105 protein-coding genes and 2 tRNA genes (2 of these 107 cut by a window edge) are annotated in these 112,254 nt (G+C 68.8%); 59 read left to right on the top strand and 48 right to left on the bottom strand.

Annotation, left to right across the window (positions count from 1 at the left end; all coding sequences use genetic code 11):
- The 8 genes from JI745_RS07165 to lspA form a co-directional block, all read left to right on the top strand.
- Positions 1-166, top strand: partial view of an amino acid ABC transporter substrate-binding protein gene (locus JI745_RS07165; protein ID WP_201804971.1) — the 3' portion only. It extends 1,088 nt beyond the left edge of the window; only the last 166 of its 1,254 coding nucleotides appear in the window; the start codon falls outside the window, past its left edge; its stop codon occupies positions 164-166.
- A gap of 10 nt (positions 167-176) precedes the next feature.
- Positions 177-1,052, top strand: coding sequence for a branched-chain amino acid ABC transporter permease (locus JI745_RS07160; RefSeq protein WP_201804969.1), 876 nt, complete (start codon positions 177-179; stop codon positions 1,050-1,052).
- A complete protein-coding gene (locus tag JI745_RS07155; protein WP_201804967.1) occupies positions 1,049-1,993 on the top strand; it encodes a branched-chain amino acid ABC transporter permease in 945 nt (314 codons plus the stop codon). Before JI745_RS07160 ends, JI745_RS07155 begins: the two co-directional genes overlap by 4 nt.
- Positions 1,986-2,741 carry an ABC transporter ATP-binding protein gene (locus JI745_RS07150; protein ID WP_201804966.1) on the top strand — a complete coding sequence of 252 codons (756 nt, stop codon included), beginning with the start codon at positions 1,986-1,988 and terminating at the stop codon, positions 2,739-2,741. Before JI745_RS07155 ends, JI745_RS07150 begins: the two co-directional genes overlap by 8 nt.
- The gene (locus JI745_RS07145; protein WP_201804965.1) at positions 2,738-3,514 is read left to right on the top strand and encodes an ABC transporter ATP-binding protein; all 777 of its coding nucleotides are present in this window, start codon (positions 2,738-2,740) and stop codon (positions 3,512-3,514) included. The genes JI745_RS07150 and JI745_RS07145 overlap by 4 nt, the downstream gene beginning before the upstream one ends.
- 13 nt (positions 3,515-3,527) lie before the next feature.
- Positions 3,528-4,982 (top strand): aldehyde dehydrogenase, encoded by a 1,455-nt coding sequence (locus JI745_RS07140; protein WP_201804964.1) that lies wholly within the window; start codon positions 3,528-3,530, stop codon positions 4,980-4,982.
- A gap of 257 nt (positions 4,983-5,239) precedes the next feature.
- Positions 5,240-8,098, top strand: coding sequence for an isoleucine--tRNA ligase (ileS, locus tag JI745_RS07135; protein ID WP_201804963.1), 2,859 nt, complete (start codon positions 5,240-5,242; stop codon positions 8,096-8,098).
- A gap of 2 nt (positions 8,099-8,100) precedes the next feature.
- Entirely contained in the window at positions 8,101-8,589 is a 489-nt protein-coding gene (gene lspA, locus JI745_RS07130) for a signal peptidase II (protein WP_201804961.1), read from the top strand.
- A 6-nt stretch (positions 8,590-8,595) separates the two neighbouring features.
- Here the strand turns inward: lspA and JI745_RS07125 are convergent, their stop codons facing one another.
- Genes JI745_RS07125 through JI745_RS07105 form a run of 5 tightly spaced genes read right to left on the bottom strand, consistent with a single transcriptional unit; the run spans position 8,596 to position 14,229 of the window.
- Positions 8,596-8,907 (bottom strand): pyrimidine/purine nucleoside phosphorylase, encoded by a 312-nt coding sequence (locus JI745_RS07125; protein ID WP_201804960.1) that lies wholly within the window; start codon positions 8,905-8,907, stop codon positions 8,596-8,598.
- A 47-nt stretch (positions 8,908-8,954) separates the two neighbouring features.
- Positions 8,955-10,724, bottom strand: coding sequence for a carboxylesterase/lipase family protein (locus JI745_RS07120; RefSeq protein WP_201804959.1), 1,770 nt, complete (start codon positions 10,722-10,724; stop codon positions 8,955-8,957).
- Positions 10,721-11,698 carry a tripartite tricarboxylate transporter substrate binding protein gene (locus JI745_RS07115; RefSeq protein WP_201804957.1) on the bottom strand — a complete coding sequence of 326 codons (978 nt, stop codon included), beginning with the start codon at positions 11,696-11,698 and terminating at the stop codon, positions 10,721-10,723. Before JI745_RS07115 ends, JI745_RS07120 begins: the two co-directional genes overlap by 4 nt.
- A 47-nt stretch (positions 11,699-11,745) precedes the next feature.
- On the bottom strand, positions 11,746-13,008 hold the full coding sequence (locus JI745_RS07110; protein WP_201804956.1) for a DUF1254 domain-containing protein: 1,263 nt from the start codon (positions 13,006-13,008) through the stop codon (positions 11,746-11,748).
- A gap of 15 nt (positions 13,009-13,023) precedes the next feature.
- Complete coding sequence (locus JI745_RS07105; RefSeq protein WP_201804955.1) at positions 13,024-14,229, bottom strand: CaiB/BaiF CoA-transferase family protein; 1,206 nt, start codon at positions 14,227-14,229, stop codon at positions 13,024-13,026.
- Positions 14,230-14,359: 130 nt separating this feature from the next.
- Between JI745_RS07105 and JI745_RS07100 the strand changes: the two genes are divergently transcribed.
- Positions 14,360-15,331 (top strand): LysR substrate-binding domain-containing protein, encoded by a 972-nt coding sequence (locus tag JI745_RS07100; RefSeq protein ID WP_201804954.1) that lies wholly within the window; start codon positions 14,360-14,362, stop codon positions 15,329-15,331.
- A 6-nt stretch (positions 15,332-15,337) separates the two neighbouring features.
- Here the strand turns inward: JI745_RS07100 and JI745_RS07095 are convergent, their stop codons facing one another.
- Positions 15,338-15,832: a hypothetical protein gene (locus JI745_RS07095; RefSeq protein WP_201804950.1), complete on the bottom strand. Its 495-nt coding sequence runs from the start codon at positions 15,830-15,832 to the stop codon at positions 15,338-15,340.
- On the bottom strand, positions 15,829-15,975 hold the full coding sequence (locus JI745_RS07090) for a hypothetical protein (protein ID WP_201804948.1): 147 nt from the start codon (positions 15,973-15,975) through the stop codon (positions 15,829-15,831). The genes JI745_RS07095 and JI745_RS07090 overlap by 4 nt, the downstream gene beginning before the upstream one ends.
- A 230-nt stretch (positions 15,976-16,205) precedes the next feature.
- On the opposite strand from JI745_RS07090, the gene JI745_RS07085 reads away from it, so the two are divergent.
- A complete protein-coding gene (locus JI745_RS07085; protein ID WP_201804946.1) occupies positions 16,206-17,915 on the top strand; it encodes a long-chain fatty acid--CoA ligase in 1,710 nt (569 codons plus the stop codon).
- A gap of 69 nt (positions 17,916-17,984) precedes the next feature.
- Here the strand turns inward: JI745_RS07085 and JI745_RS07080 are convergent, their stop codons facing one another.
- The 5 genes from JI745_RS07080 to JI745_RS07060 form a co-directional block, all read right to left on the bottom strand.
- A complete protein-coding gene (locus JI745_RS07080) occupies positions 17,985-19,616 on the bottom strand; it encodes a carboxylesterase/lipase family protein (protein WP_201804945.1) in 1,632 nt (543 codons plus the stop codon).
- A gap of 268 nt (positions 19,617-19,884) precedes the next feature.
- The gene (locus tag JI745_RS07075; protein ID WP_404932803.1) at positions 19,885-20,460 is read right to left on the bottom strand and encodes a DUF924 family protein; all 576 of its coding nucleotides are present in this window, start codon (positions 20,458-20,460) and stop codon (positions 19,885-19,887) included.
- A 16-nt stretch (positions 20,461-20,476) separates the two neighbouring features.
- Positions 20,477-22,624 (bottom strand): prolyl oligopeptidase family serine peptidase, encoded by a 2,148-nt coding sequence (locus JI745_RS07070; protein ID WP_310738506.1) that lies wholly within the window; start codon positions 22,622-22,624, stop codon positions 20,477-20,479.
- Between the two features lie 7 nt (positions 22,625-22,631).
- Positions 22,632-22,922, bottom strand: coding sequence for a GNAT family N-acetyltransferase (locus tag JI745_RS07065; RefSeq protein ID WP_201804943.1), 291 nt, complete (start codon positions 22,920-22,922; stop codon positions 22,632-22,634).
- 26 nt (positions 22,923-22,948) lie between these two features.
- The gene (locus JI745_RS07060; protein ID WP_201804942.1) at positions 22,949-23,500 is read right to left on the bottom strand and encodes a YaeQ family protein; all 552 of its coding nucleotides are present in this window, start codon (positions 23,498-23,500) and stop codon (positions 22,949-22,951) included.
- 96 nt (positions 23,501-23,596) lie between these two features.
- Between JI745_RS07060 and JI745_RS07055 the strand changes: the two genes are divergently transcribed.
- Complete coding sequence (locus tag JI745_RS07055) at positions 23,597-23,980, top strand: hypothetical protein (RefSeq protein WP_404932802.1); 384 nt, start codon at positions 23,597-23,599, stop codon at positions 23,978-23,980.
- Here JI745_RS07055 and JI745_RS07050 read toward each other — a convergent pair.
- Entirely contained in the window at positions 23,971-24,792 is an 822-nt protein-coding gene (locus tag JI745_RS07050; RefSeq protein ID WP_201804941.1) for an acyl-CoA thioesterase II, read from the bottom strand. The genes JI745_RS07055 and JI745_RS07050 overlap by 10 nt on opposite strands.
- Positions 24,793-24,952: 160 nt before the next feature.
- Here JI745_RS07050 and JI745_RS07045 point away from each other — a divergent pair, with 160 nt between their 5' ends.
- Positions 24,953-27,025 (top strand): M3 family metallopeptidase, encoded by a 2,073-nt coding sequence (locus JI745_RS07045; RefSeq protein ID WP_201804940.1) that lies wholly within the window; start codon positions 24,953-24,955, stop codon positions 27,023-27,025.
- Here the strand turns inward: JI745_RS07045 and JI745_RS07040 are convergent, their stop codons facing one another.
- The 5 genes from JI745_RS07040 to JI745_RS07020 all read right to left on the bottom strand — a co-directional run bounded on the left by JI745_RS07040 (position 27,026) and on the right by JI745_RS07020 (position 34,810).
- Positions 27,026-27,535 carry a protease complex subunit PrcB family protein gene (locus JI745_RS07040; protein ID WP_201804936.1) on the bottom strand — a complete coding sequence of 170 codons (510 nt, stop codon included), beginning with the start codon at positions 27,533-27,535 and terminating at the stop codon, positions 27,026-27,028.
- Positions 27,532-30,153 (bottom strand): S8 family serine peptidase, encoded by a 2,622-nt coding sequence (locus JI745_RS07035; RefSeq protein ID WP_201804934.1) that lies wholly within the window; start codon positions 30,151-30,153, stop codon positions 27,532-27,534. Before JI745_RS07035 ends, JI745_RS07040 begins: the two co-directional genes overlap by 4 nt.
- 87 nt (positions 30,154-30,240) lie before the next feature.
- The gene (locus JI745_RS07030; RefSeq protein ID WP_201804932.1) at positions 30,241-33,336 is read right to left on the bottom strand and encodes a PAS domain-containing protein; all 3,096 of its coding nucleotides are present in this window, start codon (positions 33,334-33,336) and stop codon (positions 30,241-30,243) included.
- Positions 33,337-33,415: 79 nt separating this feature from the next.
- Positions 33,416-34,456, bottom strand: coding sequence for an NADP-dependent oxidoreductase (locus JI745_RS07025; RefSeq protein ID WP_201804925.1), 1,041 nt, complete (start codon positions 34,454-34,456; stop codon positions 33,416-33,418).
- Positions 34,457-34,597: 141 nt separating this feature from the next.
- Positions 34,598-34,810, bottom strand: a complete 213-nt coding sequence (locus tag JI745_RS07020) for a cold-shock protein (protein ID WP_201804923.1) — start codon at positions 34,808-34,810, stop codon at positions 34,598-34,600.
- 200 nt (positions 34,811-35,010) lie between these two features.
- Here JI745_RS07020 and JI745_RS07015 point away from each other — a divergent pair, with 200 nt between their 5' ends.
- A complete protein-coding gene (locus tag JI745_RS07015) occupies positions 35,011-36,012 on the top strand; it encodes an LLM class flavin-dependent oxidoreductase (protein WP_201804922.1) in 1,002 nt (333 codons plus the stop codon).
- A gap of 34 nt (positions 36,013-36,046) precedes the next feature.
- Positions 36,047-36,328, top strand: a complete 282-nt coding sequence (locus JI745_RS07010) for an RNA-binding S4 domain-containing protein (RefSeq protein ID WP_201804919.1) — start codon at positions 36,047-36,049, stop codon at positions 36,326-36,328.
- Positions 36,329-36,359: 31 nt separating this feature from the next.
- Here JI745_RS07010 and JI745_RS07005 read toward each other — a convergent pair whose 3' ends face one another.
- The 4 genes from JI745_RS07005 to JI745_RS06990 form a co-directional block, all read right to left on the bottom strand.
- Complete coding sequence (locus JI745_RS07005) at positions 36,360-36,875, bottom strand: porin family protein (protein WP_201804917.1); 516 nt, start codon at positions 36,873-36,875, stop codon at positions 36,360-36,362.
- A gap of 183 nt (positions 36,876-37,058) precedes the next feature.
- Positions 37,059-37,313: a VF530 family DNA-binding protein gene (locus tag JI745_RS07000; protein WP_201804915.1), complete on the bottom strand. Its 255-nt coding sequence runs from the start codon at positions 37,311-37,313 to the stop codon at positions 37,059-37,061.
- Positions 37,310-37,804: a cupin domain-containing protein gene (locus tag JI745_RS06995; RefSeq protein WP_236674929.1), complete on the bottom strand. Its 495-nt coding sequence runs from the start codon at positions 37,802-37,804 to the stop codon at positions 37,310-37,312. Before JI745_RS06995 ends, JI745_RS07000 begins: the two co-directional genes overlap by 4 nt.
- Before the next feature lie 5 nt (positions 37,805-37,809).
- Complete coding sequence (locus JI745_RS06990) at positions 37,810-38,424, bottom strand: hemolysin III family protein (RefSeq protein WP_201804914.1); 615 nt, start codon at positions 38,422-38,424, stop codon at positions 37,810-37,812.
- A 97-nt stretch (positions 38,425-38,521) separates the two neighbouring features.
- On the opposite strand from JI745_RS06990, the gene JI745_RS06985 reads away from it, so the two are divergent.
- The 3 genes from JI745_RS06985 (at position 38,522) to rsgA (ending at position 40,940) form a co-directional block, all read left to right on the top strand.
- On the top strand, positions 38,522-39,259 hold the full coding sequence (locus JI745_RS06985; protein ID WP_404932801.1) for a 2OG-Fe dioxygenase family protein: 738 nt from the start codon (positions 38,522-38,524) through the stop codon (positions 39,257-39,259).
- Positions 39,260-39,295: 36 nt separating this feature from the next.
- Positions 39,296-39,577, top strand: coding sequence for a hypothetical protein (locus JI745_RS06980; RefSeq protein WP_201804912.1), 282 nt, complete (start codon positions 39,296-39,298; stop codon positions 39,575-39,577).
- Positions 39,578-39,851: 274 nt separating this feature from the next.
- A complete protein-coding gene (rsgA, locus tag JI745_RS06975) occupies positions 39,852-40,940 on the top strand; it encodes a ribosome small subunit-dependent GTPase A (RefSeq protein ID WP_201804911.1) in 1,089 nt (362 codons plus the stop codon).
- A gap of 105 nt (positions 40,941-41,045) precedes the next feature.
- On the opposite strand, the gene JI745_RS06970 is transcribed toward rsgA, so the two are convergent.
- The 4 genes from JI745_RS06970 to JI745_RS06955 all read right to left on the bottom strand — a co-directional run bounded on the left by JI745_RS06970 (position 41,046) and on the right by JI745_RS06955 (position 47,973).
- Positions 41,046-42,740, bottom strand: coding sequence for a GGDEF domain-containing protein (locus JI745_RS06970; RefSeq protein ID WP_201804909.1), 1,695 nt, complete (start codon positions 42,738-42,740; stop codon positions 41,046-41,048).
- 114 nt (positions 42,741-42,854) lie between these two features.
- Positions 42,855-46,013, bottom strand: a complete 3,159-nt coding sequence (locus tag JI745_RS06965) for an NAD(P)-binding protein (protein WP_236674928.1) — start codon at positions 46,011-46,013, stop codon at positions 42,855-42,857.
- 98 nt (positions 46,014-46,111) lie between these two features.
- Positions 46,112-47,350 (bottom strand): MFS transporter, encoded by a 1,239-nt coding sequence (locus JI745_RS06960; RefSeq protein ID WP_201804907.1) that lies wholly within the window; start codon positions 47,348-47,350, stop codon positions 46,112-46,114.
- Complete coding sequence (locus tag JI745_RS06955; protein ID WP_201804906.1) at positions 47,350-47,973, bottom strand: RluA family pseudouridine synthase; 624 nt, start codon at positions 47,971-47,973, stop codon at positions 47,350-47,352. The genes JI745_RS06960 and JI745_RS06955 overlap by 1 nt, the downstream gene beginning before the upstream one ends.
- A gap of 110 nt (positions 47,974-48,083) precedes the next feature.
- Between JI745_RS06955 and JI745_RS06950 the strand changes: the two genes are divergently transcribed.
- Complete coding sequence (locus JI745_RS06950; protein WP_201804905.1) at positions 48,084-49,238, top strand: hypothetical protein; 1,155 nt, start codon at positions 48,084-48,086, stop codon at positions 49,236-49,238.
- Here the strand turns inward: JI745_RS06950 and JI745_RS06945 are convergent.
- The 3 genes from JI745_RS06945 to JI745_RS06935 all read right to left on the bottom strand — a co-directional run bounded on the left by JI745_RS06945 (position 49,192) and on the right by JI745_RS06935 (position 52,921).
- Positions 49,192-50,682, bottom strand: coding sequence for a cytochrome P450 (locus tag JI745_RS06945; protein WP_201804904.1), 1,491 nt, complete (start codon positions 50,680-50,682; stop codon positions 49,192-49,194). The two genes, JI745_RS06950 and JI745_RS06945, sit on opposite strands and share 47 nt — an antisense overlap.
- A gap of 100 nt (positions 50,683-50,782) precedes the next feature.
- Positions 50,783-50,968: a hypothetical protein gene (locus JI745_RS06940; RefSeq protein WP_201804903.1), complete on the bottom strand. Its 186-nt coding sequence runs from the start codon at positions 50,966-50,968 to the stop codon at positions 50,783-50,785.
- Positions 50,969-51,076: 108 nt separating this feature from the next.
- A complete protein-coding gene (locus JI745_RS06935; protein WP_201804902.1) occupies positions 51,077-52,921 on the bottom strand; it encodes a serine/threonine-protein kinase in 1,845 nt (614 codons plus the stop codon).
- 160 nt (positions 52,922-53,081) lie between these two features.
- On the opposite strand from JI745_RS06935, the gene JI745_RS06930 reads away from it, so the two are divergent.
- The 3 genes from JI745_RS06930 (at position 53,082) to JI745_RS06920 (ending at position 54,904) form a co-directional block, all read left to right on the top strand.
- Positions 53,082-53,480 (top strand): VOC family protein, encoded by a 399-nt coding sequence (locus tag JI745_RS06930; protein WP_201804897.1) that lies wholly within the window; start codon positions 53,082-53,084, stop codon positions 53,478-53,480.
- 66 nt (positions 53,481-53,546) lie between these two features.
- Entirely contained in the window at positions 53,547-53,846 is a 300-nt protein-coding gene (locus tag JI745_RS06925; RefSeq protein WP_201804896.1) for a flagellar basal body rod protein, read from the top strand.
- Between the two features lie 140 nt (positions 53,847-53,986).
- Entirely contained in the window at positions 53,987-54,904 is a 918-nt protein-coding gene (locus tag JI745_RS06920) for a DUF808 domain-containing protein (protein WP_201804895.1), read from the top strand.
- A 33-nt stretch (positions 54,905-54,937) separates the two neighbouring features.
- Here the strand turns inward: JI745_RS06920 and JI745_RS06915 are convergent, their stop codons facing one another.
- Positions 54,938-57,286 (bottom strand): penicillin-binding protein 1A, encoded by a 2,349-nt coding sequence (locus JI745_RS06915; RefSeq protein ID WP_236674927.1) that lies wholly within the window; start codon positions 57,284-57,286, stop codon positions 54,938-54,940.
- An 83-nt stretch (positions 57,287-57,369) separates the two neighbouring features.
- On the opposite strand from JI745_RS06915, the gene JI745_RS06910 reads away from it, so the two are divergent.
- The gene (locus tag JI745_RS06910; RefSeq protein WP_201804894.1) at positions 57,370-59,235 is read left to right on the top strand and encodes an ABC transporter ATP-binding protein; all 1,866 of its coding nucleotides are present in this window, start codon (positions 57,370-57,372) and stop codon (positions 59,233-59,235) included.
- A 6-nt stretch (positions 59,236-59,241) separates the two neighbouring features.
- On the opposite strand, the gene JI745_RS06905 is transcribed toward JI745_RS06910, so the two are convergent.
- From JI745_RS06905 to JI745_RS06890, 4 genes are all read right to left on the bottom strand, one after another.
- Positions 59,242-59,685, bottom strand: a complete 444-nt coding sequence (locus tag JI745_RS06905; RefSeq protein WP_201804893.1) for an FKBP-type peptidyl-prolyl cis-trans isomerase — start codon at positions 59,683-59,685, stop codon at positions 59,242-59,244.
- Positions 59,686-59,715: 30 nt separating this feature from the next.
- Positions 59,716-60,102: a response regulator gene (locus tag JI745_RS06900; protein WP_201804892.1), complete on the bottom strand. Its 387-nt coding sequence runs from the start codon at positions 60,100-60,102 to the stop codon at positions 59,716-59,718.
- Positions 60,103-60,115: 13 nt separating this feature from the next.
- Positions 60,116-62,866 (bottom strand): PAS domain-containing protein, encoded by a 2,751-nt coding sequence (locus tag JI745_RS06895; RefSeq protein ID WP_201804890.1) that lies wholly within the window; start codon positions 62,864-62,866, stop codon positions 60,116-60,118.
- A gap of 254 nt (positions 62,867-63,120) precedes the next feature.
- Positions 63,121-63,660, bottom strand: coding sequence for a methylated-DNA--[protein]-cysteine S-methyltransferase (locus JI745_RS06890; protein ID WP_201804887.1), 540 nt, complete (start codon positions 63,658-63,660; stop codon positions 63,121-63,123).
- 33 nt (positions 63,661-63,693) lie between these two features.
- On the opposite strand from JI745_RS06890, the gene JI745_RS06885 reads away from it, so the two are divergent.
- Both JI745_RS06885 and JI745_RS06880 read left to right on the top strand, forming a co-directional pair.
- Positions 63,694-64,674, top strand: a complete 981-nt coding sequence (locus JI745_RS06885; RefSeq protein WP_201812379.1) for a tRNA-dihydrouridine synthase — start codon at positions 63,694-63,696, stop codon at positions 64,672-64,674.
- Positions 64,675-64,708: 34 nt separating this feature from the next.
- Positions 64,709-66,403: an ankyrin repeat domain-containing protein gene (locus JI745_RS06880; protein ID WP_201804886.1), complete on the top strand. Its 1,695-nt coding sequence runs from the start codon at positions 64,709-64,711 to the stop codon at positions 66,401-66,403.
- Between the two features lie 12 nt (positions 66,404-66,415).
- On the opposite strand, the gene JI745_RS06875 is transcribed toward JI745_RS06880, so the two are convergent.
- Positions 66,416-67,048, bottom strand: a complete 633-nt coding sequence (locus JI745_RS06875; protein ID WP_201804883.1) for a DsbA family protein — start codon at positions 67,046-67,048, stop codon at positions 66,416-66,418.
- Between the two features lie 61 nt (positions 67,049-67,109).
- On the opposite strand from JI745_RS06875, the gene JI745_RS06870 reads away from it, so the two are divergent.
- The 4 genes from JI745_RS06870 to JI745_RS06855 all read left to right on the top strand — a co-directional run bounded on the left by JI745_RS06870 (position 67,110) and on the right by JI745_RS06855 (position 70,964).
- Entirely contained in the window at positions 67,110-68,270 is a 1,161-nt protein-coding gene (locus tag JI745_RS06870; RefSeq protein ID WP_201804880.1) for an MFS transporter, read from the top strand.
- 37 nt (positions 68,271-68,307) lie between these two features.
- Positions 68,308-68,538, top strand: a complete 231-nt coding sequence (locus tag JI745_RS06865) for a hypothetical protein (protein ID WP_201804879.1) — start codon at positions 68,308-68,310, stop codon at positions 68,536-68,538.
- 32 nt (positions 68,539-68,570) lie between these two features.
- Positions 68,571-69,908 (top strand): CaiB/BaiF CoA-transferase family protein, encoded by a 1,338-nt coding sequence (locus JI745_RS06860; protein ID WP_201804878.1) that lies wholly within the window; start codon positions 68,571-68,573, stop codon positions 69,906-69,908.
- 90 nt (positions 69,909-69,998) lie between these two features.
- Positions 69,999-70,964 (top strand): hypothetical protein, encoded by a 966-nt coding sequence (locus JI745_RS06855; protein ID WP_201804876.1) that lies wholly within the window; start codon positions 69,999-70,001, stop codon positions 70,962-70,964.
- A gap of 41 nt (positions 70,965-71,005) precedes the next feature.
- On the opposite strand, the gene aqpZ is transcribed toward JI745_RS06855, so the two are convergent.
- Positions 71,006-71,692, bottom strand: a complete 687-nt coding sequence (gene aqpZ, locus JI745_RS06850) for an aquaporin Z (protein ID WP_404932844.1) — start codon at positions 71,690-71,692, stop codon at positions 71,006-71,008.
- 348 nt (positions 71,693-72,040) lie between these two features.
- On the opposite strand from aqpZ, the gene JI745_RS06845 reads away from it, so the two are divergent.
- Both JI745_RS06845 and ylqF read left to right on the top strand, forming a co-directional pair.
- Positions 72,041-72,250 (top strand): hypothetical protein, encoded by a 210-nt coding sequence (locus JI745_RS06845; RefSeq protein ID WP_201804874.1) that lies wholly within the window; start codon positions 72,041-72,043, stop codon positions 72,248-72,250.
- 76 nt (positions 72,251-72,326) lie between these two features.
- Complete coding sequence (gene ylqF, locus JI745_RS06840) at positions 72,327-73,265, top strand: ribosome biogenesis GTPase YlqF (RefSeq protein WP_201804872.1); 939 nt, start codon at positions 72,327-72,329, stop codon at positions 73,263-73,265.
- Here the strand turns inward: ylqF and JI745_RS06835 are convergent.
- Positions 73,262-73,786 carry a hypothetical protein gene (locus JI745_RS06835; RefSeq protein ID WP_201804868.1) on the bottom strand — a complete coding sequence of 175 codons (525 nt, stop codon included), beginning with the start codon at positions 73,784-73,786 and terminating at the stop codon, positions 73,262-73,264. The two genes, ylqF and JI745_RS06835, sit on opposite strands and share 4 nt — an antisense overlap.
- Positions 73,783-75,576 (bottom strand): glutamine--tRNA ligase/YqeY domain fusion protein, encoded by a 1,794-nt coding sequence (locus JI745_RS06830; RefSeq protein WP_201804867.1) that lies wholly within the window; start codon positions 75,574-75,576, stop codon positions 73,783-73,785. Before JI745_RS06830 ends, JI745_RS06835 begins: the two co-directional genes overlap by 4 nt.
- A gap of 192 nt (positions 75,577-75,768) precedes the next feature.
- Between JI745_RS06830 and JI745_RS06825 the strand changes: the two genes are divergently transcribed.
- On the top strand, positions 75,769-76,086 hold the full coding sequence (locus tag JI745_RS06825) for a hypothetical protein (RefSeq protein WP_201804864.1): 318 nt from the start codon (positions 75,769-75,771) through the stop codon (positions 76,084-76,086).
- Between the two features lie 126 nt (positions 76,087-76,212).
- The gene (locus tag JI745_RS06820; RefSeq protein ID WP_201804862.1) at positions 76,213-76,620 is read left to right on the top strand and encodes a hypothetical protein; all 408 of its coding nucleotides are present in this window, start codon (positions 76,213-76,215) and stop codon (positions 76,618-76,620) included.
- A gap of 39 nt (positions 76,621-76,659) precedes the next feature.
- On the opposite strand, the gene JI745_RS06815 is transcribed toward JI745_RS06820, so the two are convergent.
- The 4 genes from JI745_RS06815 to JI745_RS06800 are packed head-to-tail and all read right to left on the bottom strand — an operon-like array spanning position 76,660 to position 79,395.
- Complete coding sequence (locus JI745_RS06815) at positions 76,660-76,971, bottom strand: 2TM domain-containing protein (RefSeq protein WP_201804861.1); 312 nt, start codon at positions 76,969-76,971, stop codon at positions 76,660-76,662.
- A 1-nt stretch (position 76,972) separates the two neighbouring features.
- Positions 76,973-77,776 (bottom strand): LytTR family DNA-binding domain-containing protein, encoded by an 804-nt coding sequence (locus tag JI745_RS06810; protein WP_201804860.1) that lies wholly within the window; start codon positions 77,774-77,776, stop codon positions 76,973-76,975.
- A 4-nt stretch (positions 77,777-77,780) separates the two neighbouring features.
- Complete coding sequence (locus tag JI745_RS06805; protein WP_201804859.1) at positions 77,781-78,839, bottom strand: sensor histidine kinase; 1,059 nt, start codon at positions 78,837-78,839, stop codon at positions 77,781-77,783.
- Between the two features lie 34 nt (positions 78,840-78,873).
- Positions 78,874-79,395 carry a DUF6622 family protein gene (locus JI745_RS06800; RefSeq protein WP_201804855.1) on the bottom strand — a complete coding sequence of 174 codons (522 nt, stop codon included), beginning with the start codon at positions 79,393-79,395 and terminating at the stop codon, positions 78,874-78,876.
- 168 nt (positions 79,396-79,563) lie between these two features.
- Between JI745_RS06800 and JI745_RS06795 the strand changes: the two genes are divergently transcribed.
- Entirely contained in the window at positions 79,564-81,183 is a 1,620-nt protein-coding gene (locus tag JI745_RS06795) for a M14 family zinc carboxypeptidase (RefSeq protein ID WP_201804854.1), read from the top strand.
- A gap of 24 nt (positions 81,184-81,207) precedes the next feature.
- On the opposite strand, the gene JI745_RS06790 is transcribed toward JI745_RS06795, so the two are convergent.
- Entirely contained in the window at positions 81,208-82,773 is a 1,566-nt protein-coding gene (locus JI745_RS06790; RefSeq protein WP_201804853.1) for a helicase HerA-like domain-containing protein, read from the bottom strand.
- 111 nt (positions 82,774-82,884) lie between these two features.
- Here JI745_RS06790 and JI745_RS06785 point away from each other — a divergent pair, with 111 nt between their 5' ends.
- From JI745_RS06785 to JI745_RS06745, 9 genes are read left to right on the top strand one after another with little or no spacing between them, the layout of a single operon-like run.
- Positions 82,885-83,610, top strand: coding sequence for a YebC/PmpR family DNA-binding transcriptional regulator (locus tag JI745_RS06785; RefSeq protein ID WP_201804849.1), 726 nt, complete (start codon positions 82,885-82,887; stop codon positions 83,608-83,610).
- The gene (gene purD, locus JI745_RS06780) at positions 83,607-84,887 is read left to right on the top strand and encodes a phosphoribosylamine--glycine ligase (protein WP_201804847.1); all 1,281 of its coding nucleotides are present in this window, start codon (positions 83,607-83,609) and stop codon (positions 84,885-84,887) included. The genes JI745_RS06785 and purD overlap by 4 nt, the downstream gene beginning before the upstream one ends.
- Positions 84,887-85,798: an oxygen-dependent coproporphyrinogen oxidase gene (gene hemF, locus JI745_RS06775; protein ID WP_201804845.1), complete on the top strand. Its 912-nt coding sequence runs from the start codon at positions 84,887-84,889 to the stop codon at positions 85,796-85,798. The genes purD and hemF overlap by 1 nt, the downstream gene beginning before the upstream one ends.
- The gene (nadD, locus tag JI745_RS06770) at positions 85,795-86,388 is read left to right on the top strand and encodes a nicotinate-nucleotide adenylyltransferase (protein WP_201804844.1); all 594 of its coding nucleotides are present in this window, start codon (positions 85,795-85,797) and stop codon (positions 86,386-86,388) included. Before hemF ends, nadD begins: the two co-directional genes overlap by 4 nt.
- Positions 86,389-87,072 (top strand): ribosome silencing factor, encoded by a 684-nt coding sequence (rsfS, locus tag JI745_RS06765; protein ID WP_201804842.1) that lies wholly within the window; start codon positions 86,389-86,391, stop codon positions 87,070-87,072.
- The gene (rlmH, locus tag JI745_RS06760) at positions 87,069-87,536 is read left to right on the top strand and encodes a 23S rRNA (pseudouridine(1915)-N(3))-methyltransferase RlmH (protein WP_201804836.1); all 468 of its coding nucleotides are present in this window, start codon (positions 87,069-87,071) and stop codon (positions 87,534-87,536) included. The genes rsfS and rlmH overlap by 4 nt, the downstream gene beginning before the upstream one ends.
- Positions 87,533-88,138: a nucleoside triphosphate pyrophosphatase gene (locus tag JI745_RS06755; protein ID WP_201804834.1), complete on the top strand. Its 606-nt coding sequence runs from the start codon at positions 87,533-87,535 to the stop codon at positions 88,136-88,138. The genes rlmH and JI745_RS06755 overlap by 4 nt, the downstream gene beginning before the upstream one ends.
- Before the next feature lie 35 nt (positions 88,139-88,173).
- The gene (rng, locus tag JI745_RS06750) at positions 88,174-89,658 is read left to right on the top strand and encodes a ribonuclease G (RefSeq protein WP_201804832.1); all 1,485 of its coding nucleotides are present in this window, start codon (positions 88,174-88,176) and stop codon (positions 89,656-89,658) included.
- 11 nt (positions 89,659-89,669) lie between these two features.
- Positions 89,670-90,767, top strand: coding sequence for a glycosyltransferase family 9 protein (locus tag JI745_RS06745; RefSeq protein ID WP_201804830.1), 1,098 nt, complete (start codon positions 89,670-89,672; stop codon positions 90,765-90,767).
- Between the two features lie 42 nt (positions 90,768-90,809).
- On the opposite strand, the gene JI745_RS06740 is transcribed toward JI745_RS06745, so the two are convergent.
- Positions 90,810-91,715, bottom strand: a complete 906-nt coding sequence (locus JI745_RS06740; RefSeq protein ID WP_201804829.1) for a DUF6492 family protein — start codon at positions 91,713-91,715, stop codon at positions 90,810-90,812.
- 97 nt (positions 91,716-91,812) lie between these two features.
- On the opposite strand from JI745_RS06740, the gene JI745_RS06735 reads away from it, so the two are divergent.
- On the top strand, positions 91,813-93,174 hold the full coding sequence (locus JI745_RS06735; RefSeq protein WP_201804827.1) for a glycosyltransferase family A protein: 1,362 nt from the start codon (positions 91,813-91,815) through the stop codon (positions 93,172-93,174).
- Between the two features lie 10 nt (positions 93,175-93,184).
- Here the strand turns inward: JI745_RS06735 and JI745_RS06730 are convergent, their stop codons facing one another.
- Both JI745_RS06730 and msbA read right to left on the bottom strand, forming a co-directional pair.
- Entirely contained in the window at positions 93,185-94,498 is a 1,314-nt protein-coding gene (locus JI745_RS06730; protein ID WP_201804826.1) for a glycosyltransferase, read from the bottom strand.
- The gene (gene msbA / locus JI745_RS06725) at positions 94,495-96,234 is read right to left on the bottom strand and encodes a lipid A export permease/ATP-binding protein MsbA (protein WP_201804825.1); all 1,740 of its coding nucleotides are present in this window, start codon (positions 96,232-96,234) and stop codon (positions 94,495-94,497) included. Before msbA ends, JI745_RS06730 begins: the two co-directional genes overlap by 4 nt.
- Before the next feature lie 80 nt (positions 96,235-96,314).
- On the opposite strand from msbA, the gene JI745_RS06720 reads away from it, so the two are divergent.
- The 15 genes from JI745_RS06720 (at position 96,315) to JI745_RS06650 (ending at position 109,784) form a co-directional block, all read left to right on the top strand.
- Positions 96,315-97,085 (top strand): glycosyltransferase family 2 protein, encoded by a 771-nt coding sequence (locus tag JI745_RS06720; RefSeq protein WP_201812378.1) that lies wholly within the window; start codon positions 96,315-96,317, stop codon positions 97,083-97,085.
- A gap of 28 nt (positions 97,086-97,113) precedes the next feature.
- Positions 97,114-98,382 (top strand): Tol-Pal system beta propeller repeat protein TolB, encoded by a 1,269-nt coding sequence (gene tolB, locus JI745_RS06715; protein WP_201812376.1) that lies wholly within the window; start codon positions 97,114-97,116, stop codon positions 98,380-98,382.
- Between the two features lie 62 nt (positions 98,383-98,444).
- Complete coding sequence (pal, locus tag JI745_RS06710; protein ID WP_236674924.1) at positions 98,445-98,987, top strand: peptidoglycan-associated lipoprotein Pal; 543 nt, start codon at positions 98,445-98,447, stop codon at positions 98,985-98,987.
- A gap of 23 nt (positions 98,988-99,010) precedes the next feature.
- Positions 99,011-99,808 (top strand): tol-pal system protein YbgF, encoded by a 798-nt coding sequence (gene ybgF, locus JI745_RS06705; protein WP_201804824.1) that lies wholly within the window; start codon positions 99,011-99,013, stop codon positions 99,806-99,808.
- 19 nt (positions 99,809-99,827) lie between these two features.
- Positions 99,828-100,616: a ThiF family adenylyltransferase gene (locus tag JI745_RS06700; protein WP_201804823.1), complete on the top strand. Its 789-nt coding sequence runs from the start codon at positions 99,828-99,830 to the stop codon at positions 100,614-100,616.
- A 38-nt stretch (positions 100,617-100,654) separates the two neighbouring features.
- Positions 100,655-100,730 (top strand) — tRNA-Lys (locus JI745_RS06695).
- Positions 100,731-100,755: 25 nt separating this feature from the next.
- Positions 100,756-100,831: transfer RNA gene (locus JI745_RS06690), tRNA-Lys, on the top strand.
- Between the two features lie 367 nt (positions 100,832-101,198).
- Positions 101,199-101,924: an ABC transporter ATP-binding protein gene (locus tag JI745_RS06685; RefSeq protein WP_201804822.1), complete on the top strand. Its 726-nt coding sequence runs from the start codon at positions 101,199-101,201 to the stop codon at positions 101,922-101,924.
- A gap of 10 nt (positions 101,925-101,934) precedes the next feature.
- Positions 101,935-102,645 carry an ABC transporter ATP-binding protein gene (locus JI745_RS06680; protein ID WP_310738504.1) on the top strand — a complete coding sequence of 237 codons (711 nt, stop codon included), beginning with the start codon at positions 101,935-101,937 and terminating at the stop codon, positions 102,643-102,645.
- Entirely contained in the window at positions 102,645-103,514 is an 870-nt protein-coding gene (locus tag JI745_RS06675) for a branched-chain amino acid ABC transporter permease (protein WP_201804820.1), read from the top strand. The genes JI745_RS06680 and JI745_RS06675 overlap by 1 nt, the downstream gene beginning before the upstream one ends.
- A gap of 1 nt (position 103,515) precedes the next feature.
- Complete coding sequence (locus tag JI745_RS06670) at positions 103,516-104,499, top strand: branched-chain amino acid ABC transporter permease (protein WP_201804818.1); 984 nt, start codon at positions 103,516-103,518, stop codon at positions 104,497-104,499.
- 130 nt (positions 104,500-104,629) lie between these two features.
- Positions 104,630-105,745 (top strand): ABC transporter substrate-binding protein, encoded by a 1,116-nt coding sequence (locus tag JI745_RS06665; protein ID WP_201804816.1) that lies wholly within the window; start codon positions 104,630-104,632, stop codon positions 105,743-105,745.
- Between the two features lie 36 nt (positions 105,746-105,781).
- Positions 105,782-107,248, top strand: a complete 1,467-nt coding sequence (locus JI745_RS06660; RefSeq protein ID WP_236674923.1) for an aldehyde dehydrogenase family protein — start codon at positions 105,782-105,784, stop codon at positions 107,246-107,248.
- 132 nt (positions 107,249-107,380) lie between these two features.
- A complete protein-coding gene (locus JI745_RS06655; protein WP_201804814.1) occupies positions 107,381-108,961 on the top strand; it encodes a carotenoid oxygenase family protein in 1,581 nt (526 codons plus the stop codon).
- Positions 108,962-109,055: 94 nt separating this feature from the next.
- Complete coding sequence (locus JI745_RS06650) at positions 109,056-109,784, top strand: TetR/AcrR family transcriptional regulator (RefSeq protein WP_201804813.1); 729 nt, start codon at positions 109,056-109,058, stop codon at positions 109,782-109,784.
- A gap of 74 nt (positions 109,785-109,858) precedes the next feature.
- Here JI745_RS06650 and JI745_RS06645 read toward each other — a convergent pair whose 3' ends face one another.
- The gene (locus JI745_RS06645) at positions 109,859-110,647 is read right to left on the bottom strand and encodes an SDR family oxidoreductase (protein ID WP_201804812.1); all 789 of its coding nucleotides are present in this window, start codon (positions 110,645-110,647) and stop codon (positions 109,859-109,861) included.
- 167 nt (positions 110,648-110,814) lie between these two features.
- On the opposite strand from JI745_RS06645, the gene JI745_RS06640 reads away from it, so the two are divergent.
- Entirely contained in the window at positions 110,815-111,759 is a 945-nt protein-coding gene (locus JI745_RS06640; protein WP_201804806.1) for a hypothetical protein, read from the top strand.
- A 54-nt stretch (positions 111,760-111,813) separates the two neighbouring features.
- Here JI745_RS06640 and JI745_RS06635 read toward each other — a convergent pair whose 3' ends face one another.
- On the bottom strand, positions 111,814-112,254 hold the final stretch of the coding sequence (locus JI745_RS06635; protein ID WP_201804804.1) for an MFS transporter. It continues 729 nt past the right edge of the window; only the last 441 of its 1,170 coding nucleotides appear in the window; its start codon lies off the right edge, out of view — the gene reads right to left on this strand; it ends in the stop codon at positions 111,814-111,816.

The following is a 112,254-nucleotide window of genomic DNA, read 5'->3' as shown; positions in this document are numbered from 1 at the left end:
CAACCACGAGCACAGCACCATCATCGGCAAGGTGAAGTTCACCGGCAGCGAGAACACGGCGACGCCGGGCTCGGTCGGCCAGTGGCAGAACGGCGAGTTCGAAGTGGTGTGGCCGAAGAGCATGGCCACCGCCGCGTTGAACCCGGCCAAGCCGGCCTGGAAGTGAGACGCCGGCCTTGTCGTTCCACGCCTGGTTCGAGCTGATCGCCTCGGGGCTCATCACCGGCGGCGTGTACGCGGTGGTGGCCCTGGGCCTCAACCTGCAGTACGGGCTGATGCGCATCCTGAACGTCGCCCATGGCGAGTTCATGGTGCTTGGCGCCTATCTCACCTGGGCGGCGCATGCGGCCTTCGGCGTGTCGCCGCTCGTGATGCTGCCGGTGTCGTTCATCGCGCTGGCGTTGATCGGCCTGGCGGTGCATCGCTTGTGCTTCCGCCGGCTCACCGCCACCACGCCCGACCTCGATGTCTTCGAGGCGCGCGGGCTGATGGTGTCGTTCGGCCTGATGTTCCTGGTGCAGAACTTCGTGTCCTTCGTGTGGGGCGGCGACCTGCGCGGCTACGACTACCTCACCGACCCGGTGGCGATCGGCGGGGCGCAGTTCGCGGGCAACAAGCTGCTGGTCTTCGGGCTGGCGGTCGCGGTGTCGCTCGGGCTCATCGTGCTCTTGCGGCAGACCTTGCTCGGCAAGGGCGTGCGTGCGCTGATGCAGTCGCCCACCGGCGCGCGGCTCGTGGGCATCGCCACCGACAAGCTGCACCCGGCGATGTTCGGCGTGGGGCTGGGGCTGTCGGGCGTGGCGGGTTGCCTGCTGTCGATGACCTACACCATCAGCCCCGCGATGGGCGAGCCCTACACGGTGACGGCACTGATCGTCATCACGCTCGGTGGCTTCGGCAGCATGGGGGGTGCGCTCGCGGGCGCGCTGGTGCTCGGCGTGGTGGAGGCGGTGGGCATGCATTTCACGAGCCCCTCGCTCAAGGCGCTGCTCTCGTACACGGTGTTCATCGTGGTGCTGCTGTGCCGGCCCAAGGGCTTGTTCGCCAAATGAACACCTCCTCGTCTTCCTCGCGCGACTGGCTCGTGCTCATCGCCCTGACCGGCTGGGGCCTGGCGCTGCCCGGCTATGCGAGCGAGTTCGTCACCTCGCTCGCGCTCACCTGCCTGATGTACGTGGCGCTGTCGTCGAGCTGGGCGCTCTTTTGCGGCAGCACGCGCTACCTGTCGCTCGCCACCGCCGCCTTCTTCGGCATCGGGGCCTACAGCGGTGCGCTGGCGCTCGAGCATGCGCCGTGGCTGGTGTGCGTGGCGCTGGGTGCGGCGCTCGCCGCGTTCGTGGCCGTGGTGATGGGCCTCTTGGTGCTGCACCTGCGCGGCACCTACTTCGCGGTGCTCACCTTCGGCATGACCGAGCTGATCCGCCATGCGGTGACCGCCTTCGAGAAGAAGGTGAGCGGTACCGTCGGGCGCGTGCTCACCGTGGTGCCCGAGACGCAGACGGTCTACCTCACCGTGCTCGGGCTCGCGGTGCTGGCGGTGGCGACCTCCATCGTGCTCAGGCGCACCCGCTTCGGGCTCGCGCTCTCGGGCATCGGCGCCGACGAGCAGCGCGCGCAGACGCTCGGCGTCAACACCCGCTGGGTCAAGGTGGGCGGCTTTGCGCTGACGGCCGCATTCGCCGGCGCGGTGGGCGCCGCGATGTCGGTGCGCTGGACCTACATCGACCCGGTCACCGTGTTCAACCCCTTCATCGGCTTCCAGACGGTGCTCATCGCGCTCGTGGGCGGCGCGCTCACGCTGTGGGGGCCGCTGGTCGCGGCCATCGTGTTCAGCGTGCTGGCCGAGACGCTGCGCCTGCAGGTGCCGCAGCTCTACATGATGGCGCTGGGCCTGCTGCTGATCCTCTCGGTGCTCTACCTGCCGAACGGGCTGGCCTCGATCAGGTGGGCGTCGATCAAGGCGCGCGTGTGGCAAGGAGGCGGCCGTGGCTGAGGTGCTGCTGCAAGCCGAGGCCATCAGCGTGCGATTCGGCGGGCTGGTGGCGGTGGACGCCGTCGACGCCGCATTCCATGCGGGCGAGCTGGTCGGCATCATCGGCCCCAACGGCGCGGGCAAGACCACCTTCTTCAACGCGATCTCGGGCGTGATCCCGCCGACCGGCGGCCGGCTCGTGCTCGAAGGGCGCAACCTTGCGGGCCAGGCGCCGCATCGTTTTGCGGCCGCGGGCGTGGCGCGCACCTTCCAGACGCCGCGTGTGTTCGGCGCGATGACGGTCGCGGCCAACATCGACTTCGGGCTGCAGTTCGCGGGCCGGCGTCATGCGCGCAGCACCAGCGTGCCGTATGCGCTGCGCTCGGTGGAGAGCATCCTCGTCCTGGTCGGCCTCGCGCACCTGGCCGAGCTGCCGGCGGCCGCGATCACGCCCTCGCAGCAGCGCCTGCTGGAAATCGGCATGGCCTTGTCGACCCGCCCGCGCCTGCTGCTGCTCGACGAAGTGGCCGCCGGCCTGACCGAATCGGAAGTGGAAGCGATGGCGCAGCTCATTGGCCGCCTGCGGCGCGAGCTCGGCCTCGCGGTGGTGTGGATCGAACACGCGGTGACCACGCTGCTGCGCCACGTCGAGCGGGTGATCGTGCTGCACCAGGGCCGGAAGATTGCCGATGCGCCACCGCAGGAGGTGGTGCGCGACGCCGGCGTGATCGAGGCTTACCTCGGCGACGAGATGGAGGCCACGCCATGATGGACTGGCGGCCGGAGCCCTTCGTGCTCGGCGGATCGGGCCGGGCCCACCTGCGCGTGCAGGGCCTGTCGGCGGGCTATGGCGCCTTCCTCGTGCTGCGCAACCTGGCGCTCGAAGCGCGGCCGGGGCTCACGGTGATCCTCGGGCCGAATGGCGCGGGCAAGACGACGCTGCTCAAGTCGCTCGCCGGCCTGATCCCGCGGCAGGGCGAAGCCACCGTCGACGGCGTGGCCCTGCCCACCGAGCCCGACCGGGTGGTGGCGGCCGGCGTGGCGCTCGTCGCCGAAGGCCGGCAGCTGTTCCCGCAGATGAGCGTGCGCGAGAACCTCGAACTCGGCGGCTGGCTCGTGCCCAAGGCCGAGCGCGCTCGCCGGCTGGAACAAGCCTTTGCCGACTTTCCCAAGCTGCGCGAGCGTGCCACCCAGATGGCCGGCACCATGAGCGGCGGCGAGCAGCAGATGGTGGCGGTGGCCCGCGCCATGATGAGTGCGCCGCGCCTCCTGATGCTCGACGAGCCTTCGCTGGGCCTCGCGCCCCGCATGGTCGACGAGCTGCTCGCCATCGCCCGCCGCATCGCCGACGCCGGCACCACCGTGCTGATGGTCGAGCAGAACGTGAAGAAGGCGCTCGCCGTGGCCGACCGTGGTTACGTGCTGGAGCGTGGTGTGCTGGTGGCCAGTGGCCCCGCTGTCTTGCTTGCACGCTCGTCGATCGTGCGTGAAGCCTATCTTGGCGCGCCGGCCGCGGCTGCGGCGCGCCCCATCCCCGCCTGAAGGAGAAGTTGCCATGTCAGACCTGTCCATGCTCATCAACGGCCTCGCCGTCAACGCCGAGCGCGGCGCCACCTTCGAACGACGCAACCCGCTGGACGGCAGCGTGGCCACACGCGCGCCGGCCGCGTCGCCCGCCGATGCGGTGATGGCCGTGGAAGCGGCGGCCACCGCCTTCCCGGCCTGGGCCGCGATCGGCCCGAGCGAGCGTCGTGCGCTCTTGCTCAAGGCCGCCGACCGCCTGGAAGCGAAGACGCCACAGTTCTGCGAAGCCGTGCCGGCCGAGACCGGCGCCACCGCCATGTGGGCCGGCTTCAACGTGCACCTGGCCGCCGGCATGATCCGCGAGGCCGCGGCGCTCACCACGCAGGTGGCGGGCGAGGTGATCCCGTCCGACGTGCCGGGCTCGCTCGCGATGGGCGTGCGCCAGCCGGCCGGCGTGGTGCTGGGCATCGCGCCGTGGAACGCGCCGGTGATCCTGGGCACGCGCGCCATCGCCACGCCGCTGGCCTGCGGCAACACGGTGGTGCTGAAGGGCAGCGAGAACTGCCCGCGCACGCACCAGTTGATCGTCGAGTCGTTCCTGGAGGCGGGCTTTCCGGCCGGCGTCGTCAACTACGTGACCAATGCGCCGGCCGATGCGGCGACGGTCGTCGAGGCCATGGTGGCCCACCCGGCGGTGCGGCGCGTCAACTTCACCGGCTCCACCCGCGTCGGCAAGCTGATCGCGATGACCTGCGCCAAGTACCTGAAGCCGGTGGTGCTGGAACTCGGCGGCAAGGCGCCGCTCGTGGTGCTCGACGACGCCGAGATCGACGACGCGGTGAATGCGGCGGCCTTCGGCTGTTTCGCCAACTCGGGCCAGATCTGCATGAGCACCGAGCGCATCGTGGTCGATGCCAAGGTGGCCGACGACTTCGTGCGCCGCTTCGCCACCAAGGCCAAGTCGCTGCCACTCGGCGACCCGCGCAAGCCCGAGCCGGTGGTGCTGGGCTCGGTGGTGGGCATGCCCACCGTCGAGCATTGCAATGCGCTGATCGACGACGCGCTGGCCAAGGGCGCGAAGCTCGTCTGTGGCGGCAAGGCCGACTCCACGCTGATGCCCGCCACGCTGCTCGACCACGTCACGCCCGCCATGCGCATCTACCGCGAAGAGACCTTCGGGCCGGTCAAGGCCATCGTGCGCGTCGACGGCATCGAAGAGGCCATCGCCTGTGCCAACGACAACGAGTACGGCCTGTCGGCGGCGGTGTTCGGCCGCGACATCGCGCGTGCCTTCAACGTGGCGCGGCGCATCGACTCCGGCATCTGCCACGTCAACGGCCCGACGGTGCACGACGAGGCGCAGATGCCCTTCGGTGGCGTGAAGGGCAGCGGCATCGGCCGCTTCGGCGGCAAGGCCGGCATTGCCGAGTTCACCGAGCTGCGCTGGATCACGGTGCAGACGACGCCCCGGCACTACCCGTTCTGAGCCTCGGCGGGCCGGGCGGCCCTCGGGGGATGGGGCTTTAGAATCCGGGGATGGTCTCTCCCAGCGCCCGACTCATGCCTTTGATGCGCCTTGCGCAGGGGCATGCCCGCACGCGCCGGCAGACCACGCGCGATCGAATTCGGCGCGCCTGACCGCCGCTTGCGCGGCCCGCTGCTGTTTGCGCTGGCCACTCCCCTTGCTTTCCCCAGGCGGGCGCTGCGCCCCAGACGGTGCCGCCATCCCCGCCCCACGCCGACATGACCACCGAATCGAAAGCCGCTCCCGACTACCGCAGCACCCTCAACCTGCCCGACACCCCGTTCCCCATGCGCGGCGACCTGCCCAAGCGCGAGCCGGGCTGGGTCAAGGAATGGGAGCAGCAGGGCATCTACAAGCGCCTGCGCGAGGCACGCCACGGCGCGCCGAAGTTCGTGCTGCACGACGGCCCGCCGTATGCGAACGGCCAGCTGCACATGGGCCACGCCGTCAACAAGATCCTGAAGGACATGATCACCAAGGCGCGCCAGCTCAAGGGCTTCGACGCGCTCTACGTGCCCGGCTGGGACTGCCACGGCCTGCCGATCGAGAACCAGATCGAGAAGACCTTCGGCCGTGGCCTGCCGCGCGATGAGGTGCAGGCCAAGAGCCGCGCCTATGCCACCGAGCAGATCGCGCAGCAGATGGTCGACTTCAAGCGCCTGGGCGTGCTGGGCGACTGGGAGCACCCGTACCGCACGATGGACTTCGGCAACGAGGCGGGCGAGATCCGCGCGCTGAAGCGGGTGATGGAGCGGGGCTTCGTCTACCGCGGGCTGAAGCCGGTCTACTGGTGCTTCGACTGCGGCTCGTCGCTGGCCGAGTTCGAGATCGAGTACGCCGACAAGAAATCGCAGACGGTCGACGTCGCCTTCCTCGCGGCCGAGCCGCAGAAGCTCGCCGCCGCATTCGGCCTGGCGTCGCTCCCGAAAGACGCCTTCGCCGTCATCTGGACCACCACCGCCTGGACGATCCCCGCCAACCAGGCGCTCAACGTCGGCCCCACGATCGACTACGCGCTGGTCGACACCGGCGAGCGGCTGCTGGTGCTGGCGACCGCGCTGGTCGACAAGTGCCTGGAGCGCTACGGCCTGACGGGCCAGGTGATCGCCACTGCCAAGGGCGCGGCACTGGAAGGCCTGAACTTCCGCCACCCGCTTGCCCATGTGCACCCAGGCTACGACCGGCTCTCGCCCGTCTACGCCGCCGAATACGCCACCGACGCCGACGGCACGGGCATCGTGCACTCGTCGCCCGCCTATGGCGTGGACGACTTCAACTCCTGCCGCGCACACGGCCTGGCGGTCGACGACATCCTGAACCCGGTGCAGGGCAATGGCGTGTACGACGCCGCGCTGCCGCTTTTCGGCGGTCAGCACATCTGGAAGGCGGCGCCGCTGGTGGCCGATGCGCTGCGCGACGCCGGCCGCCTGCTCGCGTCGTCGAACCTCGTGCACAGCTACCCGCACTGCTGGCGCCACAAGACGCCGGTGATCTACCGCGCCGCGGCCCAGTGGTTCGTGCGCATGGACGAAGGCGAGGGCGTGTTCACGAAAGACAAGGCACCCAAGACCCTGCGCCAGACCGCGCTCGAAGCGATCGACCAGACCGGCTTCTACCCGGAGAACGGCCGGGCCCGCCTGCGCGACATGATCGCCAACCGGCCCGACTGGTGCATCAGCCGCCAGCGCAGCTGGGGCGTGCCGCTGCCCTTCTTCCTGCACAAGGACACCGGTGAACTGCACCCCGACACCCTCGAGTTCATGGACCGCGCGGCGGCCATCGTCGAGAAGGGCGGCATCGAGGCCTGGTCCAAGCTGGACCCGGCGGAATGGCTGGGCGCTGATGGTGAACATTCGGCGGCGAACTACACCAAGAGCAACGACATCCTCGACGTGTGGTTCGACTCCGGCTCGACCTTCTTCCACGTGCTGCGCGGCAGCCATGAAGGCGGTCGCCACGAGACCGGCCCCGAGGCCGACCTCTACCTCGAAGGCCACGACCAGCACCGCGGCTGGTTCCACTCGTCGTTGCTCATCGCCTGCGCGCTCGAAGGGCGGGCGCCGTACCGCGGCCTCTTGACCCACGGCTTCACGGTCGACAGCCAGGGCCGCAAGATGAGCAAGAGCCTCAAGAACGGCATCGAGCCGCAGGAGGTGAGCAGCAAGCTCGGCGCCGAGATCATCCGCCTGTGGGTGGCCGCCTCCGACTACTCGGGCGACATCGCCGGCGACGACAAGATCCTCGCGCGGGTGGTCGATGCGTACCGCCGCATCCGCAACACGTTGCGCTTCCTGCTCGCCAACACGAGCGACTTCGATCCGAAGAAGGATGCCGTGCCGCTGGCCGAGATGCTGGAGATCGACCGCTACGCGCTCGCCCGCGCATCAGCCTTCCAGCAGGAGGTGCTGGCGCACTACGAGGTCTACGAATTCCACCCGGTGGTCGCCAAGCTGCAGGTCTACTGCAGCGAGGACCTGGGCGCGTTCTATCTCGATGTGCTGAAGGACCGGCTCTACACGACGGCGCCGAAGTCGCATGCCCGCCGCAGCGCGCAGACGGCGCTCTGGCACATCACGCACGCGATGCTGCGCTGGATGGCGCCCTTTCTGAGCTTCACCGCCGAAGAGGCGTGGAAGGTGTTTGCGCCCGGCCAGTCGCCGTCGATCTTCACCGAGGTCTACAGCGACGTCTCGGCCTGGGCCGATGAGGCGCTGGTCGCGAAGTGGAATCGCATCCACGAAGTGCGCGACCTCGCCAACAAGGAAATCGAAGCCGTGCGCACCGAAGGCAAGCTGGGCTCGTCGCTGCAGGCCGAACTCGACATCACGGCTGCGGCCGATGACCACGCGCTGCTGGCCTCGCTCGGCGACGACCTGAAGTTCGTGACCATCACCTCGGTGGCACGCCTGCTCGAAGGCGCGGGCCTGTCGGTCAAGGTCACACCGTCGACGGCGCCCAAGTGCGAGCGCTGCTGGCACTACCGCGACGACGTGGGCCATGACCCTGCCCACCCCACGATCTGCGGCCGCTGCACGAGCAACCTCTTCGGCGCGGGCGAACCCCGCAAGGTGGCCTGACGATGGCAACCCAGAAGGCCAAGCTGCTGCCGTGGCTCGCGATCGCCGCCGTGGTGATCGTGCTCGACCAGATCACCAAGACGCTGATCCTGCAGCACTACCAGTACGGCGACAGCACCTACATCACCTCGTTCTTCAACATCGTGCGGGCGCACAACACCGGCGCGGCGTTCTCGTTCCTGGCCAGTGCCTCGGGCTGGCAGCGCTGGTTCTTCATCGGGCTCGGCTTTGCGGCCGCGATCTTCATCGTCTGGATGCTGCGCTCGCACGGCGGCCAGAAGATGTTTGCCTGGGCGCTGTCGCTCATCCTCGGGGGCGCACTGGGCAACGTGATCGACCGCATGCTGCACGGCTACGTGGTCGACTTCATCCAGGTGCACTGGGGTGCGACGTATTACTTCCCGTCGTTCAATGTCGCCGACAGCGCCATCACGGCGGGTGCGGCATTGCTGATCCTCGACGAACTGCTGCGAGTCCGCCGAGGCCGCTGAGTCAGATCAGCCGAAGTGGCAGATGTAGTGCAAGGTCTGCGTCACTTCGATGTCGAAGTGCGACTTGCCCGGCACCTTGAACGACTGCCCTGCCGAATACGGCAGCCAGCTGTCGCTGCCGGCGTACTTCACGCGGCACACGCCTTCCACCAGCTCCATCACTTCCGGCTCGCCGGTGCTGAAGCGCAGGGACGAGGGCAGGATCACGCCCACGCTCTTCTTGGTGCCGTCGGGCAACTCGATGCTGTGCGAGACGCACTTGCCGTCGAAGTAGACGTTGGCGCGGGTGGTGACGGTGGCGTTGATCTTGTCGGTCATGGCGTGGCCTTGCGGAAAAAGGCGCCATTCTAGGGACGCCCGTTCCGCTAGCGCGCGGCGGTTCTCGGCACGACCTGCGCGGCCTGTGCATCGGCGTCGAACACCAGGCTGCCCGGCCACGCGGGCCACGGTGGCCCGGCCTGGCCCGCGTTGGGGTCGCCCCGGTGCACGAACGCGCCCAGCCGCTGCTGCATGGCCCGTGACAGGGTGATGCGGCCGGGCTCGTTGTGCCGCGTGAATGCGATGCGCGAGTAGAGCGAGGGCCCGAAGTTGCCGAAGACGAAGGGCAGGTCGAAGGTGTGCGCGGCGCCGAAGATCGTGTCGAAGGGCGCTGGCAGTTCGTCCCACTCGAACTCGTAGTTCCAGACCTGCGGCTGGTGCGAGCGCACGGCGTCGAGCACGTCGTTGCGGATCGCGCTGAACCACAGCCGGTCGAGCTCGCGGGCCCGTGCGTCGTAGCCGGTGCCGGGGGTGGCCGCGGGCAGGTAGGCCTGCGGGATCCACTGCGCCAGGCTCGTCTGCGGCGGCGCCTCGGCGTCGTAGCGGAAGGCCAGCTTGAACACCGCCGCATCGTCGAGCAGGCGCCCGCTGGTGCCGCCCAGGTCGGGGCGCAGCGCGAAGAGCTGCGGGAAGAGCTTGGTCTCGTCGCGTGTGTGGCCCGCGAGCACGGGCACCTGCACGTAGCGGCCGGCGCGGATCGCGGCGATCGGGTCGGGCGCGAGCACCCAGCCGTCGGCAATCGGGTTCGACGCCGCCATGCCACGCGCGGCGAGCCGCGTGCGCACCACGCCCAGCAGCGCATCCGCGGAGCGTTCGCGCAGCCAGGCGGCCATGTCGGCGGTGCCGCGTTCGGCGGCCAGCTTGCGGGCGGCCGCTTCGTCGGCGGCCAGGCCTGCGGCCACCATCGATTCGGCCATCAGCGCCTCGCCGCGTGTGGCCCACACGGCGCGTGGCAGCACGCCGGGGATGGCGCCGCGCGGCAGCGTGGCGGCCGTCGAGATGCCGCCGCTCAATGCGAGCACGCGGTGGAACAGGGGCGTGGCGCGCTCGGCCAGCATGGGCGAGGACAGCAGCGCATACACGTTCACCGCGCCGGCCGACTGGCCCATCAGCGTGACCCGCGATGCGTCGCCCCCGAACGCCCCGATGTTCGTGGCCACGAATTCCAGCGCCTTGACGATGTCGAGCAGCGCGAAGTTGCCCGAGTCTTCCGCCCGGTCTCCGGTCTTGAGCGCGGCGAGGTCGAGGAAGCCGAAGACGCCGAGCCGGTAGTTCACCGACACCACCACCACGTCCTGTGCACGGGCGAGGGCGGCGCCGTCGTAGATGGGATCGGCGGTGTAGCCGGTGATGTTGCTGCCGCCGTGCACGAACACGATCACCGGGCGTGGTGTCGCGGGCCGCGAGGCGGGTGTCCAGATGTTGAGGTAGAGGCAGTCTTCCGAGCCCACCGTCTGGCCGAGCGTGCTGCCGATGGTCTCGTCGTAGCGGTTGTTCAGGCCCGGCCCGTAGAGGCGGCCGGTTTGCGCGCAGGCCGGGGCGAAGCGGGTGGCATCGCGCGGCGCGGTCCATCGCTCGGGCGACTGGGGCGAGCGCCAGCGCAACTTGCCCGTCGGCGCCTGGGCGTACGGCACGCCCTTCCAGTGCCAGCTGCCGCTCACGGCCGAGTCGTCGACGCCGACCACCGGCCCCCACTCGGTTTGGCGTTGCATGGCCGGTGCACCCGGCATGACGCCTGCGCAGCCGGCGATCACCACCGTGGCGAGCAGGCCGCTCGTGCAGCGCAGGGCTGCTGTCAGGAAGGTGGCCGTGTTCATTCGGGAGTGATGTTGGCGGCCTTGATCACCTGCGCCCACTTGCGTGTCTCGCTCTGGATGAACGCGGCAAAGGCGGCGGGCGTTCCGCCGCGCGGCTGCAGGCCGACGGCTTCGGCCTTCTTGCGGATCTCGGCGTCGGCGAGCACGGCGTTCGTCTCGGCGTTGAGCCGCTGCACGATGGCCGCCGGGGTGCCGGCCGGAACCATCAGGCCGTACCAGCCGTAGCCCACCACGCTCGGCAGGCCCGACTCGCGCAGCGTCGGTGCCTGCGGGTAGAGCGGCGCGCGTTCTTCGTTCGCCACCGCCAATACGCGCAGCTTGCCGGCCTGCACATGCGGCACCGCCGTCGAGATGGCGGTGAGCGTGGCGTCGAGCCGACCGGCGAGCAGGTCGGTGTAGGCCTGCGCATCCCCGCGGAACTGGGCCACCACGCCCTTCGTGCCGGCCGCGCGCATCAGCAGTTCGGCGGTGAGGTGCGGCGCCGAGCCGTTGCCCGGCGAGCCGAAGGTCAGACCCTTGGGGTTGGACTTTCCGTACTCGATGAACTCGGCCACCGTCTTGTACGGTGCGCTCGCGTTCACGATCAGGAAGAGCGGCGCGATCGCCGTGCTCACCACCGCCTCGAAGCTCTTGTGTGCGTCGTAGGGCAGCTTGGGGTAGAGCGCCTCGCCGATGGCGATGGGCGCGGCGGCGTGCAGCACGGTGTAGCCGTCGGGCGCGGCGCGCGCCACGTACTCGTTGGCGATGCGCGTTCCGGCGCCGGCCTTGTTCTCCACGGTGAACGTCTGCCCGAGGCGCGCCGCGAGCGCGTCGGCGAGCAGGCGCGTGAGGATGTCGTTCGAGCCGCCCGCGCCGTAGGGCGCCACGAGATTGATCGACCGGCTCGGCCAGGCCTGCGCGTGCGTGGCCCCGGCTCGGGCCACGCCGAGGGCGGCGAGGCTGCTGCCCATCAGGGTGCGTCGGGTGATCGGCATGGTGTCTCCTGTTGTGGGTCTGTCGTGAACGGATCAAGGCGCCCGCCTCAGGCGAGCCGGCGCATCGGCGGGTAGTCGTAGCGGAACTCCAGGTGCTCGGCGGCCGGCTGGTAGAGGCGCAGCACGACGTAGAAGGCTTCGCCGTAGGGCGCCGGCAGCCAGTTGTGGCCAGGCCCCGGGTCGCGTGCCGACACCCGGATCGCGAGGCTGCCGTCGCCCTCGCGCCGCAGCCCGGGCGTGCGGTCGCCGATGGAATACCGCCCGATGGGATTGGCGACGAAAAGGCAGTCGCTGCGACGGTACATCGTGAGCGACCAGAAGGCGCCGACGTGCGGCCCGGCACCGGGCGGGAAACGCAGCTCGTAGGTGTGCGCGCCGTCGAGCGGGCGGCCTTCGGCATCGACCTCGGCGGTCGGGTACATGGCTTCTTCGATGCCAAGTGCGCCGATCAGGTTGCGCGCCACGCGGGCACGGGTGAGCACGTCCTCGCCCCAATGCGTGCGCACCGCCACCGGCAGCGCCCAGCCGCCGCCGAGTTCGTGCGGCTGCTGCTGCTGGCGCAATTCTTCGAACACCTGCGGCAGCAGCGCCGCCACGGCGTCGTGCGGCAGCGGCCAGGCGAAGGACTCGTCGGCCGCAGCCGGGTTGCGCCGCAGTGCCGCCTCGACCGTCGAGAGGTAGAGGCCTGCATCCGGCGTGTCGAGCGCCCGCCCGTCGAGGGCGGTGTCGACGCGCATCGCGGCGTCTTGGCCGTCCGGGCGCGACATGCTGAACTCGGCCTGCAGGGCGCGCACGGTGTCGAGGTCGGCGGGGCTGTCGTCCACCAGCACGCGGCCGATCAGCCACACGTCGTCGCCCGGGGCGGCGATGACCTGCGACACGCCGCCTTCCGGCAGCGGGCCCGGGCCCGACGGGCCATGCACCAGCGTGCGCTGGCGCCGGTTGCCGGTGGTGCGGCGGCCCACGTAGGCGAAGGGGTTGGTCCAGGCGTCGAGCAGCCCGAGCGTCCAGTAGCGCTCGCCCATGTCGGGCGTGTCGATCACCACCGGGCCTTGCGAGAGGTCGAGCCAGGCGTTGCTGTAGACGGTGTCGTTGTTAGGGCTCACCACTTCGCGATCGTCCGGCCCCAGCTTGCGGTGCGTGTGCGTGAACTGGTTGACCCAGCGCAACGTGGAGCCGCGCTCGGGCGAGGCAAAGCCAAGCGTGGGGTGGCGGCGGGCCGTCGTGGCGGCACGCATGCGCATCATCTCGAAGAGGGGCAGGGTGCGGATGAGCGCATCGCGCAGGTCGGGGTCGGGTGTCATGGGCATGGTGATGTTGAGCTTTCAGGCGACGACGCCGTCTCGGCGCAGCGAGGCGATCTCGTCGGGGCGGTAGCCGGCTTCGGCGAGCACGGCTTCGCTGTCGGCACCGCAGGCCGGTGCGGCAGGGGGCGACGGCCGCGGGGCATCGTCGATGCGATAGGGCAGCGTGAGCGCGCGGTAGGGGGTGCCATGCGCTCCGGTCGCTTCGACCACGAGGCCGCTGGCCGCGAGGTCGGGGCTGTGCAGCACCTGGGCGTAGCTGCGCACGGCGCCGGCGACGATCTGGTGGCCCGACAGCAGCGCCACGCATTCCTCGCTGCTGCGCTGGGACAGGCACTCGCGCAGCACGGCGCGCAGCGCCTCGCGGTGGGCCACGCGCTGCGCGTTGCTGGCGAAGCGCGGGTCGCGTGCCAGCTCTTCGCGGCCCATCACGCGGCAGAAGCGCTGCCAGTGCTCTTCGGCATAGGCCGAGAGCACGATGTGGCCGTCGCGCGTGGGCACCACCTCGGCGGCGGGCGCGTTGTGCGGCTGGCCGTCGCCGATGCGTTGCGGCTCGGGGGCACCGCCCAGGTAGTCGGCCCAGGTGGTGGCCTGCAGGTGCAGCGCCACTTCGAGCAGCGAGGTCTCGAGCGTGGCGCCGACGCCGCTTTTCTCGCGCCCGTACAGCGCGGCCAGCACCGCCTGCGCGCCGAGCTGCGCGGCGGCCGCGTCGATGATGGGCACGCCCACCTTCTGCGGCGGCCGGTCGGGTTCGCCGGTGACCGACATCAGCCCGCTCTCGGCCTGCGCCGCGATGTCGTAGCCGGGGCGCTCGCACGAGGGGCCGCGGCTGCCGAAGCCCGAGATGCTCAGGTACACGATGCGCGGAAACCGCGCGCGCACCTCGCCCGGGCCGAGCCCGAGCTTGTCGACCACGCCGGGGCGCAGGTTCTGGATCACGACGTCGGCGCGCGACATGAGCCGCAGCGCCGCTTCACGGCCGGCTTCGTGCTTGAGGTCGAGGGCCACCGAGCGCTTGCCGCGGTTGTAGGCACGCACCATCGATTCGCCATAACGGCCGATGTGCCGGGCCTGGTCGCCCGCCAGCGGCTCGACCTTGATGACGTCGGCGCCCAGCTCGGCCAGCGTCATGGCGGCACCGGGGCCGGCGATGTACTGGCCGAGGTCGACCACGCGAATGCCGGCCAGCGGCCGGGCGGCGTGATGCGATGCGCTGGTCGCGGTCATGGGCGCTTGTCTCCGTCTCTCTTTTGTGTATGTCTGCGAGTGCACGATAGAGGATCCGGCGATTGCTCGAAAGTCGATAATCCTGATGACGTGATCACGCTGGGTGATCACGCGAAACCGACCCGTTCCGATGAGCAAGGGCTTCGACTACCTGGTGCGGCGGCTTCGCCTGCGGCACCTGGAACTGCTGGTGGTGCTGGCCGAGACCGGCACCATGCGGGGCGCGGCGGCCCGCCTGCACCTGAGCCAGCCGGCGATCAGCAAGATGCTGGTCGAGGCCGAAGAGGCGCTGGGGGCGCCGCTCTTCGAGCGCAGCCGCCAGGGCGTGCACTGCACCCCCGTCGGCACGGCCGCCGTGCACCGCGCGCGGGTGGTGCTGGGCGAGCTCTCGCACGCACACCAAGAAGCCGAGGCGATGCGCAACGGGGCGAGCGCCGTGCTGCGCGTGGGCACCTTCTCGGTCACGGCGGCCGTGCCTGCGGCGGTGGTGGCCCTGCGCCGGCGCATGCCCCGGGCCTCGGTGCGGCTGCACGAAGGGCGGGTGAGCGAACTCATCCAGCGCCTGCTCGACGGCGAGCTCGACTGCGTGTTCGGTGCCCTCACCACCGAGCTGCTCACGAGCGACCTGCTGCGCCACCTGCAGTCGGAAGCGCTGGTGGAAGACCGGCTCTGCGTCATCGCCGACGCGGCCAACCCGATGGCGCGGCGGCGCCGGCTGCGCTGGGTCGACCTGCATGGGGCCGACTGGGTGGCGCCGCCGCGGCAGACGCTGGTGCGGCAGGCCTTCATGACCGCCTTTCTCAACGAGGGCGTCGACCCGCCCGAGCCGGTCATCGAGGCCCAGTCGTCGGTGACGGTCGGCGCAGTGCTGCGGCTCGACCCGGGCCTGCTCGGCGCGGTGCGCTTCGAGCACGCACGCGACGAAGTGGCGCGGGGCGGCGTGGTGCTGATGCCGGTGGCGCCGGCGGTGCCGTTGCCACCGCTCGGGCTCTTCACGCGCCGCGGCGCGGTGGAGCAGATTCCGGTGGTGCAGGAATTCGCCAGAGCGCTGCGCGAGGTGCGCGAGGGCCGCGCCGGGGGGCGGGGGAAGCGTCGCGCCTGACGGGCCTCAGGCCACCGTCTGCCTCAGCCGCCGCAGCGTGGTCTGCAGCAGGCGTGCGTCCGCACTGGCACGGTGGCGCTCGAGCTTGTGCTCGCGCAACACCGCCTCGCGGGTGGCCTGCCATTGCGAGGCCTGCGCTTCGCTCAGCAGGCCGCGCAGGCTTTCGAGCCGGAAGCTCGGCACCAGGTCGGCCTCCTCGAAGAGCGCGGCGAGCCACGGGTAGTCGTGCGCCCAGCCGTCGCTGAACACCGTCTGACCACGCAGGCTGTCGTTGAGGGTGCGGGCGACGTCCTGCACCTCGCGCCCGTGCTGCTGGAGCTGCTCCCGGCGGATGCGGTGCACCCGCTCGGCGGCCGGGTCCCAGTGCGTCCAGTGCGGCAGCGGCCGGATCAGGCTGCAGTAGCTGCTGCCATCGGCCAGCACGTAGCCCACCTCGATGGGGTAGCTGTGGCGGCCGAAGCCGGAGGCTTCGACGTCGAGGATGGGCGGCAGGTCGGTCAAGGTGTGGGGGCGATGCGTGTCACGCCTGAACGGGTCACCACGTAGAGCGCACCATCGGTGCCCACGAGCATGTCCACCGGATTGCCGTTGAGGGTGGCGAAAGCATACGCCGCATTGCCGTTGGCGGTGTCGAGCCGGGCCACGAAGCCGGCCGCGTAGGTGAAGGGGTTGCGCAGGCCGCTGGCCCAAATGCTCCTCGAGAGGCGGCCGGTATGTCATCGGGGAGGGCCGGCGCCCGGGAGTCATGGCAACGCTCGTGCGGCGCTAGGGTTTGTCCGTAGCGGCGCCGACCCTTTGGCACTGCCATGCTTCAGGCCATACCCGGTCTTCCAACCGGCCCCTCGAAACCCCGTGTAGTTCTCAAGGAGTCCCCGTGCCCGAAGCAGCATCCCGCCCCCACGAACGCATCTGGCCGCGCCGCCTGCCGCGTGAGCTCGTCGTGCCGGCCACCTCGCTGTGGTTCAACCTCTTCGTGACCTCGCAGCGCTTCCCCGACAAGGCCGCGACCATCTTCTTCGGCAAGCCGATGAGCTACGGCCAGCTGCGCGACGACGCCGACCACCTGGCCGGCTGGCTGCAGAGCGTGGGCGTGAAGGCCGGCGACCGTGTGCTGCTTTACATGCAGAACTGCCCGCAGTTCCTGGTGGCCTTCTTCGGCATCCTGCGCGCCAATGCGGTGGTGGTGCCGGTGAACCCGATGAACAAGGCCGACGAACTCGGCCACTACATCACCGACCCCGAAGCCAAGGTCGCGATCTGCGGTGCCGACCTTGCGGCGATCGTCGAGACGGCCAATGCCGCGTTGCCGGCCGACAAGCGCCTGTCGCAGGTGCTGGTGACGCGCTACGCCGACGCGATGTTGGCGCCGGGCGCGATTGACCCGGCCGATGCGCCCGCAGCGCCGGTCGAGGCCTGGCTGCGCAGCGAGCCGGTGCTGCCGGCGGCAGGCCAGGGCAGCGCCAGCTACCTGATGTGGAACGACATGCTCGCGCAAAAGCGGGAGCCCGGGCCGCACACCGCCAAGCCCGATGACCTGGCCGTGCTGCCCTACACCTCGGGCACCACCGGCAACCCCAAGGGCTGCATGCACACGCACCGCACCGTGATGCACAACAGCTGTGGCATCCAGTGGGCCCACGGCGGGCCCGAGGCCGTGGCGCTCGGCGTCGTGCCGATGTTCCACATCACCGGCATGGTGGGCATGTCGGCCGGTGTGTTCGCCGGGTCGACGGTGGTGATGGTGCCGCGCTGGGACCGCGAGCTCGTCGGCCGCCTGATCTCGCGCTACAAGATCACGCACTGGACCTGCATCCCGACGATGGTGATCGACCTCTTCGGCAGCCCCAATTACAAGAGCTTCGACCTGTCCAGCCTGAAGTTCATGAACGGCGGCGGGGCCTCGATGCCCGCCGCGATCGCCGATCGCCTGGAGAAGGAATTCGGCATCGTCTTCGCCGAAGGCTACGGCCTGACCGAAACCTCGGCCGCGACGCATGGCAACCCGCCCGAACGCGCGAAGCCGCAGTGCCTGGGCATCCCGATCTTCGGCGTCGACTCGCGCGTGGTCGACCCGACCACGCTGCAGGAGCTGCCGCCCGGCGAGATCGGCGAGATCATCAGCTGCGGCCCGCAGGTGTTCAAAGGCTACTGGCGCCAGCCGGATGCGACGGCCGCGGTGTTCGTCGAGTTCGAGGGCAAGCAGTTCTTCCGCACCGGCGACCTGGGGCGCATGGACGAGGAGGGCTACTTCTTCATCACCGACCGCCTGAAGCGCATGATCAATGCGAGCGGCTTCAAGGTCTGGCCGGCGGAGGTGGAGATGCTGCTGTACAAGCACCCGTCGGTGCAGGAGGCCTGCATCATCTCGGCGAAAGACGCCTACCGCGGCGAAACGGTGAAGGCCGTGGTGGTGCTGCGCACCGAGGCCAAGGGCAAGACCACGGAAGAAGACATCATGGCCTGGTCGCGCGACCACATGGCGGCCTACAAGGTGCCGAAGATCGTGCAGTTCGTCGACAGCCTGCCGAAGTCGGGCTCGGGCAAGGTCATGTGGCGCCTGCTGCAGGACCAAGAGCCGAAATGACCACGAAAAAAAAGGGCCGGCTTTCGCCGGCCCCCACTCCCTACCCTCGTTTTTGGATCGATCGGCGGATCAGATGCCGGGGGTCCACACCGTCGTGCAGCGGTGCGAGGCGCTGAAGGCCGCGTCCGTCAGCAGCGTGGTGCCGACCGCGTTGAACTGCTGGATCTGATCGGTGGCCCCGAAGGCCGGCCAGGCAGTCGGCGTGGCGGCGGCGTTCGGGTTGCCAGTGGCTGCGAAGCGTGACCAGGCCGAGACCAGGCTGGCGGCGACCGCGTCTTGCGCGGCAGTGCGGGTGAAGCTGCCGGTGTCGAAGATGTAGTTCAGCTCGGTCGTGTGGGCGGCGCCCAGCGGGAAGCTGCGGCCAGGGATGAACGGCGGCACGGTGTCGTCGGCGAACTCGTAGACGTACACGCTGGCGTTGGCCTCCTGCAGCTTGGCCGAGAGGCGCGAGTTGCAGGCGAACAGCAGGTCGGTGCCGAGCGCGCCGAGGGCCACGCTGTGGTTGTTGCCGTAGAGCGCGGGGTTGTACGCCGTGGTGGCCAGCGTGTTGACGAAGCCCGCCGGGAAGGGCGCCGCCGCCAGGTACGGGAAGGTGCCGGCGATCGCCGCCTGGTAGTTGCCGGCGTTGATTGCGGCCCCGAGGTAGGGCTTGGCGGGGGTGGCCGCCGACACTTCGTCGAGGGCGACGAAGAGGCGCCACTCATCGCGCGTGGCACCCTGGATCAGCGGCACGCGGTTGTAGGTGCCGGCCGAGATGCGCGAGAACACGGAGCCGGGCAGCACCGCGCCATCCACCGTCGGGATGGGGCCGGACGGCCAGGCGGTCGCCTGCGCGGTCAGGAGCGTGGCCACCGGAATGTTGCGCAGGCAGGTCGCCGTGGTCGGCGCCGGGCAACCCGTCGCATTGCCGACGGCGGTGCCGACGGCTTCCGAGGTCGCAAGCGACGACTGGGCCGCCGCGCTGAACGCGTAGGCGCCGCTCTGGATGATGGCCTTGTGGAAGAGGCCGGTCGAGCCGGGCGAAGCCAGGTGGGCATGCACGCTGAAGCCGCCTGCGGACTCGCCGAAGATGGTCACGTTGTTGCGGTTGCCGCCGAAGTTGGCGATGTTGTCGCGCACCCAGCGCAGGGCCGCCTGCTGGTCCATCAGGCCGTAGTTGCCGGAGGCGTTGGAAGCACCGGGCTCGGCCGACAAGGCCGGGTGGGCCATGAAGCCCAGCGCGCCCAGCCGGTAGTTGATCGTGACGACCACGTTGCCCTGCGCCACGAGGCGCTCGGGGTTGTAGCCGTTTGACAGGCCCAGGTAGAACGCGCCGCCGTGGATCCACACCATCACCGGGTAGTTGCCGGGCGTCTTGGGGGCGTAGACGTTGAGGTAGAGGCAGTCTTCGCTGGTCGAGGCGGCGCCAAAGGCCGTGCCGGGCTGCGCGCAATGCGGGCCGAAGCTGGTGGCGTCGCGCACGCCGCTCCAGTTCGTCACGGCGGCCGGCGCGGCCCAGCGGCGCGCGCCCACCGGCGGTGCGGCATAGGGAATGCCTTTGAAGCTGAGTGTGTTGCCGCTCACCGAGCCGCGGACCACGCCGTTGGCGGTGTTGGCTTCGATGTCGTCGGACCCGCCGCCGCAGGCGGCCAGGCCGGCGGCCAGCGTGACGCCGGCCAGGGTGCGGGCCAGCGAGCTGGACCAGAAGGATTTGTTGTTCAAGGGACTGCTCCAAGTTGCTGCACGTCTGTGCAGTTTTGAGTTTGCGTGCGCCTGACCCTGTTCACGAGTCGGAAAAGCGATGGGCCGATTCAGCAAGTCGGTACAAGTACTTCGCCGGGGATTGGTGTTGAGGGGCGCCACGCTTCGGAAAGGCCGGTTTGCCGGCGACCGCTTAAAAAAGACGATCGTGCAGAAAACAAGTGTGGGCCCGCAAAGGCAGGCAAGGCCTTGGGGGAAACCAGAGAACGGGCGTGCGAAAGTCGCGCCCTCAGAACGAGGAGCCGGGCTGGCGCAGGAAGTCGATTTCCTCGGCGGTCGAAGGCCGGCCGAGGATGGCGTTGCGGTGGGGGAAGCGGCCGAAGCGCGCCACGATCTCCCGATGGCGGTGCGCGTAGTCGAGCCAGCCGGCGCCGGCCTCGGGTGCCTCGTGGGCGAGGGCGTCGAACAGCTGGACGGAGGTGTCCTGAGCCGACAGGTCTTCGGCGTGTTCGAAGGGCAGGTATGCAAACACCTTCTGCACTGGGGCGAGCGCGGCGTCCTGCCCGGCGGTGAGCATCGCGCGTGCGGCGGCGAGCGCGAGCGTGTCGCCGGCAAAGGCCTTGGGCGTGTGGCGGTAGACGTTGCGGGTGAACTGGTCGAGCAGGATCACGCGGGCGAGCGCCGTGTGCGGGTCGTCCGCCCAGCCTTGCAGCCGGTCCTGCAGGGCGGCCTCGATCAGGGGAGCGAAGCGGCGCTCGATCTCGCGGTCGAAGTCGTCGCTCTTGCGGAACCACTCCGGCCGCGCGGCATAGGGCGGGCCGTCGCCAATCCAGAAGCGCAGGACGTCGTGGGCTTGCGGGTTCATCGTGCTCATCAGCAGGTCAACGCCCGAGCTGCTGCCAGAGGTAGCTGAACTCGAGCGCCTGCAGGTGCGCACGTTGTTCGTTGTCGGCGGCACCCCCGTGGCCGCCTTCGATGTTCTCGTAGTAGAGGATGTCGTGGCCTTGCGCCAGCATGCGGGCGGCCATCTTGCGGGCGTGGCCGGGGTGCACGCGGTCGTCGCGTGTGGAGGTGGTGAAGAGCACGCGTGGGTACTTCACGCCGGGCTTCACGTTCTGGTAGGGGCTGTACTTGGCGATGTAGGCCCACTCGTCGGCCCGGTCGGGGTTGCCGTATTCGGCCATCCACGAGGCGCCGGCCAGCAGCGTGTGGTAGCGGCGCATGTCGAGCAGCGGCACCTGGCACACCACGGCGTTGAAGAGATCGGGCCGCTGCACGACGGTGGCACCGACCAGCAGGCCGCCGTTGCTGCCGCCCATGATGCCGAGATGCTTCGGCGACGTGATCTTGTGCTGGATCAGGTCTTCGGCCACCGCGATGAAGTCGTCGTAGCTGCGTTGCTTGTTCGCCTTGACCGCCGCCTGGTGCCACCGCGGGCCGTATTCGCCGCCGCCGCGGATGTTGGCCACGACCAGCACGCCGCCGCGGCTGTACCAGTTGCGGCCGAAGCCGCCCGAGTACCAGGGCTTGAGCGAGATCTCGAAGCCGCCGTAGCCGTAGAGCAGGGTGGGGTTCGCGCCGTCGGGCTGGGCGCCTTTGGGCCAGACCACGAAGTAGGGCACCTTGGTGCCGTCTTTCGAGGTGGCAAAGCGCTGCTCGGCGCGCATGCCCGCGTTGTCGAACAGCGAACCCCGTGACTTCAGCAGCTCGCGCTTTTCGTTGGCGGTGCTGCCGAGGTAGAGCGAATCAGGCGTCAGGAAATCGGTGTAGCTCAGCCAGTAGGCCTCGGCGAGCGGGTCGTCCTTGATCAGCGGGTCGTGCAGGGCGCTCACGCCGAGCGATCCGGGGTAGGGCGCGTTGACCTCGCGCCGGGTGAAGGTGTCGCCGCTCTTGTGCCACTGCTCCAGCTTGCCGGCCACGTTGTCGATGATGTTGAGCAGCACATGGCTCTTGGTGGCGGTGTAGCCCGACAAGGACCGCGTGGCCGTGGGCGTGAAGAGCGCCGCCAGCTTGCGTTGGCCTTGCAGGTAGGCGCTGGCGTTGGTGTGCAGCAGCGAGCCCGCGGGGAAGCGCTGCTCGCCGACCGTCATCTCGCTGCGCAGGCTCAGGAGCAGCGTGTCGCGCAGGAAGGCGGGGCTGGCGTCGCTCGGGATGTCGAGCGGCACGAGCTTCTCGCCCTTGGCCTCTCGATCGAGCAGGAAGACCTTGGTGTTGTAGAAATCGAGCGAGCGGTAGAACACCGTTCGCTCGAAGCCGGGCGTCGGGTCGACGCTCACGTGCACCGCCACGTCCTTCGCTTCGCCTTCGAAGACGGTCACGGCGGCGCTCAGGGGCGTGCCCCGTTTCCAGCGCTTGATGACGCGCGGGTAGCCCGAGTCGGTCATCGAGCCGGGGCCGAAATCGGTGGCGACGTAGATCGTGTCCGCGTCGATCCAGTCGACATCGCCCTTCGCCTCGGGCAGGCTGAAGCCGCCGCTGACGAACTCCTTCTTCGCCGCATCGAACTCGCGCACCACCTTCGCGTCGGCACCGCCGCGCGACAGCGAGATCAGGCAGTGGCGGTAGCTCGGGCCCAGGCAGGCCGCACCGCCCCAGACCCAGTTCTCCTTCTCGGCCGCGGCGAGAGCGTCGAGGTCGAGCACTGTTTCCCACTTCGGGTTGGCCTGCCGGTAGTCGGCCAGCGTGGTGCGGCGCCACAGGCCGCGCTTGTTGTGCTCGTCCTGCCAGAAGTTGTAGAGCCAGTCGCCGCGGCGGGTGACGTTGGGGATGCGGTCTTTCGCATTCAGCACCTCGAGCAACTGCGCGCGGGTGTGCTCGAAGCCGGGCTGCGCCATCAGCTCTTTCTGCGACACCGCATTGCGTTCGCGCACCCAGCCCAGCGCCTTCTCGTCGTCGACCCCTTCGAGCCAGAGGAACGGGTCGGTGCTGTCGGGCGCGGCGGGGGGCTGGGGCATGTTTTGCGACACGGCGGAAAAGCTGGAAAGAAAAAGGAGCGGGGCGACGACGGCCAGGCGGGCGAGCAGCTTCATGAGCGACTCATAGGCGCAGGTCGTGCGTCTCGGGATGCTTCTCCATGTAGGCGCGCATGTAGGGGCACTGCGGGTCGATCTTGAGCTGGTGCTGGCGCGCATGCGCCATCGCAAAGCGAGCCAGTGCACCCGCGATGCCGCGGCCTTCGAGCGCCTGCGGCACTTCGGTGTGCGTGAGCCGCATCACCGTCGGGCTCGTCATCCTGTACTCGGCGATCGCGAGGTGGCCCTCGATGGCGACCTCGAAGCGGTGCTCGGCCGGGTTGTGCGAGACGGTGTAGGTGGGGGTGTCGGTCATGGTGGGCCGATTATTGGCCCAGCGGCTTAACCGTACAGCTTCTGCGGCGTGATCTCAATGCTGCTCGCGCCGTCGCCCACCCACACGGTGCCGTCCTGCACCGTCACCTGCAGCTGCATCGTGCGCTGCGCCAGGGCCGCGAGCGCCTGGCTCTGCTCGGCCGGCACCTGCCACACCGTCACGTTGCTGGCGCGCGTGATCTTGGTGGCGATGCCGCTCCACCAGATCGGCGTGCTGCTCGTGTAGCTGTAGACCGCCACACGCTCGGCGCGCGGGGCCGACTTCATCACGCGCTTGTCGTCGGGCTGGCCGAGGTCGATCCACTGCACGATCTGGCCGGTGAGGTCTTTCTGCCAGAGGCTGGGCTCGTCGGTGTCCCACAGGTCCTTGGCGAATTCGAGGTTGCCCTGGTGGTCGTCGGCTGGCACGTTGAGGGCGAAGGCCAGCAGGCGGATCATCATGCGTTCGTCGGTTTCCGACGGGTGGCGCGCGATGGTCACGTTGTGGTCGCCGTAGATGTTGCGATCCATGTCGGCCAGTTGGACCTGCGCCTTGTAGATCGTTGCCTTGAGGGCCATGCGGTGTCACCAGAGGAGGGAGGCGGGCATTAGACCACCGCCAACGGGGCGAGAATGGCGGCCGCTGAACGAGCCAAGACCGAGCGGAGACACCCCATGAGCCTGAAGAAATTCGACCTTGCCAAGAACCTCGGCCTGAAGGTGGCCGGCCGCATGAAGGCTGCCGGCGTGCCCGACCGCTTTGCGCAGGGCGCAGCCGAAGCGCTCGAGAAGCGCGAGCGCCGTGCCCGCGATGCCGCCCTCGGCCTGGTGCCGTTTGCCTGCAAGCTGCCAAGCGAGCTGGTGAAGCGCATCAACGAGCGTGGCACCGCCCACGAAGGTGGCGTCAACGGCCTGCTGGCCGAGTTGCTGGCGCAGGCGCTCGACGGTGGTGAGAAACCCGCAGCGCCCGAGGCGAAGAAGCCGGCCGCCAAGAAGGCCGCCGCCAAGAAAGCCCCGGCCAAGAAGGCCGCGGCGAAAGACGCCGACGCTCAACCGTAGACCGCGGCCACCTGGTAGCCCAGCGCGGCCAGCTCGCCGCCGGGTGCCCACAGCTTGGTGATCTGGTTGACGTAGCCGCCGCCCGAGGCGAGCACGTCGGTGTCCACGCGCCACCAGCCGTCGGCCGCGGGTGCCTGCGCGAGCGGGCGCAGCTCCAGTTCCCACGAGACCGAGCTCGCGGGCGTGGGCTGCGTGAAGTTGCTGATCACCGGCGTGGGCGGCACGTCGGCGAGCAGCACCGTGAGCAACTCCAGGTCGATCGGCGTGGGCTCGCCTTTCAGGCGCAGGTGGATCTTGCTCAGCTCGCTGTGCTGGCCCGAGAAGGGCGGCACGCCTTCGACGAAGCGCATGTCCATGTGCTGGGTGAAGTTGGGTGCGCCGCCGCGCACCACGCGCTCGGGCGTCTCTTCCGGCGACAGCGCCACCGGCGGCCGCTCGGGTGACTTGGCCGGCACGATGGTCTCGCGGTCGATGCCGAAGACACCGAGCATCAGCGCCGACACTTGCCCCTGCTGCTTCACCAGCGCCTGCACCTGGCGCACGTTCTTGCCCTCGCGCAGCAGCGTGACCGTCACGTCCATCGCGCCCAGGCCGACCGGGCCGATGAAGCTCGTCTGCAAGGCGCGCAGCTTGACGGTGGCGGGCCAGGCGCTGCCGGCCACGTCTCGCATCGCCTGCACGGCGAGCGTGGAGATGAGGCCGCCGAAGGAGGTGCGGCCTTGCAGCCAGTCGGCGGGGATGTCGAAGCCGACGTCATGCTCGTGCCGGCGACGGCCGGCGAGGATGGTGGAAAGAGGCGTGAGACTGCTCATGGGAAGTGGGCTGCTGAAGTCGCGGGCCATGATAGGAGCGCAGGGTCGTTCGTGCTGGCACCGCGGCGACAGCTGCTGACAAGGGCATCACGCGCCACGGGCTCTCGGGTTGAGGCGGCTCCCTAGAATCGACCGCACCTTCTGCCCTGCGAGACGCGCCATGACCTCCAACCCCCTGGTGCAGCCTTGGACCACGCCGTACGAGCTGCCGCCTTTTGCCGATGTTCGCGCCGAGCACTTCAAGCCGGCCTTCGAGGCGGCGATGGCAGAGCAGCGGGCCGAGATCGATGCCATCGCCGCCAACGCCACCGCGCCCAGCTTCGACAACACCATCGCCGCGCTCGACCGCAGCGGCCGGCTGCTCGCGCGTGTGGAGTCGCTCTTCCACAACCTCGGCGCGAGCGAAACGTCGCCCGAGCTCCAGGCCGTGGAGCGCGAGATGGCGGTGCCGCTCGCCGCACACGGCAGCGCGATCTACATGAACGCCCGGCTCTTCAAGCGCGTCGATGCGCTCCACGCCGAGCGCGACCAGCTCGGGCTGAGTGCCGAGCAGCGGCGGCTGATCGAGCGCGTCCACCTCGACTTCGTGCGCGCCGGCGCCAAGCTCGAGGCCGACGCGCAGAAGCGCTACGCCGAAGTCGTGCAGCGCCTCGCCGAGCTGCACACCCGCTTCAGCCAGAACGTGTTGGCCGACGAGTCGTCGTTCCGCCTCGTGCTGCGCGACGAGCGCGACCTCGCCGGCCTGCCCGACTTCGTGCGCGCCGCCGCGCGCCAGGCCGCCGCCGAGCGCGGCATCTCCGACGCGCACGTCATCACGCTCTCGCGCTCGCACATCGTGCCCTTCCTCACCTTCAGCCAGCGGCGCGACCTGCGCGAGCAGGCCTGGCGCGCGTGGGTGAGCCGCGGCGAGCACGACGGGGCCCACGACAACCGCCCGATCGCACGCGAGATCCTGACGCTGCGCCACGAGCAGGCTCGGCTGCACGGCTACGCCTGCTATGCCGACTACGTCCTGGCCGACACCATGGCCGGCACCCGCTCGGCCGTGAACGACTTGCTGGACAAGGTGTGGGCGCCGGCGGCCGAGCGTGCGGCCGAAGAGCAGCGCGACCTGGTGGCGCTGGCCGCTGCTTTCGGCGAGCCGACGCAGGTCGAGGCCTGGGACTGGCGCTACCTCGCGGAGAAGCTGCGCAGGCAGCGCTTCGACGTGGACGAAGCCGCGGTGAAGCCGTACTTCCCCCTCGAGCGCATGGTCGAGGCCGCGTTCGACTGCGCCCACCGCCTCTTCGGCCTGCGCTTCGTCGTGCGCAGCGACCTCCGCGCCTACCACCCCGACGTGAAGGTCTACGAGGTGCGCCAGGGCGAGGACCTCATCGGCCTCTTCCTGCACGACAACTTCGCGCGGCCCACCAAGCGCAGCGGCGCGTGGATGTCGCTCTACCGCCAGCAGTCGCGCGGGGCCGATGGGGTGCGGGTGGTGCCGATCGTCGCCAACAACAACAACTTCGCCAAGGGCGCGCCGGGCGAGCCCACGCTGCTGAGCTTCGACGATGCACGCACGCTGTTCCACGAGTTCGGCCATGGCCTGCATGGCCTGCTGTCGAACGTGGACTACGAGCGCCTGTCGGGCACCAACGTGCTGCGCGACTTCGTCGAGCTGCCGTCGCAGCTCTTCGAGCACTGGCTGGGCGAGCGCGAGGTGCTGAAGCGCCACGCCCGCCACCACGCGACCGGCGAGCCGATCCCCGACGAGCTGGTGCAGCGCATCGAGGCCGCGAGCAAGTTCAACCAGGGCTATGAGACGCTGCGCTACCTCGCGTCGGCGAAGGTCGACATGGCCGTGCACTCGCGCACCGAGGCCGAAGGCCCCGACATCGTGGCCTTCGAGCGTGCCGAGGTCGAGCGCATGGGCTTGCCAGCCGCCGTGGGCATGAACCACCGGCTGCCGCACTTCCTGCACCTCTTCGCAGGCGCGGGCTATGCCGCGGGCTACTACGTCTACCTGTGGGCCGAGGTGCTCGATGCCGACGGCTACGACGCCTTCACCGAAGCCGGCGACCCGTTCGACGCGGCGGTGGCGCAGCGCCTGCGCGAGCACATCTATTCGAGCGGCAACAGCCGCGAGCCGCGCGAGGCCTACCGTGCCTTCCGCGGGCGCGACCCCGAGGTGCAGCCCATGCTGCGCGAGCGTGGGCTGCTGGAGGGCCTGCTGGAGGACGTGCGGCCGGCCTGATCAGCGCAGCGTGAGTGCCGCCCCCATGCGCTCGCGGCCCTGCGCGTCGAGCACCGCCACGCCGCCGTAGTCGCCGCGCGGCACCGCCACGATCACGCAGGGCTGCGTGATCACCGTGGCGTACATGCGACCGGGCTCGGGCGTGGCCCACACGGTGTCGATGATGAGGCGCCGCGATGCGCCCTGCAGGCGCACGCCGGTCACGCCCAGGCGGTGGCCGGGGTTGGGCTGCTGGCCCATCGACAGGCGCAGCACCAGCGAGCGGTCGAAGTCGGCGGCCGGCACCGTGGGCGTGGCACCGACCGTGCGGCCGGCGATGGCCTGGCGCAAGCCGGCCGCGTCGGCGATGCGGTCGACCGAGGCGCTGTCGGCCCCGCACTGCGTGCCCAGATGCAGGACCTGGAACGGCAGCGTGGCCGGATCCGAGGAGGTTGCGGGGGCCGGGGCCTGTGCCTGGCAAGCCCCGAGCGTGGCGGCCAGGCTCAGGATCAGGAAAGGGTTGCGCGTCATGGTGCGGGGGCCTTCATGCGTGGGACACCGGTGGTGGACGCATTGCGAGACAGCGGGTTCCCGCGGACCACGCCATTCGCACCGATCGAGGTCACGAAGTCGGCCGTGAAGTCGAGGCCGCTGCGGTTGGCGTTGACCGTCACGCGCACCGGGTCGTCGAGCGTGAGATAGGCGCCGCAGGCTTCACCCACGTTGCAGATGGTGTCGTCGTTGTCGGGGTCGCTGCCCGCCACGACGATGTAGGTGCCGGCGGCCACGTTGGTGAAGCTGAAGTTGTAGACGCCATTGGTGGCCGAGACCTGGCGCTGGGCCACGCCCGCCATGGTGTCGGGGTTCACCAGTTGCACGTAGAGCACGCCGAGGTTGGCGCTCGGGGTAGTGCCGCCACCGGCCGTCACCTGCAGCACCACGGGCACGGTCACGGTGTTGGCGGTCGACACGAACTGGATCGTGGTGTTGTAGGCCCCGGGCGCCAGCGTGCCGCGGTTCACGGTCACGGTGTAGGTGCCCAGGCCGTTGGCCGCGGCGGGTGGCGCGACGTTGAGCCAACTGGCCGCGGGCGTGACGTTGACCGCGGTCACGCTCAGCGCTTCGCTGCCGCCGTTGCTCAGCACCAGGGTCTGCATGGTCGAGCCGGGCCCGAAGTTGAGCGTGCCCGGTGTCGACGACAGCAGCGCCGGCGTGGGAGTGGTGCCGTTCTGGGCCGCTTGCACGGCCTTCAGCGCATCGATCAGGCCGTGGCCGAAGTTGTCGTCGCGGCCGGCGGCGCCGAGCTCGGTGGTCAGGCGGCCGGCGGCGAGCAGGCGGTCGATGTCGTCAGGCGTGAGCGCGGGGTTCACCGATTTCATCAGCGCCAGCACGCCGGCCACGTGGGGCGTGGCCATCGAGGTGCCGGCCTGCAGGCCGTAGGTGTAGACCACGGCACCGTCGCTGTCGTCGCCATGGGTGCTCAGCACGAGGTCGGTGTAGCCGTCGCCGTTGAAGTCGCCGGAGTCGCCGCCCGGTGCAGCCACGTCGACGCGCGAGCCGAAGTTGGAGTAGCTCGCGAGCGTCTTGCGGATGCCCACCGCGCTGACCGAGATCACGCCGTCGTAGGAGGCCGGGTAGTTGGGCACCGCGTTGCCGTCGTTGCCGGCCGCGGCGACGATGATGACGCCCGCGGCGCGCGCCTGGTTGTAGGCGTTCTGCTCCGCCTGGGAGGAGCCTGTGCCGCCGAGGCTCAGGTTCATGATGTCGGCGCGCTGCGCCGGCAGGGTGCCCGAGCTGTTGGTCAGGCGAGCAGCGTAGAGCACGGCCTGGGTGATGTCGAACGACGTGCCGCCCCGTGTGCCGAGCACCCGCAGCGGCATGATGCGCGCGCCCCAGGCCACGCCGGCGACGCCGCGCGAAGGTGTGGTGTTGCTCGACGCTGCGATGGTGCCCGCCACGTGCGTGCCGTGGAAGCTCGAGCCGTTGGGCGTGGCGTTGTCGCCCGCGTCATTGGGGTCGGCATCGGGGCCGTTGCCATCGTTGGCGTTGCCGATGTCGCTGATGAAGTCATAGCCCGGCACGAGCTTGCCCGCGAGGTCGGGGTGGCCCAGCAGCACGCCGGTGTCGATCACCGCCACGATCACCGAGTTGCTGCCGGTGGTGATGTCCCATGCGGCCGGCAGGTTGATGAGCGGGTAGTGCCACTGCAGGTTGTAGTACTGGTCGTTGGGCACGGCCATCCGGTGGCGGATGTAGTTGGGCTCGGCGTAGAGCACCGCCGGGTCGGCGCGCAGGCGCTTGATCGCCTGCAGCGTGGCGGCCTTGAGGTCGCGTGTCGACAGGGCGGCATTGGCCGGCAGTGCATCGCGACCGCTGCGGTTCGACGACGCGAGCGTGCTGCGCGGGTCGTCGAGCTTGACGAGCCAGTCGCCCTCGGTGGCGCCGGCGGCCTTCGAGAGTGCATGCACCGACAGCGCAGTGGCCGCGCTGCGCTTGCCGGCCTCCTGCACCCGGGCCGGGTTGCGCCAGCGCACGACCACCTCGCCGGGCACGAAGTCGGCGCTGCTCTGCAGCGTGCCGGCATCGGCCGCAGCGGGCGTGGGTTGGCCGAGGGCCAGCACGTAGCTGCCGGCACCGGCGTACGCATTTACCCGCACGTAGTAGCGGCCGGTGGTGGGAATGGTCACGCTCTCGAGCCGGCCCGTGCCGACGGAATCGGCGACCTCAACCTGGTTCTCGTCGCAGAGGAAGAGGTCGATGTCGCTGGCCGTCGGGTCGGCCAGCACGAGCGAGACGGTCTGGCCCGCCACCGCATCGATGCGGAAGAGGTCGTTCAGGTCGCCTGCGGCGCGCAAGCGCCCGACGGGGCCCGCGCCGGCCTCGGTGACATAACCCGCGAGGCTCACAGGGTTGGGCAGGGGCTGTGCCGTGGCGAAACTGTCGTTGGGCGCGTAGGGCGCGTTGACGTCGTTGACGTCGCTGTCGACGAGCGTGTTGTCGGCCACGCGGATCTGGCCCGAGACCTGGAAGGTGCCGGGCGGCGGGGGCGGCGGTGGGGTGGGCGATCCACCGCCGTCGCCTCCGCCACCGCCACAGGCGGCAACGAAAACGGCAGCGGCAAGTGCAGCAACGCGTGATGACAGCGACATGACAAAACCTCCTGAGCTTTTATGGGCGCGACGATCCATGTCGTCGCGGGCCCGGATGCTCACCCAGGACGGCCGATCACGCAGGTGTCATTGGTCATGCCCACGCTGCACGGTGGGGAACCGGCGGTCGAGCGCGGCGAGGAAGTTGGCGAAGTCGATCGGCTTCGTCCAGTAGTCGGAGAAGCCCGCGTTGCGCGCGCGCTCGATGTCGTCGGGCATCGCGTTGGCCGAGAGCGCGATGCACGGCGTCCTGGCCGTGGCCTCCTGCTGGCGCAGGTGGTGCAGCACCTCGAAGCCGTCGATGTCGGGGAGCTGGATGTCGATGAGGATCAGGTCCGGCCGCAGCTGCGCAGCCTGCGCCACGCCGGCCATGCCGGTGGCCGCCGCATGGAACGCGAGGCCCGGTCGCATGCGGATCAGCTCTTCGACCAGCAGCACGTTCACCGGGTTGTCTTCGATGTAGAGCACGCTGCCGCTGCGCCGGGCTGCGGGTGCGGCGGCGACGGGGACGGACAGCAGCGGGGTCGCTTCCGTCGCCGGCACGGCATCGTCGGCACGCGGCAGCCGCACGGAGAAGGTGGAGCCGAGGCCCGCCTGGCTCTCGACGCTGATCTCGCCCTTCATGCGCCGCGCGAGCGCCTTCACGACGGCCAGGCCGATGCCGGTGCCTTCGATGCCGTCGCGCTCGCGCCCCAACCGGTTGAACGGCTCGAAGAGGTGGGCCAGCTGCTCGGGCGTCATGCCGAGGCCGGTGTCCTGCACCTGCAGCAGCACGTGGTCCGGCTTGACGATGCTGGTGACCGTGACGCGGCCTTGCGGCCGGTTGTACTTGATCGCGTTGCTCAAGAGGTTGATGAGCATCTGGCGCAGCCGCGTGCGGTCGACGGTCACCGTGCCCTCGAGCGAGCCCGCGTGCACCGTCACACCGTGCGTGCGCGCCAGGGCTTCGACCAGCGGCAGGGCTTCGCCCAGCACTTCGTGCAGGCGCACCGGCTGCAGGTCGAGGCGCAGCTGGTCGCTCTCGAGGCTGGAGAGGTCGAGCACGTCGTCGATGAGTGCGAGCAGGTGTTCGCCGGCCGACTGGATGTGGGCGATCTTGCTGCGCGCCTGGGGCTGCAGCGTGTCCTTGCCGATCAACAGCAGCTGGGCGAAGCCGAGCACCGCGTTGAGCGGCGTGCGCAGCTCGTGGCTCATGCGGGAGAGGAATTCCGACTTCGCCTGGCTCTCGCGCAGTGCCAGCTCGTGCTCGCGCTGGCGCTCCTCGGCCTTGCGTGACTCGGTCACGTCCCAGTTGACGCCGATGCGCTTGGTGCTGCGGCCGTTCGCATCGGGTGCCGGCGTGGAGCGCGAGGCCAGCCAGCGGATGGTGCCGTCGGGCCACACCACGCGGAACTCGTAGGTCGTGGGCCCGGTGTTGCGCGAGGCCTGGCGCAGGGCGGTCTTGACGTTCTCGAGATCGTCGGGGTGGGTCATGGCCAGGCGCTGCTCGGCATTGAGCGCCTGCGGCTGCGGCTCCATGCCACGCAGGCGGAACATGGCTTCGTCCCACATGGCCTCGCCGGTGTCCACGTCCCACTCCCAGGTGCCCATGCCCACGCTGCGGGCGGCCAGCGCCACGCGTTCGTTGACGCTGCGCAGCGCCATCTCGGCACGCACGCGCTCGGTCACGTCGATCGTCACGCCGAAGACCATCATCATGCCGTCGCGCCGCTCGCGGCGCACGCGGTTCACGAGCCAGCGGATCTCGCCATCCGGCCGCACGATGCGGCACTCGTGCTCGAACGACGCCGCGTCGGTCGCCAGCATCGTGCGTGCGGCGCGCATGGCGGCACGGTCGTCGGGGTGCACGATCTCGTTGATCCACTCCTCGCGCGTGGGCCCGCCCAGGTGCTGCGGGCGGCCGGTGATGCGGAACATCTGCTCGTTCCAGTGCGCGCGCGGGGTGTCGGGCGCCCGGCTCCACACGCCCACGCCGGCCGCGTTGACGGCGATCTGCAGGTGCTCGGCCAGCTCGCTCGCCGCGCGCAGGCGCTCCACCTCGGCGGTGATGTCGAGGCCGACGCCGATGAACTCGATCGGCTCGCCCTTGTCGTTGCGGCGCACCGCACGGCGCGTGAGGATGTGGGCCCAGCTGCCATCGATGCGCCGGTAGCGGGCCCGCACGTCGACCGGCTCCTCGGTGCGCAGCGACTGCTCGACCGAGGCGATGATGCCCGGCAGGTCGTCGGGGTGGATGAGGGCGCGGAGGTCGGCCCGCGAGATGCCATCGGGCGTCGGCTCGACGCCGAGGATGCGGAAGCCGAGGTCGTTGTAGAAGAAGCGGTCGAGCTTGAGGTCGTGCCGCCAGACCGAGATGTTGGCCGCCTGCACCGCCAGCGTGAGGTGGGTGTTGGCCTTGTCGTAGGCGTCGGCCAGGCGGTAGACCTCGGTGTCGTCGACGATCAGGCCGATGGCGCGGTCGGGCACGCCCTCCGGCGACGTCTTCACCTCCCAGTGCGAGTGCACGCGGCGCACCGAGCCGTCGGGCAGCAGGATGCGGTAGTGGTGGTCGTAGCGGCCGGCCGCGCGGGTCGAGGCGAGGAAGGTCTCCGGCAGGTTGTCATCGGGATGGACGCGTCGGGCGATCTCGTCGAACGACGGGGTGCCGTCGCCTTCGGGCAGCCCGAAGATCTTGAACATGTGCCGGCTCCAGCGGCCGGTGCCCCCGGGGATGTCGCGCTCCCAGACCGCAAGGCGGCCGACCTCCTGCGTCATGTCGAGCAGCTCGGCCTTGCGGCCGGCCTCGTCGCGCAGCTGCTGCAGCTCGGTGGTGTCTTGCAGCCGCAGGAGCCAGCGGGCGGGAGGCAGCGCCTCGGCATCGCCCAGGGGGCGCAGCGTCAGCAGGCCGTGACGCACCCCGCCTCCGGCGGGGCGCCAGCTCAGGGGCAGGCGGTCGAGGTGTTCGCCATCGCGCTGCCAGCGTGGCCAGTCCAGCGGGCCGGTGAGCGGTGCGAGCACGGATTCGATCGACCGGCCGGTGACCTGGCCAACCGGCTGGCCGCAGGCGTGGCCGAAGCCGGCATTGGCCCAGACGAGGCGACCGCCGTCTTCGAGCAGGGCCAGCGCGTCGCTGCTCGCGTCCAACACCGCTGCCCACCCCGCTGCGAGGCTGGGCGGCGTCGGCGGAGCCGGGGGAAGGGCCATGAGCGGGCAGTCTAGTCCCGCGTCTGCCCGGCGTGGGCCGCCATTTGGAGGGAGGGCTCCCCAAGCCCCCGGCAGGTGTTTATTCCGTCGCGACTTGCAGCACCAGCTTGCCGAAGTTCTCGCCGCTGAAGAGCTTGAGCAGGGTGGAGGGGAAGGCGTCGACCCCGCCCGTCACCACGTCTTCCTTGCTCTTCATCTTGCCGCTCTTGAGGTAGCCGGCCATCTCGGCGATGGCAACGGGGTAGCGGTCGGCGTAGTCGAACACCACCATGCCTTCCATGCGGGCGCGGTTGACCAGCAGCGACAGGTAGTTGGCCGGGCCCTGCACCGGGGTGGTGTTGTTGTACTGGCTGATCGCACCGCAGATCACGATGCGCGCGCCGCGGGTGATGCGGGTCAGCACGGTGTCGAGGATCTCGCCGCCGACGTTGTCGAAGTAGATGTCGACGCCCTTGGGGCAGTGCTCGCGGAGCTGGTCCTTCAGGTTGCCGGCCTTGTAGTCGATGCAGGCGTCGAAGCCGAGCTCCTTGACCACCCAGTCGCACTTGGCCGGGCCGCCGGCGATGCCGACCACGCGCAGGCCGCGGATCTTCGCGAGCTGCCCCACTGTCTGCCCCACCGCGCCCGCCGCGCCCGAGACCACCAGCGTCTCGCCCGCCTTGGGCAGGCCCACGTCGATCAGGCCGAAGTAGGCCGTCATGCCGGGCATGCCCAGCACGTTGAGCCACTGGGTGGGCGTGCCCACGCGGGGGTCGATCCTGACCAGGCCCGTCCGCTTGAATTCGCTCTCGGGGATGACCGCGTACTCCTGCACGCCCAGGCTCGCGTACACATGGTCGCCCACTGCGTAGGCCGGGTTGTTGGACGCGACGACCACCCCCACGCCGCCTGCGCGCATGACTTCGCCGATGCCCACCGGCGGGATGTAGCTCTTGCCTTCGTTCATCCAGCCGCGCATGGCCGGGTCGAGCGAGAGCACCAGGGTCTTGACCAGCACGCCCCCGGCCGGCGGCTCGGCCACGGGCTCGGAGGTGTGGCTCCAGTCGCTCGGCTTGGTGTTGCCCACGGGGCGGGCGGCGAGGCGGACCTGGTGGTTGGTGAGGGCGGCGAGGGCGGGCATGGCGGTCTCCGGTTGGATGTGTGGCGCAATGCTAGTGCGGCGGTGGGGCGATGTTGTCGCCCAGATGTCAGCGCCGTGGGCTTCGATCAGGCATGAAAAAACGCGGCCGAAGCCGCGTTTCAGTTGGGTGCGAGCCGCGTATCAGCTGATGACGCGGATGTTCGCAGCCTGCAGGCCCTTCTGGCCTTGCTTGACTTCGAACTCGACGCGCTGGTTTTCCAGCAGGGTCTTGAAGCCCGAGCCCTGGATGTCACGGAAGTGGGCGAAGAGGTCTGCACCGCCTGCGTCCTGGGCGATGAAGCCGTAGCCCTTGCTTTCGTTGAACCACTTCACGGTTCCGGTTTGAGTCGTCATGGACGATTCCTATCTTTCTTTGAACAAAGTTATTAATGCGCAGCACATGCTCCGCATGCAGAGACACTCAAGAAACGTACTCGGGGGGTTCTGACGGAACCGGACTGGAACCAGGCCGGGCTTCGAAAAAATCACTCGCAACCACTGTCTTGCGTATACCTGTAGGCTGAATATACCTCGCAATTGCTGTGTTGCCGCCAATGAAGCTCTCCGTTCTCGACCAATCCGTCTCGCTTGCAGGCAGCAGCGAAGACGCCGCCATCCGCGACACCCTCGAACTGGCCCAGCACGCGGAGGCGCTGGGCTACCACCGCTTCTGGCTGAGCGAACACCACAGCCTGCCGACCATCGTGGGCAGCGCGCCCGAGATCCTGATGGCGGCCATCGCCGCGCGCACGAGCCGCATCCGCATCGGCAGTGCCGGCGTGATGCTGCCGCACTACTCGGCACTCAAGGTGAGCGAGCAGTTCCGCGTACTGGAGGCGCTGGCCCCCGGCCGCATCGACCTTGGCGTGGGGCGTGCACCAGGCGGCGACATGCGCACCGCGCAGGCGCTCAACCCGCACACCTATGGCACCGCGGAGCACTTCCCGGAGCAGATCCGCGAGCTGCAGGCGTGGACCAGCGGCCAGCCGCACCGCGGCGTGGTGGCCCACCCGCGCGGGCCGCTGGTGCCCGAGCTGTGGGTGCTGGGCAGCTCTGACTACGGCGCGCAGCTGGCCGCCCACATGGGCTTGCCGTATGCCTACGCCTACTTCTTCGTCGACGGGCAGGGCGTGGAGCAGGCGCTCGACCTCTACCGGCGCCTCTACCAGCCGAGCGAACGCCACCCGCAACCGCAGCCGACGATCTGCGTCTGGGCGCTGGCAGCCGACACCGAAGAAGAGGCCGTGCACCACGCCCTCAGCCGCGAGCGCTGGCGGGTGGACCGCGGGCGCGGGGTGCTGGGCCCGCTGCAGTCGCCCGAGGCGGTGGCGGCGCGGGGCTTCACCGTCGACGAAATGGAGCGGGTGGTCGAGCCGATGCGTCAGCGGGCCTTCGTCGGCACGGCCGCGCAGGTCAAGCGCAAGCTGGAGGCGCTGGCGGCCGAGCTGTCGCTGGATGAGATCGTCATCAACACCTGGGCGCACGACCCCGCGGTGCGCCGCAAGTCGTACAGCCTGCTGGCACAGGCCTTTGGTTTGGCGGAAACTCACCACTGATCCATGACAACAACATGACGGCAGGTGAGGCCCGATGAGACTGATCGAATTCGAACTGCACGGCGACTACATCACGCTCGATGCCCTGCTCAAGGTCACGGGCCTGGCGCACAGCGGCGGGGCCGGCAAGGCGATGGTGGCCGAGGGCAAGGTGGAGGTCGATGGTCAGCAGGAGCTGCGCAAGACCTGCAAGATCCGCGCAGGCCAGGTGGTCAGCGTGACGGGCGCGCGCGTGCGCGTGCACGCGCCCACCATGCCGGCGCCGCTCGATGGGATAGAGCGGCCCCACGAACAAAAGCCCGACCCCCGCGGTTGAGCGCGGGGGTCGGGCGGGGCTCTTCAAAGAATCAGAAGCGGTAGGTGGCGCCCACGCTGACGAAGTCGGACTTCGGGCCACCGAGCACGTCGAACTTGTAGCGCTCGTATTCGGCGCGCACGCCCAGCTGCGGCGTCACGTTGTACTGGATGCCCAGGCCGCCCTTGTACGAGGTGCCGTCGCGGTTGGACTCGCCCGCGTCGACACGGCCCTGGAACACGCCCACCTTGGCGAGGCCCGTCCATTGAGGCGTGAAGGGCACCTTGAGCACGCCGTCGACGAAGCCGCCGTCGGCATCGAGGCCACCGAAGTCGCCGAAGTTGATGTAGCCGAGTTCAAGCGCCAGGTTGGGCGTGAAGTCGTAGCCGACGATGGCCTTGCCGCCGACCTTGTTGCGGTCGGTGACGTCGAAGTCGCCACCCTTCCACTTCGACTGGCCGATGCTGCCGCCGATGTAGAGGCCGGTGCCCGCCACCTGGGCGTGGGCCGCAGGGATTGCGCATGCGCCAACGATGCATGCCGCCAGAAGTTGTTTGTTGAATTTCATTTGAGGTTCCTTTCGCGTAGTCGCGTAGTCTTTCAACACGAAGACAGGTGAGTCATCGGTGGCGAAATGGTGGGCGACAGGACCACAAATGCGGATCGGAAGAGCCTGCGCGTGCACGTCGGCGTGCATTGGCTTTGCCTGTAGGAGATGCCCCACGCTGGGGCGAGCCCGAAGACGCTGCGTCTAGCGCCGAGGCGAGCGTGCGGCGCGGGCCTGCTCGCGCAGCATGAAGAGGTAGAGACTCTCCACCTTCTCGCGTGCCCACGGCGTCTTGCGCAGGAAACGCAGGCTCGACGAGATGCTGGGGTCGCTCGTGAAGCAGCGGATGTTGATCTGCTCGCCGAGCCCGGGCCAGCCGAAGTGCGCCACCAGAGCGTTCAGCATTTGCTCGAGCGTGATGCCGTGCAGCGGGTTGCGCGGTTGTGCCGGTGCATTCATCGCTGCAGGCCTCCGGCCAGTCGCAGCAGGGTGGGGTCGAGCTCCTTGAGTGCCGCGATGAAGGCCGTGTCGTCGCGGCCGAAGCCGAAGTCGACGAACTCGAAGCCCGGGGCCACCGTCGCGCCCACATAGGCGAACTCGCCCAGCGGTGCAGCGGCCTGCCACCAGCCTGCGGGCACCACGTGGCGCGGCGTGGCCGTGGTGCTGGCCGGCGCAAGCGTCACCTGCTCGATGCGGTCGAGCGAGGGTGGCACGCACCAGAGCGTGAGCGGGTCGCCTTCCAGCAAGTGCCATGCTTCGTCGGACGCCACGCGGTGCCACGCGCTGAACTCGCCGGCCTGCAACAGGAAGTCGATGCTCGTGAGCGCACTGCGGCGCGGGCGCCCGTGGCCCGGTGTCACGCTGTGTGGCGAGCGGAAGAACTCGCGGTAGTGCCCGCCCTCCGGGTGCGGTTGCAGCCGCAGCTGCTCGATCAGGGCCTTGGCGCGCATCGTGTTCAGGCCACGTAGAGCAGCACCGCGCAGTAGTGCGACACCGTGCCGCCCAGCACGAAGAGGTGCCACACGCCGTGCGCATGCTTCCAGCGCTCGTCGTTGGCATAGAAGACGATGCCGATGGTGTAAAGCAGGCCCCCGGCCACGAGCCAGGCGAGGCCGGCATTGGGCAACTCGCGCACCAGCGGCACCACCGCCACGATCGCCATCCAGCCCATCGCCACGTACAGCGGCACCGAGGGCACGCGCTCGCGGCCGAGCCACAACTCCTTCACGATGCCGATCACCGCCAGCCCCCACACCGTGCCGAACAAGGCCCAGCCCCACGGCCCGCGCAGCGTGACGAGCGTGAAGGGTGTGTAGGTGCCCGCGATCAGCACGTAGATCGCGCAGTGGTCGAACTTGACCAGCACCTTCTTCGCCGCGCCCTTGACGCTGTGGTACAGCGTGGACGCGCCATAGAGCAGGATCATGCTCGCGGCAAAGATGCTGAAGCTCACCATCTGCCACACATCGCCGCGCAAGGCGGCCTGCACGATGAGCCAGGCGGAGCCGCCCACGGCGAGGAGGAGGCCCGCGAGGTGGCTGTAGCTGTTGAATCGTTCTCCGTGGTACATGAAGATGAAACTCCGAATCGGGTGATGGCCGCGAAGGGGCTGCGCTCGGGCGGCTCGTCCTGCCTGCAATCTAACCCAAGGCTGGCATCATTCCCCCATGACGCAGATGCTTCCGCCCCCCTACGTTCCGGCCCGCGAACTCACGCCGCTGCTGCGCAGCGCGGGCCACGCCGCCCTGAGCCCGGCGGGCCTGAGCGAGCTTTCCGGCGTGGCGCTCGACGAACTGCAGGCGCTTGCGCCGAGCTGGAACGATCTGGCGCCTGATGCCTACCTGCGCGACGGCGGCCGCTACCGCCGCCGCCGCCATTCGTGCTTCGTACTCGAGGGCGATCTGGTCACGCAGGCGCCGCATCGTGCGCACTGGCAGCCGGTCGAATACAACGCGCTGCACGGTGGGCTGGAGCGCTGGTTCGAGCCGATGGATCCCGTGGTCGTGGGCCGCGACGCATGGCCCCGCCTGCTGCGCAGCCTGGGCGCCGTGTGTTCGTCGGTCAAGGGCGCCCGGCCGTGGTTCGTGGAGGCGCACCAATTTCGCATCGACACGACCGACGGCATCGGCCGCCCGACGCCGGAAGGCGCGCACCGAGACGGTGTCGATTTCGTGGCGGTGATCCTTGTGGGCCGCGCCGGCATCAAGGGCGGCGAGACGCGTGTCTTCGAAGCAGCCGGCCCGAGCGGCATCCGCTTCACGATGAGCGAGCCCTGGACCACGCTGCTGCTCGACGACGAGCGCGTGATCCACGAGAGCACGCCGATCCAGCCGACCGATGCCGGCGGCCACCGCGACACGCTGGTGCTGACCTTCCGCGCGGGCGGCTTCCAGGGGCCGGCTTGAGATAATCCGCGCCTGTTGTCGTCTCGAAAGTCTGTTGTGTCTCGAATCCTGTCGGCGTTGTTGCGCCTGGTGTTGGTGGCCGTGGGCGTCGTCTTCGGCCTGCTGGCGTTGCTGCTGGGGCTGGTGATCGCGTTCTGGCTCATCGTGTGGAGCCTGCTGCGGGGCCGCAAGCCGCAGGTCAAGCGCTTCCGCATGAACCCGTCGCAGCCCTTCGGGGGCATGGGTGGCCGGCGCGCCCCCGCCGGCGACGTGGTGGACATCGAGGCACGCGAGGTGCCCGACTCCCCGCCGCAACAATTGAATCGCGACCGCGGTTGACCCGCCCCCGCGCGGCGTGACAGACTTCGCGCCCCATCCACCCACTCGAAGGAGAGAACCATGACACACGCTGACATTGCCCTCCAGTGGGTCGCCGCCACGCACGCTGCTGCCTGAGCCGCATTGACACGTCTCTGATCGCCACCGAGATCTGACCTGTCGCTGCAGCGCCCGCGCGCTGCTGCCGCCGACCCTTCCATTCACTCGCTGCCGCCCTTGGCGCTGAGCCTCGGGCCGGCGTTCGCATTCCCGACGATGGAAGACAGATCTCATCATGATCGACCTCAATGTCGAGCGCCTGCGCTCGATCGGTTTGACCCCGGCGATGGCCCAGGCGGCCTTTGCCTTTTCCTCCACCATTGACGACACGAAACGCCTGCGCCTGCTGCGGGTGACCGAGGTGCACCGCGAGACGATCGTCGTGCACGACGGCGAGCAGGAGGCCAGCGGTCGGCCCATGCCGCGCCTCACCCGCGAGCTGGCCGACGCCGGCACGGCCATCGCGGTCGGCGACTGGGTCCTGCTCGCGCCCGATGCCCATGGAGAGCTCTGGGTGCATGAGCGCATCCCCCCGCTCACGCACATTGCCCGCCGTGATGCCGATGGCCGCCGCCACCCGGTGGTGAGCAACGTCGACACCGCGCTGCTGGTGATGAGCCTGGACGACGACTTCAACCCGCGCCGGCTCGAGCGCTTCCTCACCCTCGTGCAGACGCAGGGCGTGGTGCCCGTGGTCGTGCTGACCAAGGCCGATGTGGTGACGCCCGTCCGCATCGGGCAGGCACTCGACGAGCTGCGCGAGCGGCTGCCTGCCGGGCTGGAGATGCTGGCGCTCGACGGCCGAGACCCGGCCAGCGCGCAGGCGCTTGCGCCTTGGCTCGGCACGGGCCAGACGCTGGTCCTCCTCGGCTCCTCAGGTGCCGGCAAGTCGACGCTGACCAATGCGCTGCTCGGCGCGGCGGTGCAGGACACCGGCGCCGTGCGCGAGCACGACAGCCGCGGCAAGCACACCACGACCTCGCGCTCGCTGCACCGCCTGCCGAGCGGCGCCTGCGTGATCGACACCCCCGGCGTGCGCACGCTCAGGCCTGACGTCGACGAAGCCTCGCTCGACGCGGTCTTCGGCGACATCGCCGCGCTCGCGCCGCTCTGCCGCTTCCGCGACTGCCAGCATGGCGCTGAGCCTGGCTGTGCGGTGCGCGAGGGTGTGTCACCCGACCGCCTGCGCAACTACCAGAAGCTGCAGCGCGAGCTCCGGCGCGACACACAGACCGCGCTCGAGCGCGAGAAGCAGCTGTCGCAATGGAAGACGCTGATGCGCGCCGGCCGAGAGAGAGGAAAACAGAAGCGCGGCGTAGGTTGAGCCCCCGAAGCGAGGCTCCGATCGAGCAACGCCCAAGGGACGGGTTTCCCGGCCCGATGGATGGCGCCCCTTGGGGGCAGGAGCGACAGCGACTGGGGGGCCGTTTCAGGCGGGCTGGGTTCGTTTGGCTGTCTTATGCAGGTACATGCGCGCGTCGGCGTGCATGAGCAGCTGCGAGCCCGAGTTGATCTCGGAGCCGAAGGCGATGCCGTAGCTGATGCCTGCATCGGGGTAGCCGGCTTCGTGCAGCTTGCGCTCGACCACCACGAGGGTGTTGCGCACCAGCTCTTCCTGGTGGCGCTCGCCGAGCACGGCGAACTCGTCGCCACCGAGGCGGAACACGCCCATGCCGTCGCTCTTCACGACGCTCAGGCCCTGCGCGAACTCGCGCAGCAGGCTGTCGCCGTGGGCGTGGCCGCGCTCGTCGTTGATGCGCTTCAGGCCGTCGAGGTCAATCATCACCAGCATCACGCGCTGCGATGCGGTGGGGTCACCCGGCACGTGGGTCATGTTGGCGAGCGTGCGGTCGAAGGCGTGGCGGTTGCCGATGCCGGTGAGCGAGTCGGTGCTGGCCTGCGTGAGCGCGTCGTTGAGCTGCGCCATGTAGGCGTCTTTCTCGCGCCCGAGCAGGCGGATCTTGTCGGCGAGCGCGAAGGCGAGCAGCACCGCATCGGTGGTGGCACCGAGCAGGGTGAAGAGCTCGATGTTGCGCATCATGCTCGGCACCAGGCCGAAGTTGGCCGGCAGGATGAGGATCGCGGGCAGCAGCAGCGCGAAGAACGCGGCCAGGAAGTAGCGCGCCGGCAGGAACCCCTGGCCGAGGCGAATCATCCCGGCCACGAGAGCGGTGGTCAGCGAGACCGAGATCACCGCGGTGGCCAGCAGGTGGGCGTAGGCCACCGAGATGAAGCACACCGGCGTGAGCGCCAGCGCCACCATGATGGTGCCGCGGGCGAACGTGGCCAGGCGCGGGGCGTGTTCCTTGAGCCGCAGGAACTCCAGGAAGAAGAGGCTGTTGAACACCGACGACAGGAAGAACATGACGTAGTGCCACGACAGCACGCGCCAACCCATCCAGTCGGACAGCACGTGCAGCGTCATGGCCCACGAGGCGGTGGCCACCAGCAGGTACAGCGCGTAGTACAGCAGCGCCTTGTCGCGCACGCCGAGGTAGACGAAGAGGTTGTAGAGCGCCAGCACGAGCATGGCGCCCAGCGCAGACAGCGTGAGCACGTTCTCCGCGACCACCGTCTTGCGGTAGTTGGCTTCGCTGGAAACGTAGATGCTCGGGTAGCGCGCGAAGTAGCGGCTTTCGATGCGCAGCAGCACCTGCGCCACGGCGCCCGGCGGCAGCTCGACGTTGCCGCCGTAATGCATCATGTAGTCGCTGCTGCCGTTGTAGCCGGTGATGAACGACTGCACCGGCTTGCCGTCGGTGTAGACGCGCACCTCCACGCGCTCCATCAGCGTGCCGGTGGGGTCGATCACCCAGCGTGTCTGCTGGGTGTCGTTCTGGACGGTCGCAAAGAACCAGTAGCTGCCACCGAAGAGGCTCACCCGCTCGATCTGCTTGTGCTTGGCGAGCCAGGCGGGCAGGTCCTTGGCCGAGGCGGGCGGTGTTTGGTCTTGCGCCAGGTAGAGCTGGCCGCGCGAGGAGATCTCGGACTCGACGTCGGCGTTGAGCGAGATCGGCGCGAGCTGCGCCTGGGCGATGGGGGTGAAGAGTGCGCTCGCCGCGAGGGCAAGCGAAACGAGCAGCCAGTGCAGTGCACGGCGCAGAGGGCCTGACAACCCTGGCATCGCGGCGACCCCTCCGTTCCTTTTGGGTGGCCTGGAATGTAACAAATGCATGGCCTTCTGCGCCACGAAGGGGGCCACTCCGTGCGCAAGTCGACAGCTTTCAGGTCGCAGTTGTCACAGATCCTTTTCGCCCACGATCGCTTGCGGGTAGCCGCTGATGGCACGCGAGGTCTGCATGCCGGCCATCACCGCGGCCTCCACGCAGCCGGCGTTGATGCCGGTGCGGATCCAGTCGCCGGTCACGTAGAAGTTGGAAAAGCCGGTGTTGTCGGTGTGCAGGCGGTACCGGGTGCTGTCGACCACCGAGAGCACGTAGCGCTCCGACGGGTCGACGTTGGCGCGCCAGTACTGGCTCTCGAAGCGCTGCTCGCCTGCGCCGCCGTTCATGTCGACGAGGGCGCTCCAGTCGAAGCCTTGCGGCGTGGCGATCGCCGGCCACAGGTTGTAGATCTGGTGGTTGAGCTGCTGGATCGCGCCGGCCTTCACCTCGGCCGCCACGCGGGCGGGGTAGGCGTGGTCGCTGAAGGGCGGGTAGGCCTTGACCGGCAGCACGCTGCAGAAGTACGACACGTTCTTCGGCTGGTACTCGCGCGGCCAGTCTTCGCGCGGCAGCGTCTGGTCCATTGGGGCCCAGGTGTCGAAGGGCTCGGTGAAGGCGGTGAGCACCGGGTCCTCGTCGTCGCGGCCGTAGTACCGCCAGCCGGTCTGGTGGATGTCCTTGTTCAGCCACACCTGGTAGGCCTGGGTCGCGACTGTCTTCACCTTGGCGCAGGCCAGTTGCATCGTGGCGCTGCGCGCCACCATCTGCGGGCAGAGGGGCTGCAGCGCGTCCTGCGCAATGCCGAACACCACCTCGTCGAAGTCGACGCCGCGCTGCAGCGTGACGGTGGGCAAGGGCTTGCCGAAGGTCTGCTGGTAGAGCTCGGGCCAGTCGGTCCAGTTGGACTCGAGGTTGACCTTGTGCCGTTGCAGCAGGGCGGCCTGGGCCTTGTCGAGCAGCTCGTACTTGGGCGTGCTGGGCCAGCAGGCCAGGCCCTTCACCGGCACCAGCGGGTCGTAGTCGCCACCCGGCACGTCGACCTGCCGGGTGATGCGGATCTGCGCGACCACGTCGCTCCCGGCCTCGGGCACGATCTCCTCGACCTTGTGGAAGAACTTGAACTTCACGCCGCGCTTCTGGAGCACCTCGTAGAAGGGCGTGAAGATCGTGTCGCCCATGCCGGCCTGCATCTTCCACATGATGCCGCCCTGGTAGGCGCAGGTCATGCGGAAGATGCCGCGCAGCATGGTGCCGGCTTCGATGTTGGGCCGGTCGTAGTCGCCGTCTTCGTAGGCGAAGACGAGGTCGTACAGGCCGCGCACCGGGGCCGAGTCGACGCTGATCTTCTCGTTGGCGCCGTGCTTGATGAACCAGTCGCGCAGGTCGATGTTGTTGATGACGTCGAAGCCGTGCACGAAGACCCCGTCTTCCAGCATGCCGATCAGCGAGGCGAGCGCGAGGTCGATGCAGATGTAGAGGTGGCGCAGGTCGTCGGCCACGCTGTCGTCTTCGGCTTCGGCCTGGTAGCGGGCCTGCAGCGCGGCGCGTGCGCCCTTGAGCGTGGCGGCCTGCAGCACGTGGTCATGGTGGTCCTGCTCGGCCAGGCCGGGCAGGCTCTGCACGAAGGCCCAGGCCGCGTCGAACACGCTGTGCACGTCGGCCACGATGGTTTCGACCGTGCGCTCGATGCGCTCGGCGATGGCTTCGAGCCAGCCGCCATCGTGGTCACCGGCCACCGCAACGGCGCGCGTCTCGCTGGTCACGACCTTCACGCTGCCGTGCTTCGCGTCCAACTCGCCCAGCCACATCTTCACCCACTCGTACATGGTGAGCGCGATGTCCCACAGCGTGACCTCTTCGTCGCTGTGGCCGGGCACGCCGGGCATCTCGGGCGTGTCGATCAGCCACTGGCGCCAGCGGTCGTGGATCAGTTCGCTCAGGGCGAACGAGTGCTGCGGCTTGAAGGCGTCCTGCCAGGTGGCGAGCGGCGCGCCGGGCGGGCGGTCGAGCAGCGCATAGGCCTTCTGGATGGTGCGGAAGGCGTTCTGGTAGAAGCCGAACCAGATGTGCAGGCCGTGCTCCTCGATGCGCTGACCGATCTGCGCGTTGCGCCCGCTCGCGCCCTTGCCGCCGAGCCGCCAGCCCATCTGGTAGACGGTGATGTCGTACTGGTTCTCCCAGCCGGGCTGGTCGGTCAGATAGAAGGCACTCGTCATCGCGGCCACGCCGCCACCGAGGATCGCGATCTTCTTCGGCTTCACGACCGAGTTGTCGTGGATCACCTCGCCCGGCGTCACCTCGAAGTCGAAGCTGATGTGGAAGGGCAGGATGCCCGGCTGCGCACCGAGCGAAAGGCCCAGCGATTCGTTGAGCGGGAAGCTCGCGAACTCGTGCAGCGTGACCTCGTAGTCGTCTTCGAAGACCTCCACCGCATGCACCGCGTTGACCTTGGCGGGCGCCGCGACGATGGCCTGGTAGACCGCCTTGACGCCCGAGGTATCGGGAAACTGCTTCAGGAAGATCTGCTCGCAGCCAGGGCTGCGCAGCATGTCGGCGATCTGCTCCCACGCCTCCTTGTCCATCTCGAGCATGGCCGGCAGGTTGGCGCCCAGCAGCTCGATGCCTTCCTCGATCATCTCCATCAGGCCGCCGACCTTGCGGATGCCGTGGCGGTCGGTCGTCGCGTTGACCTCGATCAGCGGGTGCAGCGCAAGGCGCGAGTCAGGAGAGAAGGGCTGGAAGCCCTGCGCCGAGAGCGAGAAATGCCGCGCCGGCTCGCCGGGCGCGGGCATCTCGTATTCGCATTGGTACTTGGGGTAGCCGAATAGCTCGCGCCCGTTGATGAGCGCCATGCAGCTGTCGACGAAGATGTGGCAAGGGTAGAAGAAGAGGCGGCTGATCTTCGATTCGCCCTTGTCGACCTGCCCGACCATCACCCAGGTGATGATGTCGATCTCTTCGCCCCAGCCTTTCACCTCGTCGCTGGGCCAGGTGGAAAACGCCTTGTGCACCTTGGTGAAGGTGAGCATCACGAAGGGCGAGCACACAACGAAGCGCATCTCGCCGCCGGCCACGGCGGTGAGCGTCGAGTCGACGGTCGCCTGCAGCTTCGCCAGCTCACCCTTGACGAAGAACCCGTACATCTCCGAGTTCTTCAACTGCAGGGGCGGGTGCATCAGCACCGAGCCCGCCGGGTAGAGAAAGTTGGGACGAGTGGCGTTCGAAGCCGTCATGAGACCCCCCTCCGTTGCAGTGATGAGCGCGGAGTATCTGCGGGGCGTCTGCCAAGGTCGACGTTCAGGCGGCGCAGATTTCGCGGCGCAGTTCGCACTCAGGCCGGCGGCGTGGTGGTGAGTCGTTCACGCTTCGCAAGGTCGGGAAAGAGCTTGAACCACAGCCCCGCGATGAAGAGCGTGCCCGCGCCGCCGAGCAGCACCGAACCCACCGGCCCCATCAGTGCGGCGGTGGCGCCCGACTCGAATTCGCCGAGCTGGTTGGAGGCGCCGATGAAGATCGAATTGACCGCCGCCACCCGCCCCCGCATGGCGTCGGGCGTCTCCAGCTGCACCAGCGACTGGCGGATCACCACGCTCACCATGTCGGCCGCGCCGCTCACGTACAGGGCGACGAGCGAGAGCACGAACGAGGTCGAGACGCCGAAGACCATCGTCGCGAGGCCATAGACCGCCACGGCCGCGAACATCGCGTGCCCCACGCGGCGCGAGATCGGCCAGCGCGTGAGCACGAGCGACATGCACAAGGCACCGGCCGCCGGTGCGCCACGCAGCAGGCCCAGGCCCCACGGGCCGACGTGCAGCACGTCCTTGGCAAACATCGGCAGCAGCGCCGTCGCACCGCCCAACAGCACGGCGAAGAGGTCGAGCGAGATCGCGCCCAGCACCACTGGCCTTTGCCAGATGAACTGGAAGCCCGCGAGCACGGTCGCCAGCGACACCGGCTCCTTGGGCGGCGGCACGTGCGGGTGCCTAATGCGCAGGAAGAGCACACCCGCCGCGATGAAGCACGCGGCGCAGGTGGCGTAGACCACGTCGGCCCCCGCCACGTAGACGAACCCGCCGAGCGCCGGCCCGCCGATGATGGCCGCCTGCATGCCCGCCGAGCTGAAGGCCAGCGCCCGCGGCAGCACGCTGGCCGGCACGAGCGACGGCACCAGGGCCTGCTGCGCCGGCATCTGGAAGGCCTTGGCCGTGCCGATGGCGACCGAGAGCGCCAGCAGCAGCCAGCGGCTCGCCCAATGGCCGTGCGTGGCGAGCATCAGCACGATCGCCACCACCGTCTGCGCCGCCATCGCGAACGCCAAGATGCGGCTGCGGTCGTGGCGGTCGGCCACGTGCCCGGCCACGAGCGTGAGCAGCAACGCGGGAAGGAACTGGAGCAGGCCGACGAGGCCCAGGTCCCACGCGCTGCCGGTCAGGTCGTACATCTGCCAGCCCACGGCCACCATCAGCATCTGGTTGCCGGTGGTGCCGGCCAGCCGTGCGTACCAGAAGCGCATGAAGGCCGGCAGGGTGCGCAGGGGCGTGTCGGGCGAGATGGCGGGCGTGGACATCAGAAGGGCAGGGGGCTTTCGAACGACAGGGCCTCGCCGCTCAGCGGGTGGGCGAAGGCGAGGGTGTGGGCGTGCAGCAGCAGGCGTGGCGACTGCGCGGCCACCTCGGGCGGCGCATACAGCCCATCGCCCACGATCGGGTGGCCGAGGGCCTGCAGGTGCACGCGCAGCTGGTGCGAGCGGCCGGTGACCGGCATGAGCGCCACGCGGGTGCGGCCGGGCTGGCGTGCGATCACGCGGTAGCGGGTGACGGACGGTTTGCCCATGGCGTTGTCGACCTTCTGCAGCGGGCGATTGGGCCAGTCGGCGATCAGCGGCAGGTCGATCTCGCCTTCGTCGTCATGCATCTCGCCGGCCACCACGGCCACGTAGCGCTTGGCCACGTCGCGCCGGGCAAAGGCCGCGCCGAGCGCGCGCTGCGCTGCCTTGCTGCGGGCGAAGACGAGCAGGCCGGAGGTCGCCATGTCGAGCCGGTGCACCACCAGCGCATCGGGCACTTCGGCCTGCACGCGCGAGGCCATGCAGTCGTGCAGCTCCGCCGGCCGGCCCGGCACCGAGGGCAGGCCGGCAGGCTTGTCGACGACGACGAGGGTCTCGTCCAGGAAGAGGGGGAACAGGCTCACGCGTGGGCGACGGTTACGGCTTGTGCGGGTTGTGCCCGCCGGAACCTCGTATTCTCCCTGCCACGCGTGTACCGCCTTGCACGCGTTTGCTTCAGAGGACCCGCATGACGATGCTGAACCGACTCCTTCCCCTCTTCGCCAGCGCGATGCTGCTCGGTGCCTGTGGCGGCGGCGAGGGTGGAGGCGCCGCGCCCCCGCCGCCCGCCCCTCAGCGACAGAGTTATCTCGGGTTCAGCCCCTGGCCCTTCGATGCGACGACGGCAGCGGTCGACTGGACCTGGTCGACCATCCGCGCCGAGGGCGACATCGTCTCGCAGCACCTCGAGGAGGGCGTGCCCTGGCCTGAGGCCCTGGCGGGCCTGCCCTTCCCGGCCTCGTACGCCAACCAGCTCGCCGACCGCCGCACGCGCGCCAACGGCAAGAGCGTGCTGGTGCAGATCAACCCGCTCAACATCGAGCGCAACGGTCTTGCGCGCCTGCGCACCGACGCGGCCAGCAACGCCGCGCTGCCGGCGCCGTGGAGCGGCTACCGGCTCAACCACGCCAACGTGAAGACGGCCTACCTCAACTACGCCCTGCGCGTGGCCGATGCGCTCGCGCCCGACGTGCTGCAGATCGGCATCGAAGCCAACGAGCTGCGCGAGAAGGCGCCGGCATCGTGGGTCGATTACGTCGACCTGCACTGCACGACCTACCACGCCATCAAGGCGGTGCGGCCGTCGCTGCCGGTGACGGTCTCGGTGCTGGCGCCGGCGCTCTTCCCGGAGTACTCGGGCGAGTACGTGCTGGCCGAGCAGCAGGCGGCCCTGGCCGACCTCGCGCCCTGCACCGACCAGGCGGTGTTTTCGGTGCACCCGTTCATCAGCGGGCTGCTGGCCGAGAGCTTCCCGTCGAACTACTTCGACACGCTCTTCAGCCGCCTGCCCACCGCGATGCAGACGAAGCCGCGCGCCATCTCCGAGAGCAGCTATCCGGCGCAGGTGTTCAGCCTGCAGGTGAACGGCAGCACCGTCACCTGGAACGGCTCGCCCGCCAAGCAGCGCGACTTCGTGGCCACGATGCTGGCGGCCGCGCAGCAGCACCAGATGCGCTACGTCGTCTGGTATTCGGTGCGGGACTTCGACCAGCTCTGGACCAACGCGCTCAACCAGGACCCGCTCGCGCTGCTGTGGCGCGACACCGGGCTCTTCGACGAAAGCGGCGCCCCGCGCGTGGCACTCACGCCGTGGCGCGAGGCGATGGCACGTCCGGTGCGGCCGTGGTGACGGGCTGAGCGCGAGGCTTCAGCCGCATCTGCAATCCCACCGGCGCCATCGCGAACGCCATCTTCTCAGCGGGCTCGCGTCCATCGAGCGTGCGCACCTCGTCGATCTCGAAGCTCGACAGCAGCATCGCCATCGCCATCTTGATCTCGAGCAACGCGAGGTAGCGCCCCGGGCACACCCGCGGCCCGGCGCCGAAGGGCATGGCCACGCGCTTGGGCGAGGTGGGTGTGAGCGCCGGGTCGGCGTGCGCCAACCAGCGCGACGGGTTGAAGGCCAGCGGGTCGGGGAAGTGGCGCTCGCTCACGCTGTCGTGCCGCAGCACGCACCACACGAAGGTGCCCTTGGGCACCTGCACATCACCGAGCGCGGTGTCTTGCAGCGCTTCGAGCACGAGGAAAGGCGCCACCGGCTTGAGCCGCATCGTCTCGGAGGCGCAGGCCTCGAGGTAGTCGAGCGAGGCCATCTGCTCCGGCGTGAAGGCTCGCGGATCGGGAGCGACACGCTGCACTTCCTCGGTTGCCAGGCGCAGCGCATCGGGGTTGCGGTGGAGCAGCCAGATCATCCACGCGAGCGTGTTGGCGGTGGTGTCTTCGCCGGCCAGCAGCATGGTGATGACGTTGCCGGCCACGTGCTCGTCGGTGAGACCACTGCCGCCCTCATCGGCCGCGGCGATCATGCCTTCGAGCAGGTTGCTCGGCTGCGTGCGCAGCGCCGGCTGGGCCGCCATGCGGGCTCGGGCTTGCGCGATGAAGCCGGCGATCGCGACATGGATCGCCGCCACGCTGCGGTCGAGCGCCCGGTCGCGCGGCAGGCGCACATAGCGCCAGTAGGGGAAGCGCGAGAAGATGCGGCGAAAGAGCGCCGGGAAGATCTTGTCGAGGTGCTGCTGGATCACCTCTTCGTCGGACTCCAGGGTGTTGATGTCCTGCCCGAAGGCGAGGCCTGCCACGCCGTCCACGGTGTAGCGCATCAGGTCTTCCTGCAGCGGGATGGCGTTGCCGGCCTCCATCGCCTTGTGCCAGCGCGCATGCAGCCGCTGCACCACGCGCTGCAGCGACGGGAAATATGCGCGCACGTGACCCGGCGCAAAGCTCGCCATCACCATGCGCCGCTGGTCACGCCAGGCCTGGCCCTCGGCGCCGAAGACGCCGGGCTTCAAGCCCATCTCCTGGCCGACCTGCGAGGTGCGGATGGTGCGGCGGAAGCCGTCGGGCCGGTCCTTCAGTGCATGGGCGATCACCTCATGGTCGGTGACGACGAGCGCGCGCATCTTGCCCAGCCGCACGCTGAAGAACGGGCCGTACTCGCGCGCCCAGCGCTCCACGTCCTGGTGGATGTGCCTGAGCGTGATCTGGTGGGCGTTGCCGATGAGCGGCAGGCCGGGCGGCGCGGGCAGGTCCGCGATGCGGCGAAGGGCCGGGGCCGGGGCGGTGGTGGTGTTCATCGGCGGGCGTGGCACGAACGGGATGGCGTGCATTCTGCAGCCCCGAGGGTGCTGCAGCGCACACCGCCCTGCCGTTCGTGCGGTGCCCGCCGGCGCGGCCTCAGCGGCGCCAGTGACGGTCGTGGTGATGGTGATGGTGGTACGGCGGCGGGCCCGAGTAGCCGGGCTGCACGACGACCGCGCGATGGCGGTGCGGCACCGGCACCACCACGCAGGCGGTGAGGGCCTGCGAGGCCAGCACGACGCCCAGCACACCCAGCACGCGGCGCTTCGCGGATTTCTGCATGTCTTTGCTCCTGGGCGCCAGACGAGGCTCCCACGAACAGTCAACGGCAGGCCCCTCGGCGCTGTTGACGCCTTTACGTTGCTGCCAGGTAAAGCTCCGTGATGCGGATCAGAGCTCGCCGCGGCGCTCGAGCTCGATGCACTGCGGGTGGTTGTTGAACTTCCAGCGCTTGCATTGCTGCTGCATGCAGTAGACGAGCGCGAAGTTCGTGCGGCTGCCACAGGCCGCGCGCGGGTTGTTGGGCTCGGCGGGCAGCGCCGAGGCGATGCTCTTCGGCGGCGGCTTGCGGGCGGTGGCTGGCGGCTCGGGTTCGCGGTCGCCGTCACGTTCGCGCGGTGCTGCGTCGGCCTCGGGTCTTGCCGCGGCGGTCTGCTCCTGCGGCGGTGCTTCTTCAGGCGGCGGCAGGGTCGGCGGCACGCGGGGCGGCGGCGCGGCCTTGGCCACGCGCACCGGCTTGGGCGGTGCTGCGGGTTTGGCGGCGGCCTGGCGGGTGGGCGCGGGTGGTGCCGCGGCGGCCGAGGCCGGCTGCTGCGGCGCCGACGCGGCCTGGGCGACGACAGGCGCGGCCTGTGCCACCACAGGCGCAGCAGTGGCCGCGGCACTGGCCGCTGCAGTCGCCGCCGAGGCTGGGGCGGGTGCCGGCCCGGCCGCGGTGGGCTCGGTGGGCAGCGGCATCGCGCTGCTCGCGCCTTCGGCCGCGGGCTGGGGAATGCGCGCCACCACCGCCGGCGGCAAATCGCTGACCGAGATGGAGGCGAGCGACGGCTGGCGCTGCAGCGACGTCCACCAGGCACCCGCGATGCCGAGCACGGCGATGGTGGCAACCCACATCGGCATGCGGCTGCGCTTGGGACGGGGCGGCGCATCCATGGGCTCGGCCGCGAACATCGGTTCCGGCTCGGGCTCGTGGGCAGGCGCCGGCGTGGCCCGTGTGCTGCCGCCGGTCGCGGCGGCAAAGTCGAAGTCGGCGGGGCCTCTGCTTGCGGCCTGGGGCGCTGCCGCCGGCGGCTCGGCCGGCGTGGCGCGGTCGAGCAGCAGCGAGAACTCGGCCGCGCCACGCGGCCGGTCGCGTGGCCGCACGGCGAGCGCCTTGTCGATGGCGGCGAGGAAGGGGGCGCTGTAGCTGAGGCCGGGGAACAGCAGCGCACGCGACGCGACGGTTTCGGCGAGCGGACGCTGCGGGTCTTCCAGCGCGCGCACGGTCGCGCGTGCGGGCGGCACGCCGGCGATGGCGAAGTGCAGCACGCCGGCGAGCGCGTAGATGTCGCTCCACGGGCCTTGCTGCAGGGTCACCGATTCGCTGTACTGCTCGATCGGCGCGTACGCCGGGTTGAGCAGCGCGGTGAGCGGCATTGTCTTGTCGGTGGCCAGGCGGCTGGCCACGCCGAAGTCGAGCAGCACTGGCCGGCCATCGCCCAGCACGAGGATGTTGTCGGGCGAGATGTCGAGGTGCAGGCAGTTGGCGTTGTGCAGCGTGCTGAGCGCGCTCAGCAGGGGTGCGAGCAGCGAGCGCAGCCAGGCTTCGTCCGGCGGCGCCTTCATTTCCGCCAGCACGTCACCGAGCGTGCGCCCTTCGTAGTAGGGCATCACCATGTAGGCGCTGCGGTTTTCTTCCCAGAAGGTGAGCACGCGCGCCAGCGACGGGTGGTCGAAACGCGCCAGCATCTTGGCTTCGTTCAGGAAGGCCTTCATGCCCGCGCTGTAGGCGGTGGGGTCGGCGCCGGGCTTCATCCAGACCTGCCCGTCGTCGCAGCGGATGGCGAACTCGGCCGGGAAATATTCCTTGATCGCCACCTGGCGCTGCAGCGACGAGTCGAGCGCCAGGTAAACGATGCCGAAGCCACCGCGGCCCAGCACTTCGATGAGCTGGTAGCCGCCCAGCCGGGTGCCGGCAGGAAGTGCGTCGAAGGGTTGCACGGGGTCGAACTGCTGCGTCGTGGGTCCGAAATCCATGGAAGGTTCTTGCTTCTCGGGCATCTGGTCCCCCTTTGGGCAAGCGACGTGCCGCCGGGCCGGTTTATAGAGCACGGCCCCCGCGATCGGGGGCGTCACCTGGGCGACAGCAACACGGTGATACCTTATGACTCCCCCACACAACACACAAGGAGACCCCATGGGCGTCCAGCTAGCCAAGCCCTCGATCGACCTCGGCATCGTCACCACCAACGGCCAGTCGATGCTCGCGTTCTACCGCGACGTGCTCGGCTTCAAGTACCTGCGCGAGATGCCCACCGCCGGCGGCGTGATGCACCAGATGCTCTGCGGCGACAGCATGATCAAGCTGGTGGTGCTGCCGCAGGTGCCGGCGCAGGCCACGCCGGGTGGCATCCAGGGTGCGGCGGGCTACCGCTACTGGACGATGACCGTCACCAACATCACCGAGATCGTGCAGGCCTGTGTCGATGCTGGTGCCAAGGTGGCCGTCAAGGAGCGCGAACTGCGCCCGGGCGTGAAGATCGCCATCGTGGAGGACCCGGACGGCAACTGGGTCGAGTTCCTGGCCCTCGGCTGATCGGGCGGGTGCAAAAAAAAGTCCTCAAGTCCGGTCTGGATCGGTCGATAAAACCGTCGAATCACCATGAGCGCCATCTCGTCCATCGCGATTTCCGGCATGAACGCCGCCACGACCCACCTGGGCGTTGCGGCGCACAACGTTGCCAATGCGGTCACCCCGGCGTTCCGCCGCCAGCAGGTGGTGCAGCAGTCGCAGCCGGGCGGTGGCGTCTCCACCCAGATCACCCGGGCCGCCGAGCCCGGCAGCAACCTCGCCGCCGACCTGGTGCAGCAGAAGGTTGCGCTCTACAGCTTCAAGGCCAACCTGCGCACCGTGCAGGTCGAGCACGAGATGCTGGGGTCGCTCATCGACCTCAAGGCCTGACCGGCCTCTCCGATACCCGCCGACCCATCTACCTGCACGGCTGAGCGGAGCCGGGCTCACCTGCTCGCGTACCATGCGCGCCTGCCGCAGCAGGCCGTGCCGCGGCCTTGCCCTCCACCTCCGTTTGACGCCCACACACCATGGCCTCCAGCCTGCTTGCCCTGCTCGACGACATCGCGACCGTTCTCGACGACGTGTCGATCCTGACCAAGGTTGCCGCCAAGAAGACCAGTGGCGTGCTCGGCGACGACCTCGCGCTCAATGCCCAGCAGGTGGCCGGCGTGAAGGCCGAGCGCGAGATTCCGGTGGTGTGGGCGGTGGCCAAGGGCTCGTTCGTCAACAAGCTGATCCTCGTGCCCGCGGCGCTCCTGATCAGCGCCTTCGCGCCGTGGGCGGTGACGCCGCTCCTGATGGTGGGCGGCCTCTTCCTCTGCTTCGAAGGCGTGGAGAAGCTTGCGCACAAGTTCCTGCACAGCAAGGCCGAAGACGATGCCCACCATGCCGAGCTGACCAACGCGCTCGCCAACCCCGAGGTCGACCTGGTGGCGGTCGAGAAGGAAAAGATCAAGGGCGCCATCCGCACCGACTTCATCCTGTCGGCCGAGATCATCGCCATCACGCTCGGCACCGTGGCGACCAAGAGCCTGCTGATCCAGGCGAGCGTGCTGTCGGGCATCGCGATCATCATGACCGTCGGCGTCTACGGCCTCGTGGCCGGCATCGTGAAGCTCGACGACCTGGGCCTCTACCTGAGCCAGAAGGCCAACGCCGCGGCGCGCGGCATCGGCGCCGGCATCCTGAAGGCCGCGCCGTGGCTGATGAAGGGCCTGAGCGTGGCCGGCACGGCCGCGATGTTCCTCGTGGGTGGCGGCATCCTCACGCACGGCGTGCCGGCGCTGCACCACGCCATCGAGGCGGTGGTGCACGGCATGGGCACCGTGGGCAACCTCGTGGTGTCGAGCCTGCTCGACGCCGTGGTCGGCATCATCGCCGGCGCCGTGGTGCTCGCCGTGGTGTCGGTGGTGCAGAAGGCGCGCGGCAAGAAGGCGCACGCCTGATCCTGCGTGGGCCCCGGCCCCGCCGGTCAGCGATCAGGGCCGGTTGAGCTTGACCTCTGGCGGCTCGGTGTCGACGAGCTCGCCGTTGCGGGCACGCACTGGCGACGTTGCGCCCGGGCTGGTCGGGCTGCCGATCACGGGCGGTGTCTCGTCGAAGCCGATCCCCGGCCTCGGGCCGTCGCTCCACTCGTTGTAGACCCAGTCGCCGTCGTGCTGCGACAGGCCGTCCGGGATCGGCGGCTCCTGCACCGGCACGCCTTGCAGCGCCTGGCGCATGAAGTTGATCCACACCGGCAGCGCGAGGCCGCCGCCTGATTCGCGCGAGCCCAGGCTGCGCGGCGTGTCGTAGCCCATCCACACCACTGCCACCAGCGACGGCTGGTAGCCGGCGAACCAGGCGTCGACCGCGTCGTTGGTGGTGCCGGTCTTGCCGTAGAGGTCGGTGCGCTGCAGCTGGGCCTGGGCACGTGCCGCGGTGCCGCTTCGGGTGACTTCCTGCAGCAGGCTGCCGGTCAGCCAGGCGTTGCGTGCCGGGATGGCACGGCTCGCCTCGTCGAGCGTGACGGGCGGGACTTCGAAGAGCGTCTTGCCCTGCGCATCGACGATGCGCTCGATCACCACCGGCTGCACCGGGAAGCCGCCGTTGGCGAGCACCGAGTAGGCCCCCGCCAGTTGCATCGGCGTGGTGGCGCCCGAGCCGAGCGCGAGCGTGAGGTCGGCCGGGTGCTTGGCCGGCTCGAAGCCGAAGCGGGCCGCCCAGGCGCGCGCCGCATCGGGGCCGAGCAGCTGCACGAGCCGGATGGTGACGAGGTTCTTCGAGCGGGCAAGCGCCTCGCGCAGGGTGATCGGGCCGTCGTACTGGTCGTCGGAGTTCTTCGGATCCCACGCGGGCGTGGCGCCGTTCGGGTCGGCGGGCAGTGGCGCGTCGTTGACCTGCGTGTTGGGCATCACGCCCTGCTCGAGCGCGGCCGAGTAGAGGAAGGGCTTGAAGCTCGAGCCGGGCTGGCGCCAGGCCTGCGTCGCGTGGTTGAACTGCTGGCGGCCGAAGTCGAAACCGCCGACGAGTGCGCGCACCCGGCCGCTCTGCGGCTCGAGCGCCACCAGCGCGCCCTGCACCTCGGGCCACTGCGCGATGGACCAGCGCTTGCCGGCCTGCGTGACGCGGATCACCGAGCCGCGGCGGATGCGCAGGCTGTCGTTCGCGCGCGGCGACAGCGCGGCCTGCGCGAGCCGCAGCCCTTCGCCCTGCAGGCGCAGCACCTCGCCGTTGGCGAGCGTGGCCACCACCAGGCGTGGCGACGCCTCGGTGACGAGGGCCACGCGCAGGTCGGCGTCGTCGGGGTGGTCGGACAGGGCTTCCGCCACTGCCGGGTCGTCGGCGGCCACGCCGTCGGGCAGGTCTTCCTCGTCTTCCGGGCCGCGGTAGGGCTGGCGGCGGTCGTAGTCGAGCACGCCCTTGCGCAAGGCCTGCCACGCCGCCTGCTGGTCGCCCGCGCGCAGCGAGGTGGTGACCTTCAGGCCCAGCGTGTAGCTCGCCTCGCCGTACTGCGCATAGAGGGTCTGGCGCACCATCTCCGCCACATGCTCGGCATGCACCGCGTAGTCGTTGCCCTTTTGCACCTGCACCTTCTCGGCCTGCGCCGTGGCGTGCTGGGCCTGGGTGATGACGCCGGTGGCGAGCATGCGCTCCAGCACCTGCAGTTGCCGCTTCTTCGCGCGGTCGAAGTTGGCCGACGGGTTGGCGTAGCGCGGGTTCTGCGGCACGCCGGCGAGCATGGCGCTCTCGGCCACCGAGAGCTGCGTGAGCGGCTTGCCGAAATAGGTCTGCGAAGCCGCCTCGAAGCCATATGCCCGCTGGCCCATGTAGATCTGGTTGAGGTAGAGCTCGAGGATCTGGTCCTTGCTCAGGTGCTGCTCGATCTTGATCGCCAGCAGCGCCTCGCGCAGCTTGCGCATGTACGACTTCTTCTTCGACAGGTAGAAGGTGCGCGCCACCTGCTGCGTGATGGTGGAGCCGCCCTGGCTGCGCGAGGCGCGCCAGAGGTTGGTGAGCGCCGCGCGCACCGTGCCCTTGAGGCTCACGCCGCTGTGGTCGCGGAAGCCCGCGTCTTCGATCGCGAGCACCGCATCCTGCACGAGTTTGGGCGTGTGGCCGATCGGCACGTAGTAGCGGCGCTCCGCGCCGAACTCGCCGATCTCCACCCCGTCGCGCGTGAACACGCGCAGCGGCTGGCGCGGCTGGTAGTCGGTGAGCATCGTCAGCTCGGGCAGCTGCAGGTAGAGCACCGTGAGCACCGCAGCGCCGAGCATCGCGCAGCCGGCGGCCACGCCACCGGCGATGAGCGCGATGCGCTTGAAGAGGGTCTTGCGGGCAGGTTTCATGGGGGTTCTTTTCAATGCAAGGCCATTATCGAAAAGCCACTTCCGCTAACCTTGTGCCCTTCCTTTGAACGCAAGGGGCTTTTTTGTTCCGTTTCTTCGAGCGGCTGGTGCATCCGTTCCCGGACGCGCAGCCCACCACGCCACCCGGCTCGTTCTCGGCATTTCTCTGGGCCTGCACCCAGGGCCTGCGCCCCTACCTGCTCGGCATGATGCTGCTGTCGGCGACCATCGGCGCCTTCGAGGCCTGGCTGTTCGCGATGATGGGCGAGATCGTCGACTGGCTGGCGAAGGTCACCCCTGCCACGCTGTGGGCGCAGGAGGGCCGTTCGCTGCTCATGCTCTCGGCGGTGCTCGCCGGCAGCATCGTGCTCGTGTGGTTCCAGACGGCCATCAAGCACGTCGCGCTCGGCGGCCAGTTCCCGATGCTGCTGCGCTGGAACTTCCACCGCCTGATGCTCAGCCAGAGCATGAGTTTCTACCAGGACGAGTTCGCCGGCCGCGTGGCCACCAAGGTGATGCAGACGGCGCTCGCCGTACGCGACGCCTGGTTCATCGCCTGCGACCTGCTGGTCTTCGTGATCATCTACTTCGTGACGCTGATCGCCGTGATGGGCAGCTTCGCGATGTGGATGCTGCTGCCCATCCTCGGCTGGCTGGCCCTGTACGGCCTGGCGCTGACGTACTACGTGCCGCGCCTGGGCCGCATCGCGCAGGAGCAGGCCGATGCGCGCTCGCTGATGACGGGCCGCATCACCGATGCCTACACCAACATCGCGACCGTCAAGCTCTTCTCGCACGCCGGCCGCGAGGCGGGCTATGCGCGCGGCGCGATGCAGGAGTTCCTCGACACGGTGAAGGTGCAGATGCGCCTGGTGGCCTCGTTCGAAACGGTGAACCACACGCTGTCGGTGCTCTTGATCCTGAGCACGGCCGGTGCTTCGCTGTGGCTGTGGACGCGCGGCGAGGTGGGCGTGGGCGCGGTGGCAGCGGCCACCGCGATGGCCCTGCGGCTCAACGGCATCTCGCACTGGATCATGTGGGAGATGGCCACGCTCTTCGAGCACGTGGGCACCGTGCAGGACGGCATGACCACGCTCTCGCGCCACCGCACGGTGGTCGATGCGCCACAGGCCGTGCCGCTCAAGGTCACGCGCGGCGAGCTGCGCTTCGAGAAGGTCGGCTTCTCCTACGGCGCCGGCCCGCAGGCGCGGCAGGTGGTCGACGGCCTCTCGCTGCACATCAAGCCCGGCGAGAAGATCGGCCTCGTGGGCCGCTCGGGCTCGGGCAAGTCGACCATCGTCAACCTGCTGCTGCGCTTCTACGACGTCGGCTCCGGCCGCATCCTGATCGACGGGCAGGACATCGCCACCGTCACGCAGGACAGCCTGCGCGCGCAGATCGGCATGGTGACGCAGGACACCTCGCTCCTGCACCGCTCGGTGCGCGACAACATCCTCTACGGCCGCCCCGAGGCGGGCGACGACGCGATGCGGGCCGCGGCGAAACGTGCCGAGGCGCACGAGTTCATCGAGACCCTGGCCGATGCCAAGGGCCGGCGTGGCTACGACGCCCACGTGGGCGAGCGCGGCGTGAAGCTCTCGGGCGGCCAGCGCCAGCGCATCGCCATCGCGCGGGTGATGCTGAAGGACGCGCCCATCCTCCTGCTCGACGAGGCGACGAGTGCGCTCGACTCGGAGGTGGAGACCGCCATCCAGGCGAGCCTCTACAAGCTGATGGAAGGCAAGACGGTGGTGGCCATCGCGCACCGCCTGTCCACCATCGCCGCGATGGACCGCCTGATCGTGCTCGACAAGGGCCGCGTGGTGGAGGAGGGCGACCATCGCAGCCTGCTCGCGCAGGGTGGGCTCTATGCGCGCCTGTGGGCGCACCAGAGCGGCGGCTTCCTCGGCGAGGAAGCGGACGACGAGGCCGAGCCGGTCCCTGCCTGACCCCGTTCAGCGCTTGACGTCGAGGAGCTCGACCTCGAACACGAGCGTGGCATTGGGCGGGATCAGCCCGTTGCCGGCGCCACGTTCACCGTAGGCGATGGCCGGCGGGCACACGAGCTTGGCCTTGCCGCCCACCTTCATCTTCTGCACGCCTTCGGTCCAGCACTTGATGACGCGGTTGAGGGGGAACTCCGCCGGCTGGCCGCGCGAGTAGGAGCTGTCGAACTCCTTGCCGGTGGTGGGCAGCGTGCCGCGGTAGTGCACCTTCACCGTGTCGGTGGCCGCCGGCGAGGCGCCGGTGCCTTCCTTCAGCACGGTGTAGACGAGGCCGCTCTGCGTGGTGACGCTGGCGGGCTCCTGCCGGGCTGGGCTTTTCGCGGCGTCTTGCGCGCAGGCGCTCAAGGCCAGCTGGCTGGCGAGGGCGGCGACGAGGAGGGAGTGTTTCTTCATGCGGTTTCCTTCGGGCAGAAACCGCGCATGTTAGGAGGCGAAGGCGAGCAGCTGGCGAGCGTCCTCGTCGCTCAAGGGTTTCACCACGTAACCCTGCACGCAGCCGTGGGCGGTGCAGCGCAGCCGGTCGGACGCCTCGGGCGAGCTGGTGAGCATGACCACCGGCACGGCGCGGTCCTGCGGCGGTCGCAGGGCCTCGTAGGCGCGCAGGAAGGCAAAGCCGTCCATCTCGGGCATGTTGAGGTCGAGCAGTACCAGCGACGCCTGCGGCTGGGCCATGTCGGCCAGGCGCTGCAACGCCTCGGCCGCCGTGTCGAAGCAGCTCACCTGCCGGGCGATGCCACGTGCACGCAGCACCACCTCGGTGTAGACGAGGTCGGCATCGTTGTCGTCGACCACGATCACGAGATCGAGCATCACGGGCCCCCTTTCAAGCGGCCGGCAAGGTGACGGTCACGCGTGTCCCTTCCCCGGGATTGGAGTGGATCTCGATGCTGCCGTCCAGCACCATCGCGATTCGCTTGCAGGTGGCCAGGCCCAGCCCCGTGCCGTCGTAGGCCTGCCGGCGGTGCAGGCGGCGGAAGGGCTCGAAGAGGGTGGGGATGTCTTCCGGTGCGATGCCGATGCCCTGGTCGGCCACGGTGACGCGCACGCGGTCGGCCTCCACCGTCGCACTCACCCGCACCTTCGGCGGCACGCCGGGTGGGGTGAACTTGAGGGCGTTGGAGACCAGGTTCTGGAACAGCAGCACCAGCAGGCTGCGCCGCCCGCGCACGAGCGGCAGGGGCTCGACCACCACCTCGCCCTGGGTCTGCGTGATCTGGGCGTGCAGCAGGTGCTGCACCTCCTGCATCACCTCGTCGAGCTGGTGCGCATCGTCGGGGTCGATGGCGGCGGCCTCCAGGCGCACGAAGCGCAGCAGGTCGTCGAGCATGGTGCGCATGCGGGCGGCGCCGCGCTTGACGAAGCCGAAGTACTGGTCGGCGGGCGGGGCGAGCGTGCCGGTCTCCTCGATCAGCCGCACGAACTGGGCGATGCTGTTGAGCGGCTCGCGCATGTCGTGCGACGTGACCCGCACGAACTGCTCGAGCGACTCGTTGCTGCGCTGCAGCTGCTCGACGGTGTGGGCCAGCTCGTCGCGCGAGTTCACCAGGTCGTCCACGTCGTGGGCGGTGAACACCACGGCGTCGATCAGGCCGTGCTCGTTGTAGACCGGGTGGTAGCTCGCATCGAAGACGCGGGTGGGCCGGCCCGGCAGCGCGTGCGAGGTGCGCACCTTCACCGGCTGGCCGTCGAGCGCGTGGCGCAGCTTGGGGCGGATCACGTCGTAGAAGAAACTGTTGCCGTACATGCCGGAGATCGTGCGCCCGTTGGCGCCGCCCGGCGGGAGCTGCCACAGTTCCTCGAAGGCGCGGTTGGCGAGCTGGATCTCGCCCTCCTCGTTGAGCACGACCATGATGTCGTCGCTGATGGAGGTCATGGCCGCGAGGTTGCGGGCCTGGCGCTCGACGGTGCTCTCCATCCGGATGCGCTCGGTGAAGTCCTGCGAGAGCGAATAGAAGCCCACCACCTGGCCGCTGTCGTCGCGCTTGGGCACGAGCACGGTCTCGGTGTGGCGCACGTTGCCGCGCAGCGAGGGGATGCTCTCGGGGATGCGCACCGTCTCGCCGCGCCACACGGCGTCGTAGATGAGCTTGCGGTGGGCATAGCGCTCGGGGCTCAGCAATTCGCGGATCTGCTTGCCGATCAGTTCCTTCGGCGGCACGCCCAGCCAGCGCGCGAGCACCGCGTTGACGAACTGCATGCGCTCCTCGCGGTCGACGTAGGCGATGCCGGCGGGCACGTTGTCGGCGATGTCGAGCACGCGCTGCTCGCTGCTGCGCGCGAGCTGGAGGGCGGCACGGGTCTCGTTTTCGAGGCGACGGCGCTCGGTGATGTCGCGCGAGGCGCCGAAGATCAGCTCTTCGCCGTCGATGACCGTGGTGGTGCTGGTCACCTCCACGTCGATCAGCGAACCGTCGGCGCGGCGGTGGCGGGTCTTGAAGCGCTGGTCGCCCTGCGTCGTGCGGCACCACTGCAGCGCCACCTCGGGGTCGCTGGCTTCCCATTGGGTGACCTCCATGCCGCGCATCTGCTCGCGCTCGTAGCCCAGCATGGCGGCGAAGGAGTCGCTGTACTCGATCAGCCGGCCACGCCGGTCGATCACGTGGATGCCGTCGCCGGCCGTGCGCAGCCAGGCACGGTGGCGGTCGGCCTCGCGCAGGCGCTGCGCCGCGTGGGCGATCTCGCGCTGCCAGGCCTGCACCAGCAGCCACGACGAGGAGGCGATCACGATCAGGGTGAGCGTGGCCAGGCCCACCGTGCCCCAGAGCTCGATGTACCAGGGCGCCATGGCCTCGGCGGTCGAGACACCGGTGACCACGACGAAGGGGTAGGGCCCGACCCGCGCGTAGGCACTGCTGCGCTCCACGCCGTCGAGCCCGCTCGAGGCGGTGTAGGTGCCGCTGGTGATGGGGGTCCGCATCAGCTCGCGCAGCTCGGCCGAGACCTTGTCGCTGCCGATCTCGTCGCGTGCGCCCGCCGGGCTGCGGGCCACCAGCCGCAGGCTGCTCGTGCGCAGGCTCGCGGCGCCGTTGCGGCCAAGCTGCACGTTCGCGAGCACGTCCTGGAAGCGCTCGGTCGCGACGGTCGCGTACACCACGCCGGCGAAGGAGCCGTCGGGGTGGTCGATGCGCCGCGCGAACACCACCACCCAGTTCTGGCTCGCGTAGCTCGTGACGGGCTCCGACACGATCAGCCCCCACTGGGAGGCGCGCGCCTTGCGGAAGTACTCGCGGTCGCTCACGTCGATGGGCGCCGGGGGCTCCGGGCCGTCCCCATAACGCACCATCCCCACGGCGTCGGTCGCCCGCAGGGCTTCGACGTGGGGCAGCAGGGCGCGGCTGGCCTGCATCAGCTTCTTCAGCACCGCGGGGTCGCGGCTGCCGGCGACCTGCTCGCGTTCGAGGCCGAGGATGGCCGAGCGCAGCAACAGGTCGATCTGGTCGATCTCGCTTTCGATGGATTGGCGCAGGGTCTGCGCGGTGTTCGCGGCCGAGATGCTGGCGCGATCGCGCGTGGCGTGGCGGCTGTTGGCGAGCGACACCGCGGTGAGCGTGACGATCAGCACCACGGCAAGCACGTTGGCTCCGACGAAACCCCGGACCAGCCACGCTGGTGCGATGGTTTCAGGGCCGGATCGCCCGGGGGCCCAAGGGCCCAGGGACAGTCGGCTCCAGAAAGACGCCGGTTTCATGCTCTTTGTTGGTATGCGCCTGCGGCGGGCGCGTGCCCAGGCAGTGTGCAACTGCGCCTGCGAGCACGGCAAGGATCAACCCGCTTGCGCCCGGCGCATCCTGGTATTAGTGCCGGCAATAGTGGGCGGTTGCCTCGAGATCAGAACAGCCCGGGTTGCGCGCCGATTTGTGCACGTTCGATCAGCAGGATCCGCAGCTTGGTCGACACGCCTCCTCCTGCGGAGAAACCGCCCGAGGCACCCCGCGCGGCGAGCACGCGGTGGCACGGCATGATCACCGCGTGCGGGTTGGCGCCCAGGGCCTGGCCCACGGCCCGCGCGAGCGACAGGTCTCCCAGTTCGGCGGCGATGTCGCCGTAGGTGCGCGTCTGGCCGGCGAGGATCTCGCGGGTGATGGCGTAGACGCGGCGGTTGAACTCGGGCAGGCCGCTCTGGTCGAGCACCACGTCGCGCAGGTCGACGGGTGCGCCATCGAGCAAGGCCTGCACGCGCCCGATCACGTGGGCCACATGCGCCGGCGGCTCGGCCTGCGGCAACGGCCCCCCACGGCGGAACATGCGATGCAGGGTCGCCTCGTCATCCGGCTCGGGCAGCTGGAACGCACGGATGCCGTGCGGGCCCCAGGCGATGCCGCAGCGGCCGATGGCGGTGTCGAGCAGTGTGCAGGCGGGCGTGTTCATCGAGGCCAATCTACACTGCGAGCCCTCATGCCGATGCTCCTGCTCGCCCCGATGGAGGGGCTCCTCGACCACACCCTGCGCGACATGCTCACGCGTGTGGGCGGGATCGACCGCTGCGTGTCGGAGTTCATCCGCGTGACCGGCACCCTGCTGCCCGAGAAGGCCTTCCTTCGCATCGTGCCCGAGCTGCGCCACGGCGGGCGCACGCATGCCGGCGTGCCGGTGCGTGCGCAGCTGATGGGCTCCGACCCGGTGTGCCTGGCCGAGAACGCCGCGCGGCTCGCCTCGCTCGGGCCGGCGGGCATCGACCTCAACTTCGGCTGCCCCGCCAAGGTGGTGAACCGCCACGGCGGCGGCGCGGCCCTGCTGCAGGACCCGAGCCAGCTCAGCGGCATCGTCGCCGCGGTGCGCCGCGCCGTGCCGGCGGGCATGCCGGTGTCGGCCAAGATGCGGCTCGGCTTCCACGATGCATCGCTCGCCGTCGAGTGCGCGCTGGCCTTGCAGGACGGTGGCGCCGAAGAGCTGGTGGTGCACGCGCGCACACGAGCCGACGGCTACCGGCCGCCGGCCTACTGGGAGCGCATCCCGGCGATCCGCGAAGCGCTGCACATCCCGGTCGTGGCCAATGGCGAGATCTGGACGGTGGCCGATGCGCAGCGCTGCCGCGAGGTGTCGGGCTGCGAGCACCTGATGCTCGGCCGCGGCATGGTCAGCGACCCGGGGCTTGCCTGGGCCATCGCGGCGCCCGGGCGCAAGGCCATCGGGTGGGCCGAGCTGCAACCGCTGCTCAAGGCCTTCTGGGACCTGGTCTGCGCCGAGCTCGCGCCGCGCTACCGCCCCGGGCGGCTCAAGCAGTGGCTCAACTACCTGCGGCGGCGATTTCCGGAAGCGGAAGCCGCCTACGCCGAGCTGCGCGTGGTGAACGACCCGCGCCGCATCGATGCATGGCTGCAGGCGATGCCGTCTCCCGCCCCGGCGCCAGTGCGTTCGCTGGACGCCGTGCATGCAGGATGAACCGGGCACCACAAACGAGACGAGGGAGATCGCGATGACGAGTTGGAAGACCTGGCGGCGAGCGGCCGCGTCGGTGGTCGGCCTGTGCATGGCCGGCGTGGCGCTGGCGCAGCAGCCGGCGTGGACGGTGGAGGAGCGCACGCAGCTCATCGCCGCGTGGCAGCACACCGCCGGCGGCGCGTCGTTCGAATACAAGCTCGTGGTCTTCGAGACCGAGCAGCAGGCGCGCGTCGCCCGTGCTTCCAAGTGGGGCGAGGGCACGCGCTACAAGGTCTACGACTTCCGCGCCGACAGCCTCGTCGACGTGGACCCGGCTCTGCGCGTGCCGGTGGCGCAGCTCTACGACCCGCAGCAACGCAGCCCGCTGGTGCGCTGGGTGCGCAAGACCGGCGCGATCCATTGGGCAGTGCTCGAGCTGGTCAAGCGCAGCCCGTTGAAGGAGCCGCGCGATGCGGCCGACTTCGATGCCCGTGCCCGGCGCTGGGTGGCGCAGGGCTACCTGCCCGCGCCGGCCGAGCTGGCCACCGACCTGGAGCACCGCGCCCGCGCGGCGTACTGGTTTGCCGGCACGCCCGAGGCGGTGAAGGCCGTGCCGGCCGAGCTCAGCCCCAACGTCTCGTTCGGCAACGAGATGACGCCCCTGACGAGCGCCGTGCTCGGCAGCCGCCTCTCCACCGTCGAGGCGCTGCTCGCGCGTGGGGCCGACCCGAACCGCTGCGCCTTCTGGGGCTGCCCGCTGCACATTGCATTGGCGCTGAAGGACGCGGCCATCAGCGCCCAGGCGGTGCAGCTGCTGCTGGCCGCCGGCGCGAAGCCGGGCCAGAACGACGCGCGCTTCGAAGGCTCGCGTGACGTGCCGCTCAACGAAGCGATCCGCTCGCGTCGGGTGGAGGCCGTGAAGGCCCTGCTCGATGCCGGCGCCTCGCCCGACGGCGCACCGGGCGTGCAGATCACGCCGCTCGTCGCCAGCGTGCTGACCGGCGACCGGGCGCTGCTGCAGTTGCTGCTCGACCGCGGCGCCACGCCGCTGCCGCACGACGACCGCGGGCTCGACAGCATCGGCCGGCCCATCACCATCGTGGCCATGGCGGGGGTCAAGGGAGACAAGGAGCTCGTCGCCTGGAGCGAGAAGCTCATGATGGACGCCGCGCTGAAGGCGCCACGCTACCGCTGGGACGCCCACATCGAGCAGGACGGCCGGCGCATCCCCATCGTCGACGGCGCCGAAGTGGCGCTGAAGGCGGCGCCTTTCAAGCTGGTGCTGACGCTGCCGCCGCCGGCGCATGAGTACGGCGTGTCGATCGCGGCGTCGTATTCGGCGGCACTGGCCGACGAGGTGCGGCGGCCCGACCGCGGCAACGGCATCTTCATCCCCACCCGCAGCGGCGCCTTGCCCGAGCCGCCGAAGGAAGACTCGTACGAGCTCTTCCTGTACGACACGCGGCCGGCCGACCCCAAGCCCGACGACACCTGGGGCGGCAACGTGCACCTGAGCGTCAACAAGCACCGGCGCGACTTCCACGAGATCCGCGCGGCGAAGCACGAGCACGTGCGCGAGTTCCGCGCCGTCGCGTCGATCAGCGACAAGGACGGTGTCGACGACAAGGGCGTGCCGCTCAGCGCCCTCAAGGGCAAGCGCATCACGCTGGCGCTGGGGGGCTTTCTTCCGACCGAGGAGTGGGTGGGCCGGCTGGTGGCGCCGCGGGTGGTGACGCTCGTGCTGCGCTGAGCGTGGCCGGCGTCAGTGGTGCTGGCCGGCAGCCTTCAGGCGCTGGCGCAGCGCCTCGGTGGGCAGGTAGCCTTGTGCCACCAGGTGCAGGTGGTCGCCATGCTCGGCGATGAGCGCCGGGAAGCCGCGGATGCCCCACTCCTGCGCGATGGCGAAGTCCTGGCGCACGTTCTCGCGCATCTCTTCGGAGGCGAAGGCGCGGGCGAAGTCGGCGCGCGGGATGCCCAGGGTTTCGGCCACGTCGGCCAGCACCTCGGGCTGCACCACGTTCTTGCCTTCGGCGTAGAAGGCATGCTGCACGGCCTTGAGGTATCGCCACACCACCTTGGGCCAGTGCTTGCGGACGGTGACGACGGCACGGCTCGCCGGCTCGGTGTCGTAGACGAAGCCCGGCTGGTGCAGTGCGGTGTGCGGCGCCTGGGCGAAGGGCTGGCCGCTGGCTTCGGCCACGTGTTTCCAGTGGCCGGCCAGCTCGTCGGCGCGCTCGGGCGGTGTCGGGTCGGTGGTGTAGGGGCGCAGGCCGCCCATCACCAGGGCGAGTTGCAGGGGGGCGAGGTCGCCGGGGGCGGCGAGCAGTTCGTCCATGGTCCTGGCAAAGCCATAGCACCAGGAGCACATGGGGTCGGCGACGTAGATGAGGTTCATCCCCGGATGCTATCTGTGCCTTGCCGGCTATGCTGGCCGCTGCCGCAACAGCCTTCCTCGCATGAGCATCGGGATCTACCTCGCCGTCGTCCAGTTCCTCTTCGCGTTGTGCTGGACGGTCTATGTGGCCTACCTGCCGACGCTTGCGGCGCAGGTCGGCATTCCCAAAACGGCGGTCATCTGGATCCTGATGCTGGACCAGCTGATCTTCGTGCTCTCCGACTACGCCTTCGGCGTGGCGAGCGACCGCGCTGCCAAGGTGGTGGGCCGCATCGGGCGCTGGGTGGCGGGGGTGACGCTGCTCTCGTGTGCTGCCTTCCTGGCCTTGCCGTTTGTCGCGCCGTCCGGCTCGGCGACGGTGTTTCTCGTGCTGGTGGTGCTGTGGTCGGTCACCTCGTCGGCCTTGCGTGCACCGCCGCTCACGCTCATCGGCCGGCATGCGGCCAAGCCGCAGCTGCCGTGGCTCGTGGCGCTGTCGGTGCTGGGCCTGGGGGTGGCGAATGCGATCGCGCCCTACCTCACGCTGCACCTGCGGGCGATGGACCCGCGCGTGCCCTTCGTGCTGGCGAGCGTGGCGCTCGCGCTCGTGACCTGGGGCCTCGTCGCGGCCGAGCGCGCGTTGGTGCGAGACGGCGCCACGAAGGCGCCCGACGCGGCGCCCTCGGGGCTGCCCGCGATTCCCGGCTTCCTGGTGGCCGCGGTGCTGGCGGCGGTGGCGTTCCAGGTGCATGGCTTCCTGAACAGCGCGCCGCTCTACCTGCGCTTCGCCCCGCCCGATCAGCTGGCGTGGCTGATCCCGGTGTTCTGGATCGGCTTCAACCTCGCGATGCTGCCGGCCGGCGCCCTCACCAAGCGGGTGGGCGGCTGGCGGGTGATGCTGGCCGGCGCGGCGGTCGCAGGCCTGTGCACCTGGGCGGCGCAGCGCGCGCCCTCGCTGCAGGCGCTGATCGTGGCGCAGGGCGTGGCGGGTGCTGCGTGGGGCTGCGTGCTGATGGGTGCGTTTGCCACCGCGCTCGCACTCGGACACACCGGTCGGGAAGGGCGGCTGGGCGGTGCCCTGTCGTCGGTGCTCGCGTTTGCGGCCCTCTCTCGCATGGCGGTGCTGGCCGCCGAGTGGCACAAGGCCCCCGAGCTGCAGCTCGCCCTGGCCTGGGCGCCGGTGGCCGGCTGGGCGGCCGCAGCGGGCGTTCTGTGGTGGGCGACGCGCCGGCGGCCCGCTTGAGCTAGTCTCTGCCATTCCCTGTTTCCCAGGAGGTGCCTTGAAGACCTTCCAGATCGAGCTTCAAAAAATCAAGTCGATGAGCAACAGCAACCAGACCGGGCTCATCGAAGCGCGCGTCGACGCGCTGGTGACGCCCAGGAACGCACGCGGCGACGAAGAGCCCACCACCACGCTCAGCTTCGACGAGGCGACGGCTCGTGTGCTGATGCTGCTGCTCAAGCAGCAGCTGGCCGAATTCGACGGCCGCAAGGCGCGCAGCCGCCGTTGAGCGCTCACCGAGACGGACGCACGGAGACCCCCATGAACACGCTGCTGCACGGGGTCACCGTGCTGGATTTCTCGGAGTACATCGCCGGCCCCTACTGCGGCTTCCTGCTGGCCGACCTGGGCGCGCGTGTCGTCAAGATCGAGCCACCCGACGGCGCGGAAGAGCGCCGCATGGGCGGCTCGGCGCGCCGCTATGGCGGCAACACGCGCATGTCGCTCGCGATGAACCGCGGCAAGGAGAGCCTCTCCGTCGACCTGCAGCAGCCCGAGGGCCGCGAGATCGTCTACAAGCTCGTGCAGGAGGCCGACGTGGTGCTGCAAAACTTCGTGCCCGGCGCGGCCGAGAAGCTGGGCATCGACTACGAGACGCTTGCGAAGATCAACAAGCGCATCGTCTTCCTCAGCAGCACCGCCTTCGGCGAGGTGGGTCCGTACCGCAAGCGCAAGGGCTTCGACATCATTGCGCACGCCGCCTCGGGGGTGATGTCGCACTACGCCGACGAAGACGGCGCACCGCGCGGGCCCGGCGGCATCGCCTACATCGACATCGGCACCGGCATGCTCAACGCGCTGGGCATCGTGAGCGCGCTGTACCACCGCAACGTGTCGGGCGAGGGGCAGAAGATCGAGACGTCCCTCTTCAGCACCGGCATGGCGCTGCAGGCCATGAGCCTGCTGCACATCGACGCGCTCGACGCCGAGCAGCACGCGGAGGAAAAGCACATCCTCAAGACCGCGCTCGGCGAGGGCAAGAAGCACACGCAGATCATCGACGAGTTCGCCGAGATGCGGCTGCGCCGCGACCTGCCGCACACCACACGGCCCATCGAGGTGCCCGACTGCCTGCACCGCCCGACCGACCGGCAGGTCTACCCCTACTACCGCGTGTACCCCACGGGTGACGGCTACCTGGGCATCGCCGCGCTCAACCGCAAGCTGCGCGACAGGTTCTGCACTGCCATCGGCGTGGTCGACGACCACGTCGACGTGGACACGGGCGACGTGAGCGATGAGGTCTACTTCCGCCAGAAGCAGATGATGAAGACCATCGAGGCACGCCTGCGCGAGCACGGCAACGCGCACTGGATGGCGGTGCTCGAAGCCGCCGGCGTGCCCTGCGGCCCGGTCCACTACCGCGCCGACCTCTACACCGACCCGCAGGCCGAGGCGCTGGGCCTGATCTGGGAGCTGCACAACCGCGACCTGGGCGCCTACAAGGCTTCGGGCCACCCCATCCGCTTCAGCAAGACCCCGGTGCAACCGGGTCGGGGCGCGCCATCGCTCGGCGAGGACACCGAGGCGGTGCTGCGGCAGGCCGGCTACGGCGACGACGACATGGCCCGGCTCAAGGCGGCCAAGGTGGTCCGCTAGCCCGGCGCCAGGCGCCCAATGTGACCGATTGCACAGCCTGCGCCATGCTGCAGTGCACTCGCGCGACAATGCGCCGCGAGCCCCACCCCGATGCCCAATCTCAGCCCCGTCAAGACCGCTCTCGGACAGGATGAACTGCGCCACCGCACCCGCGGTCTGGGGCAGCGATATCGCACCGTCCTGCTGCTGGTCGATGGGCGGCGCACGCTGGGCGACGTGCTGGCGATGGCGCTGAAGGCAGGCGCCCAGACCACCCACTTCCAGGAGCTGGTGCAGATGGGCCTGGTGGAAGTGCCCACCGAGATGGCCGCGGCCGAGCCGGTCGAGACCGAACCCGGCGCGCTCGACACCCCCAAGCTCACGAGCGTCGACCTCGACGTCTTCCCCGAGCCCGCGCTGACCCCGATGGCCGAGCTGCTGCCCGACGAGGACGACAGCCGGCCGATGCCCTTGTTGTCACCCACGCCTCCGCCGGCCGCGCCGGCGCAGGCCCTGCTCGAGCCTCAGCTCCCCAAGCGGGTGTTCGAGGACCCCAAGGCCCCCGAGAACCGCGAGGTCCTGATGGGCTCGGCCCAGGGGCTGCCGATGATCGACGTGGGCGGCATCGCCGAGCCGCCACCCGAGCCGAAACCGGCCCCTGCCGCGGCCGCCGCCAGCGCCTACGTGCAGGCGCCTGGGGTGACGCTGAACGACGCGCCGCGCACGCCGGAGTGGGTGCAAAGCGTGCGGGAGACCCCGTTCAAGACCGCCGACCACGCGCGCCCGGCGCCGCGCATGACCGACGAGGAGCGACTGCAGTACGTGCGCGACCTGCTGCTCGACACGCTGCGCCGCGATTCGCTGCTTTTCGCCACCTTCTCGCTGGGCCGCGTTCGTGCCGCCACCACGCAGAAGGAGCTGATCAAGCTCGTGTGGGAGGTCGAGCGCGACCGCGCCCACCCCCGCCGCAACCGTGACCAGCTGCTCAACCTGCAGCGCGCCCGCGAGCTGCTCGGCATGGGCAACACGCTCGTGGCCGGCGACAGCCAGCCCGGGATGCCGCACTCCGAGTATTGAGCGCCCCGAGGGCCGGGCTGCGCCAGCCCGCCTTGAGAGCTTCAGGTCGTGGCCGGCCGGCCGCTCACGTCGGGCTCGCCTTCGCTTTCGAAGAGCACGCGGTACAGCCCGCCGCCCAGCAGGGCGCCCACCAGTGGCGCCACCCAGAAGAGCCACAGCTGCTGCAGCGCCCAGCCCCCGACGAAGAGCGCCGGCCCGGTGCTGCGCGCCGGGTTCACCGAGGTGTTGGTCACCGGGATGCTGATGAGGTGGATGAGCGTGAGCGCCAGGCCGATCGCAAGCCCCGCGAAGCCCACCGGCGCACGCTTGTGGGTCGTGCCGAGGATGACCAGCAGGAACATCGCCGTCAGCACCACCTCGGCCACCAGCCCCGCCACCAGCGAATACTTGCCCGGCGAGTGCTCCCCATAGCCGTTGGAGGCCAGGCCGCCCGCGAGGTCGAAGCCCGGGGCGCCACTCGCGATGACGAGCAGCACGCCGGCCCCCGCGATGGCCCCTGCCACCTGTGCCACCACGTAGGGCAGGATGCTGCCGCCGGGGAAGCGCCCGCCGGCCCACAGGCCCACCGTCACCGCCGGGTTGAAATGCCCGCCCGAGATCGGCCCGAGCGCATAGGCCGCCGTCACCACCGTCAGGCCGAAGGCGAGCGACACGCCGAGGAGGCCGATCCCCACCTGCGGGAAGGCCGCTGCGAGCACTGCGCTGCCGCAGCCCCGAGCACCAGTCAGAACGTTCCCACCGCTTCAGCAGTCAGCTTTGCAAGCATCGCAATCCTCCTCCAAGGGTTGATGACCTCGGGGATGCTAGGCATCCGTGATGACCGTCACAAGCACCACGTTTGCAGATGCTTGCGTGCTTGACGGAAAGCGCAGCGTCGACAGTCCACCCGCTTCCCACGCAGATGAGGGGCCCCGGAGTGGTCGTAAGTCACATGAAACCTGTCGGATCAATTCCTACAGTTCTCTCATCCAGTTTGGGACGCCCAGCCGAGACACCCACCTAAGGACGTCGAAGCGGTCAACGCCTAAGCTTTCGTCACGTTGATACCAACGGTAGAGCAGCAGGAGTTCGTTGCCATGAATACCGATTTCGCCAAACCCGCCTACGAGTTGCGCTTCCAGTCCCTCTTCCAGGAGGGCCGCGCGCTGACTTTCCCGTGCGACGCAGGTGGCCACGTGCAGCTCGATTCGCTCAGCGAGCGGGCCCGCCACAACTACCTGTACGCCCGCGCGGTGGTCGGCCGCGAGTTCGCCGCCCCCGCGGTGCAGTTGAGCGACCTTCACTGACACGATCTCCACGGCGCCCTTCGGCGCCGTGTTCGTTTGAGGGGCCGGCAGGCGCCGGGCATGGACAATCTGCCCCATGCCCATCCAATGGTTCCCCGGCCACATGCACCTCACGCGCCAGGCGATTGCCGAGCGCATCAAGCAGATCGACGTGGTGATGGAGTTGCTGGACGCCCGCCTGCCGGGCTCGAGCGCCAACCCCCTGCTGGCCGAGCTCACCGGCCACCGGCCCCGTCTCAAGATCCTCAACAAGCAGGACGTGGCCGACCCCGCGCGCACCGAGGCCTGGCTCGCCTGGTACAACGCCCAGCCCGACACCCGCGCCCTCGCGCTCGATGCGTCTGAGGCGGCGCCGGCGCAACGCCTGCTCGACGCCAGCCGTGCGCTGGCCCCCAGCCGTGGTGGCCTCGACAAGCCGCTGCGCATCCTGGTCTGCGGCATTCCCAACGTCGGCAAGTCCACCCTCATCAACACGCTGATGGGCAAGCGCGCCACCAAGACGGGCGACGAGGCCGGCGTCACCAAGGTCGAGCAGCGCGTCGCGCTCGCGAAGGACGCCTACCTCTTCGACACGCCCGGCATGCTGTGGCCGCGCATCATCGTGGCGCAGAGCGGGTACAACCTCGCCGCCAGCGGCGCGGTGGGGCGCAATGCCTATGACGACCAGGAAGTGGCCCTGGAGCTGCTGGGCTACCTGCAGCGGCACTACGCCGACCGCCTGATCGAGCGCTACAAGCTCGACGAGGCCAGCGTGGCCCTGCCCGACGAGGCCTTGCTCGCCGAGATCGGCCGCAAGCGTGGGGCGCTGCAGAGCGGCGGCCGGGTCGACCTGCAAAAGGCGGCCGAGGTGCTGATCAACGACTTCCGTTCGGCCAACCTCGGGCGCATGACGATCGAGACACCCGACGAATACGAAGCCTGGCTCGCGGCCGGGCAGGCGGCCGATGCGGAGCGAGCCGAGCGCAAGGCTGAACGCACGGCGCAGAAGCGCCAGCGGCGCCCGACGGGGCGTTAGCGAAGCGCCAGCAGCGCGGAGCGGATCGCCGGGTCGGCGAGCAGCGCCATCGTCGTGCGCTTCATCTCGGCGGCATCGATCGCATCCGGCGTGCGCTCGCACAGGCGCTCGACAGACGCGAGCTGTGCCGCGAGGCGCTCATCGTCCACGTGCACCGAGGCGGTGTAGAGCAGCACCATCAGGTCGTGCAGGCTCCGCATCGTGGTGTAGGCATCGAACATCCGCTGCGCCGTTTCGGCCGAATCGCGCCAGTCCTGGCCCGGGAACAGCTGCTGCGAGACACGCTGGCCAGCGCCGTGGCAATCGAACACCACGCAGCCGGGAAAGCCGCGGTCCACAAGCTTGTCGTGGATGCCGCATCTGAAGTCATCGCAGAGATGGGGGCAGGGCGTGTGGGCCGGCTTGTCGAAACCGAAGCCCTGCACCGCGTCAAAGGGCGTGACCACGCAGCACAGGCCGGTGCAGGCGGCGCAGTCGGCCTTCAGGTGGGCCGGCAGTACTGCGCGCCGGCCCGTGTTCATTTGCTCCAGGTGTCCTTGAGCGTGGTGGCGCGGTTGAACACCGGCTTGCCCGCCCGGTGGTCGTGCCGGTCGGCGACGAAGTAGCCGTGGCGCTCGAACTGGAACTTGTCGTCGGCCTTCGCGGCGGCGACGCCGGGCTCCAGGTAGGCGGTGACGACCTTCTTGCTGTTCGGGTTCAGCACCGAGAGGAAGTCGCGTCCGCCCGCATCGGGCTGCGCTTCGGTGAAGAGGCGGTCGTAGAGGCGCACCTCGGCTTCGATGCCGGTCGCCACGCTCACCCAGGTGATCACGCCCTTGACCTTCACCGCGTCGGCACCGGGCGTGCCGCTCTTGGTGTCGGGCACGAGCTTGGCGAGCACGGCGGTGATCTCGCCCTGCGCGTTCTTCTCGCAGCCGGTGCACTCGATCACGTAGCCGTATTTCAGGCGCGCCTTGTTGCCGGGGTAGAGGCGGTGGTAGCCCTTGGGCGGGGTCTCCATGAAGTCTTCGCGCTCGATCCACACCTCGTTCGTGAGGGTGAACTGGCGCTGGCCACGGTCGGGGTGCGCCGGGTGCACCGGGGCGTGGCAAGGCTCCTGGTGCGCCTCGTTGCCGAAGATCTCGGCGAAGTTCACGAGCTTGAGCTTCAAGGGGTCGAGCACGGCACACGCGCGCGGCGCCTTCGGGTCGAGGTCGTCGCGCAGCGCGATCTCGAGCGAGCTGTAGTCGATCCAGCCCCCGGCCTTGCTGACGCCGCTGCGCTCGGCGAGCAGCTGCAGGCTTTCGGGCGTGTAGCCGCGGCGGCGCAGGCCCACGATGGTGGGCAGGCGCGGGTCGTCCCAGCCGCTCACGTGGTTCTCGTCCACGAGCTGCTTGAGCTTGCGCTTGCTGGTGATGATGTAGGTGAGGTTGAGGCGCGCGAACTCGTACTGGTGCGGGCGCGGCTGGGCCAGCAGGCCGAGCTCGCAGAGCTTGTCGAGCAGCCAGTCGTAGAAGGGGCGCTGGTCCTCGAACTCGAGCGTGCAGATGCTGTGGGTGATTTGCTCCAGCGCGTCTTCGATCGGGTGCGCGTAGGTGTACATCGGGTAGATGCACCAGGTGTCGCCGGTGTTGTGGTGCGTTGCGCGCTTGATGCGGTAGAGGGCCGGGTCACGCAGGTTGATGTTGGGCGAGGCCATGTCGATCTTGGCGCGCAGCACGGCGGCGCCGTCGGCGAGCTTGCCGTCGCGCATCTCGCGAAAGCGCGCGAGGTTCTCGGCCGGCGTGCGGCCTCGGTAAGGGCTGTCGGTGCCGGGCGTGCCGAAGTCGCCGCGGTTGGCGCGCATCTGCTCGGCCGTCTGCTCGTCGACGTAGGCGAGGCCGGCGTTGATGAGCGCTTCGGCCGCGCGGTACATGAAGTCGAAGTAGTGGCTGGCGTAGAAGAGATGGCTCGTGCCGTTGACGTTCCAGTCGAAGCCCAGCCACTTCACCGCGTCGAGGATGGAGTCGACGTACTCCTGCTCTTCCTTCTCGGGGTTCGTGTCGTCGAACCGCATGTGGCAGATGCCGCCGTAGTCGCGCGCGAGGCCGAAGTTGAGGCAGATGCTCTTCGCATGGCCGATGTGCAGGTAGCCGTTGGGCTCGGGCGGGAAGCGGGTGCGGATCTTCGCGGGGTCCAGAGGGCCGGCGGCGTGGTGTTTCGCATCGCCCGGCGTGCCGGCGAAATGCCGGTTGGCATAGGTGCCCTGTGCCAGGTCACGCTCGATGATCTGCCGCAGGAAGTTGCTGGGCTTGTGTTCGTCGGCGGGCGTGGGGCGGGCAGGGTCGCTCATGCAGGGCGCTTTGCGTTGTGTTCAGAGGGGAGAAAAGCGAAAACGATTGTAGTCGGCGCTCCCTTCACGAGCCCCTTGCCGGTGCAGGCGTGAAGGTTTGCACGGGAGTGCAAGGTATGTGGTGGCGGGCCCCCATGCCTGAAGGGGCGCGGGGCGTGCCCGGGCGAAGAGAGCTTCTGAACAATCGTTCGCATGACCTCTCCGACGATGCCCGACCCGGGCGCCCACCCGCAGCGCCAGCCCCAGGCGCAAGCGCTGAGCGCCGAGGCGCTGGCCTGGCTCGCCGCCTTGCCGTCGCGCTACCAGCCGCTTGCCACGGCGCGCCACCACCCGCACATCGTCAACCGGCTGTGCGAGCTCTGGGTCACGCCGGACGCCTTGCCGGCCTACATGCGGGAGTTGGTGCTGAGCACCCGCCCCGCCCGGCGCAGCGGCTTCGCCTTTGAGGTGCTCACCGAACTGGCCGACCTGTGGGCCCTGGTCGAGGAATCGCAGCAGTCCAGGCCCTGACCGCGGGCTAGCGCTTTACGTGCGTTAACAAGGCTTTACCTTGGCGATGTGAACGGGCGGTGCGGCACACCCGTTGTGGGAGCAAGCCGGCGCGTCTCGCACCGGTCCTACCAAGGAGAGAACACCATGTTCAACCGCAAGTCCGCCCGCCGCGCCTTCGCTGCCCTGATCGCGCTGGGTGCCCTGGCTGCAGGCAGCGCCCATGCGGGCAGCGCGCAGTGGTCGGTGTCCGTCAACCTGCCTTTCCCGCCCGTGCCGGTGGTTCATGTGCCGGCGCCGGTGTATCACCCACCGATGCCCGTGCCGGCCCCGGTGGTGGTGTATCGCCCCGCGCCCCCGCCGATGGTGGTGTATCACCCGGTGCCCGTGGCCGACTACCGCGGCCGTGGCTGGGACCACCGCTACCACCACCATCGCCACCACCGCCATCACGGCCACCACCATCGCCACGACCACCGTGACTGGCGTGGTGACCGCGATCACGACGACCGCGGCGGCCGCTTCGAGCCCGGCCCCCGCCATCGCCACCACTGACCACCTGACAGACGGGGCCGCCTCTGCGCGGCCCGTTCGTCATGGCTTGTCGAGTGGCTTGTCCGGCTCGCCGCGCTCGCGGCGCAGGCGCTCGATCTCCTGCCTCAGCATGCGCTCGCGCAGGCCCTCGCCCTGCAACGTCAGGAAGGTGAAGAGCCCGTGGATCAGCAGGCCGATCGCCCAGCCCCACACGAAGAAGGGCTTGGCGCGCGAGCCCACGAGGAAGGCCACGCCGAACCCGAGGTGCACCAGCACGAAGACCATCGCGTGCATGTAGAAGCCGATCTTGCGGCGCACGCGGCGCAGCGCACGCGCTTCCAGGCTGTCGGCGGGGAGGTCGGCGCGGTTCATGTCAAAGGGCCTTGAACAGGTGGGCGTAGAGGCGGCTCACCGCCAGCTTGTCGGCGTGGCCGCGCAGGCTCAGCGTGAGCTTGCCGCTTTCGTCGCGCACGGCGGTGGCCACCGCGTCGGCGCGCACCACCGTGCCGCGGTGGATCTGCCAGAAGCGCTGCGGGTCGAGCTGGGGCAAGAGCTCGCGCAGCGACAGCCGGATCAGGTGCTCATGCTCGGCGGTGACGACGCGCACGTACTTGTCGGCCGCCTCGAAATACAGCACCTCGTCGACCTTCACCATGTGGATGGTGCTGCCCACGCCCGCCTGGATCACGCTCAGGCGTGGCGCGGCCGGCGCCGCGGGGGCCTGGGCGAGCAGGCCGCGCAGCTGGGCCACGGCGGCGTCGAGCGCCTGGTCGGCGGCAGCGGGCTGCGCACGCTGGCGCAGCGCGTCCTGCAGACGCGAGCAGGTCTGCGCCAGCCGCTCGGCGGTAACGGGTTTGAGCACGTAGTCGAAGGCGGCCCGCTCGAAGGCTTCGATCGCGTATTCGTCATGCGCCGTCACGAAGACGAGCAAGGGGAAGGGCGCGCCCTCGGGCCAATCTTCGGCCAGCGCGTGGGCGGCTTCGAGTCCGCTCAGGCCGGGCATGCGGATGTCGAGGAAGAGGACTTGCGGGCGCAGCGCCAGGGCTTGCTGCACGGCGGCCTCGCCATGGCTGACGGTGGCCACGATCTGCAGCTGCGGCCATTGCCGGGCCAGCTCGGCCTTGAGGTGCGCCGCCAGCAGCGGCTCGTCTTCTGCGATGAGTGCGGTCGCGTTCATGCGCTCAGGTGGTGCGGTTGAGGGGGATGCGCACGGTGGCGGCCACGCCGCCCTCGGCATCGTCGGCGGGTGCGAGCGTGAGACTTGCCACCTCGCCGTAGAGCGTGGCCAGCCGCTCGCGCACCTGGCTCACGCCGAAGTGCGTGCCGTCGTTGGCCACGGTGGACAAGCCCACGCCGGTGTCGCGCACGGTGAGCTTGAGGTCGGCGCCGTCGCGCGAGGCGCTGACGATGAGGCGCCCGCCTTCGACCTTGGGCTCCAGGCCGTGCTTGATCGCGTTTTCGACGAGCGGCTGCAGCAGCAGCGTGGGCACCGCGAGCTCGCCTAAGTCGTCGGGCATGCGCAGCTCGGCCACGAGGCGGTCGCCCATGCGGATCTTCATCAGCGCGAGGTAGTCGTTGAGGCGTGCGAACTCCGACGACAGCGGGTGCAGCATGCCGCGCGACGCGGTGAGCGTGGAGCGCATGAAGGCCACCAGGTGGTCGAGCATCTCCTGCGCACGCGGCGGGTCGACGGCGATCAACACGCGAAGGTTGGCCAGCGTGTTGAAGAGCATGTGCGGCTCGAGCTGCGACGACAGGAGCTGCAACTGCGCCTGGCTCGCGTCGCGCTGGGCCGTGGCGGCCAGGCGCTCCATCGATTCGCCGCGGCCGCGGATGTAGAAGAAATAGGTGATGGCGCCGCTGACGGTGACCGAGAGGAACAGGTAGCCGAGCGTCTGCCGCGGCGAGGATTGCAGGGCCGCCCAGTTCGAGCTGCCGCTGTAGCTGGCGCCGGCGGACATGCCCACGACGTAGCCGACCACGATGCCGGCGACCAGGAGCACGTAGCGGCGCCAGCCGGCGGGCCAGTTGCTGTGCGGGTCGCGCCGGAAGACGAAGCGGCCGGCTTCGATCGTCAGCCAGATCGTGAGGCCGATCGCGTGCGAATAGACCATCTGCACGTCCAGGTGCTCGTTGCGCAGGGCGAGGCCCAGGGCGATGACGCTGTTCAACACGACCACGACCAGGCCGCGGCTCAGGAAGGCGGCGAGGGTGTCGTGGGGGTGCGCGGGCTTGTCCATGGTCGAAGCAGTCTACGTGCAGGTCCAGTCGCGATCAGGCCAGGGCCAGCGTGCCCGGGCGGGGCGCCGTGCGTAGCACGCGCAGTGCGCGGCCGACGAAGAGACCCGACAGCAGGCCGTAGATGGCCGGCACGGCGAGGTCGAAGCTGGGGTTCTGCTTCAGTGCCGGGTCGAGCAGCATCATCACCGAGGTGACGTAGCGCACGCCGAACACCGCCCAGATCGTGAGCAGCGGCCAGAGGCTGCCGGCCAGGCGGAAGCGATTCCCACCCAGGGCCGTGACGCCGCGGGGTGTGACCAGCAGGTGCTGCATTGCCAGCGAGAGCGCGAGGCCCATCGCCCAGGCAACCAGCACCGGCGTGTTGAAGCCGAAGGTGTTGGCCGCGCCCCAGATCGAGAAGACGGTCCAGCCGGCCGAGATGCCGATGATGGTGCGGGCGTGCAGCTCGCGGTCGAAGGCCTGGCGCGCGCCCAGCAGGGTGATGAAGGCGAGCAGGCCCCAGACCCAGAACGGGGTGAGCTCGATGATCTGGCCAATGAGTTGGAGGAGGGGCATGGTGGTCTCCTGGGACGGAAGGTGTTGCGATGGGTGGGCACTGTGTCGGCGCCGCCGCGGCCGGGCGAGCCCGTTGCGATGAAGTGCCGGCAAGCGGCGCGAAATGCCGCTGCCGGGCCGCCAGCGGCTGGCTATAGTCATCGCCCCGCACGAGCCCAGGAGAACCGAATGCCCCCCGTCGCCACCCGCCCTTGCCTTCGACGGGTCGCTCTCCTGGTGGCCACGGCCGGCCTTGCGGCCTGTGCCACGCCCCCGGCGCCGCCGCCAATTCCGGTCTTCGGGCCCGGGCCAGGGCCTGCTGCGCCGGCACCCGCGCCTTCCGCCGCACCGGCGCCCGCGCCGGTGGCCGTGCCCGTGGGGCTGGCTGCCCGCTTCCCGGAGCCGGCGGTCAGCTTCAGGACGCCGGCCTTCCAACCCGGCCATGCCGCGTTCACCAGTGCGGCCGAGGCGCAGAGGCTGCTGCAAGGCCTGGCCCGTGACCATGGCGCGGTGGTGCGGTTGGTCAAGGTGGGCGAGGGCGCCAGCGGCGCGGCCCTGGAGGCGGTGCTGTTCAGCCGCTCGGCCCAGGCGACGCCCGAGTCCATCCGCGCGAGCGGCCGTGCCACGGTGGTGCTGCACGGCCCGCAGCACACCGACGCCCCGGCCGCGACCGAGGCCTTGCTGGCCGTCGCGCAGGAGCTGGCGCAGGGCCGCCTGCAGGCAGTGCTCGACAAGGCCAATGTGATCGTCTGGCCCCAGGTGCCGGCGCCGGGCACGGCGGCCGAGGGCGATCACCTGCTGCTCAAGACGCCCCAGGCCCAGGCACTGGCCCGGCTGGTGCGCGAGTACCAGCCGGCGGTCGTGGCCGAGGTCGGCGAGTACCTGCCGTCACCCGAGTTCTCGCTGCGTTTCGCGGCGGTGGAGCGGCACGATGCGATGCTGGAGTACGCCGCGACCGGCAACATGGCGGCCTTCGTCACCAAGGCCGCCGAGGAGTGGTTCCGCGAGCCGGTGGTCGCCGCCCTGCTGCAGCAGGGGCTCGCGGCGGAGTGGCACTACGCGGTGGCGCCGGGCGCCGTGGAGCGCCGCCTGTCGATGGGCAGCCCGCGGCCCGACAACAGCCGCAACGTGCAGGGCCTGAAGAACGTGGTGAGCCTCAAGCTCGAGTCGCGTGGCGAGCCCGCCGGCGGCCGCGCCCATTTCAAGCGGCGGGTGCACACGCTGGTCACGGCGCTTGGCACGGTGTTGCAGAGCACCGGCGATCGCAGCGCCGACCTGCTGAAGATCCGCCAGTACGTCGATGCCGAGGTCAGCGCCCAGGCCTGCAAGGGCACGGTGGTCGTCGAAGCGGAGCTGAGCCCGGGCGAGCGCACGCTGCAGATGCTGGACGCGGCGGGCCACGAGAAGTCTTCCACCGTGGCGTGGGATTCGGCCCTCGCGCTGCGCGACCTGAAGGTGCGCCCTCGTCCCTGCGGCTACTGGCTCGATGCCAGCCAGTCGGCCGCCGTCGCCAAGCTGCGGATGCTGGGCGTGCGGGTGGAGCAGGTGCTGTCGAAGGGGGTGGTGCAGGGCGACAGCTTCGTCGAGCCGGCCAATGGATCGAGAGAGGTCAAGACGCTCTCGGCCTTGCTCGACCTCGCGCCCGGCAGCTTCTACGTGCCGCTGAGCCAGCCGCTGGCCCATGTGGCGGTGGCGGCGCTGGAGCCCGACACCGCCTTCAGCTACTGGGCGGGCGGCGTGGTGACGGGCGTCAGCAAGACGGCCCGGGTCATGTCGTGGCCGGGCGTCAAGGTTTCCCAGCTGCCCTGAGGCTGCAGCGCGGCCGGGCCCCGGTCAGCGGCGGCGCGAGCCGCTGCCGCCGAAGAGGCTGCCCAGCACGCCGCGGATGATCTCGCGGCCCACGGTCGAGCCGATGGTGCGCGCGGCCGACTTGCCGAGCGTCTGCACGATGCCGTCGTGCTGGCCACCACGCGGGCCGGTGCGGCCGAAGAGGATCTCGTTGAGGCCTCCACCCAGCAGGCCGCCGTCTTCCTTGGCGGGCTCGGCAGTGGTGCCGGCCTTGCCTGTCTTGACGGTGGTGGTGGCCTGGCCGGGGCTGGCCGTCGGCGCCGCCTCGGCGCCGGCCACGGCGCGGCCCTTGAGCTTCTCGTAGGCGGATTCGCGGTCGACCGCCTTTTCATAGACGCCGGCGACGAGCGAGCCGGCGATCAGCGCCTTGCGCTGCTCGGGCGTGATCGGGCCGATCTGGCTCCCGGGCGGGATCACGAAGACACGCTCGGTGACGCTCGGGCGGCCCTTGGCGTCGAGGAAGCTGATGAGCGCCTCGCCGACGGCGAGCTCGGTGATCGCGGTCTCGATGTCGAGGCCGGGGTTGGCCCGCATGGTGCTGGCCGCCGACTTCACCGCCTTCTGGTCGCGCGGCGTGAACGCGCGCAGCGCGTGCTGCACGCGGTTGCCGAGTTGCGCGAGCACGGTGTCGGGGATGTCGAGCGGGTTCTGGGTCACGAAATAGACGCCCACCCCCTTGGAGCGCACGAGGCGCACGACCAGCTCGATGCGCTCGACGAGCGCCGCCGGCGCGTCCTTGAACAGCAGGTGCGCCTCGTCGAAGAAGAACACGAGCTTGGGCTTTTCCAGGTCGCCCACCTCGGGCAACTGCTCGAAAAGCTCCGACAGCATCCACAGCAGGAAGGTGGCGTAGAGGCGCGGGGCGTTCATCAGCTTGTCGGCCGAGAGCACGTTGACCACGCCCTTGCCGTCGACCGTCTGCATGAAGTCGCCGATGTCGAGCATGGGCTCGCCGAAGAACTTGTCGCCGCCTTGTTCTTCGATCTGCAAGAGGCCGCGCTGGATGGCGCCCACGCTGGCGGCGCTGACGTTGCCGTATTCGGTGGTGAACTGGGATGCGTTCTCGCCCACGTGCTGCAGCATCGCGCGCAGGTCTTTCAGGTCGAGCAGCAGCAGGCCGGCGTCGTCGGCGATCTTGAAGACGAGGTTGAGCACGCCCGACTGCGTCTCGTTGAGCGCCAGCATGCGGGCCAGCAGCAGCGGGCCCATGTCGCTGACGGTCGCGCGCACCGGGTGGCCTTGCTCGCCGAACACGTCCCACAGCGTGGCGGGGCAGGCGAGCGGTTCCGGTGCATCGAGCCCGCGTTCCTTCAGCACGGCGGCCAGCTTCTCGCCGATCTTGCCGGGCTGGGTGATGCCGGTCAGGTCGCCCTTCACGTCGGCCATGAAGACCGGCACGCCGATCTTGCTGAAGTGCTCGGCCAGGTTCTGCAGGGTGATGGTCTTGCCGGTGCCGGTGGCGCCGGTGATGAGGCCGTGGCGGTTGGCCAGCGCCGGCAGGAGGAAACATTCAGTCTTGTCGTGCTTGGCAATCAGGATGGGCTCGGCCATGAACATTGCTCCAGAGAAGGGAGGTCGCACCGCTAAAATTGCAGTCTATCCCCCAAGAACCACATTCGGGCAGGCCGCGCGCGACGCCGGCTTGCCTCAGCAGGAGCCTTCATGGCCGGACATTCCAAATGGGCCAACATCCAGCATCGCAAAGGCCGCCAGGACGAGAAGCGCGGCAAGATCTGGACCCGCATCATTCGTGAAATCATGGTCGCGGCCCGCCAGGGCGGCGGCGACCCCAACATGAACCCGCGGCTGCGCCTGGCCATCGACAAGGCCAAGGCCGCCAACATGCCGGCCGACACGATCAAGAAAAACGTCGACAAGGCGACCGGCAACCTCGAAGGCGTGAGCTACGAGGAGATCCGCTACGAGGGCTACGGCATCGGCGGCGCCGCCATCATCGTCGACTGCATGACCGACAACCGCGTGCGCACCGTCGCCGAAGTGCGGCATGCGTTCAGCAAGTACGGCGGCAACCTCGGCACCGAAGGCTCGGTGGCCTTCCAGTTCAAGCACTGCGGCCAGCTCTTGTTCGCACCCGGCACCAGCGAAGACAAGGTGATGGAAGTCGCGCTCGAAGCCGGTGCCGACGACGTGGTGACCCACGACGACGGCTCGCTCGAGGTGCTGAGCTCGCCGCACGACTTCGAATCGGTGAAGAAAGCGCTCGAGGCCGCCGGCCTCAAGCCGGAGATCGCCGAAGTGACGATGCGCGCCGAGAACACCATCGACCTGACCGGCGAAGACGCCCAGCGCATGCAGAAGCTGCTCGACGTGCTGGAAGACCTCGACGATGCGCAAGAGGTCTATCACAACGCGGTGGTGCACGCATGAAGGTCCTCGTGATCGGCTCCGGCGGCCGCGAGCACGCCATCGCCTGGAAGCTCGCACAGTCGCCCAAGCTGCAGACCGTCTATGTGGCGCCCGGCAACGGTGGCACGGCGCTCAGCCCGCACCTGAAGAACGTCGCCATCACGGACATCAAGGCGCTGGCCGACTTCGCCGTCACCGAGAAGATCGCACTCACGGTCGTCGGCCCCGAAGTGCCGCTCGCCGCGGGGGTGGTCGACGAGTTCCGCTCACGCGGCCTGCGCATCTTTGGGCCGACCAAGGCCGCGGCGCAGCTCGAGAGCTCGAAGGCCTTCTCGAAGGACTTCATGAAGCGGCACAACATCCCGACCGCCGCCTACGAGACCTTTGCCGACCTCAAGGCGGCCCACGCCTACGTCGACAAGATGGGCGCGCCCATCGTCGTGAAGGCCGATGGCCTCGCAGCCGGCAAGGGCGTGGTGGTCGCGACCACGCTCGAGGAAGCACATCAAGCCGTCGACTGGATGCTCGCCGACAACAAGCTCGGCGTGCAGCACAACGAAGGCGGCGCCCGCGTCGTCATCGAGCAATTCCTGCAGGGCGAGGAAGCGAGCTTCATCGTGCTGTGCGACGGCAAGAACGTGCTGCCGCTGCAGACCAGCCAGGACCACAAGCGCCTGCAGGACAACGACCAAGGCCCCAACACCGGCGGCATGGGCACCTACTCGCCCGCACCGGTCGTCACGCCCAACGTGCATGCCAAGGCGATGCACGAGATCATCCTGCCGACCATCGAAGGCATGGCGAAGGACGGCATCCCGTTCACCGGCTTCCTCTATGCAGGCCTGATGATCGACGAGCACGGCGTGCCGCGCACGCTCGAGTTCAACACCCGCCTGGGCGACCCCGAGACGCAGCCGATCATGATGCGTTTGAAGAGCGACCTCTTCGACGTGCTGATGGCCGGCACCGACGGCACGCTCGACCAGGTCGAGTTGCAGTGGGACCGCCGCGCCGCGCTGTGCGTGGTGATGGCCGCGGCCGGCTACCCGCTCGACCCGCGCAAGGGCGATGCGATCACCGGCCTGCCGGCCGAGGCGCCCGATGCGGTGGTGTTCCATGCCGGCACCGCGCTGAAGGATGGCGCACCGGTCACCTCGGGCGGCCGCGTGCTGGGCGTCACCGCGCTCGGCGATTCGGTCAAGATGGCGCAGCACCGGGCTTACGAGGTGCTGCAGGGCATTCGCTTCGACGGCGCCCAGTTCCGGCGCGACATCGGCCACCGGGCCATCAAGCGCTGATGCGCACCGAGGACGTTCGCGCCTACCTGCTCGCGCTGCAGGACCGCATCCTGAGCACGATGGAGGCCGAAGGCGGCGACCGTTTCGTGAGCGACAGCTGGGTGCGTCCGGCGGGCGAGCGACTGCAGGGCGACGGGCTGTCGCGGCTGGTCGAAGGCGGGGCGTTGTTCGAGCGGGGAGGCTGCAACTTCTCGCACGTGAAGGGCCCCGCGATGCCCCCCTCCGCCACGGCCCATCGGCCCGAACTTGCGGGCGCGCCGTTCGAGGCGATGGGTGTGTCGCTCGTCTTCCACCCGCGCAACCCGTATGTGCCGACGGTGCACATGAACGTCCGCATGTTTGCGGCGCTGCCGGTGGGCCGCGAGCCGGTCGTGTGGTTCGGCGGCGGCATGGACCTCACGCCTTACTACGGCTTCGAGGAAGACGCGCGCCACTTCCACCGCGTGAACCGCGACGCGCTGGCACCTTTCGGCGACGACAAGTACCCGCGTTTCAAGCAGTGGTGCGACGAGTATTTCTTCCTCAAGCACCGCAACGAGCCGCGCGGCATCGGCGGTGTGTTCTTCGATGACTTTGCCGAAGGCGGCTTCGACCTAAGCTTCGCGCTGATGCGCGCCGTGGGCGATGCCTTCCTGGCCGCCTACCTGCCCATCGTGCAGCGGCGCAAGGGCCTGGCCTATGGCGAGCGCGAGCGTGATTTCCAGACCTACCGGCGCGGCCGCTATGTCGAATTCAACCTCGTGTTCGATCGCGGCACCCTGTTCGGCCTGCAATCGGGCGGGCGCACCGAGAGCATTCTGATGTCGATGCCGCCGGTGGTGACGTGGCGCTACAACTGGTCGCCCGAGGCAGGCACCCCCGAGGCCAAGCTCTACGATTTCCTGCGGCCCCGCGATTGGGCCTCTGAATGAAACGGATCGGCCTGTTCGGCGGGACTTTCGACCCGGTGCATGTGGCGCATGTCGCGCTCGCGCGAGAAGCGCTGGGGGCCCTGGCGCTCGACGAGCTGCGCTGGATCCCGGCCGGCCAGCCGTGGCAGAAGGCGCGACAACTTGCGGCGCCGCAGCACCGCGAGGCGATGGTGCGCCTGGCCATCGAGGGTGAGCCGCGCTTCGTGCTTGACCGCTGCGAGTTGAAGCGGCAGGGCCCGAGCTTCACGCTCGACACCGTGCGCGAGCTGCAGGCCAAGGAGCCCGGCAACGACTGGTTCCTCATCCTCGGGCAGGACCAGTACGCCGGCCTTCACACCTGGCGTGACTGGCGCGAGCTGCTCGGCCGCGTGACGCTCGCCATCGCCAATCGCCCGGGCGTCACGCCCGAGCCGCACCCCGACGTGCGCAAGGTGCCGCACCAGATGGTGCCGCTGCCGATGATGGACATTTCATCCACCGCGATCCGTGCCCTGGCCGCACGGGGCGAAGGGGTCACCGATCTGGTGCCTCCCGCAGTCGCACGCTATATTGACCAGAACGACCTCTACCGAGGCACCCCCAGGAGCTGAATGGACATCCGCAAACTGCAACGCGCCATCGTCGATGGACTGGAAGACGTGAAAGGCCAGGGCATCCTGGTCTTCGACACCGAGCACCTCTCGCCGCTCTTCGAGCGCGTGATCATTGCCTCGGGCACGTCGAACCGACAAACCAAGGCGCTGGCCGCGAGCGTGCGGGATGCCGTCAAGTCCAAGGGCTTTCCGGTGCCGCGTACCGAGGGCGAAGACAACGGCGAATGGATCATCGTCGACTGCGGCTCGGCCGTGGTGCACGTGATGCAGCCGGCCATCCGCGACTACTACCACCTCGAAGAGATCTGGGGCGGCAAGCCGGTCAAGCTCAAGATCGATGGCGGGCCGGTGAAGCTGGTGAAGGCTTCCGAAGACGACTCGCAACCGCCGAAGAAGGCTGCGGCGAAGAAGGCGGCACCTGCCAAGAAGGCCGCTCCCGCGAAGGCGCCTGCTGCGAAGAAGACAGCCGCGAAGACCGCAGCCAAGAAGACCGCCGCCAAGAAGACGCCTGCCAAGAAGCCGGTGACCGGCAAGGCCGCCGTCACCCGCGTGGTGGGCGTGAAGAAGGCCACCACGACGGCGAAGAAGACCACGGCCAGCAAGCCGGCCGCGAAGAAGGTCGTGGCCAAGAAGCCCGCCGCCAAGAAGGCCGCGCCGAAGAAGACCAGCACGCGCGCGTGAAGCTCTTCCTGGTCGCCGTCGGCCAGCGGCAGCCCGCGTGGGCCGACACGGCCTACGAGGATTTCGCCAAGCGCTTTCCGCCGGAGATGCGCCTCGAGCTGAAGGCGGTGAAGGCCGAGACGCGTGGCAGCAAGACCGCTGCGCAGCTGATGGCCGCCGAGGCCACGCGCATCGAGGCGGCCTTGCCGAAGGGCGTGCGCCGCATCGTGCTCGACGAGCGCGGCGACCGTGCCACCACCGTGCAACTGGCGGCGCGCATGGAGGGATGGCAACGCGACGGGCGTGATGCAGCCATCCTCATCGGGGGCCCCGATGGGCTCGACCCTGCGCTCAAGCAGACGGCCGACGAGACGCTGCGCCTGTCCGACCTCACCTTGCCGCATGCCTTCGTGCGCGTGCTCGTGGCCGAGGCGCTGTACCGGGCGTGGACGGTGATGGTCAACCATCCCTATCACCGCGAATGAGCCACGACTTCATCTACCTCGCCTCGCAGAGCCCACGACGCCGCCAGTTGCTCGAGCAGATCGGGGTGCGCCATGAGTTGCTGCTGCCCGGCCCCGAGGAAGATGCCGAAGCGCTGGAAGCCGAACGGCATGGTGAGCTGCCGCGCGACTACGTCGAACGCGTGACCCGCGCCAAGCTCGCGGCCGCCGTCAAGCGCCTGAAGGCCAGGGGCCTGGCCGCCGCACCGGTGCTGTGCTCCGACACCACGGTCGCGCTCGGCCGCCGCATCCTCGGCAAGCCGACCGACGCGGCCGATGCGGCGAACACGCTCTCGCTCCTGTCCGGCCGCACCCACCGGGTGATCACGGCCGTCGCCGTGGCAGCTGGCCGGAGTTCGGCATTGGAGGTCAACGTTTCGCACGTCCGCTTCGCCGAACTCACCGCCGCCCAGATCGACGCCTACGTGGCCAGCAAGGAGCCTTTCGGCAAGGCCGGCGCCTATGCGATCCAGAGCGCCGCTGCCTCCTGGATCGCCCATATCGACGGAAGCTACTCCGGTATCATGGGTTTGCCTCTGTACGAGACGGCGCAACTGCTGAGACAAGCGCACGTGCGGTTCTGACCGAGCCGCGGCGCCCACAAAGAGACCCGTCCTCCATGCAAGACATCCTCATCAACTGGGCGCCCCAGGAGACCCGCGTTGCGGTCGTCGAGAACGGCGCGGTGCAAGACCTCTACGTCGAGCGCACGCTGGAGCGGGGCCTGGTGGGCAACATCTACGCCGGCCGCGTGGCGCGAGTGCTCCCCGGCATGCAGTCGGCCTTCATCGACATCGGCCTGGAGCGTGCCGCTTTCCTGCACGTGGCCGATGTGCATGTGAACGGCGGCAACGGCAACCGCAACGATTCCGCGCCTCCCACCCCCATCGAGCGCCTCGTCTTCGAGGGCCAGACGTTGATGGTGCAGGTCATCAAGGACCCGATCGGCACCAAGGGTGCGCGGCTCTCGACGCAGATCAGCATCGCCGGCCGCATGCTCGTCTTCCTGCCGCAGGACGACCACATCGGCATCTCGCAGAAGATCGGTTCGCACGAGCTGCGCGAGCAGCTGCGCACGCGCATGAATGCGCTCGCGGGCAAGCCCGAAGACGGCAGCCCCTACAACGGCGGTGGCTTCATCCTGCGTACCAACGCCGAAGACGCGACCGACGAGGAGCTGGGCGACGACATCGCCTACCTGCGCAAGACCTGGGGCGCGATCCGCGAGAAGAGCTTCAAGTCGCCCGCGGGCACGCTGCTGCACCAGGACCTGAGTCTCGTCGAGCGTGTGCTGCGCGACCTGGCCAACGACAGCACGCAGTCGATCCGCATCGACTCGCGCATGCAGTACGACCAGCTCGTGGCCTTTGGCACCGAGTTCACGCCGGGTTCTGTCGACAAGCTGCTGCACTACAAGGGCGAGCGGCCCATCTTCGACCTGTACAACATCGACGAAGAGATCGAGCGCGCGCTGGCCCGCCGTGTCGACCTGAAGTCGGGCGGCTACCTCATCATCGACCAGACTGAGGCGCTGACGACCATCGACGTCAACACCGGCGGCTACGTCGGCGCGCGCAACTTCGATGACACGATCTTCAAGACGAATCTCGAAGCGACGCAGGCCATCGCGCGCCAGCTGCGCCTGCGCAACCTCGGCGGCATCATCATCATCGACTTCATCGACATGACGCGCGAGGAGCACCAGTCGCAGGTGCTGGCCGAGCTGCGCAAGCAATTGGCCCGCGACCGCACCAAGATCACGGTGAGCGGCTTCACCCAGCTCGGCCTGGTGGAGATGACGCGCAAGCGCACGCGCGAGTCGCTCGCCCACATGCTGTGCGAGCCGTGCCCTACCTGCGAAGGCAAGGGCCAGGTGAAGACGCCGCGCAGCGTGTGCTACGACATCCTGCGCGAGATCCTGCGCGAGGCGCGGCAGTTCAACCCGCGCGAATTCCGCGTGGTCGCGGCGCCGGCGGTGGTGGAGATGCTGCTCGATGAAGAAAGCCAGCACTTGGCCGGGCTGTCCGACTTCATCGGCAAGCCGATCTCGCTCACGGCCGAGAGCAGCGGGTCGCCCGAGGCCTACGACATCGTGCTGATGTAGGGTAGGGCGACGTGAAGCTTGCGAGCGGCCCTTTCGGCCGCGTCATCGTCATCGTGACGCGCCAGATCGGCGACGTGCTCCTCACCACGCCGCTGATCCAGGCCGCCAGGGAGCGTTGGCCGCAGGCGCAGATCGATGTGCTGGGCTTCGCCGGCACGCTGGGCATGTTGCGTGGCAACCCGGCGGTGCACGAGTTCATCGAGGTGCCGGCCGGCTCGGGCTGGCGGCAGGCTCGCCAGTTGCTGCCGCGCCTCTGGCGCCGCTACGACCTGGCGCTCGTGGCCGAGGCCAGCGACCGCGCGCATCTGTATGGCTGGGCCGCCGCCCCGCTCAGGAGCAGCCTCGTGCCGCAGCGGGCTTCGATCTCATGGTGGAAGAAGCGCCTGAGCCAGCACACGGTCACCATCGACGATGACGGCACGCCCACCGTGCTGGAGAAGCTGGCGCTGCTGTCGCCGTGGGGCCCGCCGCCTTCGACGGTGAGCGTGACGCCCCCTCAGCCACAGGACCTGCCTGCCGAACTGCAGGCCCAGTTGCGCGATGCTCCGGTGGTGGTGCACGTGCCCTCGATGTGGCGCTACAAGCAGTGGCCGGTGAAGTATTTCGCCGACGTGATCCAGGCGCTGCTGGCGCGCGGCGAGCAGGTGGTGCTGACGGGCGCCGCTTCCGAAGTCGACCAGGCGCAGGTGGCCGGCGTGCGCCACCTCGGCGGCCCGCCGGCGCTGATCGACGCGTCGGGCAAGCTGAACCTGAACCAGGTCACCACGCTGCTGCGCCGCGCGGCGCTGTACGTCGGCCCCGATACCTCCATCACCCACCTCGCCGCGGCCACCGGCACGCCGGTGATCACGATGTTCGGGCCGACGAATCCGGTGCGCTGGGGCCCCTGGCCGCAGGGCGCGGCGGCGGCCACACCGTGGCAGCGCAAGCAGCCGCACCAGGCGGCCCGCAAGGTGATCTTGCTGCAGGCCGAGCAGGACTGCGTTGCCTGTGGGCGCGCCGGTTGCGAGGATCACCGCGACAGCCGCAGCGCCTGCCTCGAGGCGCTGACGCCTCAGCGGGTGATCGACGAATGTTTTCGCGTGCTGGACGCGGCTCGGAAAGTCTGACTCAAGCGCACGCTCGCTTGGCGTTTGGCGCGAGTCGACCGCTCAGCGGCGGAACTGCCTCAGCCAGCGCTTGACGCGCCGCACCGCGCGTGAGCCCGCGCTGCGGGCGCCGGCCTCGTCCAGCTCGTACTGCCAGTTCGATTGGTAGACGGCGCCGATGAAGCGCTCAACCAGGTTGGCCTCGGTCTCGCCCAGGCGGCGCAGGGCGTTGAAATGCCAGTCGTGGTGGTAGACGCGAAAGAGCGGCTCGATGGGCGCGAGCGGAATGCTCTGGAAGGCGAGCAGCGACTCGCCGTACCAGCGCAGCTCGGACGGCATCTGTTCGATGGCGTCCCACAGCGTCTGGTTTTTCGGTGCGAGGCGCTGCTCGTAGAGGGCGTTCCAGACTTTGGCCGACCACGGCACGGGCGTGGGGCCGAAGTCGTAGTCGGGCCCGGTGCGGCCGAACATCGCCTTCAACTGGGCGCTCTCGCGACGGAAGTCTTCCTCCACCTTGCGGTAGCCGCGCGAAGCGGCCAGCTGGCGATATTCCTTCGACTCGTGTACATGGCTGTAGGGGTGGCCGGCGGGTGCCAGGAAATCGGTTCGGCCGAAGGGGCGTAGGAATACCGTGTCGGCGTCGGTGCAGAGGTAGGCGTCACAGCCGAGAAGTCGCCAGGCTTCGGACTTGACCACTTGCTGCGCCTTGCTGCCCGGGGTGGCCTTGTAGCGTGCCAGCAGGTCGAGCGCCGCGGCCCTTGGATGGGCGGCCACCACGGCTTCGTCACTCACCAAGTCGCAGGTGCCGGCCGGCAGCTGGCTGCGGAAGAGTGCCAGGTCGTCGTTCGGCACGATGAGCACCACCGGCAGCTTGTCGCGGTTGTTCGGCTGGAGGCTCGCCAACAGGCGCTGCGCACGGCGCAGGTCACCGCGGTAGGTCTTGCAGACGATGGGAAAGTCGAGGGCCATGCACTGGGGCGCGACACGAAAAGCGCGATTGTGGCCGAGCGGAGCGTTGGGCAAGCCCACCTCTAGAATCCCCGGCCAGTTTGGACGAGCCCAATCGATGTCTTACCTCTTGCCTTCCCGCCTGACCGTGGTTGCCCAAGCCGGCGGGGTGTTGGAGCGCTTCTGGGCGGCTTACTCCGCCGGCCCGCACGCGGTGAAGGAACTCCCGTCCACGCTGACCGCGGTCGTGGCAGGTGCTTCGGCTGAGGCTGGGGTGCGCGAGGCGTTTGCGCAAACCGAGGGCGTGGTGCTGCTGCTGACCGACATCGAGGATGCCCAGCGCCTGGCCGTGCAGCTCAAGCTTCGCCGGCGCCAGCCCAGCGTCGTGATGCGCTGGTGGGACCGGCCTGCCAACCTGAAGCCGACCTACCGCGACCGCCTGGTCTTCAACCGCTACACCGGCATCAACTTCATGACGAGCCGGGCCGACCTCGAAGCCAACGTGCGCCCGCCCCGGGGCGGCCTGGTGGTCGACAACCCGGTGCTGCTCGACCAGCCCGCTGCGCTCGGTGAAGATTCGTGGCACAAGACCATGCGCCACACGCTGCTGGCCCTCACGCAGCCCACGCGTACCGACATCTTCGGCATCGCCAAGCGCAACCACGGTGCCATCCAGCTCACGCTGGCCACGCATTTCTATTGCAACCAGGACAACATCGATACCGTGACCAGCTGGCTGCGTGACTTCACCACGCTGCCCGCCGAGGTGCTGGACCAGATCCAGTTCTTGATCGTCGACGACGGCTCGCCGCTGAAGTACGACATTCCCGATGTCGACCTCAACCTGACCTGGGTGCGCATCGACCAGGACATCCGCTGGAACCAGGCCGGCGCTCGCAACGCGGCGATGCTGCACGCGCGCGCCGAGAACGTGGTGATCACCGACGTGGACCACGCCTTCCCGGAGCACACGGTGCGCTGGCTGCTCGACCACCCGATCAAACGCCGCCGCTTCTACAAGTTCTGGCGCAAGATGCCCGACGGCTCGTTGATCAAGGGCCACCCCAACATCTTCTACCTCGCCCGTTCGCGCTTCTTCCAGCTCTTCGGCACCGATGAAGAGTTCGCCGGGGCCTACGGCGCCGAGGACTACCGCTTCGTCAAGAACTTCAAGAACCACGGCACGGTGCAGTCGCACCTGCCGAAAGAGGTGTTCTGCATCGAACGCCAGCTCGACCGCGAGAAGTCATACCACTCGCTCGTGCGCGACCTGAGCTTCAACACCGGGGTGGACACGCGCAAGCGCCTCGAGATCGACCACTTCGGCGCCAACTACGGCCACAGCCGCCACAACTACAACTTCACGCAGACGGTGCTGCTCGACCGCATGCGCACGCCGACGCGCATGCCGCCGCTCGACCGCGGCTGGCGCCAGCGCTGGTGGCTGCGGCAGTTCGCGAGCCTGCTCTGCTCGCGTTAGTGCGGCGGGGCTAGAGCTTCGAGATCCCGGAGATCTTGGCGACCTCGACCACCGACAGGATCTCGTCGACCGCATCGGCGGTGCTGATGGGCGGCACGGTGACGGTCGGAAGCCTTCCAGCCTGCCAGCGCAGGATCAGCTCGCGCAGGGCCGCAGCGCCCGCCACGGTGTTGGTTGCCGGGGCGCACCAGCCTTCGTGCTCGCGCACCAGCCGGTCCAGCTGCGGGTTGAGGTGCGTGTAGGCGAGCACCGGCCGCCGGGCCCAGAAGTAGTCGTAGAGCTTGGACGGGATGTACTGCTCGCACTCGTCGCCTTCGCCGTGCATCAGCAGGAGCGCGTCGACTTGCTGCATGCGCTGCACCACGCGCTCGCGGCCCGAGAGGCCGGTGGCGGGGTCGTGTTCCAGGCGGCCCATCGGGATCACCACGTCGTCGAGCTTGTGCTGGTCGATCAGCTTCTGCGCCGGGCCGTCGATCGCACCGCCGTAGACCTCCAGGCGCAGCAGCGGCCGCCATTGGGGCTCGTGCGCCAGCAGGTGGTTTAACGCGCGGATGAAGGGCACGAGGCTGCGGCTGTCGGACAGCGAACCGAAATGACCGAGCACGCACACCGGCCCGGGCGTGTAGATCGCGGGACGCAGCGGCGGCTCGGCGCCCGGCATCACCACGATGCCGCGTTCGCGCAGCACCGGGTGGCGCGCCTGCGCGGCGGCCAGCGCGCCTTCGGTGAACCACCAGGCGAGGTCGGCGTGCTGGCAGATCAGGCCTTCAAGCCTTGCCTGGAAACGCTCGTCGCGGTTGGCGGGCGCCCGGCCCGGGAACACCATCGGGTCGTGCACCTCGACGATCCACTTGGCGCCGCACCAACGCTTGAGCCACCACCCGGCGAGGTGCGCCGAATAGGCGCCGCCGCTCGAGTAGACGAGGTCGATGTCGCCGCGGCGCAGCATCCAGGCCCCGCGCACGAAGGCCGGCAATGCCCACGACCATTGGTTGCGCAGGCCGATCAGCAGCTTCTCCAGCACCATGAACGGTGCCAGCACGAGGCTGATCAGCAGCATCAGCACGCGATAGGCCGGACCGCGGCCCAGGTGGCGTGCCAGCAGATGGCGCAAATCGAAACGCAGCGCGGCCGGCCCCCAGGGCAGCAGGCGATGGTGCTCGAAGCGCTTGTCCTGGGCCCCGGTGACAGCGCTCAGGATCACCGGTTCGATGCCCGCCTGTGCGAGGTAACGCAGTTTGTCGGTGACGGTCAGGCTGGCAGCCCGCCCGTCCATGTTGAACGCATGCGAGAGGATCAGCCAGCGCTGGCGACGGCTCGTCACAGCTTGAACTGCAGCGCGTGCAAGCGGGCGAAGAGGCCGCCCCGGTCCAGCAATTCCTGGCGTGTGCCCAGTTCGACGAGCCGACCCTGGTCGAGCACGGCGATGCGGTCAGCCTTTTCGATGGTCGACAGGCGATGCGCCACGACGATGGTGGTGCGCCCCTCCATCAGCCGCTCCAGCGCCTGCTGCACCAGGTGCTCGCTCTCGCTGTCGAGCGCCGAGGTCGCTTCGTCGAGGATCAGCACCGGTGCGTCTTTGTAGATCGCGCGTGCGATCGCCAGGCGCTGCCGCTGGCCGCCGGAGAGCTGGTTTCCGTTGTGGCCGATGCGGGCCAGCACGCCGTCGGGTTGCTCGTCCACGAAATCGAGCAGGTTGGCCGAGGCCAGCGCGCTTCGCACGCGGTCCAGGTCCATGCCCTGGCTGCCGACCGCGACGTTGGCGGCGATGGTGTCGTTGAAGAGGACCACGTCCTGGCTCACCAGCGCGAACTGGCGGCGCAGCGAGCTCAACTCCCAGTCTTGCAGGGGCACGCCATCGAGGCGGATCTCGCCCTCGGTGGGGTCGAGGAAGCGAGGCAGCAGGTTGACGAGCGTCGACTTGCCGGCACCGGAGGGGCCAACGAGCGCCAGCTTCTCGCCGGCACTCGCCTGCAGCGAGAGGCCGTTCAGGGCCACGGCGTCTTCGTTGTAGCGCAGCGAGACATTGCTGAACTCGAGTTCGCCGCGTGCACGTGCCACGGTGTGGGTTCCCGCTTTTTCGACGGGCACTCTTTGCATGAGGTCGAGCCCCCGCTGGATGGCGGCAAGGCCGCGTGTGACCGGGCCGGCCACGTCGGCGAGGTGGCGCAGCGGGGAAATAAGCATCAGCATTGCGGTGATGAAGGCGACAAAGCCGCCCACCGTGGCGCCTTGCGTGCTGCTCTGCCACAGCGCGACGACGATGACCGCCGAGAGCGCACAGGCCGAGATCAGCTGCGTCACCGGCGTGATGGCCGACGAGGCGACTGTCCCCTTGAGCGAGAGCTGGCGCATCCGCGTGCTCGCCGCGTTGAAGCGCTGCTTTTGGGCCGCCTTGGCATCGTGCAGCCGCACGATCCGCCAGGCGAGGGTGTTCTCTTCCATCACGTAGGCGATGTCGTCGGCGGCGCTCTGGGTGGCCAGGCTGATGCGGTGCATGCGGCGGCTGAAGTAGCGCACCGTCAGGGCCACAGGGGGCAGCAGCACCGCAATGAAGAGCGTGAGCTGCCAGTTGATCCACAACAGGTAGATCAGGAGGGCGATGGCGGTGAAGCTGTCCTTGAGCAGCGTCTGCGCAGCGCCCACCAGGGTCTGTGTGCCGCTTTGCACCTCGTACACCACGGTGTTGATGAGGCTGCTGGCGGTCTGTTGCGAGAACAGCGAGGCGTGCGACAGAAGCACATGCTCGAACATGTCGTGCCGCATCTTGAGCGTGGCTCCGTTGGCGGCCCACGAGAGCGCGTAGTTGACCAGGAAGCCTGCGATGCCCCGCGTCATGAAGAGTCCGATGATGACCGCCGGTACGGCCCAGAGGGGCACATTGCCTTGCTGGGTGAAGCCCCCGTCCAGCAGCGGCTTCATCATGGCGGCCAGCGCCGGCTCGGTGGCGGCACCAATCGAAGCCCCGACGGCTGCGAGCACGAACGCGAGCTTGGCGCCGGCAAAGTAAGGTGCAACGCGCGCCAGGCGCTGCCGCAGGGGCTGGGTAGGTTGGGGCATAGGACGCGCGGATTATCCAACGCGACAGCTGCCTACAATCCCGGCCACCCCGAAGGAGCGCACGCCCCCACATGCCCGAGATCGCGCTGTCCGTCATCCTCATCACCAAGAATGAAAGCCGCAACGTCGCCGCGTGTTTGAAGAGCGTGGCGTTCGCCGACGAGTGGATCGTGGTGGATTCGGAAAGCACCGACGGCACGGCCGAGATCGCACGCAGCCTGGGCGCCCGGGTCATCACCACCACCGACTGGCCGGGCTTCGGCCAGCAGAAGAACCGCGCGCTCGACGCCGCTCGCGGCCGCTGGGTGCTGAGCATCGACGCCGACGAGCGGGTGAGCCCCGCGCTGGCCGAACGCATCCGCGAGGTGGTCGCGAAGGACGGCCCGGCCTCGGGCTACGAACTCTCACGCATCTCGCGCTTCTGCGGCCAGTGGATGCGCCACGGCGACTGGTACCCCGACCGCGTGCTGCGGCTCTTCCGGCGCGGCCAGGCGCGTTTCACCGACGACCTGGTGCATGAGCGGCTCGACGTCAAGGGCAAGGTCGAGCGTCTCGAGGGCGACCTGCTGCACGACACCATGCCTTCGCTCGACGACGCGCTCGACAAGATGAACCGCTACAGCGGTGGCCGGGCGCTCGACAAGGTGCGGGCCGGGAAGCGTGGCAGTCTTTTTGCTGCGCTGACGCACGGGTGGTGGGCGTTCATGCGCTGCTACTTCGTCAAGCGCGGCTTTCTCGATGGCCGCCTCGGCCTCGTGCTCGCGATTTACCAAGCTGAGGGTACTTATTACCGGTACCTCAAGATGGACCTGCTCGCACGCCAGGCCGGCAAATCCATTGAACCAATATGAATTACGAGGATCAGGACAATCCATGCCGATGAACCGACGCCTGTTTGCAGCCTCCTCCGGCCTCCTCATGGTGGCCCCCGCGCTGGCCCAGTTCCGAGTTGAAATCTCGGGGGTCGGCGCCACCCAGTTGCCAATCGCGATCGCTCGCTTCCGCGACGAAGACCGCAACACCCAGGCCGTGTCGACCGTGATCCGCGCCGACCTCGAGCGCTCGGGTGTCTTCCGCAATGTCGAGGCCAACCAGGTGATCGACGAGGCGGCCAAGCCCAACATGAGCGACTGGCGCGGCCGCTCGGCCGATGCGCTGCTCACCGGCTCGGTGACCCGCCTGGCCGATGGCCGCTTCGACGTGCGCTACCTGCTGTGGGACGTGGTCAAGGGCAAGGACCTCATCAGCGGCAGCATTCCCGCCAGCCCGTCCGACCTGCGCCTGGCGGCCCACAAGGTGGCCGATGCCGTGTACGAGAAGCTGACCGGCGACAAAGGCATTTTCTCGACCCACATCGCCTACGTCACCCGCTCGGGCAAGCGCTACGCCCTGCGTGTGGACCATGCCGACGGCACCGGCGGCGAATCCATCCTGCAGAGCAACGACCCGATCATCTCGCCGGCCTGGTCGCCCGATGGGCAGGAGCTGGCCTACGTGTCGTTCTACGAAGACCAGAAGGCCGTGGTGTGGGCGCAGGACGTGTCCTCGGGCGCGCGCCGCAAGCTCGCGAGCTTCCGCGGCTCCAACAGCGCGCCGAGCTGGGCGCCCGATGGCAAGTCGCTCGTCGTCACTCTGAGCCGCGATGGCTATTCGCAGCTCTACCTGATCGGCCGCAACGGCGAGACACCGCGCCGGCTCACCACCAGCCAGGCGATCGACACTGAGGGGGTGTTCTCGCCCGATGGCCGCCAGATCTATTTCGTGAGTGACCGCAGCGGCGGGCCCCAGATCTACCGCATGCCCGTCTCGGGCGGCTCGGCCGAACGCGTGAGCTTTACGGGCGGCTACAACATCAGCCCCTCCATCAGCCCCGATGGCCGCTACCTCGCCTATATTTCCCGGCAGAACGGTGCCTTCAAGCTGTACGTGGGCGAGATCGGCAAGCTGGGCAATGCCCAGGCCATCACCGAGAGCAGCGACGATGAAAGCCCGAGCTTCGCACCCAACAGCAAGCTCATCATCTACGCCACGCGCACAAACGGCCGAGACACATTGATGACCACCACGCTGGACGGCAAGATCAAGGCTGTCCTCGAATCGCGTTTCCCCGACGTGCGCGAGCCGGTGTGGGGGCCATTCGTTCGCTAACTTTTTCTGCGCTCATCAAGCGCTCTTTCGACAGCCACATCCCGACCAACAGGAGAACCACCATGAACATGTCCCGCCTCACTCTCATCGTCGCCGTGTCCTCAGCCGTCTTTGCCGGCTGCGCGTCGAACGTGCCGCTGGACAACAAGGCCGCACCGGTGGAGTCGCGCACGCCTGGCAGCACGGGCTCGACCAGCGGCCCCTCGTCGACGAGCGGTGCCAACTCCGGCAAGCTCGCAAGCGTTGACCTGACCAAGAACCAGGCGCCCGCTGCCGAGGTGGGCCGTGTCGTCTACTTCGACTACGACAGCTTCGTGATCAAGGACGAATTCCGCCCCGTCATCGAAGGCCAAGCCAAGGCTCTCACGGCCAACAAGAGCAAGAAGCTCACCATCGAAGGCCACACCGACGAGCGCGGCGGCAGCGAGTACAACCTCGCGCTCGGCCAGAAGCGTGCCGAGTCGGTCGCCAAGTCGCTCAAGCTGCTGGGCGTGACCGACGCACAGATCGAAGCCGTGAGCTTCGGCAAGGAGCGCCCGGCCGAGCAGGGCCACGATGAAGCGGCGTGGGCCAAGAACCGCCGCGCCGAGCTGGCCAGCCGCTGATCTCGACCATGACCAGGCCCGTGATGACGCGATCGCGACCCGCAGCGTGGCTGTTGCTGCTGGCGCTCGCCGCGCCGGCGGCCCACGCGGGCCTCTTCGACGACGACGAGGCCCGCAAGGCCATCCTCGACCTGCGCCAGCGCCAGGAGCAGGGCGACGCTAGGCTGCGGGCCTCGATGGCCGAGAACCAGGCGCAGCTGCTCGAGCAGATCAACCTGCTCAAGCGCAGCCTCCTCGAGCTCAACAACCAGCTCGAGGTGATGCGTGCCGAGATGGCCCGCCTGCGCGGGCAGGATGAGCAGCTGCAGCGCGATCTCTCCGAGGTGCAACGCGCGCAGGCCGACATCCAGAAGGCGCAGAAGGACGTGCAGCAGGGTGTCAACGAGCGCATCAGCAAGCTCGAGCCGGTGAAGGTCACGGTCGACGGGCGCGAGTTCCTGGTCGACCCGGAAGAGCGCCGCCAATACGAGGAAGCGATGGCCTTGCTGCGCAAGAGCGATTTCGCAGCCGCCTCGTCGGCGTTCACCGGCTTCAACCGGCGGTATCCGGCGAGCGGCTACACGCCGTCGCTGCTGTTCTGGCGCGGCAACGCGCAGTACGCGCTGCGCGAGTACCGCGAGGCGATCTCGAGCTTCCGCTCGCTGGTGTCCACCGCGCCCGACCATGTGCGCGCGCCCGAGTCGCTGCTTGCCATCGCGAACTGCCAGATGGAGCTGAAGGACAACAAGGCGGCCCGTCGCACGATCGATGAGCTGATGAAGACCTATCCCAAGTCCGAGGCCGCGCAAGCGGGCAAGGAGCGCCTCGCGTCTCTGCGCTGAGGCTTCTCGTGTATTTCCCTTGAACGCACCGCTGGATTGGCTGGCGCCTGACCTGGAGCGTCGCTTCGGAGGGCTCCGGCGCCTGCATGGCGATGCGGGCTACCGCGTGATGCGCCAGGCGCGCGTCGGCGTCGTCGGCCTGGGTGGCGTGGGCTCCTGGGCGGTCGAGGCGCTCGCGCGCAGTGGTGTGGCGCAGCTCACGCTCTTCGACATGGACCACGTGGCCGAGTCCAACGTTAACCGCCAGGTCCAGGCGCTCGGCCACACGCTCGGGCAACACAAGGGCGAAGCGCTGCGTGTGCGCATTGCCGACATCCACCCGGGCTGCGATGTTCAGGTCGTCGACGATTTCGTCACGGCCGACAACTGGCCTGCGCTGTTGCCGCGTGAGATCGACGTGCTCATCGACGCCTGCGACCAGGTGCAGGCCAAGATGGCGATGGCGGTGTGGGCGCGCGAAGGCCGGCATGACTTCGTGTGCGTCGGCGCGGCTGGCGGCAAGCAGAAGCCGCAACTTGTGGAGGTCGACGACATCTCGCGTGCGACGCACGACCCGTTGCTTGCTTCCATGCGCCAGCGGCTACGCAAGCAGCACGGCGCGCCGCGTGACCGTGCGATGGGCGTGCGCTGCGTGTTCTCTCGCGAAGCGGTGCGTGCTCCTGTCGATGCCGCATGCGGCACCGGGGAGAGCAGCGTCGATGGCACCCTCAACTGCCACGGTTACGGGTCGAGTGTTGTCGTCACCGCAACGTTCGGTTTGGTAGCGGCTTCAGAAGCGCTACAATGCGTGCTTCGCCGGTTGGCTTGAAGCAAGTCCGCGAAGCCCGTTATACTCATGGGCTTTCCGGGTTGTTAGCTCAGTCGGTAGAGCAGCGGACTTTTAATCCGTTGGTCGCAGGTTCAAGTCCTGCACAACCCACCAGTTCCCCCGGGAACACAGAACGAGCGGGCTCTTAGCTCAGTTGGTAGAGCAGCGGACTCTTAATCCGTTGGTCGTAGGTTCGAATCCTACAGGGCCCACCAAAATTCCCCATGCGGGGTCAAGCACTTAGCGCGCACCAGCGGCTAAGTGCTTTTTGCTTTCTGGAGCCGCTGTCAGCGCTGCTGCCGCAGGCAGTTTTCCGTCCGGTTGCCTCGAACCGGGAACCATGGGCTTGTTGAGAGGGTGCAGGGGATCCGGGATCTCCCACCTGCGCGCCGCGCCGCGCCGCCTGATGACAGGGCGTTCGATACGTTGACGCGGCCATTTGTGCTCATAGCACATCATGTGTTCACTGGCTACATGGAAAACACAAGGGTGTTGCGTGCGGCCTTGTTGTCAAATGTGTTCATTGAACATATTGGGTTGGGGCCGATTCATGAAGGCGCGAAAAGCGGGGCTGGACCATCCATGTTGACGGTAGAGCGACTCAGCATTTCTTACGGCGGTGTCAAGGCGCTCAATGAGCTGTCCATGACGCTGGAGCCGGCGAAGATCTACGGGCTCATCGGTCCCAACGGGGCCGGCAAGTCGACCGCGATCAACGCGATTTCGGGTGTGATCGCCCCGACCTCAGGCAAGGTGAGTCTCAACGGCAAAGACGTCACCCAGCATTCGGTTCACCAGCGGGCGCGTGCGGGTGTTCGCCGCACGTTCCAGAACCTGGCGCTCTTCCAGAGCATGACGGTGCGGGAGAACGTCGAGTGCGGGGCGTTGCACACGATTTCGCGGCAGGAAGGCGATGGCCCGAGTTCCGCCGTCGACCGGCTACTCGATGAATTCGGTCTGCGCGCCGTGCAGCACAGCCACACGCAGGCACTTCCCCTAGGCCTTCGCAAGCGCGTCGAACTCGCACGTTCCCTGGTCTCTGCACCTTCGGTGCTGCTGCTCGACGAGCCGGCCGCAGGTCTGACCCTCGAGGACATGGACGACCTGAAGCGGCGTGTGCGCCTCGTCCGCGACGCCGGCGGGATCGTGCTGATCGTGGAGCACAACATGAACCTCGTGCTGTCGTTGTGCGAGTACTTGTACGTGCTCGAGTTCGGCAATCTGATCGCGTCGGGGAAGCCGTTCGACGTGATGGAAGACCCGCGGGTGCAGGCTGCGTATTTCGGGGGCGACGATGAGGACGCCTGAGCACGGCCATGTGCTGCTGAAGACCACGGGCCTTCGCGCAGGCTATGGGCCGGTACCGGTGCTGAGCAACGTCTCGATCGAGGTTCATGCCGGGCGCATCACCGCATTGCTGGGAGCCAACGGCGCCGGCAAGACGACGCTTTTTCGCGCGCTGTGCGGTGCGATCCGGTGGGAGGGCGACATTCGCGTTGCGGGGCAGGGTGTCCGCGGACTGCGCCCCGAACAGATCGCTCGCCTGGGCGTCGGCCATGTTCCCGAGGGACGCGGCACCTTCGCAGACCTCACGGTCGAGGAGAACCTGCGCGTGGGCGGCTTTGCGCGCAAGGACCGCTCCGGTCTGGAAGGCGCGCTGGAGCGTGTCTACGCGTGGCTGCCGCGGTTGGCCGAACGGCGCAAGCAAGCGGCTGGAAGTTTGTCAGGCGGTGAACAGCAGATGGTGGCCATCGGCCGGGCATTGATCGCGCAGCCCACTGTGCTGCTGCTGGACGAACCGACATTCGGCCTCGCGCCGCGCATCGCCATGGAGGTGATCAACATCCTGCGCCGGCTCCAGGCCGAAACGCCGATGGCGATTCTTCTGGCAGAACAGAACATGGCGTTGGCATTGAAGGTGGCCGACGACGGCTACGTGCTGGGCAACGGCAAGGTCCTGGCTTCAGGTCATGCGAGCGAACTCAAGGAAAGCGCCACCGTGCGCGAAGCCTACCTGGGGAGCGTGTGATGGAGCAACTTGCACACCAGATCATTGCCGGCGTGGCCACCGGCTGTGCCTATGCGCTGCTCGCGCTGGCCTTGGTCGTGGTCTTCCGTTGCAGCCGGCACGTGAACTTCGCCCAGGGCGAAATGGCGACCCTGTCAGCCTACATCGCGCTGACCTTCCTGCAACTCGGTGCGCCGTACTGGCTGGCGTTTCTCGCGACGCTCGTTCTGTCCTTCGCCGCGGGCGCTGCACTCGAGCGCTTTGTCATTGACAGGCTCAAGACGGCGTCGCCGCTGGCCACCGTCGCGGCCTTCATCGGCCTCTTCATGGCGATTCACAGCATCACGGGGCACTTCTGGGGCCACGATGTGCGCGACTTTCCCAGCCCGTTTCCGGACGCCTCCTACTTCGGCGGCCTGCTCTCCAGCCAGCAGATGGGCGTGATGTCTGCGACGGCAGTGTTGCTGCTGATCCTGTGGAGCTTCTTCCGATTCACGCGGATCGGCTTGGCGGTGCGGGCCGCTGCCATGAACCCCGGTTCAGCCGCGTCCAGTGGCATCTCGACGCGCCTGATGTTTTCGTTCGGCTGGGGCATCTCCGCGGTGCTGGGCGCTGTGGCGGCAATGTTCCTCGCACCAGTGCTCTACCTGGACCCCAGCATGATGGGCGGCGTGCTCATCTATGGCTTCGCCGCCGCAGTGCTGGGAGGCCTCAACAGCGTGCCTGGCGCGGTGATGGGGGGGCTCTTGCTCGGGGTGATCGAGAACTTGCTCGGCACCTATGTCGTGGGGACACAGCTCAAGCTGACGGTCGCCTTCGTTGTCCTCGTGTCAGTCCTGCTGTGGCGCCCGCATGGCTTGTTTGGAACGGCCAGCGCCGAGAGAGTCTGAAATGAACACACGAGCAGCAGCGGTTTTCGCGGCGGCGATCGCCTTGGCGGTGGTCCCGTTCTTCGTGCCCAGTGCGTTGACGTTTCAGCTGAGCCAGATGGTGGGTCTGGCCATCGCACTCACGGGGCTGAACATCTTCGTCGGATGGGCGGGGCAGCCGACCCTGGCCCAAGGTGCGATGTTCGCCCTCGGCGCCTATGCGACCGCCATTCTCTGCAAGGCAGGTGTGACCTGGTGGCTGGCATTGCCGCTGGCCGGTCTTGCGGTCGGCGCGTTCGCGATGCTGCTCGCCCTTCCGATTCTTCGCCTGAGGCACACCTACCTTGCCCTTGCGACCTTTGCGCTGGCTCTTGCAGTGCCTCAGGTCTTGAAACACCCAGCGCTGGCGGGCTGGACCGGAGGCGCTCGAGGGTTGGAGCTCGATCGTCCGCACGCACCTGCCTGGTTGCAGCTCGATGTGAGCGCAGATGCCTGGATGTACTGGGTCGCACTTGCCGTTGCCGTCGCAGTCAGCGTGCTGGTAGCGCGTGTGCTGGCGGGCCGCAGTGGCCTCGCACTGCGTGCCGTGCGTGACAACGTCTTTGCCGCCGGAGCCCAGGGCATTCACGTGAGCCAGGTGAAGAACCTCGCTTTCTGCGCGAGTGGCACGCTGGCCGCCCTTGGCGGCGGACTCTATGCGCTGAACGTCCAATACATCGGCCCGGAGAGCTTTCAGGTGTTCCTCTCGCTCACGATGCTGGCGGCTCTCGTGGTGGGCGGTCCGGGCTCAGCGGCAGGTCCTTGGGTCGGCGCGGCACTCCTCCAGTTCGTGCCTTCCTGGGCAGAGGCGATCTCGACCTCGGCGCCGTGGGCCATCTTTGGGTTCTCGGTGCTCCTCGTCGTCTTCGTTGCCCCGAAGGGCATCGCCGGCAGTTGGCGGCCACTCCAGGCACGCCTGTCGCACCTCCGGACCCGTGGTGTCGCGGTCCTCAAAGCCACGCGCTAGCGCGACGCCGCTTCAGCATTCACAAGAGGAAATGATCATGTCATTCAATCGCCGAACTGCAGTTCTTGCCTCGCTGGCATCCCTGGGCGTCTCGAGGCTTGCCTTCGCCCAGCGGCAATATGGGCCAGGTGTGAGCGATACCGAGATCCGTGTGGGCTCCACCATGCCGTTCAGCGGCCCGGTGTCCGGGCTCGGCATCCTCGGCAAGGCCGCGCAGGCCTACTTCGAGGAGCTCAACGACAAGGGCGGCATCAACGGCCGCAAGGTGAAGCTCATCCAGTACGACGACGGCTACAACCCCGGCAAGGCGTTGGAGCTCACGCGTCGCCTGGTCGAGCAGGACAAGGTCGCGTTGATCTACCAGACCCTCGGCACGCCGAGCAACAACGCGATCCATCGCTATCTCAACCAGCAGCGCATCCCCCAACTCCTGATTTTCAGCGGCGCCAACAAGTGGGTGGACGTGAGCGCCGCGCCCTACGTTGTGCCCGCGAGCCCCTCGTATGCCGCTGAAGGCCGCGTCTACGCCCGCTGGCTGCTCGAGAACCAGCCCAAGGCACGCGTGGCCGTGCTCATGCAGAACGACGACTTCGGCAAGGACTACCTCGACGCGATCAAGAACGCGCTGGGGGCTCGTGCGAAGGACATGATCGTTGCCCAAAGCACCTACGAGGTCACCGACCCGACGGTCGATTCGCAAGTCGTGAGCCTGAAGGCCAGCGGTGCCGACGTGTTCTTCGTGCTTTGCAATGGCAAGTTTGCGGTGCAGGCCCTGCGCAAGGCGCACGACATCGGCTGGAAGCCGCAGGTCTTCCTGCCGCTTGGCAGCTCCTCGATCCAGGCGATCCTGCGACCGGCCGGCGCCGACAAGGTGATCGGTGCGATCTCGATCGGCGTGGCGAAGTCGCCGTCCGACCCACGCTGGAACACCGACTCGTCCATCGTGGAACTGCGCGACTTCGTGAAGCGCAGGTTGCCCAGCCACGACCCCAACGACCAGCTGATCGCATCCGGGCATTCGAGTTCGCAGATCCTGACGGAGATCCTGCGCCGCTGCGGCGACGACCTCACGCGCGAGAACATCATGAAGAACGCGCGTGATCTCAAGGGCTTCCGGACCACCACGATGTTGCCCGGTATCGCGCTGAACACCACGCCGACCAACCACGAGCTGTACGACAAGCTGTGGTTGCAGCGCTTCAACGGCGAGAGCTGGGTTCCCTTCGGCAACCCGCAGCCCGTGTGAGCCTCCGTCCCGGTTCTCAACCTGCAGATGACCGCCATGTCTCATCCGAACCTCAAACTTCCTCCGCTCAAGCAGTTCATCGACGGCGAATGGGTGGACTCCGCGTCCGAAAGAACGATGGAGACGATCGACCCGGCCACGGGCAAGGCCTTCGCCCAGGTCTCCGCCGGCGACGCGGAAGACGTGGACCGTGCAGTCAAGAGCGCCCGCTTGGCCGTCGAGCACGGGCCATGGACCAAGGTACCGCCAGCGGCGCGCTCGCGCGTCCTGAACCGCATCGCTGACTTGATCGAGGCCCGCGGCGAAGAGCTGGCGACCCTCGAATCGGTCGACAACGGCAAGCCGGTGACGGCTGCCCGCATGGCCGACATCCCGTCCTCGGCAGGCGTGTTCCGCTACATGGCCGGCTGGGCCATGCGCATGGAAGGCGAACAGATCCCGCTGGCAAACCGCCCCCAGGGGCAGTTTCTGGCCTACACCCAGCGTGCACCCATCGGCGTGGTCGGGCAGATCGTGCCGTGGAACTTTCCGCTCCTGATGGCAGCCTGGAAGGTGGCTCCGGCATTGGCGTTCGGTTGCGCATCGATCCTGAAGCCGGCCGAACAGACGCCTCTGACGGCCGCCGCACTGGTGCAGATCGCGCAGGAAGCGGGCGTGCCCGCCGGCCAGCTCAACCTGATCCAGGGGCTGGGCCACGTGGTCGGCGCCGCCCTTGTGGGCCACAACGAGGTCAACAAGATCGCGTTTACCGGGTCGACGGAGGTCGGCAAGACCATCGTGCGCTCGGGCGCCGACACGCTGAAGCGCATCTCGCTCGAACTTGGCGGCAAATCGCCGACCATCGTGCTGGCCGATGCGGACATCGACGCGGCCGTCGCCGGGGCGGCGCACGCGATCTTTTTCAACCAGGGCCAGATCTGCACGGCGGGCTCCCGGCTGTACGTGCACGAGTCGATCTACGACAAGTTCATCGATCGACTGGCGACGGTGGCTGCGGCTCTCAAGACCGGTCCGGGTCTGGACCCCACAACGCAGATCGGCCCGCTGGTGTCGGAAGAGCAGTTGCGGCGCGTTGCTGGCTACGTCGAGATTGGCAAGAAGGAAGGCGCCGGTGTGGCGGTCGGTGGCGACGCGGTGGGTGGACCGGGCTACTTCTACCGCCCGACCATCCTGACTCATGTGAACCAGAAGATGCGAGTGGTCCAGGAGGAGATCTTCGGGCCGGTGCTGGTCGCCACGCGCTTCAAGGAGATCGACGAAGTGGTTGCCATGGCCAACGACAGCGTCTATGGCCTGGCCGCAAGCGTCTGGACACGCGACGTGTCGAAGGCTCATGCCGTCGCGCGTGCGTTGCACGCCGGCACGGTGTGGGTCAACTGCCACCATGTGATGGACCCTGCAATGCCTTTCGGCGGCTACAAGCAATCGGGTTGGGGGCGCGAGATGGGGGCTGCTGCGTACGAGATGTACACCGAGTCGAAGTCCGTCTGCATTCAACTCTGACGCTACCAGGCAGGCCGCCGGCCTGTCACGTCACCCAATGAACACATGCGACCTGGGCCTGCCACCGCGGTTCCTGGCGCATGACGACCCCAAGGGCGCGCCTGCGCCATCCAATATGAGAGAGGTGAAACGATGAGCGACACAGCAGCACTGGCAGAGCCCGTCTTCGGCGCCGAAGACAGGGCGCTCTATGAGCGCCTCGGCATTGCCGCACACAACCAGACCAGCACGTACAACGTGCGAGGCTATGAGCCGGTCAGCAAGGAGCACCGGCACGTGCCCGCGAAGGTCACCGGAGTCGTGCCAACCGATCTGAAGGGCATCTACCTGCGCAACGGTGCGAACCGTCAGTTCGAAAAGACCACGGCCCGGCTGCACCCCTTCAACGGTGCCGGCATGCTCCACCAAATCCAGTTCAAGGACGGCGAGATCACCTACTCGAACTTCTTTCTTCGCACGCCTCGCTACGAGGCGGAGGAAAGAGCGGGCGGCGAGGTGTACATGCAGGTGGGGGACCTCGTGGCCGGAGGCCAGCTCTCGATGGCCAAGGCTCAACTCGTGGAGAGCAAGAAGGCAAGCGGCCTGGTGCCGGCGCTGGACCCGCTCGAGCTGTCAACCGCATCCACCGCAGTGCACTTCCACGGCGGCAAGATCTACTGTCTGAACGAGACTGCCTATCCGTTCGCGCTGAACAGCCGGCTGGAGGGTGGCAATGTCGTGTTCGACGGCACCGGAAAGCTCGAGAACTGGGGCGGCGCATTGAAGAGCCCTTTCACGGCTCACCCACGCATCGATCAGGCAACCAACACGTTCTACAACCTGAGCATCCATCGCACCAACCACGGGGTGTTCTATTCGCGCCTCGAGAACGGTCGACTGGTCGACCACCAGCTGGTGCATCAGCAGCCCCTGTCTGAAGATGCCATGGCCTACTTGCACGACTTCATCGTCACCGATCGCTTCCTCATCTTCCCCGACACTTCCATCCGCAGCTCGCGCTTACGGCTGACATCGCATTCGAGCATCTATCACTTCGACGCGTCGTACCCGCTGCGTTGGGGTGTCATCAACCGCTTCCCGTCGCCTGGCGAAGCCGTCCGCTGGTTCACGTGCGACCACCCCGGATTCATCTGGCACATGGTGAACGGCTGGGAAACGCGCTCCAAGGACGGCAGGGACCAGATCGTCCTCTTTGCGCCCATGTTCGAGGCGTACCCGGATCACCTGCCCATCCACAGCCCGGAGGAGCCCCCTGCGAAGTTCCGCAAGTGGGTGCTCGACCTCGAGAGCGGCAAGGTGGTGGACGACAGGGTGCTGCTTGAGGGTGCTTACGAGCGACCGTCCATCAACCTCGCGTACTCGGGCAAGCCGAGCCGCTATGCCTACCTGCTCGACGAGAGCAGCGGCTACATGGGTCGCGGTGTGCAGAAGTACGACCTCCTGGAAGAGAAGCCACTTCAGTACCTTGACTACAGCGGGTTCCTGGGTGGCGAGCCCCTGTTCGTTCCGGCAGAGGGCGGCAAAGATGAAGACGATGGCTACATCGTCGACCTGCTGATGAAGGAGGAGAGTGCTGACCTGGTCATCTTCACTGCGAAGGAGATGACGGAGATCGCACGCGTCCACCTGCCTGCCCGCGTGCCGTTTGGTGTGCACGCATGCTGGCTCTCGACCCAGAAGGTGGCACAACTGGAGCACGCTGGTCGTCCGTAGCGGAGAGGGCGATCTCGTTGCCCGTTGAATGTGTGCAATGAATGCATTGTTGGGCGCGACACTAAAATGCTCGATCGCCCGTAACGACGCTGACATGACCGCTGTCAGCCCGCTCTTGTCCATGGCAACTGCCCGACGCAAGCAAACGACCAGCTCCGCTGCCCGCCCGACCGTCGAGCCGGCAACCGGCGAGAAGAAAAGAAGGTATCACCACGGCAACCTGCGCACAGCGCTTCTCGTCGGTGCGTCTCACCTTTTGCGCACCAGCGGCATCGAGGGTGTGACCTTGCGAGCTTGTGCCCAGTTTGCCGGCGTTTCCCAGGCAGCGATTCGCAATCACTTCGCCGACAAGAATCATCTGTTGGCGAGTCTCGCGGCCGAGGGTTTCGTGCTGCTGGGCCAGCGTCGCAAGAGCCAGGCGACTTTGTCGGGTTCGATCGCCGAGACGCTGGAGATCATCTTCCAGAACTATGTTGGCTTCGCGGTGGAGAACTCGCACCTGTTTCGCTTGATGTTCGCTGACAAGAACCTTCGTCGCGACGACTATGCGGATCTGCGCAGTGCGTCGCATCATGCCCTGAAGGAATTGCATGCTATTTTTTCGGCCATGCTTGAGCGCGCAAAGCTTGACAGCTCTGGCATCGAGGGCCTCACGTTCAACCTGTGGAGCGCCATGCATGGCTTGGCGATGCTCGTCATCGACGAGCAGTACACCTTGGTGACGCACCCCTCGGTCGTGAAGGCGCAGTGCACTGAACTTGCGACGATGCTGGCTGCCGGCCTGGAGCAGACCCGCAAACGCCCCAAGGCTCGCGTTCGGTAGCGAGCTGTTGGGCCCACAGTGCCGAAGAGGGTCAGCGCGCGAGCAGCGGCTGACCCTCTCGTCATTGGGCGGCATCAGTGCCGCGCAGATCCGGGCTCCGCCATCTTGCGGTGCCGCCGCGCCAGCAGTTCATCCGGCGTGATGTTCGCCATCAGCGCCTGAAGCTTGTTCTTCCAGCCGGCGACGACGTCGCTCTCGCCGTCCATCATCGCGTCGAAACCGGCCTTTGCCACGTCGGCCGGGCTCGCCTTCGGACCGGTGCCCACATCCGTGTCCATCATGTCGGCGCGTTCGAAGAACTCGGTGTCGGTTGGCCCGGGCATCAGGCAGGTGACGGTGACGCCCGAGTCCTTCAGCTCGTCGCGCAAGGCGAAGCAGAAGGAATCGATGAAGGCCTTGGTGCCGTTGTAGACGGCCTGGAAGCTCCCTGGCATGCGCCCGGCGATCGAGCCGGTGACGAGGATGCGTCCGCGGCCCTGCGAGCGCATGCGGCGGGCCACGTGGTGCAGCAGGTCGAGCGTGCCGGTGATGTTGGTGTTGATCACGTGCCGGATGTCGGCGAACTCCTGGTCGAGGAAAGCGCGCCCCAGGCCATGGCCCGCATTGGCGAGCAGCAGGTCGACGGGCTGCTCGCCGATGCGCTCGATCAGCAAGGCCACGCCGGCAGGCGTCGCGAGGTCGGCTGTCACGGTGCTCACCGAGACGCCGAGGTCGCGCAGGGCGTCGGCGGTTTCTTCCAGCGGCCCTTGGTCGGCGGCAATGAGCAGGTCGAAACCGTTGCGGGCGCATTCGAATGCCAGCTCGCGGCCGATGCCCGAGGAGGCGCCGGTGACGATGGCGAGGGATCGGGTGGTGTCGTTCATGGGGTCTCCTGTCATCGGTGGGTGGATGCCTGGAGCGCAGCAACGCGTGTTCCGGCTCGTGCGGATGACGCGGTGGGCTCGGCACCTCGATTGCCGCGAATTCGTCACGGCTCGCCGTGGTTTCGCGGGGTGGCCGATCGCAACGGATCCAGATGAAAGGAAACGACATGACCCAGCGTGACTATCAAAGCCGCCGAGACGGCGGCTATGGCGCAGACGACTATGGCCAGGACCGCCAAGGCGCGCAGCAAGGCGGCCAGCGCAGCGAATCCGGCAGCAACTACGGAGATTTCCGTCGCCAAAGTGGCCAGCAGGACCAGCGCAGCGAGCGCGGCGCGCAGTCGGGCGACTACTACACCGGCGGCGGCCGCCAGTTCGACTCGGGCCGCCAGCAAGGCAGCGGCTCCGAGTACGGCATCGGCAGCGGCGGCTACGGTGGCTACGGCGGCGAATACGGCGCCCAGGGCTACGACGCGGAGCAGGGCTTCGGTCGGCAGGAGGGCTACCGTGGCGGCTATGGCCAGCAGCGTGATTTTGGGCAGCGGGACGACGGGCGCTACGGCTCGCATGGCTACGGCAACCAGGGTGACCCGGGCCGCCAAGGCGGCGACCCGTATGGCCAGCGCGGGTCGCAGGGCCGCTACGGATCGTCCGGATACGGATCGCAGGGCTACGGTGGCTCGCAGGGCTACGGCGGCCAGCAGCGATATGGCCAGCAAGGCTACGGCCAGGACCAGCAGGCCTATGGCCAGCGCGAATGGGGCCAGCACGCCGACTGGGGCCGTTCCGAGGTCGGCCAGGGGCAGGGCCAAGGCCAAAGTCGCGACCACCACCACGACCCCGACTACCACCAGTGGCGCAGCGAGCAACTGCGCAACCTCGACAACGACTACCAGTCATGGCGCCAGGAGCGCTACAAGAAGTTCTCGGAAGAGTTCAACACCTGGCGCAGCAGCCGCCAGGGCTCGCAATCGGGCGCCGGACCGCAAGGCGCGGGCAGCAGCACCACCGGGCTGAGCGACGGAAGCGCCACCTCGCCGACCACGCAGACGTCCACCGGCCTCGAAGCTGGGGGCGCGTCGTCGTCCAGCGGCTCGACCAAGAGCAAGTGACGCGCTGAGGTCGAAACTCAGTCAAAACGCCCCGCGCCCGCGGGGCGTTTTGCTTCAGCGCCTGCCGGCCTTCAGCACCATCAAGGCGACGAACGCGGTGAGACCGAGCGCGGTCGACAGCCACAGGCTTGCCGCGCCCCACCGGTCGAGTGCGAGGCCGAACGCGAACGGCGCAAACGCCTGCGCCACCCGCCCCGGGAGCATGAGCCAGCCTTGCCGCGCGCCATAGCCCTGCGGACCGAAGAACACGAGCGGCAGCGTGCCCTTGGCGATGGTGAGGATGCCGTTGCCCGCCCCGTGCAGCAGCGCGAACACCGGTGCCAGGGCCGGCCCCGCAAAGAGCAAGGCCACCGCGCCGATCGGATGCGCGAGGTTGGCGAGGCGCGCCGACAGCAAGGGGTGCACACGCCGCAGCACGCCGAATTCGAGCAGGCGGCCCGCCACCTGCGCCGGCCCGACGAGCGCACCCACCGCCACGGCGACCGCAAGGCTTGC

Source organism: Piscinibacter sp. HJYY11 (genome assembly GCF_016735515.1).
Lineage (GTDB): Bacteria > Pseudomonadota > Gammaproteobacteria > Burkholderiales > Burkholderiaceae_C > Rhizobacter.
Note: the sequence above shows the minus strand (reverse complement) of the source record. Positions and strands in the feature narration are given on the sequence as shown.

What these genes read in the sequence shown, in the direction of transcription:
- JI745_RS06890 (WP_201804887.1), bottom strand. Translation starts at nt 63,660, where the DNA reads ATGAACACGCCCGCCTGCACACTGCTCGACACCGCCATCGGCCGCTGC.
- JI745_RS07030 (WP_201804932.1), bottom strand. Translation starts at nt 33,336, where the DNA reads ATGGCCCTTCCCCCGGCTCCGCCGACGCCGCCCAGCCTCGCAGCGGGG.
- JI745_RS06995 (WP_236674929.1), bottom strand. Translation starts at nt 37,804, where the DNA reads ATGCGCGCCAAGGCCCTGATCGAGCAGCTGCGGCTGCAACCGCACCCG.
- ylqF (WP_201804872.1), top strand. Translation starts at nt 72,327, where the DNA reads ATGCCCATCCAATGGTTCCCCGGCCACATGCACCTCACGCGCCAGGCG.
- JI745_RS07105 (WP_201804955.1), bottom strand. Translation starts at nt 14,229, where the DNA reads ATGACCGCGACCAGCGCATCGCATCACGCCGCCCGGCCGCTGGCCGGC.
- JI745_RS06930 (WP_201804897.1), top strand. Translation starts at nt 53,082, where the DNA reads ATGGGCGTCCAGCTAGCCAAGCCCTCGATCGACCTCGGCATCGTCACC.
- JI745_RS06660 (WP_236674923.1), top strand. Translation starts at nt 105,782, where the DNA reads ATGTCTCATCCGAACCTCAAACTTCCTCCGCTCAAGCAGTTCATCGAC.
- JI745_RS07000 (WP_201804915.1), bottom strand. Translation starts at nt 37,313, where the DNA reads ATGAATGCACCGGCACAACCGCGCAACCCGCTGCACGGCATCACGCTC.
- rsgA (WP_201804911.1), top strand. Translation starts at nt 39,852, where the DNA reads ATGATCGACCTCAATGTCGAGCGCCTGCGCTCGATCGGTTTGACCCCG.
- pal (WP_236674924.1), top strand. Translation starts at nt 98,445, where the DNA reads ATGAACATGTCCCGCCTCACTCTCATCGTCGCCGTGTCCTCAGCCGTC.
- JI745_RS07120 (WP_201804959.1), bottom strand. Translation starts at nt 10,724, where the DNA reads ATGAACACGGCCACCTTCCTGACAGCAGCCCTGCGCTGCACGAGCGGC.
- JI745_RS07115 (WP_201804957.1), bottom strand. Translation starts at nt 11,698, where the DNA reads ATGCCGATCACCCGACGCACCCTGATGGGCAGCAGCCTCGCCGCCCTC.
- JI745_RS07055 (WP_404932802.1), top strand. Translation starts at nt 23,597, where the DNA reads ATGAGCCTGAAGAAATTCGACCTTGCCAAGAACCTCGGCCTGAAGGTG.
- JI745_RS07110 (WP_201804956.1), bottom strand. Translation starts at nt 13,008, where the DNA reads ATGCCCATGACACCCGACCCCGACCTGCGCGATGCGCTCATCCGCACC.
- JI745_RS06835 (WP_201804868.1), bottom strand. Translation starts at nt 73,786, where the DNA reads ATGAACACGGGCCGGCGCGCAGTACTGCCGGCCCACCTGAAGGCCGAC.
- JI745_RS06825 (WP_201804864.1), top strand. Translation starts at nt 75,769, where the DNA reads ATGACCTCTCCGACGATGCCCGACCCGGGCGCCCACCCGCAGCGCCAG.
- JI745_RS07070 (WP_310738506.1), bottom strand. Translation starts at nt 22,624, where the DNA reads ATGAAGCTGCTCGCCCGCCTGGCCGTCGTCGCCCCGCTCCTTTTTCTT.
- rng (WP_201804832.1), top strand. Translation starts at nt 88,174, where the DNA reads ATGCAAGACATCCTCATCAACTGGGCGCCCCAGGAGACCCGCGTTGCG.
- JI745_RS06790 (WP_201804853.1), bottom strand. Translation starts at nt 82,773, where the DNA reads ATGGCCGAGCCCATCCTGATTGCCAAGCACGACAAGACTGAATGTTTC.
- nadD (WP_201804844.1), top strand. Translation starts at nt 85,795, where the DNA reads ATGAAACGGATCGGCCTGTTCGGCGGGACTTTCGACCCGGTGCATGTG.
- JI745_RS06645 (WP_201804812.1), bottom strand. Translation starts at nt 110,647, where the DNA reads ATGAACGACACCACCCGATCCCTCGCCATCGTCACCGGCGCCTCCTCG.
- JI745_RS06655 (WP_201804814.1), top strand. Translation starts at nt 107,381, where the DNA reads ATGAGCGACACAGCAGCACTGGCAGAGCCCGTCTTCGGCGCCGAAGAC.
- JI745_RS07125 (WP_201804960.1), bottom strand. Translation starts at nt 8,907, where the DNA reads ATGACCGACAAGATCAACGCCACCGTCACCACCCGCGCCAACGTCTAC.
- JI745_RS07100 (WP_201804954.1), top strand. Translation starts at nt 14,360, where the DNA reads ATGAGCAAGGGCTTCGACTACCTGGTGCGGCGGCTTCGCCTGCGGCAC.
- JI745_RS06820 (WP_201804862.1), top strand. Translation starts at nt 76,213, where the DNA reads ATGTTCAACCGCAAGTCCGCCCGCCGCGCCTTCGCTGCCCTGATCGCG.
- JI745_RS07065 (WP_201804943.1), bottom strand. Translation starts at nt 22,922, where the DNA reads ATGACCGACACCCCCACCTACACCGTCTCGCACAACCCGGCCGAGCAC.
- JI745_RS06675 (WP_201804820.1), top strand. Translation starts at nt 102,645, where the DNA reads ATGGAGCAACTTGCACACCAGATCATTGCCGGCGTGGCCACCGGCTGT.
- JI745_RS06960 (WP_201804907.1), bottom strand. Translation starts at nt 47,350, where the DNA reads ATGTCCACGCCCGCCATCTCGCCCGACACGCCCCTGCGCACCCTGCCG.
- JI745_RS07045 (WP_201804940.1), top strand. Translation starts at nt 24,953, where the DNA reads ATGACCTCCAACCCCCTGGTGCAGCCTTGGACCACGCCGTACGAGCTG.
- JI745_RS07060 (WP_201804942.1), bottom strand. Translation starts at nt 23,500, where the DNA reads ATGGCCCTCAAGGCAACGATCTACAAGGCGCAGGTCCAACTGGCCGAC.
- ileS (WP_201804963.1), top strand. Translation starts at nt 5,240, where the DNA reads ATGACCACCGAATCGAAAGCCGCTCCCGACTACCGCAGCACCCTCAAC.
- JI745_RS06670 (WP_201804818.1), top strand. Translation starts at nt 103,516, where the DNA reads ATGAACACACGAGCAGCAGCGGTTTTCGCGGCGGCGATCGCCTTGGCG.
- JI745_RS06875 (WP_201804883.1), bottom strand. Translation starts at nt 67,048, where the DNA reads ATGAACCTCATCTACGTCGCCGACCCCATGTGCTCCTGGTGCTATGGC.
- JI745_RS06650 (WP_201804813.1), top strand. Translation starts at nt 109,056, where the DNA reads ATGACCGCTGTCAGCCCGCTCTTGTCCATGGCAACTGCCCGACGCAAG.
- JI745_RS06950 (WP_201804905.1), top strand. Translation starts at nt 48,084, where the DNA reads ATGCTGAACCGACTCCTTCCCCTCTTCGCCAGCGCGATGCTGCTCGGT.
- JI745_RS06845 (WP_201804874.1), top strand. Translation starts at nt 72,041, where the DNA reads ATGAATACCGATTTCGCCAAACCCGCCTACGAGTTGCGCTTCCAGTCC.
- JI745_RS07155 (WP_201804967.1), top strand. Translation starts at nt 1,049, where the DNA reads ATGAACACCTCCTCGTCTTCCTCGCGCGACTGGCTCGTGCTCATCGCC.
- JI745_RS06885 (WP_201812379.1), top strand. Translation starts at nt 63,694, where the DNA reads ATGCTCCTGCTCGCCCCGATGGAGGGGCTCCTCGACCACACCCTGCGC.
- hemF (WP_201804845.1), top strand. Translation starts at nt 84,887, where the DNA reads ATGCGCACCGAGGACGTTCGCGCCTACCTGCTCGCGCTGCAGGACCGC.
- ybgF (WP_201804824.1), top strand. Translation starts at nt 99,011, where the DNA reads ATGACGCGATCGCGACCCGCAGCGTGGCTGTTGCTGCTGGCGCTCGCC.
- JI745_RS07025 (WP_201804925.1), bottom strand. Translation starts at nt 34,456, where the DNA reads ATGCCCGCCCTCGCCGCCCTCACCAACCACCAGGTCCGCCTCGCCGCC.
- JI745_RS06970 (WP_201804909.1), bottom strand. Translation starts at nt 42,740, where the DNA reads ATGCCAGGGTTGTCAGGCCCTCTGCGCCGTGCACTGCACTGGCTGCTC.
- JI745_RS07050 (WP_201804941.1), bottom strand. Translation starts at nt 24,792, where the DNA reads ATGAGCAGTCTCACGCCTCTTTCCACCATCCTCGCCGGCCGTCGCCGG.
- JI745_RS06915 (WP_236674927.1), bottom strand. Translation starts at nt 57,286, where the DNA reads ATGAAACCTGCCCGCAAGACCCTCTTCAAGCGCATCGCGCTCATCGCC.
- JI745_RS06755 (WP_201804834.1), top strand. Translation starts at nt 87,533, where the DNA reads ATGAGCCACGACTTCATCTACCTCGCCTCGCAGAGCCCACGACGCCGC.
- JI745_RS06905 (WP_201804893.1), bottom strand. Translation starts at nt 59,685, where the DNA reads ATGAAGAAACACTCCCTCCTCGTCGCCGCCCTCGCCAGCCAGCTGGCC.
- JI745_RS07040 (WP_201804936.1), bottom strand. Translation starts at nt 27,535, where the DNA reads ATGACGCGCAACCCTTTCCTGATCCTGAGCCTGGCCGCCACGCTCGGG.
- JI745_RS06795 (WP_201804854.1), top strand. Translation starts at nt 79,564, where the DNA reads ATGCCCCCCGTCGCCACCCGCCCTTGCCTTCGACGGGTCGCTCTCCTG.
- JI745_RS07020 (WP_201804923.1), bottom strand. Translation starts at nt 34,810, where the DNA reads ATGACGACTCAAACCGGAACCGTGAAGTGGTTCAACGAAAGCAAGGGC.
- msbA (WP_201804825.1), bottom strand. Translation starts at nt 96,234, where the DNA reads ATGCCCCAACCTACCCAGCCCCTGCGGCAGCGCCTGGCGCGCGTTGCA.
- tolB (WP_201812376.1), top strand. Translation starts at nt 97,114, where the DNA reads ATGAACCGACGCCTGTTTGCAGCCTCCTCCGGCCTCCTCATGGTGGCC.
- JI745_RS07140 (WP_201804964.1), top strand. Translation starts at nt 3,528, where the DNA reads ATGTCAGACCTGTCCATGCTCATCAACGGCCTCGCCGTCAACGCCGAG.
- JI745_RS06935 (WP_201804902.1), bottom strand. Translation starts at nt 52,921, where the DNA reads ATGGATTTCGGACCCACGACGCAGCAGTTCGACCCCGTGCAACCCTTC.
- JI745_RS06810 (WP_201804860.1), bottom strand. Translation starts at nt 77,776, where the DNA reads ATGAACGCGACCGCACTCATCGCAGAAGACGAGCCGCTGCTGGCGGCG.
- JI745_RS06900 (WP_201804892.1), bottom strand. Translation starts at nt 60,102, where the DNA reads ATGCTCGATCTCGTGATCGTGGTCGACGACAACGATGCCGACCTCGTC.
- JI745_RS06805 (WP_201804859.1), bottom strand. Translation starts at nt 78,839, where the DNA reads ATGGACAAGCCCGCGCACCCCCACGACACCCTCGCCGCCTTCCTGAGC.
- JI745_RS07035 (WP_201804934.1), bottom strand. Translation starts at nt 30,153, where the DNA reads ATGTCGCTGTCATCACGCGTTGCTGCACTTGCCGCTGCCGTTTTCGTT.
- JI745_RS06925 (WP_201804896.1), top strand. Translation starts at nt 53,547, where the DNA reads ATGAGCGCCATCTCGTCCATCGCGATTTCCGGCATGAACGCCGCCACG.
- JI745_RS06945 (WP_201804904.1), bottom strand. Translation starts at nt 50,682, where the DNA reads ATGAACACCACCACCGCCCCGGCCCCGGCCCTTCGCCGCATCGCGGAC.
- JI745_RS07015 (WP_201804922.1), top strand. Translation starts at nt 35,011, where the DNA reads ATGAAGCTCTCCGTTCTCGACCAATCCGTCTCGCTTGCAGGCAGCAGC.
- rsfS (WP_201804842.1), top strand. Translation starts at nt 86,389, where the DNA reads ATGGACATCCGCAAACTGCAACGCGCCATCGTCGATGGACTGGAAGAC.
- JI745_RS06880 (WP_201804886.1), top strand. Translation starts at nt 64,709, where the DNA reads ATGACGAGTTGGAAGACCTGGCGGCGAGCGGCCGCGTCGGTGGTCGGC.
- JI745_RS06815 (WP_201804861.1), bottom strand. Translation starts at nt 76,971, where the DNA reads ATGAACCGCGCCGACCTCCCCGCCGACAGCCTGGAAGCGCGTGCGCTG.
- lspA (WP_201804961.1), top strand. Translation starts at nt 8,101, where the DNA reads ATGGCAACCCAGAAGGCCAAGCTGCTGCCGTGGCTCGCGATCGCCGCC.
- JI745_RS06830 (WP_201804867.1), bottom strand. Translation starts at nt 75,576, where the DNA reads ATGAGCGACCCTGCCCGCCCCACGCCCGCCGACGAACACAAGCCCAGC.
- JI745_RS06965 (WP_236674928.1), bottom strand. Translation starts at nt 46,013, where the DNA reads ATGACGGCTTCGAACGCCACTCGTCCCAACTTTCTCTACCCGGCGGGC.
- JI745_RS07075 (WP_404932803.1), bottom strand. Translation starts at nt 20,460, where the DNA reads ATGAACCCGCAAGCCCACGACGTCCTGCGCTTCTGGATTGGCGACGGC.
- JI745_RS07005 (WP_201804917.1), bottom strand. Translation starts at nt 36,875, where the DNA reads ATGAAATTCAACAAACAACTTCTGGCGGCATGCATCGTTGGCGCATGC.
- JI745_RS06740 (WP_201804829.1), bottom strand. Translation starts at nt 91,715, where the DNA reads ATGGCCCTCGACTTTCCCATCGTCTGCAAGACCTACCGCGGTGACCTG.
- JI745_RS06920 (WP_201804895.1), top strand. Translation starts at nt 53,987, where the DNA reads ATGGCCTCCAGCCTGCTTGCCCTGCTCGACGACATCGCGACCGTTCTC.
- JI745_RS06940 (WP_201804903.1), bottom strand. Translation starts at nt 50,968, where the DNA reads ATGCAGAAATCCGCGAAGCGCCGCGTGCTGGGTGTGCTGGGCGTCGTG.
- JI745_RS06685 (WP_201804822.1), top strand. Translation starts at nt 101,199, where the DNA reads ATGTTGACGGTAGAGCGACTCAGCATTTCTTACGGCGGTGTCAAGGCG.
- JI745_RS06860 (WP_201804878.1), top strand. Translation starts at nt 68,571, where the DNA reads ATGAACACGCTGCTGCACGGGGTCACCGTGCTGGATTTCTCGGAGTAC.
- JI745_RS06985 (WP_404932801.1), top strand. Translation starts at nt 38,522, where the DNA reads ATGACGCAGATGCTTCCGCCCCCCTACGTTCCGGCCCGCGAACTCACG.
- JI745_RS06870 (WP_201804880.1), top strand. Translation starts at nt 67,110, where the DNA reads ATGAGCATCGGGATCTACCTCGCCGTCGTCCAGTTCCTCTTCGCGTTG.
- JI745_RS07010 (WP_201804919.1), top strand. Translation starts at nt 36,047, where the DNA reads ATGAGACTGATCGAATTCGAACTGCACGGCGACTACATCACGCTCGAT.
- JI745_RS06800 (WP_201804855.1), bottom strand. Translation starts at nt 79,395, where the DNA reads ATGCCCCTCCTCCAACTCATTGGCCAGATCATCGAGCTCACCCCGTTC.
- JI745_RS06990 (WP_201804914.1), bottom strand. Translation starts at nt 38,424, where the DNA reads ATGTACCACGGAGAACGATTCAACAGCTACAGCCACCTCGCGGGCCTC.
- JI745_RS06785 (WP_201804849.1), top strand. Translation starts at nt 82,885, where the DNA reads ATGGCCGGACATTCCAAATGGGCCAACATCCAGCATCGCAAAGGCCGC.
- purD (WP_201804847.1), top strand. Translation starts at nt 83,607, where the DNA reads ATGAAGGTCCTCGTGATCGGCTCCGGCGGCCGCGAGCACGCCATCGCC.
- JI745_RS06640 (WP_201804806.1), top strand. Translation starts at nt 110,815, where the DNA reads ATGACCCAGCGTGACTATCAAAGCCGCCGAGACGGCGGCTATGGCGCA.
- JI745_RS07145 (WP_201804965.1), top strand. Translation starts at nt 2,738, where the DNA reads ATGATGGACTGGCGGCCGGAGCCCTTCGTGCTCGGCGGATCGGGCCGG.
- JI745_RS06735 (WP_201804827.1), top strand. Translation starts at nt 91,813, where the DNA reads ATGTCTTACCTCTTGCCTTCCCGCCTGACCGTGGTTGCCCAAGCCGGC.
- JI745_RS06855 (WP_201804876.1), top strand. Translation starts at nt 69,999, where the DNA reads ATGCCCAATCTCAGCCCCGTCAAGACCGCTCTCGGACAGGATGAACTG.